112 protein-coding genes, 3 tRNA genes and 3 pseudogenes (2 of these 118 cut by a window edge) are annotated in these 114,590 nt (G+C 46.1%); 49 read left to right on the top strand and 69 right to left on the bottom strand.

Translation table 11 applies throughout. From position 1 onward, the window contains the following. From ACP2WE_RS02670 to ACP2WE_RS02650, 5 genes are all read right to left on the bottom strand, one after another. A protein-coding gene (locus ACP2WE_RS02670; protein ID WP_425214047.1) for a DNA polymerase III subunit gamma/tau crosses the window boundary here: on the bottom strand, positions 1-1,629 show its 5' portion. 537 nt of this gene lie to the left of the window's left edge; the window shows 1,629 of its 2,166 coding nt (coding positions 1-1,629); the start codon lies at positions 1,627-1,629; its stop codon lies beyond the left edge, outside the window. 44 nt (positions 1,630-1,673) lie between these two features. After that, entirely contained in the window at positions 1,674-4,601 is a 2,928-nt protein-coding gene (locus ACP2WE_RS02665; protein ID WP_425214046.1) for a response regulator, read from the bottom strand. Then, positions 4,598-6,913 (bottom strand): response regulator, encoded by a 2,316-nt coding sequence (locus tag ACP2WE_RS02660; RefSeq protein WP_425214045.1) that lies wholly within the window; start codon positions 6,911-6,913, stop codon positions 4,598-4,600. The genes ACP2WE_RS02665 and ACP2WE_RS02660 overlap by 4 nt, the downstream gene beginning before the upstream one ends. A gap of 94 nt (positions 6,914-7,007) precedes the next feature. Beyond that, positions 7,008-7,685, bottom strand: coding sequence for a deoxyribose-phosphate aldolase (gene deoC, locus ACP2WE_RS02655; protein WP_330486289.1), 678 nt, complete (start codon positions 7,683-7,685; stop codon positions 7,008-7,010). Positions 7,686-7,928: 243 nt separating this feature from the next. Continuing rightward, complete coding sequence (locus tag ACP2WE_RS02650; RefSeq protein WP_425214044.1) at positions 7,929-8,057, bottom strand: hypothetical protein; 129 nt, start codon at positions 8,055-8,057, stop codon at positions 7,929-7,931. A gap of 57 nt (positions 8,058-8,114) precedes the next feature. Between ACP2WE_RS02650 and ACP2WE_RS02645 the strand changes: the two genes are divergently transcribed. The 3 genes from ACP2WE_RS02645 (at position 8,115) to ACP2WE_RS02635 (ending at position 10,692) form a co-directional block, all read left to right on the top strand. After that, entirely contained in the window at positions 8,115-9,140 is a 1,026-nt protein-coding gene (locus ACP2WE_RS02645) for a DUF2325 domain-containing protein (protein WP_425214043.1), read from the top strand. Positions 9,141-9,148: 8 nt separating this feature from the next. Further along, positions 9,149-10,078, top strand: a complete 930-nt coding sequence (fmt, locus tag ACP2WE_RS02640; RefSeq protein WP_425214042.1) for a methionyl-tRNA formyltransferase — start codon at positions 9,149-9,151, stop codon at positions 10,076-10,078. Positions 10,079-10,452: 374 nt separating this feature from the next. Then, complete coding sequence (locus ACP2WE_RS02635; RefSeq protein ID WP_425214041.1) at positions 10,453-10,692, top strand: hypothetical protein; 240 nt, start codon at positions 10,453-10,455, stop codon at positions 10,690-10,692. Here ACP2WE_RS02635 and rsmA read toward each other — a convergent pair. Beyond that, positions 10,687-11,538: a 16S rRNA (adenine(1518)-N(6)/adenine(1519)-N(6))-dimethyltransferase RsmA gene (gene rsmA, locus ACP2WE_RS02630; RefSeq protein ID WP_425214040.1), complete on the bottom strand. Its 852-nt coding sequence runs from the start codon at positions 11,536-11,538 to the stop codon at positions 10,687-10,689. The two genes, ACP2WE_RS02635 and rsmA, sit on opposite strands and share 6 nt — an antisense overlap. Positions 11,539-11,587: 49 nt before the next feature. Here rsmA and ACP2WE_RS02625 point away from each other — a divergent pair, with 49 nt between their 5' ends. From ACP2WE_RS02625 to ACP2WE_RS02615, 3 genes are all read left to right on the top strand, one after another. After that, a complete protein-coding gene (locus tag ACP2WE_RS02625; RefSeq protein ID WP_425214039.1) occupies positions 11,588-12,166 on the top strand; it encodes a GNAT family N-acetyltransferase in 579 nt (192 codons plus the stop codon). Positions 12,167-12,245: 79 nt separating this feature from the next. Continuing rightward, positions 12,246-13,043: a signal peptide peptidase SppA gene (sppA, locus tag ACP2WE_RS02620; RefSeq protein ID WP_425214038.1), complete on the top strand. Its 798-nt coding sequence runs from the start codon at positions 12,246-12,248 to the stop codon at positions 13,041-13,043. 99 nt (positions 13,044-13,142) lie between these two features. Beyond that, positions 13,143-13,216 (top strand) — tRNA-Asp (locus ACP2WE_RS02615). Between the two features lie 604 nt (positions 13,217-13,820). Here ACP2WE_RS02615 and ACP2WE_RS02610 read toward each other — a convergent pair. Beyond that, positions 13,821-14,537: pseudogene (locus ACP2WE_RS02610) on the bottom strand (DUF6444 domain-containing protein); the annotation flags it as partial. 180 nt (positions 14,538-14,717) lie between these two features. After that, positions 14,718-14,789 (bottom strand) — tRNA-Thr (locus tag ACP2WE_RS02605). A 200-nt stretch (positions 14,790-14,989) separates the two neighbouring features. On the opposite strand from ACP2WE_RS02605, the gene ACP2WE_RS02600 reads away from it, so the two are divergent. The 4 genes from ACP2WE_RS02600 (at position 14,990) to ACP2WE_RS02585 (ending at position 19,584) form a co-directional block, all read left to right on the top strand. Further along, positions 14,990-15,958, top strand: coding sequence for a peptidoglycan-binding domain-containing protein (locus ACP2WE_RS02600; protein ID WP_425214037.1), 969 nt, complete (start codon positions 14,990-14,992; stop codon positions 15,956-15,958). Positions 15,959-16,067: 109 nt separating this feature from the next. Then, positions 16,068-17,711: a peptidoglycan-binding domain-containing protein gene (locus tag ACP2WE_RS02595; RefSeq protein ID WP_425214036.1), complete on the top strand. Its 1,644-nt coding sequence runs from the start codon at positions 16,068-16,070 to the stop codon at positions 17,709-17,711. Positions 17,712-17,793: 82 nt separating this feature from the next. Beyond that, positions 17,794-18,600: a hypothetical protein gene (locus ACP2WE_RS02590; protein WP_425214035.1), complete on the top strand. Its 807-nt coding sequence runs from the start codon at positions 17,794-17,796 to the stop codon at positions 18,598-18,600. A gap of 24 nt (positions 18,601-18,624) precedes the next feature. Then, entirely contained in the window at positions 18,625-19,584 is a 960-nt protein-coding gene (locus ACP2WE_RS02585) for an aldo/keto reductase (RefSeq protein ID WP_425214034.1), read from the top strand. Positions 19,585-19,876: 292 nt separating this feature from the next. On the opposite strand, the gene ACP2WE_RS02580 is transcribed toward ACP2WE_RS02585, so the two are convergent. Beyond that, positions 19,877-21,133, bottom strand: coding sequence for an ABC transporter substrate-binding protein (locus ACP2WE_RS02580; protein ID WP_425214033.1), 1,257 nt, complete (start codon positions 21,131-21,133; stop codon positions 19,877-19,879). A gap of 199 nt (positions 21,134-21,332) precedes the next feature. Between ACP2WE_RS02580 and cbiD the strand changes: the two genes are divergently transcribed. Beyond that, entirely contained in the window at positions 21,333-22,421 is a 1,089-nt protein-coding gene (gene cbiD, locus ACP2WE_RS02575; protein ID WP_425214032.1) for a cobalt-precorrin-5B (C(1))-methyltransferase CbiD, read from the top strand. Positions 22,422-22,425: 4 nt separating this feature from the next. Here cbiD and ACP2WE_RS02570 read toward each other — a convergent pair whose 3' ends face one another. The 10 genes from ACP2WE_RS02570 to hemN form a co-directional block, all read right to left on the bottom strand. Next, the gene (locus ACP2WE_RS02570) at positions 22,426-23,553 is read right to left on the bottom strand and encodes a metallophosphoesterase family protein (RefSeq protein WP_425214031.1); all 1,128 of its coding nucleotides are present in this window, start codon (positions 23,551-23,553) and stop codon (positions 22,426-22,428) included. A 95-nt stretch (positions 23,554-23,648) separates the two neighbouring features. Then, complete coding sequence (locus tag ACP2WE_RS02565; protein WP_425214030.1) at positions 23,649-25,124, bottom strand: adenylate/guanylate cyclase domain-containing protein; 1,476 nt, start codon at positions 25,122-25,124, stop codon at positions 23,649-23,651. Next, positions 25,121-26,161, bottom strand: coding sequence for a molybdopterin-dependent oxidoreductase (locus ACP2WE_RS02560; protein WP_425214029.1), 1,041 nt, complete (start codon positions 26,159-26,161; stop codon positions 25,121-25,123). Before ACP2WE_RS02560 ends, ACP2WE_RS02565 begins: the two co-directional genes overlap by 4 nt. Before the next feature lie 343 nt (positions 26,162-26,504). Further along, positions 26,505-27,023 (bottom strand): hypothetical protein, encoded by a 519-nt coding sequence (locus ACP2WE_RS02555; protein ID WP_425214028.1) that lies wholly within the window; start codon positions 27,021-27,023, stop codon positions 26,505-26,507. 109 nt (positions 27,024-27,132) lie between these two features. Then, a complete protein-coding gene (locus tag ACP2WE_RS02550) occupies positions 27,133-28,419 on the bottom strand; it encodes a family 10 glycosylhydrolase (protein WP_425214219.1) in 1,287 nt (428 codons plus the stop codon). Between the two features lie 139 nt (positions 28,420-28,558). Then, positions 28,559-29,245: a response regulator gene (locus tag ACP2WE_RS02545; protein ID WP_425214027.1), complete on the bottom strand. Its 687-nt coding sequence runs from the start codon at positions 29,243-29,245 to the stop codon at positions 28,559-28,561. A gap of 101 nt (positions 29,246-29,346) precedes the next feature. Next, entirely contained in the window at positions 29,347-29,832 is a 486-nt protein-coding gene (locus ACP2WE_RS02540) for a response regulator (protein ID WP_425214026.1), read from the bottom strand. A 12-nt stretch (positions 29,833-29,844) separates the two neighbouring features. Further along, positions 29,845-31,467, bottom strand: a complete 1,623-nt coding sequence (bchE, locus tag ACP2WE_RS02535) for a magnesium-protoporphyrin IX monomethyl ester anaerobic oxidative cyclase (protein ID WP_425214025.1) — start codon at positions 31,465-31,467, stop codon at positions 29,845-29,847. Between the two features lie 35 nt (positions 31,468-31,502). Continuing rightward, the gene (locus tag ACP2WE_RS02530; RefSeq protein ID WP_425214024.1) at positions 31,503-32,357 is read right to left on the bottom strand and encodes an acyl-CoA desaturase; all 855 of its coding nucleotides are present in this window, start codon (positions 32,355-32,357) and stop codon (positions 31,503-31,505) included. 21 nt (positions 32,358-32,378) lie between these two features. Then, a complete protein-coding gene (hemN, locus tag ACP2WE_RS02525) occupies positions 32,379-33,767 on the bottom strand; it encodes an oxygen-independent coproporphyrinogen III oxidase (RefSeq protein ID WP_425214023.1) in 1,389 nt (462 codons plus the stop codon). A 485-nt stretch (positions 33,768-34,252) separates the two neighbouring features. Here hemN and acsF point away from each other — a divergent pair, with 485 nt between their 5' ends. Then, on the top strand, positions 34,253-35,329 hold the full coding sequence (gene acsF, locus ACP2WE_RS02520; RefSeq protein ID WP_425214022.1) for a magnesium-protoporphyrin IX monomethyl ester (oxidative) cyclase: 1,077 nt from the start codon (positions 34,253-34,255) through the stop codon (positions 35,327-35,329). A 97-nt stretch (positions 35,330-35,426) separates the two neighbouring features. Here the strand turns inward: acsF and ACP2WE_RS02515 are convergent. Further along, positions 35,427-36,176: pseudogene (locus tag ACP2WE_RS02515) on the bottom strand (IS1 family transposase). A gap of 914 nt (positions 36,177-37,090) precedes the next feature. Between ACP2WE_RS02515 and ACP2WE_RS02510 the strand changes: the two are divergent. Then, entirely contained in the window at positions 37,091-39,613 is a 2,523-nt protein-coding gene (locus ACP2WE_RS02510; protein ID WP_425214021.1) for a glycogen/starch/alpha-glucan phosphorylase, read from the top strand. A gap of 84 nt (positions 39,614-39,697) precedes the next feature. Here the strand turns inward: ACP2WE_RS02510 and ACP2WE_RS02505 are convergent, their stop codons facing one another. Beyond that, positions 39,698-40,027 carry a hypothetical protein gene (locus ACP2WE_RS02505; protein ID WP_425214020.1) on the bottom strand — a complete coding sequence of 110 codons (330 nt, stop codon included), beginning with the start codon at positions 40,025-40,027 and terminating at the stop codon, positions 39,698-39,700. Positions 40,028-40,270: 243 nt separating this feature from the next. Here ACP2WE_RS02505 and ACP2WE_RS02500 point away from each other — a divergent pair, with 243 nt between their 5' ends. The 4 genes from ACP2WE_RS02500 (at position 40,271) to ACP2WE_RS02485 (ending at position 42,230) form a co-directional block, all read left to right on the top strand. Then, on the top strand, positions 40,271-40,606 hold the full coding sequence (locus tag ACP2WE_RS02500; RefSeq protein ID WP_425214019.1) for a DUF4113 domain-containing protein: 336 nt from the start codon (positions 40,271-40,273) through the stop codon (positions 40,604-40,606). 300 nt (positions 40,607-40,906) lie between these two features. Further along, complete coding sequence (locus ACP2WE_RS02495; protein WP_425214018.1) at positions 40,907-41,539, top strand: iron-sulfur binding domain-containing protein; 633 nt, start codon at positions 40,907-40,909, stop codon at positions 41,537-41,539. A gap of 77 nt (positions 41,540-41,616) precedes the next feature. Beyond that, positions 41,617-41,853 (top strand): hypothetical protein, encoded by a 237-nt coding sequence (locus ACP2WE_RS02490; protein ID WP_425214017.1) that lies wholly within the window; start codon positions 41,617-41,619, stop codon positions 41,851-41,853. A gap of 35 nt (positions 41,854-41,888) precedes the next feature. Next, positions 41,889-42,230, top strand: coding sequence for a hypothetical protein (locus tag ACP2WE_RS02485; RefSeq protein WP_425214016.1), 342 nt, complete (start codon positions 41,889-41,891; stop codon positions 42,228-42,230). Here the strand turns inward: ACP2WE_RS02485 and ACP2WE_RS02480 are convergent. Continuing rightward, on the bottom strand, positions 42,217-42,639 hold the full coding sequence (locus ACP2WE_RS02480; protein ID WP_425214015.1) for a LexA family protein: 423 nt from the start codon (positions 42,637-42,639) through the stop codon (positions 42,217-42,219). The two genes, ACP2WE_RS02485 and ACP2WE_RS02480, sit on opposite strands and share 14 nt — an antisense overlap. A 185-nt stretch (positions 42,640-42,824) precedes the next feature. Here ACP2WE_RS02480 and ACP2WE_RS02475 point away from each other — a divergent pair, with 185 nt between their 5' ends. Both ACP2WE_RS02475 and ACP2WE_RS02470 read left to right on the top strand, forming a co-directional pair. After that, positions 42,825-43,937, top strand: a complete 1,113-nt coding sequence (locus tag ACP2WE_RS02475) for a hypothetical protein (protein ID WP_425214014.1) — start codon at positions 42,825-42,827, stop codon at positions 43,935-43,937. A gap of 185 nt (positions 43,938-44,122) precedes the next feature. Next, the gene (locus tag ACP2WE_RS02470; RefSeq protein WP_425214013.1) at positions 44,123-44,449 is read left to right on the top strand and encodes a hypothetical protein; all 327 of its coding nucleotides are present in this window, start codon (positions 44,123-44,125) and stop codon (positions 44,447-44,449) included. A gap of 49 nt (positions 44,450-44,498) precedes the next feature. Here the strand turns inward: ACP2WE_RS02470 and ACP2WE_RS02465 are convergent. Continuing rightward, positions 44,499-44,570: transfer RNA gene (locus ACP2WE_RS02465), tRNA-Thr, on the bottom strand. A gap of 497 nt (positions 44,571-45,067) precedes the next feature. On the opposite strand from ACP2WE_RS02465, the gene ACP2WE_RS02460 reads away from it, so the two are divergent. Together ACP2WE_RS02460 and ACP2WE_RS02455 are read left to right on the top strand one after the other, a co-directional pair. Further along, complete coding sequence (locus ACP2WE_RS02460; protein ID WP_425214012.1) at positions 45,068-45,274, top strand: hypothetical protein; 207 nt, start codon at positions 45,068-45,070, stop codon at positions 45,272-45,274. 97 nt (positions 45,275-45,371) lie between these two features. Continuing rightward, positions 45,372-46,055: an SAM-dependent methyltransferase gene (locus ACP2WE_RS02455; RefSeq protein ID WP_425214011.1), complete on the top strand. Its 684-nt coding sequence runs from the start codon at positions 45,372-45,374 to the stop codon at positions 46,053-46,055. A 213-nt stretch (positions 46,056-46,268) separates the two neighbouring features. Here ACP2WE_RS02455 and ACP2WE_RS02450 read toward each other — a convergent pair whose 3' ends face one another. From ACP2WE_RS02450 to ACP2WE_RS02440, 3 genes are all read right to left on the bottom strand, one after another. Beyond that, positions 46,269-46,469, bottom strand: coding sequence for a hypothetical protein (locus ACP2WE_RS02450; RefSeq protein WP_425214010.1), 201 nt, complete (start codon positions 46,467-46,469; stop codon positions 46,269-46,271). 433 nt (positions 46,470-46,902) lie between these two features. Next, positions 46,903-47,019 carry a Photosystem I reaction center subunit IX gene (locus ACP2WE_RS02445; protein WP_330485612.1) on the bottom strand — a complete coding sequence of 39 codons (117 nt, stop codon included), beginning with the start codon at positions 47,017-47,019 and terminating at the stop codon, positions 46,903-46,905. Positions 47,020-47,061: 42 nt separating this feature from the next. After that, positions 47,062-47,628, bottom strand: a complete 567-nt coding sequence (locus ACP2WE_RS02440; RefSeq protein WP_425214009.1) for a Photosystem I reaction center subunit III — start codon at positions 47,626-47,628, stop codon at positions 47,062-47,064. A gap of 252 nt (positions 47,629-47,880) precedes the next feature. Here ACP2WE_RS02440 and tsaD point away from each other — a divergent pair, with 252 nt between their 5' ends. After that, on the top strand, positions 47,881-48,930 hold the full coding sequence (tsaD, locus tag ACP2WE_RS02435) for a tRNA (adenosine(37)-N6)-threonylcarbamoyltransferase complex transferase subunit TsaD (protein WP_425214008.1): 1,050 nt from the start codon (positions 47,881-47,883) through the stop codon (positions 48,928-48,930). A gap of 161 nt (positions 48,931-49,091) precedes the next feature. Then, positions 49,092-50,426, top strand: a complete 1,335-nt coding sequence (locus ACP2WE_RS02430) for a hypothetical protein (RefSeq protein ID WP_425214007.1) — start codon at positions 49,092-49,094, stop codon at positions 50,424-50,426. A 110-nt stretch (positions 50,427-50,536) separates the two neighbouring features. Here ACP2WE_RS02430 and ACP2WE_RS02425 read toward each other — a convergent pair whose 3' ends face one another. Continuing rightward, a complete protein-coding gene (locus ACP2WE_RS02425) occupies positions 50,537-50,905 on the bottom strand; it encodes a hypothetical protein (RefSeq protein WP_425214006.1) in 369 nt (122 codons plus the stop codon). 132 nt (positions 50,906-51,037) lie between these two features. Between ACP2WE_RS02425 and ACP2WE_RS02420 the strand changes: the two genes are divergently transcribed. Then, positions 51,038-57,016, top strand: a complete 5,979-nt coding sequence (locus tag ACP2WE_RS02420) for a hypothetical protein (RefSeq protein WP_425214005.1) — start codon at positions 51,038-51,040, stop codon at positions 57,014-57,016. A gap of 40 nt (positions 57,017-57,056) precedes the next feature. Here ACP2WE_RS02420 and ACP2WE_RS02415 read toward each other — a convergent pair whose 3' ends face one another. Further along, positions 57,057-57,200: a hypothetical protein gene (locus ACP2WE_RS02415; RefSeq protein ID WP_425214004.1), complete on the bottom strand. Its 144-nt coding sequence runs from the start codon at positions 57,198-57,200 to the stop codon at positions 57,057-57,059. Positions 57,201-57,529: 329 nt separating this feature from the next. Continuing rightward, the gene (locus ACP2WE_RS02410; RefSeq protein WP_425214003.1) at positions 57,530-59,971 is read right to left on the bottom strand and encodes a LysM peptidoglycan-binding domain-containing protein; all 2,442 of its coding nucleotides are present in this window, start codon (positions 59,969-59,971) and stop codon (positions 57,530-57,532) included. A 1,153-nt stretch (positions 59,972-61,124) separates the two neighbouring features. Between ACP2WE_RS02410 and ACP2WE_RS02405 the strand changes: the two genes are divergently transcribed. Further along, positions 61,125-62,720 (top strand): glycoside hydrolase family 57 protein, encoded by a 1,596-nt coding sequence (locus ACP2WE_RS02405; RefSeq protein WP_425214002.1) that lies wholly within the window; start codon positions 61,125-61,127, stop codon positions 62,718-62,720. A 165-nt stretch (positions 62,721-62,885) separates the two neighbouring features. On the opposite strand, the gene ACP2WE_RS02400 is transcribed toward ACP2WE_RS02405, so the two are convergent. Further along, positions 62,886-63,278 carry a Rid family detoxifying hydrolase gene (locus tag ACP2WE_RS02400; RefSeq protein ID WP_425214001.1) on the bottom strand — a complete coding sequence of 131 codons (393 nt, stop codon included), beginning with the start codon at positions 63,276-63,278 and terminating at the stop codon, positions 62,886-62,888. Then, complete coding sequence (locus tag ACP2WE_RS02395; protein WP_425214000.1) at positions 63,275-64,582, bottom strand: hypothetical protein; 1,308 nt, start codon at positions 64,580-64,582, stop codon at positions 63,275-63,277. Before ACP2WE_RS02395 ends, ACP2WE_RS02400 begins: the two co-directional genes overlap by 4 nt. 147 nt (positions 64,583-64,729) lie before the next feature. Here ACP2WE_RS02395 and ACP2WE_RS02390 point away from each other — a divergent pair, with 147 nt between their 5' ends. The 5 genes from ACP2WE_RS02390 (at position 64,730) to ACP2WE_RS02370 (ending at position 67,901) form a co-directional block, all read left to right on the top strand. Further along, entirely contained in the window at positions 64,730-65,464 is a 735-nt protein-coding gene (locus tag ACP2WE_RS02390) for a DUF1997 domain-containing protein (protein ID WP_425213999.1), read from the top strand. 138 nt (positions 65,465-65,602) lie between these two features. Next, positions 65,603-66,277, top strand: coding sequence for a GvpL/GvpF family gas vesicle protein (locus tag ACP2WE_RS02385; protein WP_425213998.1), 675 nt, complete (start codon positions 65,603-65,605; stop codon positions 66,275-66,277). Between the two features lie 6 nt (positions 66,278-66,283). Then, a complete protein-coding gene (locus tag ACP2WE_RS02380) occupies positions 66,284-66,532 on the top strand; it encodes a hypothetical protein (RefSeq protein ID WP_425213997.1) in 249 nt (82 codons plus the stop codon). Next, on the top strand, positions 66,533-67,612 hold the full coding sequence (locus ACP2WE_RS02375; RefSeq protein ID WP_425213996.1) for an acyltransferase: 1,080 nt from the start codon (positions 66,533-66,535) through the stop codon (positions 67,610-67,612). 91 nt (positions 67,613-67,703) lie between these two features. Continuing rightward, a complete protein-coding gene (locus tag ACP2WE_RS02370; protein WP_425213995.1) occupies positions 67,704-67,901 on the top strand; it encodes a hypothetical protein in 198 nt (65 codons plus the stop codon). A 65-nt stretch (positions 67,902-67,966) separates the two neighbouring features. Here ACP2WE_RS02370 and ACP2WE_RS02365 read toward each other — a convergent pair whose 3' ends face one another. The 8 genes from ACP2WE_RS02365 to ACP2WE_RS02330 form a co-directional block, all read right to left on the bottom strand. Continuing rightward, the gene (locus ACP2WE_RS02365; RefSeq protein WP_425213994.1) at positions 67,967-68,296 is read right to left on the bottom strand and encodes a hypothetical protein; all 330 of its coding nucleotides are present in this window, start codon (positions 68,294-68,296) and stop codon (positions 67,967-67,969) included. A 10-nt stretch (positions 68,297-68,306) separates the two neighbouring features. Continuing rightward, positions 68,307-68,648, bottom strand: coding sequence for a DUF6717 family protein (locus ACP2WE_RS02360; protein WP_425213993.1), 342 nt, complete (start codon positions 68,646-68,648; stop codon positions 68,307-68,309). Between the two features lie 69 nt (positions 68,649-68,717). Next, the gene (locus ACP2WE_RS02355) at positions 68,718-69,575 is read right to left on the bottom strand and encodes an Rpn family recombination-promoting nuclease/putative transposase (RefSeq protein ID WP_425213992.1); all 858 of its coding nucleotides are present in this window, start codon (positions 69,573-69,575) and stop codon (positions 68,718-68,720) included. A gap of 153 nt (positions 69,576-69,728) precedes the next feature. Further along, positions 69,729-69,944 (bottom strand): DUF6717 family protein, encoded by a 216-nt coding sequence (locus ACP2WE_RS02350; protein WP_425213991.1) that lies wholly within the window; start codon positions 69,942-69,944, stop codon positions 69,729-69,731. A gap of 31 nt (positions 69,945-69,975) precedes the next feature. Next, the gene (gene trmD, locus ACP2WE_RS02345; RefSeq protein ID WP_425213990.1) at positions 69,976-70,650 is read right to left on the bottom strand and encodes a tRNA (guanosine(37)-N1)-methyltransferase TrmD; all 675 of its coding nucleotides are present in this window, start codon (positions 70,648-70,650) and stop codon (positions 69,976-69,978) included. 38 nt (positions 70,651-70,688) lie between these two features. Continuing rightward, on the bottom strand, positions 70,689-71,891 hold the full coding sequence (locus ACP2WE_RS02340; protein ID WP_425213989.1) for an MFS transporter: 1,203 nt from the start codon (positions 71,889-71,891) through the stop codon (positions 70,689-70,691). 285 nt (positions 71,892-72,176) lie between these two features. Then, positions 72,177-72,416 carry a hypothetical protein gene (locus ACP2WE_RS02335; protein ID WP_425213988.1) on the bottom strand — a complete coding sequence of 80 codons (240 nt, stop codon included), beginning with the start codon at positions 72,414-72,416 and terminating at the stop codon, positions 72,177-72,179. Positions 72,417-72,668: 252 nt separating this feature from the next. Beyond that, on the bottom strand, positions 72,669-72,812 hold the full coding sequence (locus tag ACP2WE_RS02330) for a hypothetical protein (protein ID WP_425213987.1): 144 nt from the start codon (positions 72,810-72,812) through the stop codon (positions 72,669-72,671). 81 nt (positions 72,813-72,893) lie between these two features. On the opposite strand from ACP2WE_RS02330, the gene ACP2WE_RS02325 reads away from it, so the two are divergent. Then, the gene (locus ACP2WE_RS02325) at positions 72,894-73,058 is read left to right on the top strand and encodes a hypothetical protein (RefSeq protein WP_425213986.1); all 165 of its coding nucleotides are present in this window, start codon (positions 72,894-72,896) and stop codon (positions 73,056-73,058) included. Positions 73,059-73,280: 222 nt separating this feature from the next. After that, positions 73,281-74,714, top strand: a complete 1,434-nt coding sequence (locus ACP2WE_RS02320) for a circularly permuted type 2 ATP-grasp protein (RefSeq protein ID WP_425213985.1) — start codon at positions 73,281-73,283, stop codon at positions 74,712-74,714. A 304-nt stretch (positions 74,715-75,018) separates the two neighbouring features. On the opposite strand, the gene ACP2WE_RS02315 is transcribed toward ACP2WE_RS02320, so the two are convergent. Both ACP2WE_RS02315 and ACP2WE_RS02310 read right to left on the bottom strand, forming a co-directional pair. Further along, the gene (locus ACP2WE_RS02315; protein ID WP_425213984.1) at positions 75,019-75,786 is read right to left on the bottom strand and encodes an RDD family protein; all 768 of its coding nucleotides are present in this window, start codon (positions 75,784-75,786) and stop codon (positions 75,019-75,021) included. Between the two features lie 26 nt (positions 75,787-75,812). Continuing rightward, complete coding sequence (locus tag ACP2WE_RS02310; RefSeq protein ID WP_425213983.1) at positions 75,813-76,787, bottom strand: hypothetical protein; 975 nt, start codon at positions 76,785-76,787, stop codon at positions 75,813-75,815. A 78-nt stretch (positions 76,788-76,865) separates the two neighbouring features. Here ACP2WE_RS02310 and ACP2WE_RS02305 point away from each other — a divergent pair, with 78 nt between their 5' ends. Beyond that, a complete protein-coding gene (locus ACP2WE_RS02305; protein WP_425213982.1) occupies positions 76,866-77,831 on the top strand; it encodes a stage II sporulation protein M in 966 nt (321 codons plus the stop codon). On the opposite strand, the gene ACP2WE_RS02300 is transcribed toward ACP2WE_RS02305, so the two are convergent. Genes ACP2WE_RS02300 through ACP2WE_RS02285 form a run of 4 tightly spaced genes read right to left on the bottom strand, consistent with a single transcriptional unit; the run spans position 77,809 to position 81,936 of the window. Continuing rightward, complete coding sequence (locus tag ACP2WE_RS02300; protein ID WP_425214218.1) at positions 77,809-79,143, bottom strand: DUF58 domain-containing protein; 1,335 nt, start codon at positions 79,141-79,143, stop codon at positions 77,809-77,811. The genes ACP2WE_RS02305 and ACP2WE_RS02300 overlap by 23 nt on opposite strands. Positions 79,144-79,163: 20 nt before the next feature. Further along, positions 79,164-80,114, bottom strand: coding sequence for an AAA family ATPase (locus ACP2WE_RS02295; RefSeq protein WP_425213981.1), 951 nt, complete (start codon positions 80,112-80,114; stop codon positions 79,164-79,166). Between the two features lie 45 nt (positions 80,115-80,159). Continuing rightward, positions 80,160-81,299 carry a DUF4350 domain-containing protein gene (locus ACP2WE_RS02290; RefSeq protein ID WP_425213980.1) on the bottom strand — a complete coding sequence of 380 codons (1,140 nt, stop codon included), beginning with the start codon at positions 81,297-81,299 and terminating at the stop codon, positions 80,160-80,162. A 1-nt stretch (position 81,300) separates the two neighbouring features. Then, on the bottom strand, positions 81,301-81,936 hold the full coding sequence (locus tag ACP2WE_RS02285; RefSeq protein WP_425213979.1) for a DUF4129 domain-containing protein: 636 nt from the start codon (positions 81,934-81,936) through the stop codon (positions 81,301-81,303). A gap of 251 nt (positions 81,937-82,187) precedes the next feature. Between ACP2WE_RS02285 and ACP2WE_RS02280 the strand changes: the two genes are divergently transcribed. Beyond that, entirely contained in the window at positions 82,188-83,210 is a 1,023-nt protein-coding gene (locus ACP2WE_RS02280) for an alpha/beta fold hydrolase (protein WP_425213978.1), read from the top strand. A gap of 392 nt (positions 83,211-83,602) precedes the next feature. Here the strand turns inward: ACP2WE_RS02280 and ACP2WE_RS02275 are convergent, their stop codons facing one another. Then, positions 83,603-84,013, bottom strand: a complete 411-nt coding sequence (locus ACP2WE_RS02275) for a hypothetical protein (protein ID WP_425213977.1) — start codon at positions 84,011-84,013, stop codon at positions 83,603-83,605. Positions 84,014-84,189: 176 nt separating this feature from the next. Between ACP2WE_RS02275 and ACP2WE_RS02270 the strand changes: the two genes are divergently transcribed. Next, complete coding sequence (locus ACP2WE_RS02270; RefSeq protein ID WP_425213976.1) at positions 84,190-84,696, top strand: DUF1993 domain-containing protein; 507 nt, start codon at positions 84,190-84,192, stop codon at positions 84,694-84,696. Here the strand turns inward: ACP2WE_RS02270 and ACP2WE_RS02265 are convergent. Further along, entirely contained in the window at positions 84,693-84,989 is a 297-nt protein-coding gene (locus ACP2WE_RS02265) for a hypothetical protein (protein WP_330486218.1), read from the bottom strand. The two genes, ACP2WE_RS02270 and ACP2WE_RS02265, sit on opposite strands and share 4 nt — an antisense overlap. Before the next feature lie 316 nt (positions 84,990-85,305). On the opposite strand from ACP2WE_RS02265, the gene ACP2WE_RS02260 reads away from it, so the two are divergent. Further along, entirely contained in the window at positions 85,306-85,584 is a 279-nt protein-coding gene (locus ACP2WE_RS02260; protein ID WP_425213975.1) for a hypothetical protein, read from the top strand. Positions 85,585-85,764: 180 nt separating this feature from the next. Here the strand turns inward: ACP2WE_RS02260 and ACP2WE_RS02255 are convergent, their stop codons facing one another. Together ACP2WE_RS02255 and ACP2WE_RS02250 are read right to left on the bottom strand one after the other, a co-directional pair. Next, positions 85,765-86,496: a Uma2 family endonuclease gene (locus tag ACP2WE_RS02255; RefSeq protein ID WP_425213974.1), complete on the bottom strand. Its 732-nt coding sequence runs from the start codon at positions 86,494-86,496 to the stop codon at positions 85,765-85,767. 239 nt (positions 86,497-86,735) lie between these two features. Further along, positions 86,736-88,100 (bottom strand): DUF3084 domain-containing protein, encoded by a 1,365-nt coding sequence (locus tag ACP2WE_RS02250; protein WP_425213973.1) that lies wholly within the window; start codon positions 88,098-88,100, stop codon positions 86,736-86,738. 199 nt (positions 88,101-88,299) lie between these two features. On the opposite strand from ACP2WE_RS02250, the gene thrC reads away from it, so the two are divergent. Beyond that, complete coding sequence (thrC, locus tag ACP2WE_RS02245; RefSeq protein ID WP_425213972.1) at positions 88,300-89,610, top strand: threonine synthase; 1,311 nt, start codon at positions 88,300-88,302, stop codon at positions 89,608-89,610. Positions 89,611-89,710: 100 nt separating this feature from the next. On the opposite strand, the gene ACP2WE_RS02240 is transcribed toward thrC, so the two are convergent. Together ACP2WE_RS02240 and ACP2WE_RS02235 are read right to left on the bottom strand one after the other, a co-directional pair. Further along, positions 89,711-92,035, bottom strand: coding sequence for a CHASE2 domain-containing protein (locus ACP2WE_RS02240; RefSeq protein ID WP_425213971.1), 2,325 nt, complete (start codon positions 92,033-92,035; stop codon positions 89,711-89,713). A 27-nt stretch (positions 92,036-92,062) separates the two neighbouring features. Then, positions 92,063-92,830 carry a DUF928 domain-containing protein gene (locus tag ACP2WE_RS02235; RefSeq protein WP_425213970.1) on the bottom strand — a complete coding sequence of 256 codons (768 nt, stop codon included), beginning with the start codon at positions 92,828-92,830 and terminating at the stop codon, positions 92,063-92,065. A gap of 181 nt (positions 92,831-93,011) precedes the next feature. Between ACP2WE_RS02235 and ACP2WE_RS02230 the strand changes: the two genes are divergently transcribed. From ACP2WE_RS02230 to ACP2WE_RS02215, 4 genes are all read left to right on the top strand, one after another. Then, the gene (locus ACP2WE_RS02230) at positions 93,012-94,295 is read left to right on the top strand and encodes a Glu/Leu/Phe/Val family dehydrogenase (RefSeq protein ID WP_425213969.1); all 1,284 of its coding nucleotides are present in this window, start codon (positions 93,012-93,014) and stop codon (positions 94,293-94,295) included. Positions 94,296-94,389: 94 nt separating this feature from the next. Next, positions 94,390-95,040, top strand: a complete 651-nt coding sequence (gene ccmP, locus ACP2WE_RS02225; protein ID WP_425213968.1) for a beta-carboxysome protein CcmP — start codon at positions 94,390-94,392, stop codon at positions 95,038-95,040. Beyond that, on the top strand, positions 94,961-95,212 hold the full coding sequence (locus tag ACP2WE_RS02220; RefSeq protein ID WP_425214227.1) for a hypothetical protein: 252 nt from the start codon (positions 94,961-94,963) through the stop codon (positions 95,210-95,212). The genes ccmP and ACP2WE_RS02220 overlap by 80 nt, the downstream gene beginning before the upstream one ends. Continuing rightward, positions 95,209-95,922, top strand: a complete 714-nt coding sequence (locus tag ACP2WE_RS02215; protein ID WP_425213967.1) for a tetratricopeptide repeat protein — start codon at positions 95,209-95,211, stop codon at positions 95,920-95,922. The genes ACP2WE_RS02220 and ACP2WE_RS02215 overlap by 4 nt, the downstream gene beginning before the upstream one ends. Positions 95,923-95,936: 14 nt before the next feature. Here the strand turns inward: ACP2WE_RS02215 and ACP2WE_RS02210 are convergent, their stop codons facing one another. The 3 genes from ACP2WE_RS02210 to ACP2WE_RS02200 form a co-directional block, all read right to left on the bottom strand. Next, positions 95,937-97,187, bottom strand: a complete 1,251-nt coding sequence (locus tag ACP2WE_RS02210) for a retroviral-like aspartic protease family protein (RefSeq protein WP_425213966.1) — start codon at positions 97,185-97,187, stop codon at positions 95,937-95,939. 63 nt (positions 97,188-97,250) lie between these two features. Next, positions 97,251-97,532 carry a hypothetical protein gene (locus tag ACP2WE_RS02205; RefSeq protein ID WP_425213965.1) on the bottom strand — a complete coding sequence of 94 codons (282 nt, stop codon included), beginning with the start codon at positions 97,530-97,532 and terminating at the stop codon, positions 97,251-97,253. Between the two features lie 80 nt (positions 97,533-97,612). After that, the gene (locus tag ACP2WE_RS02200; RefSeq protein WP_425213964.1) at positions 97,613-98,248 is read right to left on the bottom strand and encodes a Uma2 family endonuclease; all 636 of its coding nucleotides are present in this window, start codon (positions 98,246-98,248) and stop codon (positions 97,613-97,615) included. Positions 98,249-98,413: 165 nt separating this feature from the next. On the opposite strand from ACP2WE_RS02200, the gene ACP2WE_RS02195 reads away from it, so the two are divergent. Then, positions 98,414-98,986: a Uma2 family endonuclease gene (locus ACP2WE_RS02195; protein WP_425213963.1), complete on the top strand. Its 573-nt coding sequence runs from the start codon at positions 98,414-98,416 to the stop codon at positions 98,984-98,986. Positions 98,987-99,035: 49 nt separating this feature from the next. Here ACP2WE_RS02195 and scpB read toward each other — a convergent pair whose 3' ends face one another. Beyond that, positions 99,036-99,512 carry an SMC-Scp complex subunit ScpB gene (gene scpB / locus ACP2WE_RS02190; RefSeq protein ID WP_425213962.1) on the bottom strand — a complete coding sequence of 159 codons (477 nt, stop codon included), beginning with the start codon at positions 99,510-99,512 and terminating at the stop codon, positions 99,036-99,038. Positions 99,513-99,562: 50 nt separating this feature from the next. Here scpB and ACP2WE_RS02185 point away from each other — a divergent pair, with 50 nt between their 5' ends. Next, on the top strand, positions 99,563-99,820 hold the full coding sequence (locus tag ACP2WE_RS02185) for a CRR7 family NDH-1 assembly protein (protein ID WP_425213961.1): 258 nt from the start codon (positions 99,563-99,565) through the stop codon (positions 99,818-99,820). 121 nt (positions 99,821-99,941) lie between these two features. Beyond that, positions 99,942-100,397, top strand: coding sequence for a fasciclin domain-containing protein (locus ACP2WE_RS02180; RefSeq protein WP_425213960.1), 456 nt, complete (start codon positions 99,942-99,944; stop codon positions 100,395-100,397). Positions 100,398-100,467: 70 nt separating this feature from the next. Here the strand turns inward: ACP2WE_RS02180 and ACP2WE_RS02175 are convergent, their stop codons facing one another. Together ACP2WE_RS02175 and ACP2WE_RS02170 are read right to left on the bottom strand one after the other, a co-directional pair. Beyond that, positions 100,468-101,331, bottom strand: coding sequence for a DNA-formamidopyrimidine glycosylase (locus ACP2WE_RS02175; RefSeq protein ID WP_425213959.1), 864 nt, complete (start codon positions 101,329-101,331; stop codon positions 100,468-100,470). 41 nt (positions 101,332-101,372) lie between these two features. Further along, a complete protein-coding gene (locus ACP2WE_RS02170) occupies positions 101,373-101,564 on the bottom strand; it encodes a photosystem I reaction center subunit IV (protein ID WP_330481561.1) in 192 nt (63 codons plus the stop codon). A gap of 181 nt (positions 101,565-101,745) precedes the next feature. Between ACP2WE_RS02170 and nth the strand changes: the two genes are divergently transcribed. Next, on the top strand, positions 101,746-102,471 hold the full coding sequence (gene nth / locus ACP2WE_RS02165) for an endonuclease III (RefSeq protein ID WP_425213958.1): 726 nt from the start codon (positions 101,746-101,748) through the stop codon (positions 102,469-102,471). Positions 102,472-102,497: 26 nt separating this feature from the next. Here the strand turns inward: nth and ACP2WE_RS02160 are convergent, their stop codons facing one another. Continuing rightward, the gene (locus ACP2WE_RS02160) at positions 102,498-103,424 is read right to left on the bottom strand and encodes a class I SAM-dependent methyltransferase (RefSeq protein ID WP_425213957.1); all 927 of its coding nucleotides are present in this window, start codon (positions 103,422-103,424) and stop codon (positions 102,498-102,500) included. A gap of 224 nt (positions 103,425-103,648) precedes the next feature. On the opposite strand from ACP2WE_RS02160, the gene ACP2WE_RS02155 reads away from it, so the two are divergent. Then, positions 103,649-104,224, top strand: a complete 576-nt coding sequence (locus ACP2WE_RS02155; protein WP_425213956.1) for a TMEM175 family protein — start codon at positions 103,649-103,651, stop codon at positions 104,222-104,224. 11 nt (positions 104,225-104,235) lie between these two features. On the opposite strand, the gene ACP2WE_RS02150 is transcribed toward ACP2WE_RS02155, so the two are convergent. From ACP2WE_RS02150 to ACP2WE_RS02130, 5 genes and pseudogenes are all read right to left on the bottom strand, one after another. Beyond that, entirely contained in the window at positions 104,236-104,886 is a 651-nt protein-coding gene (locus ACP2WE_RS02150) for a ribonuclease T2 family protein (RefSeq protein ID WP_425213955.1), read from the bottom strand. A 185-nt stretch (positions 104,887-105,071) separates the two neighbouring features. Beyond that, positions 105,072-105,167, bottom strand: a pseudogene (locus tag ACP2WE_RS02145) (CHAT domain-containing protein); the annotation flags it as partial. Between the two features lie 92 nt (positions 105,168-105,259). Further along, the gene (locus ACP2WE_RS02140; protein ID WP_425213954.1) at positions 105,260-105,592 is read right to left on the bottom strand and encodes a DUF5615 family PIN-like protein; all 333 of its coding nucleotides are present in this window, start codon (positions 105,590-105,592) and stop codon (positions 105,260-105,262) included. Continuing rightward, positions 105,585-105,896: a DUF433 domain-containing protein gene (locus tag ACP2WE_RS02135; RefSeq protein WP_425213953.1), complete on the bottom strand. Its 312-nt coding sequence runs from the start codon at positions 105,894-105,896 to the stop codon at positions 105,585-105,587. Before ACP2WE_RS02135 ends, ACP2WE_RS02140 begins: the two co-directional genes overlap by 8 nt. A gap of 314 nt (positions 105,897-106,210) precedes the next feature. Beyond that, on the bottom strand, positions 106,211-106,579 hold the full coding sequence (locus ACP2WE_RS02130) for a cupin domain-containing protein (RefSeq protein ID WP_425213952.1): 369 nt from the start codon (positions 106,577-106,579) through the stop codon (positions 106,211-106,213). A gap of 92 nt (positions 106,580-106,671) precedes the next feature. Here ACP2WE_RS02130 and ispG point away from each other — a divergent pair, with 92 nt between their 5' ends. Continuing rightward, the gene (gene ispG, locus ACP2WE_RS02125) at positions 106,672-107,943 is read left to right on the top strand and encodes a (E)-4-hydroxy-3-methylbut-2-enyl-diphosphate synthase (RefSeq protein WP_425213951.1); all 1,272 of its coding nucleotides are present in this window, start codon (positions 106,672-106,674) and stop codon (positions 107,941-107,943) included. 63 nt (positions 107,944-108,006) lie between these two features. Here ispG and ACP2WE_RS02120 read toward each other — a convergent pair whose 3' ends face one another. The 6 genes from ACP2WE_RS02120 to ACP2WE_RS02095 form a co-directional block, all read right to left on the bottom strand. Continuing rightward, the gene (locus ACP2WE_RS02120) at positions 108,007-108,924 is read right to left on the bottom strand and encodes a bestrophin family protein (protein ID WP_425213950.1); all 918 of its coding nucleotides are present in this window, start codon (positions 108,922-108,924) and stop codon (positions 108,007-108,009) included. 33 nt (positions 108,925-108,957) lie between these two features. Beyond that, positions 108,958-109,968: a GGDEF domain-containing response regulator gene (locus tag ACP2WE_RS02115; RefSeq protein ID WP_425213949.1), complete on the bottom strand. Its 1,011-nt coding sequence runs from the start codon at positions 109,966-109,968 to the stop codon at positions 108,958-108,960. A 214-nt stretch (positions 109,969-110,182) separates the two neighbouring features. Beyond that, the gene (locus tag ACP2WE_RS02110) at positions 110,183-111,100 is read right to left on the bottom strand and encodes a J domain-containing protein (RefSeq protein WP_425213948.1); all 918 of its coding nucleotides are present in this window, start codon (positions 111,098-111,100) and stop codon (positions 110,183-110,185) included. Then, positions 111,019-111,933: a substrate-binding periplasmic protein gene (locus tag ACP2WE_RS02105; RefSeq protein WP_425213947.1), complete on the bottom strand. Its 915-nt coding sequence runs from the start codon at positions 111,931-111,933 to the stop codon at positions 111,019-111,021. Before ACP2WE_RS02105 ends, ACP2WE_RS02110 begins: the two co-directional genes overlap by 82 nt. A gap of 49 nt (positions 111,934-111,982) precedes the next feature. Further along, positions 111,983-112,954 carry an ABC transporter ATP-binding protein gene (locus ACP2WE_RS02100; protein ID WP_425213946.1) on the bottom strand — a complete coding sequence of 324 codons (972 nt, stop codon included), beginning with the start codon at positions 112,952-112,954 and terminating at the stop codon, positions 111,983-111,985. 140 nt (positions 112,955-113,094) lie between these two features. After that, positions 113,095-113,610 carry a thermonuclease family protein gene (locus ACP2WE_RS02095; protein WP_425213945.1) on the bottom strand — a complete coding sequence of 172 codons (516 nt, stop codon included), beginning with the start codon at positions 113,608-113,610 and terminating at the stop codon, positions 113,095-113,097. A gap of 131 nt (positions 113,611-113,741) precedes the next feature. Between ACP2WE_RS02095 and ACP2WE_RS02090 the strand changes: the two genes are divergently transcribed. Together ACP2WE_RS02090 and rsmI are read left to right on the top strand one after the other, a co-directional pair. Continuing rightward, positions 113,742-114,065 (top strand): phasin family protein, encoded by a 324-nt coding sequence (locus ACP2WE_RS02090; RefSeq protein WP_425213944.1) that lies wholly within the window; start codon positions 113,742-113,744, stop codon positions 114,063-114,065. Positions 114,066-114,085: 20 nt separating this feature from the next. Next, positions 114,086-114,590: the 5' portion of a 16S rRNA (cytidine(1402)-2'-O)-methyltransferase gene (gene rsmI / locus ACP2WE_RS02085; protein WP_425214217.1), read on the top strand. 341 nt of this gene lie beyond the right edge of the window; only the first 505 of its 846 coding nucleotides appear in the window; the start codon lies at positions 114,086-114,088; the stop codon falls past the right edge of the window.

Genomic DNA, 114,590 nt, shown 5'->3' with positions numbered 1-114,590 from the left:
ATGCCTGATGTTATTGCGGGTGATGCCAACTTTGACGATCGCTTGGTTCACTTCCAATAGTTTCCCTTGCTGCGCTAAAACTTCTTTGGCAACTCTAGAAATCAACTCTAAATGTCCTAAAATTTGCGCCCATGAGGTTTCTAAGTCCAAAGCAAAAACAGATACGGGAGGTTCCTGAGCCTGAGGTTCGGCTTTGGGTGCAACCTCTTCTCTAGTGAATGATTTCTCTGCGATCGGTTCTGGTAGGGGTGGGGCTGGAATCTGCTCGACTTGTGTATGCTCGATCGCTTCAGTGGTTTGGATAGGAGTGGGATCTGGAGCAGGCGATCTCGTAGGAATTACAGGGGTAGGAGGGTCTGCAGGCGTTACAACAGCGGAAGCAGTAGGAACTGCTGGTGGAAGTTGGGACTTGGAATGAATCGGTGTTGCAGGAACGGTAATCGCTTGGAAGTTTACCTGAGAATTCGCAGGGGGATAGGTTTGTGAAGGTGGTGAGATCGCTGAGGGCAGTAAGCCCATTAACGTAACCTCCAGCCAAAGTCGGGGCTGCGTGCTGTTTTTGATCTGGACTTCTGCCGATCGCAGATGTTTTTGTCCTTCTAGAATTGCAGGGAGAGACAATGCCTGTGCCAATTGTTTCAAGTGTTCCCAACTGGGTGGCGTGAGGGCGACAAGGTCGTTGCGATCGCTGGCAGTTTTGGCAATCAACAGATCTCGATAACTTCCCGCCAAACTCTGTAAAACAATTAACGGCTCTCTGCCACGATCCATAATCTGCCGCACAAAATCGATAATCTGGGTGGGACTATCGGCAGCGATCGCTTCTAATAAAGAGAGTAAATCTCGCTCGGGCACGGAACCGACTAGATCCCAGACAGCTTCAGGTGTAATTTCTCCTTCGATTAAACTCAACTGATCTAAAAGCGATTCGGCATCCCGTAACCCTCCTTGAGAAATCTGTGCCACCAAGAGCAAAGCTTCAGGATTGATTTCGATCTTCTCATTTTGGGCAATCTTACCTAAGTGGGAGACGATATCATCTAAGGGAATCCGCCGAAAATCAAATCGCTGACATCGCGAAATAATTGTGGGTAAAACCCTCTGCGGATCGGTCGTCGCCAGAATGAACACAACGCGATTGGGAGGCTCTTCTAAAGTCTTAAGCAAAGCATTGAATGCTGCGGTGCTGAGCATATGACATTCGTCGATCGCGTAAACCTTATATCTTGCTTGCACGGGTGCAAACTGAGCGCGTTCGATAATTTCACGAATGTTATCGACCCCTGTGTTACTTGCCGCATCGATTTCGGTAATGTCTAAACTTCTGCCCGTGGTAATTTCTCGGCACATCGAACAAGTGCCGCAGGGTGTAGGCGTCGGGGCATCATAACGAATGCAGTTGAGTGACTTGGCAATAATCCGCGCTGTAGAGGTCTTCCCCGTTCCCCTAGCCCCCGTAAGCAAGTAAGCAGGCGCAATCCGCTCTGTTTTGATGGCATTGGTTAAAGTGGTCGCGATCGCCTCTTGCCCCACCAAATCTGCAAAGGTTTGGGGGCGATATTTATGATGAAGTGGCTCGTAGGTACTCATAAGCGATCGCGACAGCAAAAAGCTACTGCTATGCTGCATATTCTAAACCTTCGGCGACCAAAGTATAATGCGTAGAAGCGTGTTTACGATAAACCTTTCAGAAGCTGTCGTAATGCTTGGCACGCTAGTTCAATCTGTTGCTCGATTTGTGAAACGAGATCGTCTAAATCTTGAAGTTCGTTCGCTTTGGCTTTATCCTCTATCGCCAAACATAAATTTGCCAATCGCTGTAGGCCTAGAGAACTACTGCTGCCCCTAAAGCTATGGGCATGATGCTTAAGACCTGCACAGTTGTTTACCTGCACAGCTTGCTTGAGATCGTTCAAACTTGTAGGAGCATCTTTTTCAATGAATAGCGTTATTAATTCCCTTGCCAAATCAACATCTCCTAACCCATCGATCGCAGAGCGATCGAGAATTTCTAACGAAGCGATCGCCATATCGACATCCTCCCGTTTTTCATCCTCTGGTTCAATCGCTTGCTCACATTGACTAATTCGTTGTGCCAAGACATTCAGCATAATTGGTTTAGAAATATAGTCATCCATGCCAGCTGAGAGGCACTTTTCGCGATCGCCCTGCATGGCATTTGCCGTCATCGCAATCATACGCGGTCGAGGATAAGTCAGATTGAATGTTTGCCAATGGGTGACGAGATAGTTTGCGACTTCCAAGCCATCCATTTCTGGCATTTGGACATCTAATAGCATGAGGTCATAGGGTCTAGCTTTAACTGCCGCGATCGCAGCAACCCCATTGTCAACCACATCGGCTTGATATCCTAGTTTCTTGAGCATTGCCATGACGATTTCTTGATTGATCGAATTGTCCTCTGCCATCAAGATTTTGAGTGGTAAGCGATCGCTGAGTTTCCCTTGAGGTTTCAGTGAAGTGTTAGGGATTTGGCTTACAGTCTCAACCAAATTTGCGGGTGCGATCTTGGTTGTTATGCTAAAGGAAAACCTAGAACCTTGACCGAAATGGCTCTCTACAGAGATTTCACCACCCATCAAACTCACCAAACGTTGGCAGATCGCTAGACCTAAGCCCGTACCTCCGTACTTACGGGTCGTAGATAGATCTGCCTGTGTAAATGGTTGAAACAATTGCTGCAACTGCTCGGTAGACATACCAATGCCTGTATCGCGTACCGAAAAAAGCAAGTGAAAGGAATCATCGAGGTCTGGCAACTGATTCTCTTTTAAGCTCACAAATACTTCAATTTCTCCCTTTTCTGTGAATTTGAGCGCATTACTAATGAGATTGAGCAAAATCTGGCGCAACCTAGTCACATCACCCATAATGTAAGGCGGAACCTGCGGATGCACTGAGTAATTGAAGCTAAGTCCTTTTTCTTGAGCCTTTGACAACAGCAAATCGTATATATTCGCGATCGCTGCTTTGAGATCGATGGCAGCATTTTCTAATTCTAGTTTCCCCGATTCAATTTTCGAGAAGTCTAGAATGTCGTTAATTACGGTTAAAAGAACTTCTCCACTTACTTGGGTCGATCGCACAAATTTGGATTGTTCGGGTGTTAGCTCTGTCTCTGCTAGCAGTTGGGTCATACCCAAGACCCCATTCATCGGCGTGCGAATCTCATGACTCATCATCGCTAAAAAATCTGCCTTTGCGCGTGTTGCTGACTCTGCCTCATCTTTGGCTTGCTTGAGCTGCTCGACCAATTGCAACTGACGAACTTCTGCATGCTTGCGCTCTGTAATATCGTTCTGAATCCCGATGTAATGGGTAAGATTGCTGAGATCGTCGTAAATGGGAGAAATGCTTAACTCGTTCCAAAACAAGCTGCCATCTTTGCGGTAATTACGCAGACTCACCGTACAGTCTCGTCTTTCTTTTAGGGCTTTGCGGAGTTCGTTCAGTCCCGACTGATTTCTATCTGAACCTTGGAGAAAACGGCAGTTCCTTCCCAAGATTTCTGCCGAGGAATAGCCAGTGATGCGTTCGAATGCAGGATTGACATAAATTGTCGGTAGGTCGGGTAGCCGCGTATCGATAATCACCACACCGTTATGACTCGCCGCGATCGCACGTTTTTGTAACCTTAGGGTTTCCTCTATTTGTTTGCGCTCTGTAACATCTTCCACTTCGAGTACCAAGCACAGGGGTAGGCGATCGCTATTGCAAACCAGTGCCGATCTGACGATCGCATCAATTGTTTTGCCATCTTTACGCAGGTAGCGCTTTTCTATTTGAATGTTTGAAACCTCGCGGTTGCGCAGGCTCTCCAATTCTGCAAGGTTTTCACTGCGCTCTGACGGTGGTGCTATCTCAAACAGATTTTTTTGTAATAGCTCATCTTCGTCATATCCCAACATTTGGCAAAAAGCTTGATTTACACTTAAGAAACGCCCCTCAAATCCTACAGTGAGAATACCGATGGGCGCATTCTCAATCGTGAGGCGCAGCATTTCCTCTTTTTGGGCTAACGTTCTTGCATATTCCTTGAGTTGGCTATTGGCATCCTCTAGCAAAGGCTGCATCACCTGCAACTCATGGAGGGATTCCGAAAGTTCCCCCGTGCGTTCCATAACCCTTTGTTCTAATTCTGCGGTTAGCGATCGCAACTGTAAGTTTTGCGCCGCTAAGGTTTTGCTCAAATGGGACAACTGCATATGTAGTTGCACGCGGGCAAGCAGTTCCTCTTCTTGAAACGGCTTGGTAATGTAATCTACTGCACCTAAACCCAAACCAGTTACCTTATCTTTTAAATCGCCCAAAGCAGTCATAAAAATGACTGGAATCGTTTGGGTAGAAGGGCTGGTCTTGAGTTGACGACAGACCTCAAATCCATCAATCTCAGGCATCATCACATCTAGCAAAATCAAATCGGGGGGGTTTTGCTGCGTTTGCTGAATCGCATTTTGCCCGTCGATTTCAACCCGTACTTCATACCCAGCATCGGTTAAAGCATCATACAAAACCCCAAGATTTGTTGGGTTATCATCTACGACTAGGATGCTGGCGCGATCGGGTGATGTGACGTTCATAAACTATCCCCTTTGCCTAAACTAGTTGGTGATTCTTGTGATTGTCGGACAACATCTTGCAGAAATTGTCTGATTTGTAAAATTTTAAACTCTTGCACGAGCGGTTGTAGTTGAGCGACAAATGTTTGATAGCGTCGATCTTGTTGTAATAGACGATCTAGTTCCTGTTGAAGTGTTTGAATTCGTCCCTCTATGGCTTGCTTTAGCATCTCTTGCAACCGATCTGTCGGCGGGAGCACCAGCATAGGCAGTTGCTTGGAGTCTGAAGTAACGTCCATGGTTGAATTTGGTTCGGCATATATCCACTCTAGCTCTAAATATTGGGCTAATAGACGATAGAGATCTTCGGCTTGGACAGGCTTAGACAAAAAGTCACGCGCACCAACCGTAAGGCTGGCTTGGCGATCGGTATCAAACACACTGGCTGATGAAACGATTAAAATCGTGTGTTTGAGCGTTTCCGACTCTTGTAGTTTTGTTAAGAACGTCCAACCATCCATGACGGGCATTTTTAAATCGGAAATAATCAAATCGGGATGATTTGATTGGACTTGTTGCCAAGCTTCCTCCCCATTGCTTGCTTCAAGTAGGATAAAACCTAGAGGTTCTAGAAGACTGACCAGAACGGAACGATTTTCCCAGCGATCGTCTACAACTAAAATTTTGCGCCGCTTATCTTTATATCCACAAATTTTACCGAAACTTGTTAGCCTGTTTGCCTTTACCCAGTCAGTCGCAATGGGGAAGGTAATCTCAAACTCAAACACACTACCCACACCGAGTTGACTGCGAACTTGAATGGAGCTATCCATCATCTTTGCAATTTTCTGGCTAATTGCCAGTCCTAACCCAGTTCCTTCTTTTTGTCGCTGTGGAGAACCTACTTGCTCAAAGGGTAAAAAGATTAGTTCTAGTTGGTCGGCACTGATACCCATACCTGTATCTTCAATCTGAAAGTGGATTTTAGCACTAGGTGTAGCGCGATCGCTAAGTACTTCTTGTACGGAAACATTAAAATCCACCTTTCCCCTATCGGTAAATTTGATCGCGTTTCCTACTAGATTTAATAGCACTTGTCGCAGTCTTTTATCGTCGGCAATAATCCATAATGGGAGATTGGCAGGCACTACATAGATAAATTCGATTCCCTTTTGCTCTGCATTTATACGATTGATTTCAGTAATTCCCTCTAATAAAGAAGGAAGATGGCAAGAAGTCGGATAAAGCTCCATCTTACGCGCTTCGATCTTGGATAGATCGAGGATGTCATTGATCAGGGTCAGCAGATGAGAACCACACTGATGGATGATGCTAATGCCACGTTGCTGTTTGTCTTTAAGATCTGACAGTGAAAGGATTTGGGCATACCCTAAAATGCCGTTAAGGGGCGTGCGAAGTTCGTGACTCATATTTGCCAAAAACTCACTTTTGGCTTGATTGGCAGCATCCGCCAGTTCTTTAGCTTGCTCTAGGTTCGCTGTGTATTCCTGCTGTTCGTGCAGTAGGCTTTGCACGCGCTGAATCAGTTGATTTAATGAGCTTGCCAATACCCCAATCTCATCAGTCGTTTCAACTTTCGCTTGGAGTTCAAAATTAGATTCGCGGGTAACTTGTTTTGCTACTTCTGTTAGCTTTTGAAGCGGGTTGGCGATCGCATGACTAATCGATAAAGCTAAGAGAATCGCGATCGCTACCGATAATACCAAACTAAAGATGATGATTTGGTTGCGTAGGCCTTCAGCTTGCCTGAGCGCAGTGTCAGCTTCAATGTCACGATTTTCGGCAATTTGATAAAAAGCGGCTAAGCGATCGGGAAATTCGATAAATTTGACAAAATCTTTATTTTTAACCAGTTGCACGATCTGCTTTTCTGCCTGTGCTGCCCCCTCTGGGGTCGCAGTGAGCGGATCCACGCGCAGGACAAATTCTTGGGCTTCCTTAGCAAAGGCTTTTACGATCGCTTCATACTCCTCTAGCAAAGGTTGCAGTCCCTCTAGGGTAGAGGGTTTACCAGAGGCATTATGGGTTGCCAGTAGGGTTTGGATTTTCTGAATGCGATCGAGTAACTTGCGGCTCTCACGCCGAAAGCCCTTCTGATCTTGAATGTAGGGGGATAGCTGCTTGGCAGGTCGGTTATATAAGACATCCACTTGCAAGGTACTTAGTAGTTTGCGATCGTTCGATGCAGCTTGACTATTTTTCAGGGCTTGTTGTTGATAGTAGTTACCCACGCTCAAGCCGATGGCTGTTCCTCCCAGAGCCACCCCTAAAGCAAGGGCATAGCCATAAATAATCTTGTTTCTAATTGACATTATGCTTACTTTATTGCAGCGTTACTGCATAAAAGAAGTTTAGATTACATAGGTTCTCTGCGATAGATCCCCAATAACTCATAAGACATGCAAGCTAGGAATTCCCCTTCCCTGCTTTCATCTCGGCAATGATGTCTACACCACGAGAAGTGCCAAGGCGCGTTGCGCCTGCTTCAATCAAGGCGATCGCCTGTGCCAGAGATCGAATTCCGCCAGAGGCTTTAATGCCTACACGATTGCCTGCGATCGCTTTCAGCAAACGCACCTGCTCGACTGTAGCTCCACCAGCCCATCCCGTGCTGGTTTTCAGAAAAGCGACACCCGCATCCAGACAAACCTCTGCCGCCAGTTGTTGCTCGGGTACGGTCAGTAAGCCCATTTCTAAAATTGCTTTGACGGGTAAGTCAGTGGCTTCGCAAATTTGGGCGATTTCACGGTGCATGGCATCGGTCTGACCTGACTTGAGCAAACTGAGGTTAATCACGACATCCAATTCCTGTGCGCCAAGTTCCATAGCTTCTTGGGCTTCATAGAGTTTTGTCGCAGCGGTATTTCCTCCAGAGGGAAATCCAATCACCGTACAAACGCGGGGCTTTTTTTTATGCAGCCGTTCTACTGCCCGCGCCACATAGCAAGGATAAATACATACGCTTTTAAACCCATAGCGATCGGCTTCGTCGCAGGCTTGGTCGATGCGATCGCTGCCTGCGGTGGGGTCGAGAACGGTGTGGTCGATATAGGGAATTGGGTCGATTTCGGAATAGGAGGACATAGGTACTGGTTGGGGATGGGGGCAAGCATTTTGTTTCGCGAAGGCTCAACCTACCTGAATTTTAGCTTATATCTGCCCATGAACGATGGGCATACAAGACCTTGGTAAGTATTAATACTCAAATAGAGAGTTATAAAAAATCTCATGCACAGTTGTCAAGTTCAAAGGTTACAGTGATGTAATCTCTTTTTTCATTGCTTTAACTTATGTCTATATAACCCCACTACTTAATATGTATAAGAACTAAAAAATATATGGCAGCCCCATAACCCCATCTTGAGCGATCGCGCGATTGGGAATCATGGGTAATTCTTTAGAATAGCCGTCTCTCGGCAGTTCGCGAACGCAGCCTGATAAATCTCTGGCTACCATGTAAGGATAGTTATTCGCTAAATTTGCATAAATTAAAATTGTTTTATTGGTTAATGTATGGATATTTCGGAAATCGATCTGTTAGAAGCTTCAGTTAGCGACTTGCTAATCATGGCAAAGGTCGAGCTAGAGCAAAAACGTTTACAAGAGCAACGCGATCGGCAAATTCAAGAAGCCGTAGCCCAGATAGAAGGGAGACTTAAGCCACTCCTTGCAAAGGTCGAACAGATGCTGCAGGAGTTTGAGCGAGAAGGTCACGCAGATAGCATCACAAAACAAAAATTAGCGCAAAAAGCCACAGATATTCGGCAAGAAATAGCAGAAGCCCCAATCTTAGCTGCCCAAGTTGCCGATCGCCAATTAATTCTTAACGAAGAACGCTTACTTGACGAAAGAGTTGCCGAAAAAACCGCCCAATGGCGACAAGAACTAAAGGCTGACTTATTGGATATGATTGGCGACCAGAAAGACTTTTTTAGTGCCACCGATGCCGCGATCGCCATTCGTGCCTATATGAACGATCTCAAAGCGATCGGAGCGCTAGAGGGAATTGTCGAGTCTTTGATCGCCCAAATTAATACCTATAGCGAAGAAGGCCCCGTAGCAAAACTGCGCGGTAGCCACGAACAAACGCTCAATTTCATCTATAACAAAGCCTTAGAAAACCGTTCGCGGGTAGATCGCGCCCCCGACGTTCAACCTTCAACCCGCCACCGTAAGTCCGAAAAGAGACCGAGTCTTTACACCGATCTGTCAGGCAAGGTTCTCATCTTTGGCGGTCACGATCGCTTAGAAACAGCCGTAAAAAATCGCCTGCGCGATTCTGAAATTCATCTGGTGTGGTATACAGAGCAAGATGGCTTACAGCTGGCAACCCAAGGAGAAAGCCACATTAGCAATACAGACCTGGTTTTGATTGTCACAGGCTATGCCAGCCATTCCCTCACCGAAAGAGCGATCGAAGCCTGTAAGCGAGTTGGTAAGACCTACGAGATCATCAACACCACAGGCATGACCAGACTCTTAGAGGTGATTGAATCTGGGCTAAAAACCAAACAACTCGCGAAGCGATGGAATAGTTAATCGAACCCATGCGAATTATTTTCTTTGGTACACCCGACTTTGCCGTACCGACCCTAGCGAAACTCCTATCTGAGCCAGAGTTTGAAGTCTTGGGTGTGGTAACGCAGCCCGATACTCGTCGAGGTCGCGGCAATCAGATGAGTCCATCGCCTGTCAAGGAACTAGCACTCCAGCACGATCTCACCGTATGGACACCCGATCGCATCAAAAAAGACACTGCCACGTTAGAAGCGTTAAAGGCTCTGAATGCGGATGTATTCGTTGTGGTTGCCTACGGTCAGATTTTGTCTCAGGCAATTTTAGATATGCCCAAACAGGGCTGTATCAACGTACATGGTTCTCTCTTGCCAAAATATCGAGGTGCAGCTCCGATTCAATGGGCGATCGCCAATGGCGAAACCGTGGTTGGAATTACGACCATGCAAATGGATGCTGGCATCGATACAGGTGCGATGTTACTCAAGGCAAGTATTGATGTCGCTCCTACCGATCAGGCTGAGAGCTTAAGTGCCAAACTTGCCGAACTGGGTGCAAATTTGCTGATTGACACGCTGCGACAACTCGGTCGGATTACTCCTGAGCCTCAAAACAATTCCGAATCAACCTATGCACCGATGATTGCGAAGGAAGACTGGCTGTTGGATTGGCAAAAAAGCGCGATCGCATTGCACAATCGAGTACGTGGCTTTTATCCCAACTGCTACACCAGTTATCGCGGACAAAGGCTAAAGGTGACAGCCACGGAAGTGATTCCTCAAGAAAATTCTGCGGCTCCCTTAGGAACCTTGGTGGAATTGCGAAAGAATCTTGGCTTTGCAATCCAAACCAGTGACGGCTTGCTTTTAATTAAAGAAGTTCAACCCGCAGGCAAGCGATCTCAAACAGGTTGGGACTTTGCCAATGGCTCCCGATTGCAAATCGGCGAAGCGTTTATCTAGATGAAGTAATGCCTTAAAATAGAAATCTGATTCGAGCCAGTCAAAAAAGCGATCGCCAGATTTCGAGTCAAACTGCTGATTTACAATACAGAAAAGGAGGAAATAGAACAATCGATCGAGTAGAGCGTTTGTTCCAGTAAAGCCACAAGGCGATCGCGGCAGTATTAGTTGTTAAGCATTTGACGGTCTAATCTAAGAGGGTATAGGATCTTAAATTAAGGCTTCTCATCATCCAATCACTCTAATGCTGAAGCAAAAAACATATGGAAGGCTATGGTAAATGAATCAAGTTATTGTTGATACTGGCGTGATTGTAGCTCTGCCGAACAAAAACGATATCGTCATTCCCACATTAGAGAAGTAGAAAGCTAACCATGCAAATTACCATTGAAATCCCCGATGAGCTAAGCGATCTGATCCAAAACAAGGGAAAATCCCTTAACGTCGCAATCCTCGAAGCACTGGGGCTATCAGAAATCGACTGGGCAGCAAAATGGGAGCAATGGTTTGCGGAATTTGAAACTGTGCCAATACCTACTACAGCCCAAGCGCCACAAAACGACTACACAGCCCTTCTGATCGATAAATATCGGAAACAAGGGCTAGAGCTATGATTTTGTGTGACACAGGAGTTCGCCAATTTCGAGTTGAATTGCCTCATTTAAGCTCACCCATTGAGCCACGCTGAGATCCTCGGCTCGCACTTGCGGATCGATTTCCATTTGTTCCAGTAAAGCCACAAGGCGATCGCGCTCGATCAGTGACATCAGATTATTGCGCAGCATTTTGCGACGGGTGGCAAATCCCATCTTGATCAAGGTTTCCAGTGCTTTCGGATCGGAAGCGGGTTGAATTGGCGATCGCGGTAAGAGGCAAACAACGGCTGAGTTAACTTTGGGCACGGGGTAAAAGGCTTGGGCGGGCACATCGCAAACAAACTGACATTCGGCGAGATACTGCATTCTCACGCTCAAAGCCCCGTAGGCTTTATGCCCCGCTTTTGCCACAAGGCGATCGGCAATTTCTTTTTGGACGAGCAACACGACCCGCTCAAATTGCGATTGGGGTTGGGCAATGCTACCCAGTAACTTTTCTAAAATCTCGCCCGTAATATTGTAGGGAATATTCGCAACCACCTTATTGGTGTAGGCGGGTAAGGGAATTTCTAAAATGCTGGCTTCGATCAGTTCTAATCGAGCGGACTCAGTTAAATCTTTGGGGAATAAATCTTTGGCGAACTTTTGGCGCAACTGCTGACATAGATCGCGATCGATCTCGACAGCGGTAACGGTTTTGACTCGAGGTAACAACAGGCGCGTCAGATTGCCCGTACCGGGACCAATTTCTAAAACGCGATCGCTTTCGCTGAGTTGAGATGCCTGTAGGATCTTGTTGAGGGCTTTGTCACTTCGCAGCCAATGCTGACCAAACTGTTTGCGCGGACGGATCGTTAACAACATTAGGATAGAATTTAAGACATTTATTGTTGGGGTCGTGGCAGAATCATTCTTGAAAAACTCATTGTTTGATATTCGGCTAGCACAGCATAAGGATATTGCCAGAGTCGCTGAAGTTTTAGCAATAAGCTTTTACTGCGATCGCAAAGGAAATTGGACATTTCTCACCAACTGTTTTTACCCGATTATCCGTTGGGGAATTTCTGTCGATCTAAACAATCGCCTTCTTGATATTACTCCCCACTATGCCTGTTTTGTGGTGACTCCAGACGCCGAACCCGATCGCATCGTTGCCAGTGCCGAGATTTGCTTGCGTCATATTCCCATTGGTTCGTCGTCTTTCCCCCTATTTAACTGGAATAGCGATCGCCAATATCCCTACCTATTTAACTTAGCCGTGCATCCAGACTGGCGGCGCAAAGGGGCAGCAAAACTGTTGATTAAGTCCGTCGAAAAAACCGCTAAAAGCTGGGGATGTTCGCAGGTATATATGCACGCTCTAGAGAATAACTTTGCCGCGCGATCGCTTTACGATGATATGGGCTATAACTTTCACCGCTTCGATCCAGACCTCAGCCAATGGCTCATGGGCAGCCCTCGCCGTCTCTTATTAAGAAAACCGATTAATTAGGCGAGTTAAAATGTATGAAGAACTTAAGCAATTAGCGTTCGGCTTTTTTAAGAACTTCATACCTGATAACGAAAAATAAATGATTTGGCCCTTCAACCGCAGATTTAAAAAAACGATCGCGAAAATTGAAATTACGGGTGCGATCGCCTCCCAAGCCCGCACCCGCATTCTCAAAGCTTTAGAATTTGTCCAAGAAAATCACTTTCCTGCTTTGGTGTTACGCATTGACAGTCCTGGGGGTACGGTGGGCGACTCCCAAGAAATCTATGATGCCCTGAAGCGTGCTAGAGAAAAGATTAAAATCGTCGCCAGCTTTGGCAATATCTCGGCAAGTGGCGGTGTTTATATTGGCGTAGGGGCTGACTATATCGTGGCGAATCCTGGCACGATTACGGGCAGTATTGGCGTGATCCTGCGCGGCAACAACCTAGAGAAACTCCTAGATAAAGTTGGCGTTTCTTTCAAAGTCATTAAATCAGGGCCTTACAAAGATATTCTTGCCTTCGATCGCGAACTCACCGAGCCTGAGAAAGAGATTTTGCAAGCCTTGATCGACAGCAGCTATAACCAATTTGTGCAGACGGTAGCAGAGGGACGCAAACTCAGTCCAGATGTGGTGCGATCGTTTGCCGATGGGCGCGTATTTACGGGCGAACAAGCTTTGGCACTGGGACTCGTCGATCGCCTCGGTACAGAGAATGATGCGCGGCGATGGGCTGCTGAATTGGTGGGACTCGACCCTGAGAAAACTAAGTTTCACGCGATCGAGCCACCCAAGTCCTTGGTGAGTCGGTTTCTTCCTGGCGGTAATGAAGCGTTTACGCGCTTGCAGTTTGAGGTTGAGACCAGTGGGATACCCCTGTGGATGTGGCAATAGAGGGGCATGGCTAACTTATTTTCAGAAAATGATTGACAAATATTGCTTTAATAAGCAAAATGGAGATCGCTTAAAAATAAACAAATTAAGCGACTACAAGGGATTGTAGTTCAATTGGTTAGAGCACCGCCCTGTCACGGCGGAAGTTGCGGGTTCGAGCCCCGTCAATCCCGTTAATAAATCTAGCTTACAAGCTTTACCATCTAGATAAGATTCAAGTATTTTTAGGTCAACTTGGGTCAATTTTTGGTAGAAATCTTCGACCAGTACTTGGCTGGAAAGACAAAACAGATTGATAAGAGCACCCTAGAAAAATACCAGACTCTGCGATCGCACTTGCTCGATTTTTTTGGTCTGGCTACTCAGATCGGTAACTACTCAGGCTCTACATATAGTTTCTTGGCAATCTCAAAACACTACATGTAACGTCAGTTCGGGATAAGAAAACCTGAAACGCTATACATCCCAAGGATCCCCCCCAGCCCCCCTTGAAAAAAGGGGGGAGAACCCACCTGTCCCCCTTTTTCAAGGGGGATGCCCGATAGGGCAGGGGGATCGAACCCCTCGGTTCCAGCAAGTCGGCTTGCTTTGTTCCGAAATCCTTAACCCGAACTCAGGTTACATGTAGTATTTTGGAGGAATGTAATCAGCTATAAAGCGATTCTAATTCTCAATAAGATGTCATTTTGACACGTTATTGCAAATAATATTTTTGCTGTTTATGAGCCAAAAAGCCTGCCTATCAAGAATTTGATCCTGATTACGGAAATATTTCACCCAGCCTGAGTAGTTACGATACAAACTCTGACAAAACCATTGATGCATCTTGGACAAACTGCCCTGCGATAAGGGAATGCTGAAGACTGTTTCCACTAAATACCGTTGCTTGTTCCAACTTAAATGTCCTCCGTATCCTAGCCATCCCCCTAAACTGCTCAGGAGCACTCCATAACTGAAATCCTCTCGACCTCCCAACGGCAATTCTGCATATCCGTGCCATCCACAAACTGAACATCTATATTTGGGACGTTGGTATTCTCGTATGTCCATAGGCTTTTCAACGAGTTCGGCAATTTGATGCCGATGGACTGGTGTATCTACTATTTGCTCAACTACGTTCCCACATTCAGGACAAAGCTCTAGATTCAACGCTATTGTCTGGTCTACTGAAGCGAATCCATTGCGAGTTCTCCCCTCATGACCATACTTTGCGCCTTGCTTCTTCTTTCGCTGTTTAATGTCTTTGCTTTTCTTTTTATACCCATCTACGGATGGTGGTTGCGAACTATTGTCACTATTACGACTGCTTAGCTTGCGTAGTGCTTCTTTTAATTGTTCAACTTCTGATTGCAGTTGACTTAGTTGCTGCCGCAAGCTTTGATTCTCTTCGCGCTGTTTGAGATATTGTTCATACCACAACTGTGCTCCCTGATTCTCTGGGTTAAATTCTGGGGCATCCAAGAAAATTTCTACTGTTGGCTTAGACAGTTCCATAAGATGCTAAAACTACCGTATTTGCTTCATTTATGTCATTCTCAATTAATGATTCTTATTGCTGTGACCAATTACAATTATTCTTTGCACGTTCTATAGATCCCCGACTTTTTCTGATTAGTGCAAAAGAATCTGCAAGCTTGCAAAAAAGTCGGGGGATCTCTTCTGCTGAGCTTTGAAAGCCGATGACGGGATTTGAACCTGCGACCTGCTGATTACGAATCAGCTGCACTACCACTGTGCTACATCGGCAAATTGAAATTTAGATCGAGTTGTCTAATTAGACAACTAAAAATTTCCAACGAATATCATAGCATCCTTGAACTTTTTCCAACTTGCATTCGTCTAATTAAAAGTTTTTCATGGCAAAACTATAAAAAATGTCACCACAAATGTCACTAAAAGTCGTAAAAAGTCATTAAAATAGGTACATACAGGGCTAGTCAACTGCTATGGAATTTTCAGCCTATCTCTCTGATGCCTTGGCACACGAGCAAGCTACACAGTCACTTGACTGGGAGCCGACTCAATATGACCCCTTAAAAAATACAAGCATTTTTGTAAAACAGTTGGTTCGGACTGGACTGATTCCAACATTTGTGTTTCTCGGCGTGGCAGAATGCATCCCCTTTTGGGGAATCGCTCCCAATCTTAGTACAGCAAAAGCTGCTGCCGAGGTGACCTTTTGTAACCCGATTTATCTCTGTAATACAACCTACATGACTGAGATCCAAACTTTATTGGCACAACGAGGATTTTCGCCTGGGGATGTTGATGGCGTTTATGGCCCAGCTACTCAAGCAGCGATCGTACAATTTCAGGCAAAGCATGGCGGACTAGCCGTTGATGGCATTCCAGGTACGCAAACCCTGATTGCCCTCAGAGGTGCTGCAAACAGTTTAGCCCCCTCCCCTGCTCCTGAAACTATTCCCCCTGCCCCAAGTCCCAGCCCAGATGCGAGTAAAGCTAAGGAAACGAACAAACCAAATATCGCCCCAGAGCTAGATCGCGAAGCAATCTCAACCCTACAACTCCTGCTCAAAATGCGGGGGTTCTACGATCGCCCCATTGATGGGGTCAAGGGAAGCGCTGTCACCGAGGCGATCGTCAAGGCACAAAAAGCCTATGGATTGCCTGTAAATGGATCGGTAGATTCGGCTCTGCTCGCGTCACTCCAAGTGGGCACAAAAGCAACGACTGCTCCCCCACAGCAGCTACCTTCTACTCCTGCTTCGCCAGAGGAAGTGGTTAGCCTACAGAAACAATTACAGCAAAAGGGCTTTTATGAAGGCAGTATGCATGGAAAGTTAGATGCCCAGACGAGAGCAGCCATTATGGACGCACAGGCAGCCTACGGGTTTGTCGTAAATGGTGAATTTACGCAATCATTCCTAGCATTTCTTACGAACCTGAGTCCATGAAAAAAGATTTCTATGTTTAAACCATTCCCTCCCTAAAGCGTTTTCCCTCAATTCCAAATTTCTATATCCAAATCTCTATAAAAGTCCAATTTAGAACGCACAAAACACTATGGAACTCGCAGCCTATCTTCACAGTGAATTAACCCAGACGCAGTTCGAACAAGGAATTGAAATTGCTCCTCCCCTCGACTGTGTGGGTATCGATGCGATCGCTAGATCGGCTTCATCTTCTAAGGTTGGTCTATGTGTCACCTTTGCGGCACTTGCGGTCGTTGCGAATCTAGGTTCGGTGGCGGGGGCATCGGCTAAACCCCAAAATTCAAGCTCAGATATCCGTTATGTCCAAACGTTATTAGCCAATAACGGATTCGATCCAGGCCCCATTGATGGCGTTAAAGGGGCGGCAACCAAAGAAGCGATTATCAAAGCCCAAAAGGCTTTTGGGCTAGATCCTGATGGGGTTGCAGGTTCTCAAACCTTGGCGGCTTTAGAGAGTCGCTCTGCGCCATCAAATTCGAGTAGCGATTCTCAATCCTCCGTGATTAATCTCCAAAAATTGCTGAGCGATCGCGGTTTTTTTACTGGGCCGATTACAGGTAAGTATGGGCCTTTGACCCAAGCCGCTGTGATTGCAGCTCAGAAACACTATGGCTTAACGCCCGATGGGATTGCGGGCGTAAAAACCTTGACCGCCCTTGAGACGGATGCTGCCTCAACGACCAACATTTCTGGTAGCGATGCGATCGCTTTACAAAAATTACTGAGCGATCGTGGCTTTTATACGGGGGCGATCGATGGCATTATGGGCGCTCAGACCAAAGCCGCCGTAATTGCCGCTCAAAAAGCCTATGGGTTAACCCCCGATGGTATTGCAGGCGCGCAGACCTTAGCAGCCTTGCAAGGAGGTAGCCCCAGCCAAGCGACCATCAGCGATGCCAGCGTGACTGAGTTGCAAAAGCTCTTGGCATTGCGGAAATTCTATACAGGGGCGATCGATGGCATTATGGGCGCTCAAACCAAGGCAGCCATTCTTGCCGCCCAAAAATATTACGGGTTAACAGCGGATGGCATTGCTGGCAAACAGACCTTGACAGCCCTAAAACAGGGAGCAGCCCCCAGCCCAGTTGCATCGAAGCCTACAACCCCAGCACCAACACCGATCGCCAGTACTTCAAAGGTAGGTGTGTCAACAACGAGTAATGAGGGCATCGCTAACTTACAGAATTTACTCAAAGATCGAGGTTTTTATGATGGCCCCATCAGTGGCATTCTGGGTCCGCGCACGCGGGCTGCGATTGTTGCAGCACAAAAAGCCTATGGTCTCACAGCAGATGGCATTGCTGGCTCTGCCACGATCGCCGCTTTAGAATCTCACCCACCGTCAGCACCTAAACCAGCAACTCAACCCATATCTTCAGCACCAACCACCCCACAGCCTGCGATCCAACCTATCCCACAGCCTACTACACAACCTACCGTTCAACCAACTGCGCCTAAGCCTACGCCTGCTGCCACCACTCAGCCGGCAGCCACGGTTCCGTTTACAAGAAGCAATAGTGTGGCTGAAATTCAGCAATTGCTTTCACAGCGAGGATTTTATACGGGAGCTGCTGATGGTGTGCTCAGCAACGAAACAAAAAATGCGATTATTCGGGCGCAAAACTTTTATGCCCTCACTCCTGCTGATGGCAGCCCTAGTGCCGCTCTTGTGGATAGTCTCAAAAAAGACCCGTTTGTTGTCGGTGGCAATTAGGCGGGAATTGCGCTCGGGATTCATGGGGGCAATATACTAGAGTAAAACTCAGTACTTTGTAGTTAAAAGGTTAGGAAAACTCATGCGTCTCGTTAACCTTGCCGTCAATGTTGGAGCGATCGCAGTCTGCTTAGCCACCACCCTTGCACTTCAGCTCCCCCAGCTCAATCAGCGCCTTGTCGGACAAACCCTAGAGTCCGATCGAAAAGCTGTCAAACAGGAGGAAGCGCGTCTACAAGTACTCAATCGGCTTCCCCCTAAAGGCTTTGGCTTTAACAACACGATCGCCAATTTTGCCTTTATCAGCTTCCTCCAATATTTTGGGGATGATGAGGCAAGAGTCGATCATAAAACTGGCTTTAGTCTTAGCCCTAAATATTTTGAAGTGATTGTCGATCGCAATCCCCGATTTCTGAATATTTATATCTATCTCTCAACTAGCGTATCGATGTTTGCGGCAGAGCCACGCAAGGCGATCGCCCTATACAGCAAAGGTTTAGAAAGCCTCTCTCCCGAACAGGAACCCTATGCTTACACGGTTTGGCGGCGCAAGGCGACCGATGAGCTATTGTTCTTAGGGGATGCCGAGGCAGCAAGAAAATCCTATTTAAATGCCGCCGAGTGGGCCGATCGCGCTAAATTTGGCGCAGATGCACCGCTAGAAACCAAATATGTCGCCCAATGGTCGCGAGAATCTGCTGCATGGCTCAGCGAAAAACGCGACCTGCGTAGTGCCCAAATTTCCGCATGGAAACTGGTTTTATCGACAGCGATAGATAAGAAAACCCTGCAAAATATTGCCATAGAGGTAGACAAACTCGGAATGCAGCTAACCGTTAAGGAAGATGGCAAGATCGATATCATTCCTAAAAAAGCACCCAACTCTTAAACACCCAATTCTCAAATCATAACTATGGACAAGCGATCGCTAGGTAATTCCGATCTTCTAATTTCCCCGATCGTGATGGGAACTTGGCAGGCAGGAAAGAAAATGTGGGTGGGGATTGAAGACAGCGAGACCATTAAAGCAATCCGCAGTGGCTTTGAAGCTGGCATTACCACCGTAGACACCGCCGAGGTCTATGGTGATGGGCATTCCGAGCAGATTGTTGCCGAGGCTCTAGCGGATGTGCGCGATTACGTTGTCTATGCCACCAAGGTGTTTGCCAATCATCTGAAATACGATTTGGTTTTAGAAGCTTGCGATCGCTCGCTCAAAAACCTCAAAACCGACTACATCGACCTCTATCAAATTCACTGGCCATCGGGCACTTGGAAAAGTGAGATTGTGCCGATCGAAGAAACCATGAGCGCCTTGAATAAACTCAAACAAGATGGCAAAATTCGAGCGATCGGCGTTTCCAATTTCTCCCGCGCTCAACTAGAAGAAGCCTGCCAGTTCGGACGCATTGATAGCATCCAGCCACCCTATTCACTATTCTGGCGACAGGTCGAAAAAGATATGACTCCTTACTGTGTCGAACAGAATATTTCGATTCTTGCCTACTCATCGTTAGCACAGGGCTTACTGACGGGCAAATTTAAAGCCGACCATCAATTTGCTGAGGGCGACCACCGCGTTGCCAACAAACTGTTTAAAGGAGAGAACCTATTTAGAGCGACCCAAGCCTTAGAACAACTCAAACCGATCGCCGATCGCCATCAAACCACCCTAGGCAACTTGGCATTAGCTTGGCTAATTGCCCAGCCTCAAACCAATGCGATCGTGGGGGCGCGCAATGCCGCGCAAGCAATTCAAAATGCCGAAGCAGCCAAGATCGATCTCAGTGCCGAGGAACTGCAAGCGATCGACGCGATCGGGCGTACAGTTACCGATCGTTTAGATGATAATCCCGTCATGTGGAATTTCTAAAACCCCTCGGACGCACAGGTTGGACTTACCCCCTTTAATTCCCCCTTGGCAAGGGGGAAGATCGGAAGTCCAGTTTCTTTCCCTTGGCAACTACGGTGTACGCACAAGTAAATTTGTCTTCGTTTCAATCGATCTAGCCCCCTAAATCCCCCAATTCTGGGGGACTTTAAGAACTCTTGTCCCCCCAGAATTGGGGGCTAGGGGGCAATAAACCTTTGATTTAGATAGGTTTGACGCTTTGTATGTACACGGTAGCCTTGCCAAGGGGAGGGTTAGGGTGGGGTAATCTCCCCTACTTTAAGAACTTGAATTTACCGTTGTTTCCATCAGGCTCCATGGTGATTTGGGCAACATAGAATTGCTTTTGAATAATTTCTCCTTCAGGCGTAAAAGAAATTTCGCCAAGGGGGGTTTGATAGGTTCCCACGAGCAATTCATCATTCAGTTTGGTGCGCAATTGATCGAGGGGTAATGTGGCGATCTTTGTCTTTTTGTCCAGCGATCGCAGGGCTTCGACAAACACCTGAACGCCAGTGAAAGCCTGCGCTGTAAATTGGGGTGGTTCCTTCTTTTTTTGCTCCGCTTTATTTTGTTCCATGTAGGCAGAACGCAGTGCCACATTGATTTCGCTGGGATTTTCTGGACTATAAGCTTGCGCGATGATGACGCCATCGCAATGAGCCTTACATACAGGCAAAATATTGGAAGTATTCAAGCCATTTCCACCAACGATCAGACCCTTATAGCCAAGTTCCCGCAATTGTTTGACGAGGTTGCCACCATCGGCGGACAAACCAGAAATAATAATTAGATCGGGTTGGAGGCTAATTGCATTGGTGGCTTGGGTTTGAAAGTCCGTATCGGTAGTTTGGAAGCGTTGAACCGTAACTAAATCTAGACCTTTTTGCTTGACAACAGATTGGAAAGTTTCCGTCTCTGATTTATTAAAGGCATCATTTTGAGCGTAAAACACTGCCACCTTCTTCAGATCGGGCTTCATTTTAATTGCCGCTTCTACAGAGTTAGGGGCTACGACGGATACAGGTGCAGATACGCGGGAGATATACTTGCCAATCTGTGGAATTCCCTTGGCTGTGTTGGAAGGAGCCAGTACGGGTACGCCTGCACGTTCGGCGATCGGGTCAGCGCTAAATGCCTGCTGTGACAGGGTAGGACCAACAATACCAACCACCTTATTTTGCGAGATCAGGGTATTAAAGGCATTGATTGCGCCTTGCTCGTCACCACCCGTATCTTGATAAATCAACTTGATCGGCGTGCCATTCACCCCACCGCGATCGTTAAAATATTTCTCGGCAATTTTAGCGCCAATAACTTCTTCTTGCCCCAGTAAGGCGACATTACTGGTTTGTGCCACCGCAATTCCAATCGGGATGCCGCCACCTGAACTGCTATTTTGGGGCGCGGTAGTTGTAGTGGTGGTTGATGTGGCAGAGGGCGCGACCACGCGATCGCTTGTTTGGTTACAAGCAACCACCAGCAAACAGGTTGCTAGGATGGTACAGATAAATCCAGTCAGTTTTTTCATAGTAACGCTCTATAACTCTTCTCAAGATTCATATTCTCAAAGTGCTAATTAAGCTTGCAAGCCAAGCAAAAATCAAAATCTGAGCTTATCATGTCGTCTTCCGTAGCCCACGATACTTAATGATTACGGAACAATTACGAATACTCGCTTGACATGACTACTGCTACTAAAATTAGTCATCTGAAGTCAGCGAGCCCCAATGTCAATCAATCCCACTGAAACAAAAGATAACAATAAGAGAGCGGGATATACCTTGCCTGTATTTGCTGTTGCAGCAGCAAAAGCTGCGCTCGTGAAACTGTTGGCGATCGCCGATCGCATCCCAACTGTCAACCTAGATTTAGGCGATCGCGGCGAGGTCGAAATTGCGATCGCGCAGGTAGCCGCGATCGATCCCAATTCTGCTCTAGGCATTACGATCAGCGACCCCGGCGATAACTTAGACCTGACCGCTGGAACCCCAATCTGGGCATGGGTTCACTTGCAAGCATGGCAGGGCGAAGCCCTGCGCTTAGAAGCGGGTGAAGGCGTAGGACATACAGAGTCAGGCGAACCAGCGATTTATCGGTTTGCACGGCAATTGTCAGATGTGAATCTCTTGTCACTGATTCCTCCAGAGCGAACCTTAACGGTGCGATTTATTTTCCCTGAAGGGCGATCGCTAGCGCAACGAACTTCCAATCAAGCTTTTGGGATTTTAGAAGGATTAGCACTGCTGGGTACGAGTGGGATCTCCCAACCGCTCTCAGCCGAGGAGAAGTTAGAAGATTTTCGCGCAGATTTGCGAGAAAAGGCGAAGGAACATCAGCATTTGGCTTTTTATATCGGTGCGAACGGTCATCAAGTTGCTTTGAACCTAGGATTTTCAGAGCGGCAATTGGTGCAGACTGCTAACTGGGTAGGTGTGATGCTGGTTGAGGCAACTCTGCTGGGCGTGCATAAAATTACTCTAGTGGGATATCACGGCAAATTGCTCAAACTCGCTGGTGGCATCTTTAACACCTCTAGCCATCTGGCAGATGCCCGTATGGAGATTCTCACAGCAGCAGCAGTGGCTACGGATTTACCAATAGAAATCATCAAACAGATTCAGCGATCGCCTACCGCAGAAGCCGTTCACAAGTTACTGATCGCCATGGAATGCGAACAACCTGTATTTCGCCATCTGATTGAGAAGATTAATCAAAGAGCGATCGCCTATGTCAAAAAGTATGCGGAACGGGAAATAGAGATTGAGACAATTTTATGCGATCGGCTGGGACAGATTGTATGCCAGAGGCTAACGTGACAAATTATACGTCGAACTGTTCGAGCCGTTTCGTCTTGCCATAGCGATCGTCAAATCCCCAGATATCGACATGGACTTTGCCGCTGTGATGCACAGTGACATTTGCCCAAGCATACATGCGATCGTTAGGATTTTTGCTCGCACCTGGTTCGACATCAAAGGGCGTTCCTCCAGAACCCACAATGAATTGCCAAGCCCTGCCGTTGCGAGCTTTCCAAGGTTGCATAGCGTGATAGAGGTGTTGGTGACCGCAAAAATAGGTGGCTTTATAGTCCTCGATTAAAGTCCAAAATGCCTGCTGATTCTCTGGATAGGTATCAAACCCCACGATTTCTTTTTTGTCGTTATAATCGTAAGAAAATGCAGGTTTGTGACCAAAGACAAAGATGCGCTTGACCCCGCGATCGCGAGCCTTTGCTAAGTCCTGAGCCAACCAGCGAACGGGTGCATGGGTGTCTTGCGAGTAGGCATCAGTATTGATAACGGCAAAGTGCAGTTGGTTAAAATCAAAGGAATAGCTCAACTGCTTTTGATCGGATTTGATGCCATCCGCACTGCCGATCGCAGGAGCATTATCTACATTCCAATGCTGGATGTCTGCACCTACAAGTTCTCGCCACATGTCGGTGTTGAGAATCAAATCGCCCATATTGCCGCGCCAGGCATTCTCGTTGCTCACCCGCGCAATTTTCCGAAGTTTACCGTTCTCATCGATAAATTTTTCCTGCATTTCGTGGTTCCCAGGTACGGGCACGACATAGGTTCCCGTTTCGAGCAATCCAGAAATCATGCCTCGCCAGTAGGCATATTCGCGATCGAGACGATGGCGATCTGCGGTGTAGCCCATAATCATATCGCCATTAAAAAATAGGGCTTTAGGCTTCTGCGCTTGAATTTCGCGAAAGATTCGCGATGTCACCTTTGTGTTTTGCAGCCAGATGCGATCGTGGGCAGGCATGGGCATTCCTGGTTCGTGGCGCGAATCCCCCACTGTCGCAAACTGAAATACAATCGGGTCGTTTAGCGAAAAAGCGGGAGCTAGATACAGTGACAGAGTACAGGTGCAAATTGCGAGAAAGGCGATCGCTATGGCATTAAACTTTTTCCATCGAGAAACATAGAGATAACTCATGAATTATGCAGGTTCGACGCTAATTTAAAAGCAATACTATTAGATATAGTATTGCAGCACACATGGTTTTTCAGCTTGCAGGATCGAGATCTTCATTAGGGTGCTTCTACTGCATAAAGTGTAATTGCATTTTCTTTGCCCTTGATCTTGGCGGCTGAATCCACAATGCGTAAATCAAAGAGATCGCTTTGATGCAGTGCATCAATCACACTCGACGTGACTAAAATTCGACTCCTATAATGCTTCGTCAGGCTCTCAATTCGCGAGGCGAGGTTGACTGCATCCCCAATCACAGTCGAGTCAATCCTCGAGCGGAACCCGACGGTTCCCATGATGACTTTGCCATGATGAATGCCAATGCCGATATCAATATTGACTAAACCTCGCTGCGCCCGATCTCGATTAAATTCCTTCAAAGCATCCAGCATATCAATGGCTGCGTTCAGAGCGCGATCGGCATATTCGTCATCAAAGATTGCCATAATGGCATCTCCAATATATTTATCGATAAAGCCACCTGAACGCTCGATCGCTCTTCCCATACAATCGAGATACTCATTCAAGAAATCAAATACTTCCATCGGCGTCATTTTTTCTGACATCGCAGTATAGTCTCTTATATCCGCAAATAGAATCGACACCTCTCGTTCTGAAAACTCCCCGACCTTAATGTTTTCAATTCCTTGCGGTGCGATCGCTTTCAAAAACTTTTCTGGAACAAACCGTTCAAATGATTCTAGAGTTTTCTGCAGTTTGCCAAAAGAGTCCTGTAGCGTTTCTGACATATTGTTAAATGCTTTTGCTAGGGTCGCCAACTCAGTTACCTTATCTACTTTGGCTCTGTGGCTCAGATCTCCTGCTGCAATTACCGCAGCACTTGTACGTAATCGCAGAATTGGTTTGCTGATTCGTTCGGCAAGTAAGTATGCACCGACTAGCCCTAAGCCTAAGCCAATTGCCCCAAATCCCAGTGACTTGTAAATTGCCTGGGCGATCGCTTCATCTAGCGTGCGAAGGCTAATTCCCAAACGGAAAACCCCAAAAACTGACTTCGTTTTACCATCTGATGTTTGTTCGGTGATACCTGCTGATGCTTCTATAATTCGCTCTCCTTTCTTTCCCCGTAGACCATCTTTGCCGTTTGCAATATCTCTCAGTAAAAAAGTTTCAGTGACGATTGGTTCGCCTTGAACCGTATTTGCTAGCTTCGTTATATGAAATGGCACTGCATTGGGAATATATTTCTCCTCAAATTCGGCGGGTGAAGCAACAATGATGCGATATTGTTTTTTAGGGTCTGAAACAAAGGCATAAACATACTCTGAGTTATTTTTAAGTAATTCATCAGTGCGAATGCGAATATTTCCCCAGTTCTCTTCTAACATCTCTAAGCGAAAGGAACCAGCCAATGACATCGAAAGTGCTTTCGCCTGCTTTTCTAGCTGGAGATAGTAAAGTTCTCTCTCTGTTGAGACTAAGATCCATGTTCCCGAAAAAACCAGAAGCGCGACCAGTAAAACGGTTGCCAACATAATCTGGACTCGAAGTGAAGCAAATTGAATGGATTTCATGGGGAAGCTATTTCGATCTCTTCAACAAAAGTGAGCCATTTATGCTGTTCTTTAACTTGTGATTTACAGGACGGTGGAAATACAAGGGTAAGAGGCCCACCCATTCGAGTCGGGATGAGGCGATCGTCCTCGCCAAAATGCATTGCAAGCATAACATCGCAATCATGAATCACCTCTAGTGGAATTAGAACAGGCTTTAAAGGATCTCGATGGATTGAAGCCTTGCCTCGCAAAACAATCGAACCTTGTTTAGGTACATTGGAATTTGCTTCTTTGAGTAAATCTCTAATGGTTACCCCTCTTAGTCTCACGGATTCACTAGACCAAAGTAACCGATAACCAACTTTTGTTCTGATAATGTTTTGGGGTAACCGATCTAAATCTTCCTGGTTTAGGATGCGCTTGCCCACCTGAAGTCGCAGGGGTTCATTCCCGACAATGATGTGAGTTATATAATATGCCCAGTATGTAGCAGGATAGATTGGGTTGAGGTAGCGATTTGGAAAGCTATCATAGACTAACTGCAAGGGACCTCCATCAGTTGCTTTGATGGGACGACCACTTTTCTCAACAGCTAAAATAATCGTAGGATATCGCTGCAAGTCAGCAATCTTAAAGGTCGAACGGTAAGCATCAAGGGCTACGAAAGTAATCTCATCGACCTTGGGTTGAATGTTGACCAGACTTAGTAATTTAGCGACTGAAACGCCTCTGAAATTTTCTGGAGCATTTCTGTCTGTCCGATTTTCTCCCTCAACCAAAATATTTGTATAAGAGTACCTCTCTAACTCTTGCCAATTCAATATGATTTTGTTCTCAGAAATCTCGCCTGCAAGGGTTAGCGTCCATTGCGCTCTTACATTTTGTTGATTTGCATTCGCGAGTTTTGCTTCTTCGGTGTCAGCTTCATTTAGCCATGTTTGAATTTGAGTTTCTGTTGGACGGTTTGTACAAGCGTAAAGAGTTGTAAGAAGAAGCCCAAGAAAAATTCCTTTAATTTGCTTCAACTTTGTGAGACGAATTGCAAATCTGAGCATTAAAAAATATTTAGAAATTTATCTTGTTTGACTAAATCTTAGCAGTAAATATTTTGAGTTAGCAGTTTGCCAAAGTAGTAAATGCGATCGCTGATAGGCGATAGACTCGCTCGATCTAACTTTACAATACCCGAACTTAACATTTTTACAAGCTATTATTTACTATTTTTTCATATATCCTTGCCCATAGGATACCGCTACACGACCAACTACAGTTAGAGAAGCTTATATTGGTATGAGTTGTGCGTGGGGTCAATTCATGAATTGACCTTACAGGTCTACAGAGAATCAAGAATCTTTTATGACGAGATCGGCGTTAGATGTTCAGGTTACAAATTACAAATTAATTTCTAAAGATCGAAGTACGCATCAGCGATCGCTTGATAATTCGTAAATAGCTCAAGAGCGGAAATTGGTAATAGTCGGCGGCGATCGCGAGAACGAAGTACAAATGACAGACAAAAGTTAAACCAGTCCAAACCAAAGGAACCCAAGCAAGCGGTACATCTGGCTCTGGCGCAAAGGCATAGGCTGAGAGCGCCATGATTGTCGTTGGGAAAACTACTAGGGCAATTCCCGCCAAGCCTAAGCCCCAACTCAATTCGGCAAGTTGGCGACTGGCATTTTGCCAAGCTTTCCCATTCCACTCCCAAACCAGTGGCGCATTACTATCTGCCATCTTGAGCGTCTGTTGATATTCATCAAACGAAAAAATGTGATTGCAAAAGTTACAACCGAGCGTATCCATCAGAGGCATTGAGGAAATCTCACCTCGCCAACACACGGGGCAAGGATATTGCCGATCGGAATGAACATGGGTAACTGGTAGCGATCGCGGCATAAAGCAATATTTGCAAGCCAAGATAGTTTAAATATAGCTACATCAAACCACAAAAAAACCCAGCAATGGTGCTGGGGGGTGTATCTGAGATGGAACAGTTACACTTCTTAGAATAAGGTGCGATCGCTGGCTAAGCATCACCTTCTTGGTTCATCCAGTTGGGTGATTGATGCGATGAGTCCTTTTTAACCGCAGTCCGCAGGGCAGGATAGGGAAAGAAAGCTTGAAAATTAGCCTTGCGCTCGGCGATCGCTTCGGGCCCATAGTCCCAAAGGCTCTTGTAGTAAAAGAAAGCGACCCCTAAACCGCGTTCTTGGGCAGCTCGAACCTGCGAGAAGATTTGCGGCATCGAAACAGGGCTATTCCTCAAACCCGTGAGGATACCGACAGCAGTGGTAACTTTTTTCTGGGCTTCTTGCAGTTCGGGCAGTACCAGTTGTGACAGAAAGCTGTCTAGCTCGTAACGGTATACCTGCATGACAATCTCATCAACCGCTTTTTGCTGAACCCAAGCGGGCCAGTCTTGCAGATATTCATTGTAGGCTTGGACGTAATGGCTGGGAGAAACTGAAAAAATCGCTTGGGGTTTTCTCGCTTTGACTGCCTTACTAAGTTTCACCATAAATGCCGTAATTTTATTCGCCCGCCACCTCATCCATGCGGGATCGCTAGGGTTGGCTGGGGGATTTTTTTTGGTCTCCTGTTTGTATAGGGCAATCGTGTAGCGATCGTAGCCAAATTCATTGGGCAAGCTCATGTGATCGTCAAACTGAACGCCGTCCGCGTCGTATTGCGTAATCGTCTCTAGGACGAGGTCGGTGATAAACTGTTGCACCTCTGGGTGAAATGGGTTGAGCCACATCACTTCACCCGCACCGCTGATGGAGGTGGTACTGCCATCTCGCTGCTGCGTAAACCAATTGGGATGTTGCTCGACCAATTCTGAAGTAGGCGGAGCCATAAATCCATATTCAAACCAAGGAATGACCAGCAGGGCTTGACGATGGGCTTGCGCGATCGCTTCAGCGAGAATATCTTGACCTTCTGTACCGCGATAAATAAAGGGCTGATTGCCCGTGCGTTGGGCGACAGCACTGGGGTAGAGTACATAGCCGCTATTCCAAACCACAGGATAAATGGTGTTGAAATTGAGCTGTCGCAGTTGCGTGACGGCTTCCTGTAATTTGACGCGATCGGTCAAAACATCAAAGTCATTGGTGGTCAACCAAACGCCGCGAATTTCTTGGCGAGGCAGTTGGGCAAAAGCTGGCGCGCGATCGCGTTGCACGATCCAAGGTGCAAAACTACTCGCCAGCAATACTGAAATGAATGAAATCAGGAAAAGAAAGGGCAGAAAAGGTTTCAGAGTTTGCCGCAGGCGGGCTAGGCTTTTATGCAAGATTTCCCAAACATCCATAGAGGCAGGTGGACTAAATTTTGCCCATTCTGTCACACGATCGCGCTTTGCCTCAATCCGATCGCCCTTAGTAGAGGATAAAAAGTGGCAAATTTACTTGAAATTGGTATGAGTTCGGGTTAGAAGTCAAAGCGCCTGCTCAGAAACTAACCGATCGCGTATAGAAATTTGACTTCATCCCGACGCGATCGCACCAATTGGCACGGAATTTCTCAAAAATGCTGTAAAGACTTTCCTGAACGGCATCGGCAGTCAAACCCAGTTTCTGCGCGATTGCAAAGTGCCTCCCTAAAAGAATGGCGACATCGCCCCAACCCGCCGCAATCAGTTCTAAAACGGCAAGCTCGCGATCGCTGAACGTGACAGCCAGTTGCATGGGCTGGGTGGTAGCCTGTTCTACCTGTTGCAGCATCGTGGCAGCGATCGCAGCATCGATATAGGAGTACCCCCGTTTGGTAATTCGCACGGCATCTACCAGTCGCTCAATTTCTACATTCTGCATGCAATAAGAGTCGGCTCCTGCAAGCAAGTTGGCTAAGATTTCTGGCTCGCGATCGCCTGCGGTCAAAAGGAGCAAACGGGTCTTTTGGCGATCGAACTCTTTCTGTAGGTATCTAAATCTCTGCACAAAGTCGATACAATGCATATCTGGCAGATTAGTTCCCACAACGACCACGTTGGCATCTGTGGCTTCCAAGAGCGCCAGCCCAGTCAGCCCATTGGCTGCTTCACCCACAATCCGAATCTCGTCCCGTTCTAGAGCTTCCCGCATTCCCATGCGTTGTCGTTCGTTCGCTTCCACGAGTACAACTTGAATTTTAGCCACGAATGTCAACCTAACCTACTAAGTAATGGGATAGCGAACGAAGTCTTTACAAATTCGCAGAGGCAATTCGCAGGGGAATTCTCGATTCGATCCAGCCTTGGCTAAATACAGAATCCCTGTACTCTTCCCAAGGAGAGATTTGCTACCGCTTCGGCATATTCTGGTATTTCACTCAGAGAGATCGTGGGATCTCGATAAAGCTCTCCTGCATGGGTTCTTCGTACTGCCTCTGCTAGCTGAGCGATCGGGGCGATCTTCAAGCAATAGGACTCTGCACCCGAACTCAAAGCTTCATGCCATGTGTCCTTCTGCTCGATATCTAGCAAAACTAACAACTTAGACTGCGTAACATAGGAATCTGCCTGCATCACCCGTGCTTGTTTGACAAACTCTGGCAGGTTCATATCTGGCAAGCTAGAATCGACGATCGCCACGTCAGCATCAATGGATTCTAACAAGACCAAACCCGTGATGCCATTGGTTGCTTCGCTAGCAACTTCAATGCCATCCTGGGCGCGTAGGGCAATGCGCAGTCCCACACGCGTCTGCTCGATATCTTCAACCAAAACCACTTGAATGTCGCTCATATTGAATCCATCCTAAATTTTCATCGTGGGTACTGCTCGCTCCTCTTGCCCGTCAGGCTCGCCTTCGTGAATGGCAGGGAGATTGTTTGGACCACCACAGGCTGAGATCGTGCCATCAAAGTTCACATCCGCTAGGTGTTTCTCTTTGAGCTTTGCCATTTGCTCGTTCGAGAGAATTCTAGACTCGTCAAAGCCAAACTCAATCTCAGTATGCAACCCTTTCTGCTTAACGCGCTTCAGATTGTAGAAACGTTTGTTGAGGGTTGTCTTAGCAAATGCCCAAAGACAGCCTAGTAAATAGCGACGCTTAAACGCATCTTTCTCAAACCAATATTCGATCGCTTTGCGCGAATAAAAGCGCGCGTAGTTATGCAGGACACCTTTTAGAACTTCCTCGCGCGTCATCCGATCGGGTTTGATAATCGGCGTCACAAAGTTGTAATGAGAATAGTCGCGAATCTCCACCTTATCTTCCAAATCTTGAAACAGTTCAGAGAAAGGCCAAGGCGTATACATATTCCAATTGGTCATATCGGCATGCCAGTCGCGGCACATGCGATAGGTTTCCTCAATGGTTTCTGGCGTTTCGTTGGGCAGACCCATGATGAATTGAACTTCGGCAAGGATGCCATTCTGCCGCAATAAACTCACTGCACGCTTGTTATCGTCGATCGTGGTTTCTTTGCGGAACAGGTTGAGATTGAGTTGGGCAGCAGCTTCTGTACCTAGCGAGACATGGACTAGCCCTGCTTTGCGGTAAAGCGGCAATTCTTTTTCATCCCGCAGAATGTCTGTCACCCGCGTGTTGATTCCCCAATGTACGGGTAGGTTGCGAGCGGCTAACTCTTCACATAGCGCCACAAATCGCGATTTGTTAATCGTCGGTTCCTCATCCGCCAAAATGAAAAAGCCAACTTTATGCTCTTTCACCAGCATTTCGATTTCATCGACAAATTGCTTAGCCGATCGCGATCGGTACTTGCGCCAAAATTTCCATTGCGAACAAAAGCGACAGCGAAACGGACAGCCTCTAGAATAATTGGGCACAGCCACACGAACGTTCAGCGGCGTATAGATATAACGGCTCCAATCCAGCAAGCTCCAATCTGGGGTCAGGGTATTTAGATCTTTAATCGGCGGATGGGCAGCAGTGGCAACGACTTCTCCATTTTCCAGAAAGGCAATACCTAGAATATTGTGGCGATCGCTTTTATCCGTACCCTCGGCGATCGCGCGCAGCAAATTTACCGTAATTTCTTCGCCTTCGCCGCGAATGATATAGTCAACCCAAGGCGCTTCACCCAGCACTTCCTTATACATATAGGTGGGATGAACGCCACCCATAATCGTTACGGCTTGGGGACAAACCTCTTTGACAATTTTCAGCGTGGTCTGAGATTTGTAAATCATCGGCGTAATCGCCGTAGCCAATACGACATCGGGCTTGTACTGAGCGATGATTTTTGCCAGAGGCTCATCGTCAATATAATTGGTCATGGCATCTACGAACTTGATATCCGTAAAGCCTGCTGTCTTCAGCGCACCACCAACATAGGGAACCCAACTGGGAGGCCAATTTCCTGCAATCTCGGCTCCCCCAGAGTGATAATTCGGTTGGATCATCAGTATTCGCATATCGTGGCTCCTTTATCTATCCTTTCGCGCTTTACTTATCCTTTCGCAGTTTGTAGGGGAGGCATGACCACTTTTCTAGCTATGCCCAGACCTCTAAGCAGTTGAATTGCCCACCAAGTCATATCGATTTCCCACCAACGCCAGCCAGCCTTTGCTACATTGGGGTAGGCATGGTGGTTGTTATGCCAACCTTCGCCGTAGGTAAAAATTGCTGCCCACCAGAGATTGCGGGAATTATCTGCGGTATCAAAGGTGCGATATCCCCACAGGTGCGTCACCGAGTTGATCGCCCAAGTGCTATGCCAGAGCAACACCGCCCTCAAAAACATGCCATAGAAGACAAAAGACCATCCGCCCAGCACATAGAACAGAATTCCTAAAGGAATCTGGAGGAGTAGGTGATAGCGATCTAACCAGCAATAGAAAGGATCGCGGGCTAGGTCGGGTGCAAATCTTTTATAGTGGGAATCCTCAAAGAACTCCGCATGGGGATAAAAAATCCACAGCATGTGGCTCCACCAGAAGCCTCTGCGAGCAGAATAGGGATCTAGATCGACATCCTCAGTATGGGCGTGATGCAGGCGATGTCCAGATACCCAGAAGATCGGGCCTCCCTGCAAGGCTAAAGCACCCAAAAGACCGATCGCATATTCCACAAATTTGGGAACCTGGAAACTGCGGTGACTTAATAGGCGATGGTATCCCAAACAGATGCCAATGCTGCCAAACAGCCAGTGCAGGAATAGCGTCAATCCCAAGGCAGACCAAGAAAAGAACCAAGGAGTCAGGAGTGCTAGGACATGGATAGTACTAAAGAATGCCACATTGATCCAACTGAGCGATGCAGGCTGTTTGTCCTGAAGGAGTGTTTGTAATGTTTCAAATGCCATGAATGTTCTTTCCTCGATCTGCTAAATGGTACGCGAGAGTTTTTTCTCGCCCCGTCCTATTGCGTAGTCATCAAAAATGACAGCAATATTTCTCACCAGCAACCTGCCAATTTCCGTGATGTCGATCCAATCGGAGGATAACGCGACCAATCCATCTGCCTGTAAGGGTTTCAAATCCTCTAATTCGGCACGAAAATAGGTGTCAAAGACAATGCCATACTTCTCTTCGATTTCTGACTTGCATAGTTGGAAGTGAGACATGATTTCCATCACCACATCCCGACGGATAATATCGGCACGACTGAGTTTGACGCCTTTGCTAACGGGTAAAGTGCCCCTATCGATCGCGGCGTAATAGTCCTTTAGGTGTTTGTAGTTTTGCGCGTAGGCATCGTCTAGCATGCTGATCGATGTAGCGCCAAATCCAAAGAGTTCGGTTGCAGGTTGGGTGGTGTAACCTTGGAAATTTCGCTTTAAGTTGCGATTTTGTTGGGCGATCGCCAGTTCGTCGTTAGGTTTGGCAAAATGATCCATGCCAATATATTGATACTGGTACTTCGTCAGCTCGTCGATCGTCATTTGCAAAATTTCCAGCTTTTCTTGCGGTTTAGGCAGTGCTGCTTCGGAAATATTTTTCTGTACTGGCTTGATCCAAGGCACATAGGCAAAGTTAAACACAGCAATGCGATCGGGATTTAGGGCAATGGTCTTGTCTACCGTTTCCCGAAATGTTTGCAGGGTTTGATAGGGCAAACCGTAAATCAGATCGACATTGACGCTTTCAAATCCCGCCGCTTTAATCCAGCTCATCACATCCTTCAACATGGCTTCGGGCTGTACGCGATTGACGGCTTCTTGGACGGTAGGATTAAAGTCCTGAATACCAAAGCTAATTCTGTTGAACCCAAGCGTTCTCAAAAAGAAAATATAATTTTTATCGACATATCTGGGATTGATCTCGATCGAGATTTCAGCAGAGGGATCGAACGTAAAGTGCTGTTGAATCTTATTCCACAAAAATTCCACCTGCTCTGTATCCAGATAGTTGGGGGTTCCACCACCCCAATGCAGTTGCATGACCCTCCGTTCTGGATCGAGTAGTGCTGAGGTATGCTCGATTTCTCTCGCTAGGTATTGCAGATAGGGTTTGGCAATATTTTTGTTGTTAGAAACAATCACATTACAGCCACAAAAATAGCAGGCACTCTGACAAAAAGGAATGTGAAAGTATAAAGAAAGGGGTGTTTTTCGTTGATTTGAGGCAGCGATCGCGCTTCTATAATCTAATTCGGTAAAGGTTTCTGTAAATTCCGTGGCGGGAGGATAGCTGGTATATCTAGGTGCGGGCGTATCGTATTTTTTGATCAGATCGAAATCGAATTTAACGTTTGATTGGGTTACAGTTCCCATTTAAAATTTCCTCCAATGTGTGAATTGAATATTGCCGCCAACAAAATTTATATCCCTATCAATTAAAATTATTTCCTGATGGAATTTCTAATTACTTGCTTTTGGTACAGACTAGATAGAAGTTCCCAAATCGCTAAATTACTACTCACTATCGATTCCTCATAAGCCACAAGCAAGATAAAGCCGCAGTAATAAGCTCAGGGTAGTTGACAGTTTAAACCCTACTCCTGAGCGCTGTTGTAGTTCTAGAAGTTGGCAAAGGAGCTATACTGCGGTGACCGAGTATTGCTGCTTGACGAAGCTTCAGGTAATTGAATACTGCCAAAATTACTATATAGCAGCAAGAACACTTAATAGCCATAAAGTTATATAAGAATAATATTTCTTTACATATCCTCGATCTGGTCGATTGCAGATAGACACAAGGATAATTCATATGCTTATATAACTAATTAGCGATTAAACGATCCAATTTAAGGAATTTCATGGTTAACACTCTCCAAACTCCCGAGCCCGATCTGCTCCGCCCTGGTATTAAAGCTCCCGTACAAACAACGCTGTTAACGCCTCGATTTTACGTCACGGACTTTGATGCGGTGGCGAACATGGATATCTCAGAGAATGAAGCCGAGGTGATGGCGATTCTGGAGGAACTGCGCACCGATTACAACCGCAACCACTTTATCCGCAATGACGAGTTTAAGCAGTCTTGGGATCACATCGATGGAGAAACGAGACGTGCCTTTATTGACTTTCTAGAGCGCTCCTGCACGTCAGAATTTTCGGGATTCTTACTATTTAAGGAACTAGCGCGCAAGATCGAAGACAGAAATCCGATTCTGTCAGAGGCATTTAAGCTCATGGCTCGAGATGAGGCGCGACACGCTGGCTTTCTCAATAAAGCCATGGCAGATTTTAAACTCTCTCTAGACTTAGTCTATTTGACTAAAAATCGCACCTATACCTTCTTCCCACCCGAATGGATTATCTATACAGTCTATCTTTCGGAAAAAATTGGCTACTGGCGCTATATCCTTGTCTTCAACCACATTCAAGCCCATCCCGAACACCGCATTTATCCCCTCTTCCGTTACTTTGAGAGTTGGTGTCAAGATGAGAACCGTCATGGAGATTTCTTTAAGGCGCTCTTGCGATCGCAGCCCCATCTCTGGAACAACTGGAAGGCAAGGTTATGGGTGCGCTTCTTTCTCTTGGCAGTATTTGCTACCCACACCCTGACCGTTACCGAACGGGCGACCTTCTACGAATCCATCGGTTTAGATGCGAAGAAATACGACGTTGAGGTAATTCGCAATACCAACAAAACCGCAGCAACGGCATTCCCTGTAATTCTGAATGTAGACCATCCTGACTTTTTCCGTCGCCTAGAGAAATGCTCGCAAAATAACACCAAGTTGGCAGAAATCAATCAGAGCGATCGCCCTAAATTTGTGAAGTTCTTCCAAAAACTGCCCTTACTCACCTCAACGATTTGGCATCTCCTCCGCCTGTACTTAATTAAACCCATCGATGCCGAAGCGATGCGAGGCACAGTCCATTAAAAGAACGAAAGAATTGAGGAGTGAAATGTTCAGAGCGTAATTTTTGCAAATAGCCAGTAATGCGAATATGTCATTACTGGCTCAATTATTGGTAGCCCTAAAAAGGAAAGGAGGCACGCGTAAGCAAAGAAGCGTTGTAATGATGAATAAAATGCCAAATGGCTCCAATGTGATTTTCCAACTTCTTAGAAAAGGATAGGGTCTTTCTAACTAGTCTTGATACTCGTTGTCGTAACGTACAGTTGAATCTCTCAATATAGTTGGTCTTTCCCGTTTCTTTACCCACCGCCCTATGACGTTTGCTGGGCAGGACAACTGGATAAGATGAATAGAAATCGGTGTAAATAACCGCACATTGGCGGTAGACACTAGGCAACGATTCCCATAACTTCTGAGCTGATGCCCCAGAGCGATCGCCAATATAACAACCCACAATTTCACGAGTCTCGGCATCAATGGCAAGCCATACCCACTGTTTATTACCTTTGTCGTCCACAAAAGACCATAATTCATCCATCTGTATGGTCAAACGGTGTTTTAGTTTAGGTTCTACCTCCACCTGTTGAGGAACGTTTTCATATTTATGATTGACGTAACTCTGCAACCATTGCTCTGAGACTTTGAGGACTCTGGCTATTCCAGCTAGTGGGATTTTTTCTAGTAGTAGTCTCTCTAAAAGGTCATAAGTGTCTTGGAAACGCTCTGAAACTCTCTGCCACTAGGGATTTTCTACAATTTGACAACCACAGTCCCGACATTTATAATTTTGTTTCCCATGCCGAGTACTACCGTTTTTAACTACGGATACGGACTGGCAAGATGGGCAGGATGGCATTGACTCTGACATTGCTTTACTCTGTAACAACCATCTGGATATTTTCCTACATCCTTTCCTTTTTAGGACTACCTTCCTTTTTAGGACTACCTAAAGTTCGATTAAAAGCATTTGATTGTTTTTTATTATCTACGTCTCATTCGAGCTAAAGGCTGAAGAGGCATAAACATCTTCTAAAGCTACTTTTGATATTTATATTTCGTTCGAGCTCTATAATATTTCAAACAAAAATTGTTCCAAATTTGGAATTCCTGTATTTTCATATCCCTCCTTAACCTTTCCATCGCCAAATTTTAATCGCTTCTTTATAAAGAAATGATAGAGTTTGAGCAGTAGGTTCATCTAAAAAAGCAATTTGCACCATAGCTCTCAAATAGATTAACAGCTGAAAGTTGGAGTTATTTTCAGACTAAAAGTAAAAGGCTAATTTTTGATTCTCTCATATCAATAAATTAGTCATCTGATTGAAAGGTAAGTCTCTTAGTGATGCAGAATTATCTATTGCTTTTTCTTGAGACGAAGCGAACCTAAAAACTCTAAGCTTAAACCATAAGCAATTCCAAACCCGAAAATTACTTAGCTCTGAAACTCTTTGGTCAAGAGAGATTTATTATTGATTGATTGTCCTTTCTCTGAAATTCCACAAAACCCTTCCGAATTTAGAATTTCTATTCTCACCTAGGAGCGCATCTTCCCATCATCTCCCTCGCAAATTAGTTCTTCATTCATGGTTTCTGTCTCAGGCTAACCTCAGTCTTAAACGAAAAGGAGTAATTAAGACTGACAACCTTACCCTCAGTGTCAGCGACACTGAGCAACATCAGAACGTTCGTACTGCCCAGTCTTTGAGTGATATTTTTGACGATTTTCCACTCTAGCTTCATCACTTATACACAGACAAATTAAACCAGCAGGATACACAAGTTATGGTAAGCATCTCCAACAATATTCAGATCGAAGACGATCGCACGGGGATTAATGTCGAAACCCTGAAGAGAGCATTTCTGGACAATTTGTTATACATTCAGGCAAAGTTTCCCCAGAACTCGACAAAGAACGACTGCTACATGGCGCTGGCGTACACTGTGCGAGATCGCCTGCTCAATCGATGGCTCTATACTACGCAGACTTACTTTGAAAAAGCTCCTCGTATGGTTGCTTACCTATCTGCCGAGTTTTTAATGGGGCCTCACTTAGGCAATAACTTGATTAACCTTGGGCTCTATAACGCAGTCGAGCAGGGGATCTCGGAATTGGGACTAAACCTGACCGATCTGCTCGAGCAAGAAGAAGAGCCAGGATTGGGCAATGGTGGTTTAGGTCGCTTAGCCGCTTGCTACATCGACTCTCTCGCAACGTTGGAAATTCCAGCGATCGGTTATGGCATCCGTTACGAATACGGCATCTTCGACCAAGAAATTAAAGACGGTTGGCAAGTTGAAATCACGGATAAGTGGTTGCGTCATGGGAATCCTTGGGAAGTTGCCCGCCCCGAAGGCGAACTGGAGGTAAAGTTTGGCGGACACACTGAAACTTACACCGACGATCGCGATCGCTACCGAACTCGTTGGGCTCCTTACAAAGTGGTAAAAGGGGTTCCCTATGATACGCCAATCTTGGGCTTCCAGACAAATACTGCGAATACGCTGCGACTTTGGAAAGCAGAAGCACCAGAGTCCTTTGACTTTGCTGCATTTAATAAAGGCGATTACTTCGGAGCCGTTCATGAAAAGAGCGACTGCGAAAACATCACAAAAGTCCTTTATCCCAATGACGAATCCTCCCAAGGGAAACAACTGCGTTTGGAACAACAGTACTTCTTTGTGTCCTGTTCTTTACAAGACACGCTCCGCATAATGAAAATGCAGAATCTTTCTCTAGAACGTTTCCACGAGCACTATGCAATTCAATTGAACGACACCCATCCCACCATTGCTGTGTCTGAATTAATGCGGCTCTTGTTGGATGACAATGGGTTTGATTGGGACATGGCTTGGAATATTACTACCAAAACTTTTGCCTATACCAACCATACGCTATTGCCAGAAGCATTAGAGCGCTGGTCTCTGAGTATGTTTGGTAGTTTGTTACCCCGTCATCTAGAACTCATTTACGAAATCAATCGTCGATTTCTCGATGCAGTGCGAATCAAGTTTCCCGACGATCGCGATCGCATTCGTCGCATGTCCATCATAGACGAGAGTGGCGAACGCTACGTGCGGATGGCACATCTGGCTTGCGTTGGCAGCCATGCTATTAATGGGGTCGCCGAACTGCATAGCGAACTATTGAAAAAGACGACGTTACACGACTTCTACGAAATGTATCCTGAGAAGTTCACCAATATCACCAACGGAGTTACCCCTCGACGGTTTATGGTGCTGAGCAACCCACGACTGACAAACCTGCTCACCAACAAAATCGGGGATGGTTGGATCAAGCATTTGGACGAACTACGAAAATTAGAAAACTTCGTTTGTGATAGCGACTTTTGCAATCAGTTCCGTCAAGTCAAGCATGATGTTAAGCAAGATCTGGCGAACTACATCCAGATGCACTACAACCTTGCTATCGATCCAAATTCATTGTTTGACATTCAAGCAAAGCGGATTCACGAATACAAGCGGCAACATCTAAATGCCCTCTATATCATTACGATGTATAACCGAATCAAGGCAAATCCTGACCTTGATATCACCCCTCGCACCTTCCTGTTTGGCGGAAAAGCCGCTCCCGGTTACTACATGGCAAAGTTAATTATCAAGTTGCTCAATTCGATCGCAGAGGTTGTGAATAGCGATCCAGATATGCGCGGTCGTATCAAAGTGGTATTCCTGAAAGATTACAACGTCAAATTTGCTCAGCGCGTGTATCCCGCTGCCGATCTCTCGGAGCAGATTTCTACCGCTGGTAAAGAAGCCTCTGGCACTGGAAACATGAAGTTCTCTATGAATGGGGCGCTGACGATCGGCACTTTTGATGGAGCAAATATTGAAATTCGGGAGGCGGTTGGATCTGAAAACTTTTTTCTGTTTGGGTTAACCACTGAAGAAGTCCTTGCCAAAAAAGCGGCTGGATACAATCCCTGGGATTATTACAACAGTAACCAAGAACTGAAACTAGCGATCGATCGCCTTGCCTCCGGCTTCTTCTCCCATGGCGACACCACTCTGTTTAAGCCATTACTGGATTCTCTACTCTATCGCGATGATTACATGCTGCTGGCTGATTACCAGTCCTACGTGGAATGTCAGGACTTGGTGGGGCAGGTATACCAAGATCGAGATCGCTGGACTCGCATGTCGATCTTAAACGTGGCACGAATGGGCAAATTTTCTAGCGATCGCTCCATTCAGGATTATCTCCAAACCATTTGGAAGGTTCCCGCAATGAAGGTAGATGTCCCAGAATACAGCCAATCAAACAGCAATTTGAAGCTTGCGTTCTAAAGCCAAGAAATCGAATCGTGACGCTCGCAATTGGCATTAAAGATATTGATGCGATCGGGCGTTGAGTGGCTCGGATCGAATATATTAAGTTTGCGATGTATTCGAGATGTTTTCTGATTCGGTATCAGAAGTAGTCTCTAGTTCTGGGTCGGGTATGACTTCAGCTTTTGGTTTAACTGGTTTCGGCCCGCGTGTCAAGGCAGGATTTACCCGTTGTACGGTTTCTTCGCCATAGGACGATTTTTTCCCTCTCCCGGAAGAGCGATCTGAAGAGCGATCGCTGTTTGACTTGGAGGGAAGGGGTTTAGCCTCTGCGGATTTAGTTTCAATAGGAGGTGTAGAATCTAAATTACTGGAATCATTGTCAGTATTTGCTTTAGGCTGACGATCTGACTTTTTGATTGGACGTTCCATTTTGACTGATTTGTATGAAATTATCTTTATGGTACAGCTTTTGGGTTAACCAATCTGAGAAATTCCCAACTTTGCGGGTAGTCCCAAAAAGAAAAGATCGATGTAAAGATTTCTGCGATTGAAAAAATATTGAAGCCCCTGAGTATCCAGTCCTTTTTTTGCATATTTCGGCTGCATAAATCAAATATGTATGAAGTCATGGGCTTTGTAGCATCTTCCTAGTACTGAATCTTAGATTTTCTCATGCAAGAGAAATTCATAAACTCCATACTGAAAGAGGGTTCTGAACATCCTTTCCTTTTTAGGACTACCCAAGATGGCTATAAGTACAAGAAATGCGGCGTAATCTTAAGCGAACTGAGTGCAGCTGAATCGGTACAGCTCGACTTACTGTCCAAAGCCGTCGATCCGCACGACGAAAAGTTAATGGCTGCAATGGATTCTCTCAACGCTCGCTTTGGGACTGGGGCTATTAAGTTCGCCAGCGAAGGACTTCAGAAACCTTGGGCAATGAAACGAGATATGCGATCGCCAAGGTATACGAGTCGATGGGATGAGCTACCGATCGCGAAGGCTTGAGTATTATTTTGGGATCGTTATATCTGAGTGCCATCGTGCGATCGCGACATACCACTATATATATGGTGCAATGTGGGTGTTCGTAAGGCTACGCTACTATATCTAGTTTCTTTGCTAAGCTGAACCAGTGAAATATTCCCAATACTCCACAAAACCACGATCGCCCTCCTGATGGGCGATTTTTCTTGTTTTGCCGTAGATTAAAGGTATGTACGGTGTTAAGTTAACAGCCCCAAGAATGATAGTCCTGAATGCCTGCAACCTTCGAGCTTGGAATGAGGCGAGTTGAAAAAGAAAACAGTGGCATGGTTTCAATCTAAACTCGCAGGATGGGCAAATGAAAATCTGCGTGACTTTCCTTGGCGTAGAACGACTGAACCCTATGCCATCTTCGTTGCTGAATTTCTGTTGCAAAAAACTGTAGCTGCGACAGCTTCGCCGATCTATGAGGAATTTATGGCTCGGTACCCAACCTTGGAAGTACTTGCAGTAGCCTCGGTTGAGGAGGTAAGCCAAGTCCTGCAACCACTGGGGCTTTCTTTCAGAGCAGAGCGGTTGTGCAGTTCGGCAAGGATTGTCATGGATAAGCACCAAGGTAAAATTCCAGCAATGGAAGAAGAATTGCTTTTGCTTCCTGGTGTTGGCAAATATACGGCTCGTTCTATTTGCGCGAATGCTTTCGGACAACCAGCAGCGGTGCTCGATACCAATGTGGCGCGAATTATAGAACGGTTCTTTGGTTTGAAAGGTGAGCGTGTTAAGTCTCGTTGTAAAATCCTCTGGTCGGCGGCAGATGCGATCGCGCCCAAACGCAACGTTAGCAGGTGGAATTTGACGCTATTGGATTTCGGGGCGATCGTCTGTACTGCCAGAAAGCCTCATTGCGAAGAATGTCCGCTGCAAGAAAAATGCTGCTATGTTGCTAGTGCCTAGATTGCGAAGCAATTACAGAAGCAGCTACAAAAGGCATCAATGTAAAAGTTTTTTTGCGATTTTCAGGTAGATGCAAAGTGGATCGCTACTCGTTACAAAATCCGATCGCGATCGGATTTTGTAACGTATATTGCTATGCTGTTGGCAGAATTCTCCTTTCCCCTAGAACGCCATGCGATCGCTTACGGAATATCTTTGAACTGCTCGTCGTCGAGCAAATATTTGAATATCGAAAATTGAAGCGTACCTATGGAAGCGCGATCGCATTCAACTACGCCAAACTCGTCGTCTCCGCAGCCTATCTCTATCGCTAGTCCCGCTCCCAGCCCAGAGAAAGAAATTCAAAGTGATGAGTGAACCTTCCCCTAGAACCTCCCTCGCCGAACGCATTTACCACCTCCAAAAAGAAGCGATCGCCTTGCAAGAAAAAGGAGCCAGCCCCAAAGGAGTTTGGATCGAGCGATTCCTTGCAGGATGCGTACCGCCGCGTCCCGGTCGCAAAAAATTCGACCAAGTCGTGTGGAAATCAGACAAACCCCATGCGTGGCTATCGGGCAAGAAATCGCGATACATCGGCAAACTCGACAGCGACGCACATATCCTCGCGAGCGCTAAATTTACCGCAGGCAAAAAATTGAGACAGATAGAATCCGAGATTCAGGCGATCGAGAAAAAAATTAATACGGTCTGAACAAACCCGTCACTACACCCTGGATCGCAAACTCCATCTCAGGATGGATCGCAATCGGCTGATAGTCGGGATTCTCAGGCAAAAGCTTTAGCATTCCATCGCGCCTGTACAGCCGTTTGATCGTCTGCTCTCCATCGATCGCCACCACCACAATTTTGCCATGCACCGCTTCAGCCGCCTGATTCACAAAAACAATATCTCGATCCACAATACCCGCACCATTCATCGAATCTCCAGCCACCTGTAACGCAAACGTCGTTTCTGGGTGAGGCACCAACGCATCGGGAACCGTAATGTAATCTTGAATAAAATCGTCCGTCGGTGAATGCTGACCCGCCGAAACAGGGCATAAAAACAGCGGTAATCGTACCCGTGCCAAACAATCAATTCCAGAAAAACGATTACCCATGATAGGTTTTAGATTATTGGATCGTTAATCAAATCACAAAAACATGACAAAATCTAGTCCCTTTTCATCGATCGCAATGGCAATCTGACGCATTTGCTCGGATCGATGGCTACGCACTCGAGTTTTACCTCCCGTGACATTGCGTTACGATCTGTTCGTAAATTCTCGTATACGACTTTTCGATCGTGGGTTTAGTGGCTGAATGTTTGGAGGGTGAAGCTGCTATCCGTTCCGCGATCGCCGAGTTGATCGCTCTTGGTTACATTCGCAGAGTTTTCGTGCGATCGCCGAACGGTTGTTTTCAGTCTTGGGATTTTGAGATTTACGAAAGACCTCTCCCTCCCTACCCAGAACAAAAATACGATCTAACTTTCGAGCCAGATCGCGATTATCCAGATGCGGATAACCCAGTTATGAAAAATCCACAATTGGATGAGCCAGTTGTCGATAATCCACTTGTGGATAACCCAGATGTGGATAACCCACTTGTGGAAAATCGAGTACATATAAATAAAGATTTAACAAATACGGTCTTAACAAATACTCTCTCTCCCCTAGTCCCCTCTCGTGACGAAAATCAAACCGAGAGAGAGAATTTTGAAACTTTGGAAGCAGAGTTTGTCCCTGTCGAGAGCGCTCCTATAGCTAGCGATTTACAAGGTGGTAATATTCCTGAATTAGCAAAAGCGATTGCCCCTGGCACGGCGAAGCCTAACAGTGAGGACAATTTTTCCGCGCCGCCGCCTGAAGTTTCAAAATTTGAAATTTCAAGTTTTGAGAGTGCAAATTTTGAAAATACTGAGCAGAAATTGCCACAAGATGCTTCACAGGTTGTGACTGTCACGGTCGAAAGTAGAGATGCCGAAGGAAACAAAGCCCCAAAGCACGTTCGATTGGATATCTCCGATCCTGATTTTCGAGACTGGATTGTGGGCTATTGCATCCACAAGATGCCCGACCAACCCGAACGCGATTCGCTCAATGAAGATTTGCTGGTTAGCAGTCTCGCTCGCAAACCTGAAACGCAACGGCGTTACGTTCGCTATTGCCAAACGTTAGCCGAGCGTGCGGAAAGCGATCGCTTAATTCCGATGCAGCCCGTTCGTGTGCCGCCAGTTGGGTTTATGACTATCGGTGCTAAGTGTGCGATGTTGCGAGCAAAGTGGGTGCTGCCTCTATGTCGTAAAGAAGCGATCGCTCAGGCGCAAGAACTGGGGTTTGAGGTTTCGGATGAAGGAATTGCTCTGCCTGACTATGCCGATCCTGAAACCTTGTTGGACGAGTGGGAGCCGTTTTGAGAGGTGGCATGAAATATCGCTATCTCTCTGCTGATTGCGTATAGGCGGTTTTTCTCATGCTGCGTTGAATTACGCTAATCCCGCTGTGGTTGGGGCATTACGCACAAAGCACTTTGTAATTTGTTTTTTATCTCCAAAGTTCAAGCCAACTATCAAATTGAGTTGATTGGGTAGACAAAAGTATCATGCTGATTGAAGTTACCGACCAAGAATATCAGGCACTTAAGCTACTAGGTATTGGCAAGCTGTCAAATTCAGTTTGGGTAGACAAGCATCAGGCAGCAAGAATTATTGGAAAGTCTACCGAAACACTCAAGAAATTTCGCGAATCTGGCAAATTGCTTGCTGGTATTCATTACCAGAATATGGGTAGAATTTCGATTCGATACAATGCATACCTACTGCAAGATTGGGTAGCAAACCAGCACGAGCATAACGCTCATCTTAGGGGGATCGAAAACTGGCAGAAAAGTCTACCGAGCAATCAAAAAAGCCACAATCTCCCAAAATAAGTTTGGGTAGAAAATGGGTAGACATTTAATATTAACTTCTTGAAACGTAAGCCCTCAATGGGATTTGAACCCATGACCTTCTCCTTACCAAGGAGATGCTCTACCCCTGAGCCATGAGGGCGTAAACGCTGCAAAATTTTCAAGCTTATAGATTATGACATAAGAAATGCGTGCTTGATATTTTTGTTTGCATAAATTTTGACAGTCCCATCATTGCCGATCGCTAGACCATACCCACAAGAATATTTCGAGCGCATAATGGTTGTAGAAAATTAGCTACAATCCAAACAGAATCAGGCTTTTTAGGTACTTGGCTTGAAACCTATAGGTCGGGCAAATCTAAATTACAGAGAGAAAAACTTCATGTTAACTGAAGCGATCGCTTTACAAACCACTCATGCTTGGATCGAGGCTTGAAATGCCCACGATCTAGATCGAATCATGTCCCATTATGCAGAGGACGTGGAATTTACCTCTCCCTTCATTGTTAATACCATTTTCAAAAAATGATGCAACGCATCTTTTTGAAAAGACCGCGCTCTGCGCGGAACACAAAATCCGATCTGTCGCAAATTCAAGAGAAATTGGTATAAATTACTCGGCGATCGCACGGGAACTGTGAAAGGCAGACCCGAACTAAGAGCCTATTTTGCCAAAGGTCTAGCCACCTATCCAGATCTCAAGTTTGAGCTATTGCAAGTTTTGCTAAGTGTAGAGAGCTTGGTAGTCTACTACCGCAGTATCAACGATCTATTTGCAGCAGAGCAAATGTTTGTAAATTCAGAGGGCTTGGTCGCAAAAGTTGTTGCCCACTACAATATTTAGGATAGGGTTTAAACCTTAACTGAGCGGAGTTGAAGTTGTCTTTGGTACGCTTAAAGTTTAGGAATTCGGGATGATTGGCTAACGGTCAAAAACAATTATGGGTTTAAAACTTGAAAATGTTGTGCCTTGGGGGCGATCGCTGCCTGAATATATCAAGATGTTTGCACTCAGCGATCGAGACTTAAGCCTGAGCATCCTCGACTGTGCCGCAGGGCCCGCGAGCTTTAATGCTGAGATCGCGCAAAAGGGTGGCAATGTAATTTCCTGCGATCCCATCTATCAATTTGGGGTTGAAGAAATTGCGAAACAGATTGATGCCACCTACACCATCATTATTCAGCAGGTTTCAGCGAATCTAGACCGTTATGTTTGGCAAGATATTGCCTCACCCACGCAACTCGGTCAGGTGCGCATGGCTGCCATGGATTTGTTTTTAGCGGATTTTCCCAAGGGCTGGCAAAATGGTAGATACCTACTGGAGAGTCTGCCCCAACTCTCGTTTGCCACACAGCAGTTTGACTTGGCGCTATGCTCTCATTTTTTATTTGCTTATTCTGCACAACTGTCTGAGACATTCCACGATGAAGCGATCGCGGAAATGTGCCGAGTTGCCAAAGAAGTCAGAATTTTTCCTTTGTTAACTATCTCAGGAGAGCCATCTCCCTATTTAACAACCATCGTCGAGACACTAACGCAGCAAGGATATCAACCAGAAATTCAACCCGTTGACTATGAATTTCAACGTGGGGGCAATCAGATGTTGAAAATTTGTAAACCTTAATTAGTCAATAAATAAAGGTGTAGAACTTTTCGCATCTGCACCTTAATTCAATCGAGTTTTAAACATTTTCGAGAAACCTGCAATTTCTAGGGAAATTTCTTGACATAGATAAAGCATTCGAGCATCAATCTTGAGAATCGACGAACGCATTTATTCCGAATGCTTTGCCTTACCAAACCAGAAATTTATAGACTTGCAATTTCATGCGCAGTTTTAAATCGCCTCTAAATCGTTTGTCATAAACCAGTTGCTGACATATCTGCCTGTAGATACCTCAAAAGAAACTAAATATTCACAACTTGATTTTTCTTTGTTAAGTGCGGAATCACAGGGAGCCAACTTGACAACTTGACCTTTTTTGCGATTCCAACTGCCAGAGGATGACCGAATTCTTACTTGATCGCCAACTTTCATAGATGTATCTCCTAAAACTTGATGAATAGAACTTTGGAACCTACGCGAGGGTCTCGGATTTTAGTGGAATTGCATCAAGTACCTAAACGCAAAGAAGTTAATGCTTCATTCTCAGATGTCTTGGTAACAGGGTTTATGTCGCATGAATGCGTAAGTTCTGAATTTGTGCAATATAGAAAACTATTTGAGTGAACTATAGGTTTATATAGTAATTTTTTTATAATGCGATCGCAAAACTAAATAAAACTGAATTTCCCTCAGAACTATACCCCATGAAATGTTAGTTGTGAAAAAGGGGCTTAGGAAATATACTTCCCAAACCCCTTTTTCATTCAGAGCTTTTGTTTTTTGAAGGCAGTTTAGTGCGTCAATTAGCAAAAAACCCTGCTACTAAGCATTTCAGGATGCAATCTATAAAGAATGCCAGTGAATACTAGAAAGGGAATATCAGCAGATCGGGGAAAAAGCGATTTGCTTCAATTAAAACACCTGCAGTGATAGACATCCAAATGGTGGTTATCACGGGTGCAGAAGATAAAAAATTAATCATCGATATATTTCTCCTAAGGAAGGCTTAAAAGCTAGGGTTTAATTAGCGAGGTGAAACAGTTACTTCTTTTTCAGGAGCTAGTAATTCACCACTAGCAAATTCCTTGAGAGCGGCAAGAGGCCAAATAAAGCCAGTCAACATAAATTTGACAGCTAAAGGCACATCCAACACGATTTCTTTACCACAAGCATCATCAGATTTGCGGACTGCGCGCAAGTAGTCGCGACCAACCCAGCCAATCCAGCCAGTGATAAACAGGAACATAACGCTAGGAATTAGGAATTCACCAGCATGACTCCAACGACCGTCAGAGATCAGATGGGGTAGACCATCTTCACCACACAAGAGGCTAGAGTCGGCATATTTAGCAAAACGAGCTTTGGTTGCGTCAATTTTGCCAGCTAGATATTTGGCAGGAGCGCTACCAGGGGTAAACTTTGCCAAACGGGTTGAGTAGCCATCAACTTCTGTACTAAGACGTTGTTGAAAGGCAGCGGACTTACTGCAAGGAGTAAGCGCAGAGAAATCTGCTAGAGCAGCAGGTGCAGTGGCGAGGCTGAAACCAAACCACATGCTGAATACTAAAATAAGAGCAAACAGTCTTCGCATAGACTTACCTTTGTAAAGTTAGGTAAAGTAAATAAGGGATATTCTTGTTAAGAACTTAGCACTGGATCATATATCTGTGCGTGTACCTCGGTAAAGCAAACTTCACAACCTGTAAATTTAATTAATCAGATTAGAGCCGTTAGCTGTTAGCTTTTAGCATTTAGCGCCCAAGAAACAGCCAATTTTTAATCGCTAATCGACTCTTGATAACCGAAACCTGATAATGAATAACTGATAACGAATAATTAAAAAATGCCAACTGTACTTGCGATCGAGACGAGCTGTGATGAGACTGCGGTGGCTGTAATCCGCGATCGCACGATTCTTAGCAACGTTGTGTCTTCCCAAATTCTGATCCACTCCGCTTGGGGGGGCGTCGTGCCTGAAATTGCGGCACGGCAGCATGTTGAGACGATTAACTATGCGATCGCGCAGGCATATAAAGATTCTGGCAAAACATGGGCAGAGATTGATGGTATTGCCGTGACGGCTGCGCCGGGGTTAATTGGAGCATTGATGGTAGGAGTAACTGCGGCAAAGACTTTGGCGATGTTGCATCAAAAGCCACTGGTTGGCGTACATCATTTAGAAGGGCATATCTGTTCGGCTTTTTTGGCAGATCCGACCCTAGAGCCACCTTTTTTGTGTTTGCTGGTGTCAGGTGGGCATAGCAGTCTGATTTTAGTTAAGGATTATGGGGAATATAAAGTTGTGGGGCAGACGCGGGATGACGCCGCAGGGGAAGCCTTTGATAAGGTGGCGAGATTGTTAGGTCTGGGTTATCCAGGCGGCCCTGCGATCGACAAGATCGCCGCAACAGGAAATCCTAACGCCTTTAAACTGCCTCAGGGCAAAATTGCCGATGCTCCCTATGACTCTAGCTTTAGCGGACTAAAAACGGCGGTCTTGCGACTGACCGAAAAATTAGGTCAAGCAAATGCTGAACTACATCCAGAATCTCCTTCAGAATTACCCTTGGCGGACATAGCTGCTAGTTTTCAAGCAACCGTGGCGACAGCGCTCACCACCAGAGCAGTTAACTGTGCTTTAGCCCATAATTTGTCCACAATTGTGGCAGTGGGGGGGGTGGCAGCAAATAGTGCCCTCCGATCGCAACTGGTCGAGCGTGCCGAACTAAATCACCTGCGGGCGATTTTTCCACCTTTATTCCTATGTACAGATAATGCTGCCATGATTGGTTGCGCGGGGGCAATGCACTTGGCAAAGGGGCAAACCTCCCCGATGACGCTGGCGGCGCAGTCTCGCCTTGACATTTCGCTTTGCGATCGCCTTTATGAGTAAAACGCAAAAAGTAAGAGTTCTATCAATCGCTCAAACAATTTTTGTTACTCAATTCGAAACGCGATCCGTAGCATAAATTTCTGGGGTTATAATTGCAGTCGAACGGGATCGGTCGCTAGCATTTCACAAAAAATAAATAGAGAATTTAGGATTGTGCCGTTATGCGCCTTAACACCACGATGAAAACTGCCTTGACGATCGCGAGCTTTGCCATAGTTGGGTTGAGCCTTACACCGAGTTCTTTACCGAGTCCTTTCAAAATTGATGCTGTTTCTGCTGAAAATGCAGCCCCAGTCGTGCTTAACGAACAACTGCTCCAACAGGCTGCATCCACCAATCCTACGATTTCTCAAAGCGCGATCGCCACACTGCGCAGCCAAGGCTATGCTGGCATAGAGGCATTTTGGCAAAAGTATCAAACCGAATTTCCCCACAACCCACAATTGCGATCGGTCTTAGATGCGATCTGCAAGCAAAAAGACTGCGATATGTCTCGCCTTTACTGGTACACAGACTTAGAAGCTGCCAAAGCTGCCGCCAAAGCCAGTGGCAAACCGATTTTATCCCTGCGTTTACTGGGTTACTTAGACGAAGAACTCAGTTGTGCCAACAGCCGCTTTTTCCGAACAGCACTCTACCCAAATTCCGAGGTTTCTGCTGTACTCCGCGATCGCTTTATCCTGCACTGGCAATCAGAGCGTCCTGTACCCAAGCTAACCATTGACTTTGGCGACGGACGTAAACTAGAGCGCACGCTTACGGGTAACAGCATTCACTATGTTTTAAATGCCAATGGAGATCCCATTGATGCTATTCCAGGACTATATAGTGCCCAAGCCTTTTTAGAGAATCTGATTGCGGTAGAGCAAATTGCTAAGCAATCCGAAGACTTGTCCGTAAGAGGGCAACAACAATTGATTGGTAACTATCACCGCGATCGCCTCGCAACCCTACAAACAAAGTGGAATAAAGACCTAAATAGCTTAGGCTTGCCAATTCAGCCGTTGATTCGCTCTACAACTCCAGTTACGAGAACCAATCCTCCTAGTGCTGAGGTAGCAGGACGAATTCCTGTAGGGAAAATGATGGTGGAGTTACCCGTCTTACAACGCACCACTATTACTACACCAACAACAAAAGAGCCAACCCCAAACATTAAACTCAGTGAGGCAAATTGGGAAAGGTTATCGCGTCTGTACCTCGGTTCCTCCAGCCTTGATGCCAATAGTTTAAAGGTTGTAGAACGCAAGATTTCTAGCCAGCAATCACTGCCCGCTACCGTAGCTAATTTTGAGCGGGCGATCGCCCAAGATACAGTTCGCAATGAATACCTGTTCCACGCACAGATTCACGATTGGTTTGCGAATGGCACGAGTACAAGGAACCTCCAAGCGTTAAATCAGCGCGTCTATGCTGAGCTTTTCCTTACCCCCGCCAGCGATCCTTGGTTGGGGCTCGTTCCTACCAACGTCTACACGGGCATTAGTTCAAAATAGCTGCTCTAAAAAATCACCATCGCTTCTAGGGGCAAAGCATTCGCGTGGGTAGGGCTTGCACGCTCCGAAAACTTTGTTTGTGCGAATACTTTGCCTTTGCGAGAGTTATATTACTTAATCCGCATCAAAGTTTGGGCACTGGGGAAATAAGTAGCCCAAGCTTTAGGGTCGGGGTAGTTGATCCAGTTGGCACGCGATACGACAAGTTGCAGTACCATTGCGGCTTGATCTTGATTTTGTGCTGTAATCTTAACAGATACATCCGAGACCAAAATTTCTCGATCGAACGTCATTTGGGCGGCGGTTCTTGCCAGCGTCTCAGCTTTACGCACCAATACCTCAAAGCTTTCCCCATCTCGAATCGGTAATCGCAAATCTACATCTTTGTGCTCTGCCCAAGAGGGGAGCGTTGTAGAGAGCAGGATTGTGGGAATTAGCGTGATAAAAGCGGCTACGTTTGCCAGAAGTTTAATTTTCATGTTGACCCTGACTAAAAAATAGCCAAAATAATAGCAAATATTTGAAAAGAATATGTCATATTGTCTGCTATTGAAAAAGCAATTTATTTTGGTCAATTATTTCGTATAGCTGAATGTTTGTGTAGGGGCGCTATGTCAACAACTCAAGTTCGTAACCTCATCGAAGAAATTAATAATTTGTTGAGTCGTCCAATTGGCTCAGTGTCTAGAGCGTCGTCTCCAGAAACACTTCAGCAAAGAGAGCAGCTTAAACATTTGCGATCGCAACTAGAAAGCGCCACAGAAGATCAAGACCTCAGCGAATTAGAGCGATCGTGCAATCAGTTAATTAGTCAAATCAAAGGGGAAGTGCAACCGTTACAAGTCCAGCCCTTACAAATTGATTCTCTAAGACTGAGTAAACTAGACATACGGCAAAAATTATCCGAACGCGTGCCTGAGAGATCGGCGCTCTTTCATATTTCTTCTCAACCATCTTTTTTGCGTAATAACTCTGACTTGATTAAGGAGGGTAGCATTATGGCTAGCAACACACCTGAATCAAATTTGCCCCAATCAAATTTACCCAGTATGAACGAGCAAATTGTGGCGGCTGTGCAGCACACAATTCAGCAAACGATTCAGCAGGCAGTTCAGCAGTCGGTAGAGCGATCGCTTCAGCAAGTTTTGCAGCAGTCGGTACAGCAATCTGTCGAGCAGAGTCTCAAGCAAGCGCTAACTGTAGAACGGGCAGTGATCGTCAACGAGATTTCTGCCAACTTAAAATCATTTGTCGATACGCAACTCGACCTTCAACAGCGATCGCAAGCCAGTGAAGAAATCCAGATTCTCGATCGCCAAAAGCAAACACTCTGCCAAGAAATTGCCAAGCTAGAAGCCGATCGCCAAGTGTGGATGGCACAATTTGAACAACTTCAGCGATCGCAGCAAGAAGCGTTTGCGCAATCGTTGCATGAGACGCTTCACGAAACCGTTACCCAAACAGTTAGTCAATCCTTAAGCCCGCTTTTAACCTCACAGGATCGGGAAATCGATACATCAGAAGAAGCTAACCTCGACATGACGAGTCCAGAGTTTGTGCGCCAAGTGCAGCAGCAAACCGATCGATTCTTACTAAATTTGGATGCGATGTTCAATGCTACCTTTCGTTCTTTGGAACAAAACATCCATAGCTACAAAGCGACAATGACCGAGCAACTTGACCAGATGCAAAGCCTAGAGCAGAAAGGCAAGAGTTTAATCGATTCTCTCATAGAGCATGCCAGCGAGCATACCAACACGGTAAATCAAGATAGTGGACTTGATGCCCAAATACCTGCTGAGCCCGAGGTAATTCCGTCAGCGATCGCCGATCTCCCCTCTGATATCGATCCGCGCTACTTCAATACCACTCCCGAACATATCGACGAGGCACTAGTCAGTACTTTGCTCGCAGGTGGGGATGGTACTAGCCTCTATCCCGATCTCTTACAAGAAGAAGTATCCCATCCTAGTACTGAAGCATCCTTGGGTAGCAGTGGTATTCAAGAAACAGAACCCAAAGAGATTAGCAAATTTGCCGATCGCCTCCAAGCAGCTCAACTAAGAGCCCACGATCTAGAACCGATGATAGTTGAAGAGCGATCGGAATTGGAAATTCAAATCATCGATCCTGATTTCGATCCAAACGCAGAGACCCAACCATTCGATCTCATTGGTCTAACGGATAGCGCCACAGCACCTCATTGGTTGAATTCTGCTATAGAAGTAATTCCAGAAGTTCCTCAGCAAGCACAAGAACAAGTTTTCACATCAGCAAGCGGATCGGAGCAAGATTTATTTTCCCAAGAACCAAGTGGCGATCTCCTAGCATCCCATGAGGATACCGATCTTTCTAATGAAGACCCAGCGCTATTGGCATGGCTAGAGCGTCAAGCTCAACTACCAAAACATGCACCCGATGATGATGAAACCGACCTCACATCTTGGCTGAAACATAAATCTATTACTTTCTCTAACGGTAATCGCACAGATGATGCCAAAGGGATGACCCGTCCTCGTTCTAATGATGTGGATAATGCCGAAAATTCAGATGAATCGCTGATCTTATTACCCAATGCTCCTGATAGAATGCCCGACCCTAGTGAGTGGATTAATGATTCTCTACTTCAAGATCTAAATGCCGATCTAGAGAATCTTGAGACAGGCAGTTTTAGTACGGCGATCGCTTCTAATCTCAATCAAGTCATTCGCGATACACCTTTTGCTGGAATCCCATCGGAACTATCTAGTCCACCACGTCAACCCGTGATTCAACTCAGTCAATCGGTCTCATCTAGCGAATTATCTTTGAACCTTTCTGAGTCGGGTTTAGAGCAAGACTTAGATCTTTTAGAGATTCCTCAGATTGTGGAGAATCCTGACGAGCTGTTTGTTGACTCCCTAGAGACAGATGATTGTATACTCCAAGAGCCCACAGGCTCTTCAGAAGCCCTGATCCACGAACTATTACAACCTGAGCTATTACCATCTAACCTAGAAACAGAAGAAGGAAATCCCTTTACTACCCTTCCCCTCAGTCAAGACAGTTCAGAACTCTTACCCTTTGATGCAAGTGCGATCTCCTCTACAAATTCTTCAGGGCTGGAGCATAGCTCTTCTGAAACTTCCGATCTGGCGGCTCACCCATTTGATGGATTTGAACGTACAAATCTAGCTGTAGTTTCTCCTTTGGTAGATGAAAGTTCTGCTGATGCCACCAGTCCTTTCTCGATCGCCGACCAAGATGATAGTGCAGCATTATTCGCTGAAGAAACTCCCAATTATGCTGAAGAGCTACTCACACCAACTGCACTGCAAGCAACTGAGTCAGAGGTAAAAATTGAGCCCGTAGAATCGCAGCTTTCAGATGACGCAGAAGCAATTTTTGCTGAAGTCCTGGCTAGCCAGTCGCAAGGAAAGACATCTATCTCTACTGTAACCGATGAAACAGAAGATGAAATCGACGCTTTGTTTTTGGGCTTGCCTATCAATAGCCATGAAAGTCCAACCAAATCCAGCCCTACAACCTTTAAAAATGCCACAAGCAAAACATTCCCCCCCCCTGTATCAGAACGGGATTCTTCCATTTTGTCTTCTACCTCCACTTCATCAGATTCTATAAATCTTACAGAAACTTCTCCCTCTGTCGCACCCGAGCTTAGTGCTAGTGTGGATGCAAGTCCTAGTTCAAGTGCTGATTTAGGTCTCGATCGAGACTTCGAGAAAGTTATGAATGACTTAGAAAATGATATCGATCGCGACTTCGAGACGATCGTGCATGACTTGGAGTCAAATAACATCCTTGAAATCAAATCCTCTCAGTCCTCATCGGTGATTACTCAAGAAATCTTGCAGGAAATCGAAAATGATCTCCCCCAAGCTCTAGGTGATTCTGACTCAGTAGCGATCGATGAATTTGATGAATTAGCTCGAATGATTCAATCTCAGCCTAGTGAGATCGCTCCTTTGACCGTAGGAACGGGAGCGATCGAGGATATTATGAGTCTCTCTGAAGAGTTTGACACAGTTTTACAAGAGCTTGCTCTTGCAAAACCGACTGACCAGACTTTAGAATCTGACTTGGAGGCATTACAAGTCACGGATGTATCCTCTAATGATTTTGAATCTAATGACTTTGAGAAAGCCTTGCAAGATCTCTCCCAACTGGAGAACGCTCAATCTCCTGAACCCGATCTTAGCTTGAGTTTAGACGATTTAGATAGCTTAGGTATGGATAATCTGGATGGTTTAGATGATTTAGAGGTTCCTTTACCGCCAATTTTAGTAGACGAGCCTTCCGTAAATCTCACATCCGTAAGTTCAGATCTTGATTCGGATAACGACGATTTAAGCCATGTGCTGGATGACCTTGAAGCCAGCCTACCCTATCAGCCTTTTCCCAAGCTGTCTTCACATTCCGTCGAAAGTTCTTTGAGTTCTCATAAAAATCCTCAAACGATCCCAAGTCAAGATGAAGAGTTATCTGCGGAAGATTTTTTTGCATCCTTAGAGAATGATGAGTCCAACGATAGTCTCGATCGCACGCTGAATGAGTTTGCAGATCGATCCGATAGTGGGGCTTCCGACAATGATTTACTCAATATCTTAGAAGAGGAACTGCTTAGCTCCGATCGCGACCTCAAATTATCAAACTTTGCTGATTTTGACGAGCAATCGGATGATTCACCTGATTCGTCTTGGGAACAGTTTGTTGAAAAAGCTACAACCTCTTCTGGGCTTGCGATCTCAGATAGTGATGACAATCTAGATACAGTCCTGTTTAGCCTTGATGCCATTGACTTTCAATTTGATAATCAATCAGATTTGCTGGCAAAATTAGACTTAAAAACAGAAACATATACCCCTGAAGAACGTACGCTTGATGTAGAGTCCCAGGTAATTGAGTCAGAGAGAGTTTCGGCAATCCCACCCGAACCACCTGAACCGCCCTACAGCATTAACGATACTTGGTTTTTAGGTATAGATTTTGGTAGCGTCCATATGCGTGCCAGTTTGGTAAATGCCAACACAGGCAGGGTATATCCACTCTCGTTAACATCAGGGGGCGACAATTTGCTGCCCACTCAAGTGATGTTTAACCCCACGCATAACCACGATCTCGATCGGGATGACGCACTTCAACCATCATCATCGGTAGAAACCGCCATTTCTCACTTTAAGTCTTTTCTCAAGTTAGGCTTACCCTATAAGGGCATCAGTGCTTGGCAGCCGATTCTTCAGTGGTCGCATCCCCAACAAATTACGCTCAAATGGCTAGTGACAGCTTTGCAAGACCTGCTGGGGAAGATTCAAACACAGGCTGCCCATACTAAGTTACGCGATGTTAGCGAGATTTTACAAAACCTGAGTGGTGTGATTTTAGGTCATCCACCCGAATGGTCGGATACCTATGTACTCAACCTGAGAGAAGCCGTTTTAAACGCTGGATTAGTGACTCAAGCCGAACAGATTATGGTCATAGACCAAGCGATCGCACCCGTTCTATCGTTTATGCATCAACATCAATCGCTACAGCAAATCACCTTAGCGATCGATGCAGGAGCAGCCACAACCAGCCTCTGTTTGATTAAAGCTTTGGGAGATCCGATCGATCGATCGCACATCTATAGCCGTAGCATTGACTATGCTGGGTTGGGGATCGATCAAGATATTGTGACGCAATTACTCTATCCCCATTGGCAAATCGTCACCAATCCTGCCCGCGAATCTTGTAACTTAGATCGCCTGACCTTGCCCGATCCGAGCGATCCTGCTCCTGCTCAACGGGCGTTGCTACAACAGACTCTGCTGAGTTCAGCAACAGGACAACAGTTATTGGAATTTGCCGAGCAAATCAAGTTGGATCTTTTTAGCCATCCCGATCGGGTACAGTGGAGCCGAGAACTAGAGGGGCAACCGCTCACCGTCCAGCGCCGTGAAGTGGAGAGTCAAGTTTTACAACCATTTATCCAGCGCCTCAACCGTGAGTTAAATCTCTTACTGAGCATTGCTGGCATGACGGGCGAGGATGTTGCCGAAGTATGGCAGTTAGGCGGAACCATGGCATTTCCTTCGCTCTCACGCTGGTTAGTGCAAAAGTTGCCCTTTGCCAATATGAATACATTGCCAAGTTCTACTGTGGCAAATGGTCTGGCGATCGCACCGCTCTACCCTCAACTTCTGGACATCTCTCGACAACAGTATTCAGACTATTTTCTGTTGCAAGAAATTTGTCGGTTAAATCTTAAAGAATCCCTCACGCCCAAGAGCCTTTTACAGAAGCTGCAAAATCGAGGCATTAATATTAAAGTCTGTCGCGATCGCATCTTGACCCTGTTGCAAGGAGATATCCCCAGTGGTTTATTCCCTTGGCAAGAGCTAGAAAAAGATCTGGTGCTGTCCGATCCAACGCTTAGTCCTGAGCTATTTACAGGTAGGCTATTTGATCTGGAAACTGATGGTTCTTATAAACCAAATGTGCTTAAATTCCAACTGCTCAGCAATTATCTTCAGTCAATTTTATGTACAATGCGCCAAACCCTCAACGAACCCTTGGTTTTCCCAGATTTCAAGATTGCCGTGCGGACATAACCACAAAGCTAAATTGACACATGATTCGCAACAGTAATTTTCATCTATGGAACTGGTGGCTGAGAAAATAATTTCTTTGAGCCATTTGTAACAATCCAGCGATCGCTTCAGGGGCAGCAACCCAACTTATACCAATTTCTCTTAAATTTGCAACAGTTCGATTTTTGAAAATGGTATTAGACATAGTTTGCCTCTGGGGTGATAGCAGTTTCAAGTGAATTTGCAACTGATTGAGGCTTGAGTTCCGCTCTTTGTATTCTCTACAAAAGGGAAGGGCTGCATCTGAAACACAATCATTAAACCCATAATACCAATTTCCTAAATATTTGCGACAGATCAGGTTTTAGATTCCGCGCTGAGCGCGGTTTTTCAAAAAGATGCGTTGCATCATTTTTTGAAAATGGTATAAGCATTAAAAAAGCACCTAGCTAATATCTTTAGTACTTTTTTCACTAAAAAACTATCAACTAGATGCTTATATTTGAACTTTCGCTAAGTTATAGCAGCAATTCTCTAATTTTGACGTTGTACGCTTGCTAAGAATGCCATCGGATCGATAGCACTACCACCATTCGGACGAATCTCAAAGTGGAGGTGAGGCCCAGTACTAAAACCAGTACTACCCATTGCTGCAATCACCTGGGTTTGACTGACAGATTGTCCCTCAGTCACATAGATAGCGCTTAAATGTCCGTAACGGGTGATTGTGCCGTCGGGATGACGAATATCAATCATATTGCCGTAGCCACCATCATTCCAGCCAGCATAATCAATTACGCCAGTGGCAGCCGCCATAATAGGAGTACCCGTGGGGGCTGCAATGTCAATGCCTTGGTGAACTCTACCCCAGCGCCAGCCAAAACCAGAGGTCAGGACGCCATCAGCAGGCCAAATAAAGCCCGTGGATAAACCATAAGAACTTACATCGGGCAAATAAGCGGAGGCAGTTAAAGTAGGCAATTCTGGTGCAACCCCACCAGAGCGATCGCCTGGGCGAGCAACGGCTTCGCGACCAGGATCGAAATTACGACCAAGATCGGAAGAAGGATTCAAATTAGCAGAAGCGATTTTCATGGCTTCAGCCCGTCGCATCGCTTCTTTTGCTTCAGCTTCACGTACCTTTTTGTTGAGTTTATCGACCTCAGACTCTAGGCGTTGCACTTCCAAAGATCTCACGCGACTTTCAGAGTCAGGAAGCAGAGCAACTTCAGTAGGAGCACCATTTTTAGCATTTTGCTCCACGGCACTAGAAGAAGGAATCGAAGGAGCCAAAGCAGCCGCAGTTCTAGCAGGAACTTGTACCTTAGGTTCAGCCGCTGGCTGAGGTACAACACTACTAACAGGGTTTTGTTGAACTGAGCTATTTTGCTCGACGACACGATTAGAAGGCACAGAAGGAACCAAGGTTGCCGCAGCAACACGGCTAGGAATCTGCACTGTAGGTTCAGACGCAGGTTGTCCAGTTGTTTGAGCAGATGCAGGTGTATTTTGTGTTACTGTACCTTGCTCAGCAGAGATCTCAGAGGGCACTGAGATGGAAATTGCTGCAGCAATTTGCCGAGGGATTCTTACGCTCGGCTCTGCTGCTGGTTGGGCGAAGACTTCAGAAGGTGTTCTTTGTAACGAGAGATTTTGCTCGGTTACAGAAGTTACTAAGGAGCTAGCAATGGAAGGAACGGCAAAGGTCTGTCTGGGAATCTGTACAGAAGGCTCTACAGCAGGTGTACCTGAAGGAAGATTAGCTCTCGTGCTGCTTGAAGTATTGGACTGTTCTAACAACTTGTCAGGGGTAAAGGGGAACAGTGCCGTAGCTACCTTAATTGCAGGCTCATTGGCAATAGGCAAGCTCGCTGAAGATGTTGCAGGACGTTGCAGTGCTGACAAATCTTCTTGAGCAGGTTGTGTAGGCAGATTTTTGTTGACATCTGCACCCGCAAGTTGCATTAAGCCATCCCAAGGGGAAAGACGAGGAGCCACTGCGATCGTGGGGGGAACCATTGGCGTTGCCGCAGTTACCCTTGTGCCCATACTATTCGCATTGGACTTCGCTGTATCTGGCAATGCTAAAGCCGTTAGCTCGGGTACTGGAGAAGTACGGAACTGATCGCTAACCGTAGATGGTAGTTGCTTTGAAGGTTTGACATTTACAGAAGCTACCGTCTGTAGGGTAGGAACTGTATCGCTGCTAGGAATCTTTAGCTCTTGGTTGAGTTCTAACCAGTGGGGATTGTCTAACTTATTGGCTTCGATGATTGCCTTTTGAGAAGTGCCATAACGACGAGCGACTGTCTCAATCGTGTCACCATTTTGGACTTGATGCGTTGTGAACTTCGGTTGCTTCTTGATTGCGGCTTCAGGGCTGCGAACGGCACTGTTAGTCGTATTGCTGCTGACTAAAACAGGCTTGCCTTGAATTTCATTCAAGCGACGCTCCAGACGTTCGCGCTCAGCAATTAGCTTTTTCTTAATATGTTCGTCTTTAACTTGAATCAGCGTTCCCACATTCCCTGGAATCACTAAGGGCTGATCCACAGCTAAAAAGTCGGGAGACTCTAAGGACGTGTATTTGAGAATCTCACCTTTTGAAATGTTGTAGTAGGTAGCAACACTCTCAAGGGTATCACCTGGTTTGACCTTGTGGACTAAGCCGCTTACAGGGGGGATGACGAGCTTCGTACCGGGCTGCAATTCCGTTGCAGCACTGATACCGTTAGAAGCTGCGATCGCCGCTGCATCAATTTGATAAATCTGTGTAATCTGCCATAAGGTTTCGTCTTCACGCACCTCATGAACAATAACTCCTTGAGGAGTGTCCCAAGCACCAGAAGCGATCGCCGCCCGTGCCATTTCATACTTACGTTCCTGATTTTGCGCCATCACATCTGTGAGTGTGCGTGATGATGGAGCTACAGGTGAGACTTTGAGATCTTTGGAAGTTTGCTGATTGATCAGCATACCCACGGTTCCGACGGAAAGAGCTAGACCCAGCAACGCTAATGATCTGCGTACCTTCTTGGAAGATCTGTCAGTTGCTAATGCCAGGGGAACATTAGTACTCAGATCCTCTTCTACTGAAGATATCTTTTTCAAAAATTGCCTCCTCTAAACTAATCGCGCTCTCGTGGTATGAACATGCAATGTGTGAGTCGATGTACAAACAATCCCAAGTTTTAAAAAAACCTAGGGGAGCGTCTTATTACCGAAACTAAGTTACCTTGTATTTTTCCTCTAGACAAGTTCATAGCGAACAAAAAAAAATCCAATTTTGTGCATTGAATCTGCGCTGGACTAGTAATGCACATAGACCGATCCAATGTCAACACCCAATTCCGTAAAATAACCCTGTAAAATTTGGTAAAGAGACTAACGTGTTATCCCTATTGAAAAACGTTTTTTGCCGCAAGTGTAAATATTTTTTAAACTTAATCTGTCACTATACATAACTATTTTGCCTGTTAAACCACCGATGTCCAATAACATACTCACAAGAGAAAAGTAGGTGGCATTCTGTATTCTGACTCATGAATGCTCGTTCTAGCTCGTTCTAGCTTCTATTTACTCCGTTTAGCTCCCCCAAAAGCATTTCGATCGAGCTTCAAAGTTTTTTTAGATTTAATCAGTAAAAAAATCTAGTTTGTCAGGTAAAGCCTTTCAAGATTCACAGTGATCTAGATCACATGAGTCATAAATTCACTGAATAGTTACAAATACTTATCAAAAAAATTATATTTCAGAGTTTTACCACCTTATTCAGGCAGTATTTGAAATAATCACAAACACTTTATTTTTGGCTAATTGATGACATTAAAAATAGCCTTGCGGGAGTGATGCATAAAGCATCGGTGCAGAATCTTAACTTGAATTTGGGATAACCTAAACGATTATTCCAAAAAATTTATAAACGAACTAGAGTTGCCCAATAAATGAGTTCTCGAGGTAAAAAATTTAAGAACATAGACAAATGGAGGGTTGTGACGTGGTCGGGTAGCCAATATCGCGAACAGGGATCATTCATATCAGCATCAGTACCCTGAATATCCTAAAATTACTTGGATAAAGCATTGGGCGTGGCAAGTTTGCAGCGCCTCTAAGAGAAAAGTTAACTTATATGACTACTGGATACGTTGCACTGGTTTTACATGCCCACCTGCCCTTTGTTCGCCATCCTGAAAGTGACTATGTTTTAGAAGAAGAGTGGCTGTATGAAGCAATTACCGAAACGTATATCCCTTTAATTAAAGCCTTTGAGGGATTAAAGCGCGATGGAATTGACTTTAAGATAACCATGAGCATGACACCGCCACTTGTGTCTATGCTGCGCGATCCTTTACTTCAAGAACGCTATGACAAGCACCTCGCCCAACTGCAAAAACTGGCTGAGTGTGAATTTGAACACAATCGACTAGATGGTCACCTACAATATTTGGCTGACTACTATATTAAAGAGTTTGCCGAAGTGCGATCGATCTGGGAGCGGCACGATGGCGACCTTGTCGGTGCGTTTAAAGGGTTTCTAGAGACCAATAACCTAGAAATCATTACCTGCGGGGCAACCCACGGCTACTTACCTTTGATGAAAATGTACCCCGAAGCCGTGTGGGCACAGCTTCAGGTGGCGGTCGATCATTACGAGCAGGAGTTTGGTAGACGCCCTAATGGCATCTGGTTGCCAGAATGTGCCTATTACAACGGCCTCGAGCGCATGTTGGCGGATGTGGGCTTGCGCTATTTTCTCACCGATGGTCATGGCATTCTCTTCGGTCAGCCACGCCCAAGGTATGGCACCTATGCCCCTATTTTCACAGAAACAGGGGTTGCTGCCTTTGGTCGCGATCACGAGTCATCCCAGCAGGTTTGGTCTTCTGAAGTCGGCTATCCTGGCGATCCTGTCTATCGCGAATTTTATAAGGATCTGGGTTGGGAAGCTGAATACGAGTACATTAAGCCGTTTGTGATGCCCAATGGTCAGCGTAAGAATACCGGGATTAAGTATCACAAGATTACGGGACGTGGTTTAGATCTGGGTGCAAAGCAACTCTATGACCCCTATTGGGCAAGAGAAAAAGCTGCCGATCATGCAGCCAACTTTATGTACAACCGCGAACGGCAGTCAGAATATTTAAATAAGATGATGGGGCGTCCGCCGATCATTGTTTCTCCCTATGACGCAGAGCTGTTTGGTCACTGGTGGTATGAGGGTCCTTGGTTTATTGATTACTTAATCCGCAAGTCCCATTACGACCAAGGTACGTATAAGATGACGCACCTTGCCGATTACCTGCGTCACAACCCAACCCAACAGGTGGCTCGTCCTGCTCAGTCTAGTTGGGGCTACAAGGGATTCCATGAATATTGGCTCAACGAAACCAATGCTTGGGTATACCAGCATTTGCATAAAGCCGCAGAACGGATGATAAGTCTCGCTCATCGCGAACCTGAAGATGAGTTGCAGTGGAGAGCGCTAAATCAAGCGGCTAGAGAACTGCTGCTAGCGCAGTCTTCAGATTGGGCGTTTATTATGCGCACGGGTACGATGGTTCCCTATGCTGTGCGTCGGACGCGATCGCACCTCGTTCGTTTCAATAAACTATTCGACGAGATTAACAAGGGCCCGATTGATTCTGGCTGGCTGGAAAAAGTGGAATATATGGACAATATTTTCCCTGATATTAACTACAGGGTTTATCGTCCCTACGGTGTTTAGGAATTAGCATCGAGCAATCTTGGCTTGATTTGAGGCTGAATTGCTAATTTTGGCTAAATTCAGAGAAATTACCCGAAATTCCCTCAATATTCTAATAAAACACCCCACCGTTTACAGTGGGGTGTTTTATTTTAGAGTTGTTGAAACTCAATCCTCAAAAGCGATCTAGCCGATCGCCGCAATACACTCAATTTCAACCAACACATCCAAAGGTAGTCGTGCGACTTGAACCGTGGAACGCGCTGGAGCGGGATCTAGAAAATATTTGGCATAAACGGCATTCATCGCGGGAAAATCAGCCATATTTGCCAAAAATACGGTGGTTTTTACGACATTGGCAAAATCAGCATCTGCCTCGTTTAATACGGCTCGAACATTTTGCAGCACCCGTTCCGTTTGCGCCGCAACGTCACCCTCAATGACTTTGCTGGTGGCAGGATCGATCGCTACTTGTCCCGCCAAAAAAATCAATTTGCTGGTGGCTGGCACTGCGATCGCTTGGTTATAGGGGCCAACAGGCGTGGGGGCAGACTCGGTACGAATAACTTGATAACTCATGATTTAGGGGGATTTTCCATTTCCTTGAGCATTTTGGCATATTCCTGATCGTTCAAATCAGTTTCGGTGGTATACGCCAAATTATTCTCATCGATCGCCTCTTGCGCAATGCTGAGATGGCTGGCAAAAGCCAACTTTTGTTTCAGTAGGGGTGTGGGGTGAGCTAACTGCTCTTTACGCGCCAGTCGCATTTGGTTTCGCGCCTCAATTTGGCTATTGAGACCGCGCAGGACAAAGTAGCGCACGAGGGGCACGGTTAAAAACAAGGTGGCATAGCCTAATAAAAAGCCATAGGCGGCGGCGACAAATCCCAAAAAGCCCGTTAACTGATACGCCAATCTTGGATTTTGTAGCAAACTACCTAAAATCAGCGCCCCGACGAAATAAAACACGCCTAAGCCAATCGAAAGGGCAACCTTACCGCTACCTGCTTTGCTAAATACCCATAGATCTTCGAGCAAATAGCTACCGACACGGGTTGGTTTTTTTTCAGAAGCTACTTTTTGCAAGTCAGGGAAACTATAGACTAAGGTGCCCTGTTCGCTGACCTGAGGATACCCGTTAAACTTGGCTAGCACAGGGATCATGTAATCTTCATAGCCCTCTTCGACTTTACCAATGTTGTCTAAATAGGGTGTGATTTGCTCGGCTGTGACGACGCCATGATGGTTGCGAATTACGGTAGCGATCGCGCGCCAGCGTCTTTCTTCGAGATCGGCGTTAGGATTGCCATCGCCAAACAAGAAGGAAAACACGCTTTCTAAAAAACCCATCTCGTCTGGATCGCGGGCGCGCAGTTGTTGAGGCTCGTAGTAGTAAGGGTCGAATACGACAAAGGGGTTGCCCCACCAACCGCCACCCCAAAAGATAAACCCGCCACCACCACCGCTGTTGTAGGAGCGATCGCTGCTACGGCGATCGTCGTTATCGTCGCGGTTCTGATTTTGCAGCGCGATCGTGGCAGCAATGATGCCTAACACCACAATCAAGATGGAGACAATCAGTAAAATGCCAAAAGAGATGCGGATCAGGTAAAAGAGCCATTTCCACACTGTTTTGAGCCATTCCTGCACCCGTAACTTAAACGAGCGGTTCAGGAGAATATTCCGAAAGTTAGAGGCAAACTTGTAGGCAATCTCACCCGACTCTGCGACTTGTAAGTTGCCACCTGTTTCTGTTGCCAGCGTTAAAACTTCGCGTTGCGCTATATCAAGGCTAAGCCCTGACTGTGCAGAGACATCAGCCACAGTGACGCGGTAGTTTAGTTTTTCTACGGCTTCCATGACAGCCAGACGAGGGGTCATACGCTTTGCTCTATCCAGATTTTTATATATACCTATATTATGATTTAAAAGACGTGGGGGATATCTACAATGCAGCCAGAATCTATAAATCGGATGATAAATGACGCGACACCTATAAATCTCGCAGTAAATCCTCCAGAAAACAGTATGGAAAACGCGGATAGCTCTGAAACGACGGATTTTACCCACATGAAACCTAGCGATCTAGGAATCACGGAAGCGCAGCTCGATGAGGCAAATCATCTGGCGGCTGAAGAGGTAGAAAACATAGAAGATAAGAATAAAAAAGTCTATCCTCTCACACAGTTTCGCAATCACTTTGTTGGTTACATGGACTTGTTTGCCGAGCAATCTGTGGTGATGACCTATTTAGATAGCCATCAAGGCTGGTTTAAGCGTTGCGCCCATCCCTTTAAAGCGGAACCGATCGGTACAACTGGCTATGCTATGGGTGTGGGTCGCGTAGGCGCATTTGGCTATTATGTTTACCCCAATGTCGGTCTCAATTTACTGCCTCATGAAAACAGCGTTTATCGCATTCTCACCATTCCGATTCCAGATCAAGAGCCTCAAGGGTATGAAGTTGATTTTCAAGCAGAAATGCGGCTGCAACCGCGATCGCTAGACGATCTCTTGTCAGGTGAAGAATTAGCGCAAAATCCTACGATGACTTCGATTGAGTGGGATTTAAATTTAACCGTAACGCTGCAATTCCCGCCATTTATCCATCGCATGTCCAAGGATATGATTCAAAAAACGGGGGATGGCGTACTTGCTTTTGTGGTCAAACATGTTTCCAATAGCCTCACTGCCAAGGTGCAGAATGATTTCCACAAAACTCATAACATCAAAGTTCCCAAGAAAGTGAAGCTAAGAAAGTAATATGCTCTATGCCTTCGCTCTTGCAACGAACAGATCTCCGACTTTTGCTCTAAAATCTACAACCACCTTTGCCTATCATCGAAAAAATCGGGGATCTCGACACTGTATTTAAAGTTTTCTTTCGCCTAACTCCTTGATATGCTCTATGCCTTCGCCATTCTTGCTGTACCAATCCCCACCATCCAACCATTGGGCATTGAAGGTAAGCCTGTTACCTTCATCCAAGTGGGCGAACTAGTGGTTGTGGTGGAACCCAATCTCAATGTGGAAGCCCTCAAGGAGACCACAGAAGAGATCCTGCTTCAAGCGGTTTTGCAGCACGATCGCGTCATTTGCGAACTCTATAGCCAGCATAATCTTTTACCTTTGCGGTTTGGTACAGCATTCGTTTCAGAGTCAGCTTTACGCGAATATCTGATTGCGAATCAGCAAGAACTCAGCGATCGCTTACGCAGTCTAGAAGGGTATGCCGAATATTTACTCAAGGGGAAAGCCAATTTCCCCAAGCCAGAGATAAATGGGAACTTAAAAGGCAAAGAATATCTCATGGCAAAACGAGAGCAATATCTACAGCAGCAACAGGTGCAAGTTCAACTTCAAAGTGAAGTACAAGAACTCTATGGTTTGATTCCGCAAACCAGTCGAGCTGCGCCCAAGCTCATTCAAGAGGCAGAGGAAACCAAAGCTCATTTACTGCTTACACCTCTACAGGCAGAACAGCTCAGCCAGTTTCTCCAAACATGGCAATCCTTGCACTCCCACTGGCGATTTGAGCTAAGTGATGCCCTCCCCCCTTACCATTTCGCCGAATAGAAACCCATGAAACATCCATTTCGCATATTTCTACTCACCTGCTTTCTACTTGCGATCGCAGGGAGTAAAGCCGAAGTTCAAAGCCAGCCCAACTGCAATCGCGCTTATCCAGATGCTTGCATCCCGTCACCTCCGCCAGACCTAGACTGCAAGGATATTCCCTATCGCAATTTTAGAGTGCTGCCACCCGATCCCCATCGATTTGATGGAGATAAAAATGGCAGCGGCTGCGAAACAGGTCGCAGACGGCGATAGATGAATTGGCAGCTATCAAATTTACTTAGAGCGATCGCCATTACCCTCGTAATTTGGATCCATGCATCTCATCCTTGGTGGTTTGGCGCTCATGGTACGGTCTCGCTTGACAGTCTCAACTGGGAAGTTTTTATCGATACCGCGATCAACCAAGTGGGACGATTTACAGTTCCATTGTTTGTAATTCTCTCAGGCTTTGGTTTGGCAAAATCAGAACAGTCCCGTCCATTCCAGCTTTGGGGATTTATCCAACGGCGCGGCTTTAGAATCTTGCCACCCTATCTGTTTTTCACGCTGTTGAATCTTGCATTTCGGCAAGAGTTTCAACTTGGGAATTGGGTAGAGAAGTTAGGGCAAATCGCGATCGCGCTGAGAGATGGTTCGGGTGACTATCATCTCTATTTTTTGACGATTATCATCCAATGCTATATCAGCTATCCCTTATTGCGACGAATTCCGTTCACGGGTTGGAATCTAGCGATCGCTGCGGTCTTCACCCTCAGCATGTTTACATTGCGATGGGCAGTTTCCCTCTTCCACTGGCTCCCTGACTTGGCTCCCTATTTACCCAACTCAAATCACTGGATGTTTTGGCTCCCATATTTCCTATTTGGAATTTGGTTGGCGAAAGTACCCGATTGGTTTACAGAGGCTTTGCAACGATGCTCTACACAAGTCTGGGGATGTCTCTGGGCGATCGCAGCGGCTCTAGAGTTAGGTGAGTTTTACTTTTCCGCTATCCGCATCGGTTCCGCCGAAGCCGTCGGTCATTACGGTCGCCCTACAGTGGTACTGCTCACGATTACCTTTTTGCTCTGGGCAATGTCTTGGAAACCCCAAAACGAACCCGATTCCCCTCCCCGATTCCCACAATTCAACACGCTAATCGAAAGGCTGGGGAATGCCAGTTTTACCACCTATCTACTTCACACACAGGTATTACGCCTGATTACGCCTACCCAAGTCTTGGGAGGAATTGGTTATCTGTTGATAGCAGCGATCGCTTCTTGGGCGATCGGTCTTCTCGTCTGGGCGATCGTCAAACCCGTTAAGGGTTTAAATGTCATTTTTGGCGCTTGAGTTTGGATGACTTCATCTTGAGTGCGATCTAGATCACTGCACTTGACTGAAACGATCCTTAGAGTAAGTGTAGAATGAGAAGGAAATCCCAATGAATGAGAAAGAAATTACTCAAAAAGATGTACAAGACTTTTTAGATCGGTACGGGAAAGGAAGTGCTTTTGACTCATCTGACAACTATGGTGGGGACGTATGTGCGAAGTATGAAGATCCCAAAAAAGGCGTAACTATTTATCAAGCTGGAAGTTGGGAAGATTTACTCAATCTACTAAAAAGAAGGCTTAGGTGAAACCCCCTTTGGGTAAGGGTTTCATGGACATCACAAAAAGTAAGATCTATGCATGTCTCACGCCATTAAGCGACAATCGCATCTTCCATTTGATGCCGCACTTGAAACTCTCGCAGAAGTCTAAAAAACAGTTCAAACCCTGTTTTCTCATCATGACAGGACAACATAATTAGCTTTGCCCATGAAGTCACAGATTTTACACCTAGTTTCTGCTGTAACCAAGGTTGAAATTCATTGTAAAAATCTTCTTCCTCTTGAGTTAATTCATCGTTAATTTGACCGCGTGCAAACTCATACCCAGCCAAAAACATAAATAGATCGCTAACCGATTGACGACCTAAATACATACCTGCGTTCTTTTCAATTTTTTGCAAAAGCTCAAATAATCCAATCATTTTGCACCGCTCAGAAAAAAGAAAATTGAGCGTAAAACTCTTTTGGAGCCTCATCAAAATATTTAAACAAAGCAGGACACAGCCAGCCTTCCATATCTAAATCTGCATTGTAGTACCAATTCCCACCGTATTCTTCGCGTCGCCAATCAAATTTAGTTTGATAACCTGGAAACGGCTGAGCAGAAAACAGTAAATTGAATCCAGCTTCCGCCTTTGGAATGTGTGCAACCATGCGATCGATGATTTTATCTGCCCCTGAGACAAAAGGTTCTCGTAACAAACCCACGCTCTCGTCATCAAACACCCACATCTCTTCGTATTTGTATGGATGTATAACCATGATTGAGTTCATATCAATATCATCACTGAAAAAATGACTGCTCTGTGGTGGCTATTTAGAATTGCGATCTAGGAAACCAAGCTATTTCTTTTTAAACCAGAGTTCCAAATCGGCGAGACTCTCAAAATCTAAAATCGCCTCAGCTAAGTTTTCTAAGCGAGTAATCTTTAAGCGCGAAATTTTAGTATGCAGATTTGGTGGCAAAGTCCCAAACTTATGGGCGAGTAAGCGTAAAACAACCGCTATTAATCCCTGCTTACGCCCCTCTTGGCGACCCTCTTGGCGACCTTTAAGCTCACCTTCTTGACGACCTTCTTGCAGAATCGCTTGATATGTTACAGACTCGCGCATGATATCTCTCCTCAAAATTTGCTTAATAATATTTTCTTCTAAAACTAAACCTGCTAAGACATACGTTGCTGCTGCTATGGTTTTGCGTGTATTTAGCTCAGGAATTCGATCGATTTTTTGGGCAATTTCTTGTAGCAAACGCTCTTTATTGTCATCTTTGACCAGTATAGCAAAGGGGATCGTGCCTGCACTGGTTAAAAAATTATCCGAAGATTGTTCCCATAGCCTAATGACTTCAAATTCGTGGTGGGTCGTATTACGCTCAAATTTATGTTCGTAGACTAAATCTGAGTTTGTCGGTTTTAGATAAATCACGACTTGCCGCATCACTTTATCAGGAAAGCGTCTGTAAGCACGTACCCAATAGTCCAGCATCCTAAATGGAATCTGCGGATCGGGTTTGGTTTGAAACTCTAAATGCAGGAGCAGACCTTCTGTTTCCAGTAAGATTAGACTATCCGCCCGAATTGGCTCAACCGCTAGCTCTTGCGGTAGAACTTGGGTGAGGTCGATCGCTTCACCAAGTAACCATGTGGCGATATCTCTGGAGTAGGTTTCGGCAAGAAATTTGCAAATATTGTCAAACATCACAAAATTTTACATTGATTCTTGACAAACTATTTTGCGGCGGGATGCATCCCAAAGGGAATCGCTTCGAGAGATCGCTTCAATTTCCTGCCTCAAATTCACCGAATCTAGAGCAGAGACAGCTTGGTATTCTAGCCTTTCTTGTTTAGAGAATCATGTAGCGATCGCTTTACATTGAGCGTAAAACTCTTTTGGAGCCTCATCAAAATATTTGAACAAAGCAGGACACAGCCAGCCTTCCATATCTAAATCTGCATTGTAGTACCAGTTCCCACCGTATTCTTCGCGTCGCCAATCAAATTTAGTTTGATAACTTGGAAACGGCTGAGCAGAAAACAGTAAATAGTAAATTGAATCCTGCTCCCACATTTGGAATGTGTGCCACCATGCGATCGTGGCTTTAGTCTACCAATAAATCTGGACGCCGATCGCGGGTACGTTTCAATTGCTGCTCCTTGCGCCATGCCTCAATTTGGGCGTGATTCCCAGACAATAAAACATCGGGTACTTGCCAACCCCGAAAGGTTTGAGGGCGAGTGTATTGCGGATAGTCGAGCAATCCCGCTTCAAAACTTTCCAGTTTTAGCGATTCTTCTTTCCCGACTGTGCCTGGTAAGAGGCGCACCACGCCATTAATCAACGCCAAGGCAGGAATCTCGCCACAGGTGAGAACGAAATCTCCTAAGGAAATCTCTCGCGTCACCAAATGTTCGCAGACGCGCTCGTCTACGCCTTCGTAACTGCCGCAAATCAGCACCAACTGATCGTAGGTGACGAGTTCCTTTAAGAGATTTTGCTTGAGTGGTTCGCCTTGAGGTGTGAGAAAGATAATCTCTCGCTTTGGCAATATGGGTAAGGATTCCACAGCAGCGAAGAGCGGATCGGGTTTCATTAACATGCCCACGCCACCTCCATAGGGTTCGTCATCGACTCTGCGATGCTTGTCTAAGGCAAAATCCCTAGGATTTGTCAGCGTAACTGTGGCAATTTCCCGCGCGATCGCTTTCCCTAAAAGACTGGTGGTTAAAGGCGAAGTAAAAAATTCTGGAAACAGCGTAACAACGTCAATGCGCATGGGGTATCGGCGATCGGATTTACAGGAATTTTAGCATTCTACTTTTTCACGGTGTAACTCTTGCGCTTTAGGAAGGCAAAAATCAATACGAGAAACGTGCAGATGCCAGCTAGATAGAGCGGATACCCATAGGACTGAGGATTGTTTTGGTTGACAACCAAGCCAGCAATCACAGGGCCAAAAGCATTCGATATGCTGAGATAGGAAGAATTTAAACCCAAAACCGTACCTTGTTCCTCTGGCTTGGCATTCAGCGAAATCAACGCGCTGATGGTGGGTTGCACGATCGAGTTAAACAGTGAAAAGAGAACGCAGACAGCAATAAAATAAAAAAGATTTGCCCAAACAGGCATCAGTACAAACGAAAGACTGCGAACGAACAAGCCTAAAAACAGAATTTGTACCAGTTGAAATCGTCGTGTAAGTTGTGTAATTCCCCATGTTTGCATGAATACACCAAGCGTACCAAACGTCACAAACATTAGCGTTAGGGCATCACTGTTTTGTTTCAGAATCGTTAGGAAGTAGGGCTGAAAGGCAAAAGTAAAAAGCGTAAAGGTCATCCCAGTTAAAAAGTTGATTCCAAGTAAGATGCCAATTTTGGGCATAAACAAACCATCAATCAGATTCCCTAAGCCGATATCAAAAATATTCTCAGCTTTTTTAGCTTTGGTTTTCAGGGTTTCGGGTAGATAAAAAATTGTTAAAAAGAGTGCGATCGCGGCAATGATGCCCGAAACAAAAAAAGAAGCGCCGAAGGACTCACCTAAGGGCGTATAGCGGGCAAATTTTTGGGCGAGCAAACTCACAACGGGGCCTAGAATGAAGCCCAAACCAAAGGCTGCGCCGTTAATCCCAAAAGCTCTGGCGCGGTTTTGAGGAGTAGACACATCAGAAATTACGGCTTGAGCGACTGCAGCATTCCCACCTGTAATTCCATCTAGAAATCGTGCCAGAAATAAGACCCAAGCAACTGTCGCTGTCCCTGCGAGCAAGTTCGCTACAACCGTTCCGCCTAAACTGAGGATCAGTAAGGGTTTGCGCCCAAAGCGATCGGAGAATTTCCCAATAACAGGTGTGGCAAAAAATTGCGAGATTGAATAAATCGCAAACAATAAGCTGGTCTGAAAATCATCGAGGTGAAATTGTCTGCCGTAAAGATATAGAACGGGAATCAGAATTGTAAAGCTAAGCGAGTTAATGAAAGAAATTAGAGCAATAATCCAAAAATTGCGATTCATGCAAATGCATCTGCCTCTACAGGCTGCCTGAGATAATTATCAAAACAAATCCACAAAAATCGCCTTCTCAAAAAGACTGGTCGTCATGGGTTCAGATTTACAGGAATTTTAGCATTAGCGATCGCCAGTCATCGTGTGGGTGTTTAGGGTGCGATAAGATACAAGGGGCAATTCATGAATTGCCGCTACGATTCTATTTTCTGGGAAAGCGATCGCAGAAATCAATAAACGTTTGGAATGACTGTAAATGATTGGGGTTATCTTGAACTCGCTTCGTCAACTGTTCTAAATAAAACCATTCCCCCACCACTTTTGATGCTCAACTGCCCCTAAATAATTTTTTTCTTTCTCTTTTCTAACCCCTTCATTAAATAAAGCTACTGCTTTTGTATCACTAGTTTGCAGTTCTGCTTTTCCATTTGGTGCGCCAGATATTGGCAAAAAAAAGCCGATCCCCTTTTGTTGCAAAAGAAAGTAGCATCCTGATGCTAATCCACTAGTTATAGCAATCCGATCTGATACCATTTTCAAAAAGTGATGCAACGCATCTTTTTGAAAAGACCGCGCTCCGCGCGGAACACAAAACCCGATCTGTCGCAATTTCAAGAGAAATTGGTATGATTTGTGAGAACAGAAAATGCTCGTAGAGTTCATTTCACCAAACCCTGTCTCACGATTGATTTAGGATTGCTATATCAACAATGAGATAAGTAGAATCATCGTTTCTTTATTACTTTTTGCCATAGTTGATAACGCACGTATTGAGTCAATTTGGGTCTAGTCTAAAGGCGTTTTGATCGCAACATCGCGATCGAGTTGCACATATTTGGCTTTATAAACTGTGCCAAAGCCTCCATCCCCCAAAACACCAGTAATCAGGTATTTTTCACCTTGCAGTTTTTCCCCTACTTGCCAACCCATAGCTTTATTCCCAAATATAAGCCTCAGTAACACCTTATTTTGTTCAGATACGATCTTAAACAAGTCTTCCCTCAAATTACCATGTCACAAGCTGAAAATTTTCGGCATTGCACCGTTTATCCTGGTCATGAGTTGGTTGCCACCCGCCGTAAAATGCTACGCAATAATCTGATGTCGCCGATCGATCGAGATCGCCTTGTGGCGCTTCTAGAGGAAATGCAGATCGATTCAGCAAGTACGTGCTGAGGATCTGAGTGTGGCTGAATGGGTGAGCTTAAATGAGGCGATTCTTGCAATGTAAGAACGCAATATTTGGGCATAAATCTTCGCAATCGCACGAAGCTTTGATTGGTTATACTTTGATGCGATCGCAATTTTTCTATACGAGAACTGTTCGCTAATAACTATTCACCGATCCCCGACTGCTCTAAGCTCCAAAATATTCATAGAAAGTTCTCAAGGTTAGCCGTGCAGATTACAAACTACGATCCAGGTGATTTTTACGATGAGCTGTTTATCGCCGCAGGTCAGCCCCGCCCTGAAGCAACGCAGTTGGTTGAAAAAATTAATGCCCTAAACGAAGGAGAACTGATCCAGCGACAGCAGGCGGCGAGTTTGGCGTTGTTTAAACTAGGCGTGACTTTTAATGTCTATGGCAGCGAGCAAGGTACAGAAAGGGTTTGGCCGTTTGACATTATTCCGCGCATTATTCCAGCGCAAGAGTGGCTGTCACTCGAAAAAGGCTTAAAGCAAAGAATCTACGCGCTTAATTTGTTTTTAGCCGATATCTATGACACCCAAAAAATTGTTAAAGATGGCATCATTCCCTCAGAACTGATCGAATCTGCCTCTGGATTTCAGCGAGCTTGCATCGGACTCAAACCGCCTAAAGGGGTTTGGTGTCATATTACGGGTACTGACCTCGTCCGCGATCGCGCAGGTTCCATGTACGTACTTGAGGATAATCTGCGTTGCCCTTCGGGAGTTTCCTACGTGCTGGGCAATCGCCGCATTATGAAAAGCACGTTCCCACAGGTGTTTAGCAAAATGGATATTCGCCCTGTTGAGGAATATACCAGTCATTTATTGGAATCTCTGCTCAATCTGGTGGATGATGGTATTTCCGATCCCAATGTGGTCGTTCTCACTCCAGGTATCTATAACTCCGCCTATTTCGAGCATTCCTTTTTGGCGCAACAGATGGGTGTGGAGTTGGTGGAAGGACGAGATCTGGTGGTTATGGATGGCTACCTCAAAATGCGAACCACCAAAGGATTTCAGAGGGTAGATGTGATCTATCGACGCATTGATGATGACTTTATCGATCCGTTAGCCTTTCGTCCAGATTCTTTGCTAGGGGTTCCTGGTTTGATGGAAGTTTATAAGTCGGGTCGGGTGGCGATCGCCAATGCCTTAGGAACGGGAGTCGCCGATGACAAAGTGATTTATTCCTTTGTACCTGAAATGATTCGCTATTACCTCGATGAAGAACCTCTCTTAGCGAACGTACCGACCTATTTATGTTGGGAAGAGAAGCAACAAGCCCATGTTCTCGCCAATCTCGATAAGCTCGTGGTCAAAGCCGCAAATGAGTCGGGTGGCTACGGTATGCTGATTGGACCTCATGCCACAGAGCAAGAACGTCAGGAGTTTGCCGTCAAAATTAAAGCAAATCCTCGGAACTATATTGCCCAACCTACGCTCTCCCTCTCCCGCGTTCCAACCTTAATCGACGACTGTCTCGAAGGCTGTCACGTTGACCTGCGCCCCTATATTCTTTACAGCAAAGAAATCTTTGTAAACCCCGGTGGGCTTACCCGCGTGGCACTTAAAAGAGGTTCCTTAGTAGTAAACTCTTCCCAAGGTGGGGGCAGTAAAGATACTTGGGTACTAAATTCCTAGCTCGTTCCTAAATAACCTGAGTTCGGGTTAAGGATTTCGGAACAAAGCAAGCCGACTTGCTGGAACCGAGGGGTTCGATCCCCCTGCCCGATAGGGCATCCCCCTTGAAAAAGGGAAGTGGGTTCTCCCCCCTTTTTTCAAGGGGGGCTGGAGGGGATCCTTGGGATGTATAGCGTTTCAGGTTTTCTTATCCCAACTGACGTTATACAAATTTCTCTTGAATTTGCGACAGATCGGATTTTGTGTTCCGCGCAGAGCGCGGTCTTTTCAAAAAGATGCGTTGCATCATTTTTTGAAAATGGTATTAAATACTTTGTTGTTGATAGGCTAAATAGATTGCCTCTAGGAATACATCGTCGGTAATGCCAGACATGGAACCCTCTAGTTCGATAATATTTTGAACTTGACTGGCTAGCTGTCGACTCAGTTTGAGCTTGGCATTGATTTCCATCACCTTGCGCCGTTGCAGATATTCGCGAATTACGGCAAAGTCATCGGGGATGAGCGCCGCGATCTTTGTGGTTACTAGCAAGCGCTCAGCGATCGCCTGCGCTTCTTTCGACAAGGGAAAATTCGCCGCAGCCACGAGCCGATCTTCTTGAATCACCAGCGTACCTGCGACCCAATCGCCTAAGCGCTTTTCTTTTGCCCCTAACATAATGCACCATGCCCCAAGCGAAAAGAGGTCATCTACAGGGCGCAGTAAGGCTCTTAAGGCTGCTTGCTGGAGTCCAGTGGGTCTGCCATCTTCACGAATCACCCGAATTTTTGTCCAGCGTTTACCTGGGGTCTGACCTTGCCACAGGGTTTCAAAATAGACAAAGTAGCCCACATAAACAGCGAATCCCAGCAAAAAGGCGATCGCGGCAATCCATTGGCGAGAAGCATTCCCTTTCAATATAGGTAATTGCGTGGACGCGATCGCCCAGCAGGTGAAAACCACCGCTAAGATGATACCCCAGATTAAATAGTCGATCGCCAGAGCAAGGGCGCGATTGCCAATCCCTGCCAGCGTGAATTCTAGCTCGACACTTTCAGGGGTACGCAGTGTGATTCGGTTAAACAGGCGCATACAAAAAATAGAATTTGGGCAATAACTTAGCGATCGCGGAGTTGCAGATCGATCCCCTCACGACGACTGCGAAGATCGTAATACATAACCGCTTTAATCGATTGCCAGAAAGGCAACACAATCACCCCACCCAACAGGCTGATCAGAATATTAACGATGTAAACAATCCAGAAGGCGAATGAATTGGCAGGGATCAAGCGCAGGAAGTAACTAGGTAGATAGTTGGTGATTGCCTGAATTGGAATGGTGACGAGGAATGCGACAAACACGATCAGTTGCACTCTGCCTACCGCAGTAGCAGTGAGGTCCCAACTTCTTTGGACACCTTGGCTGGAACTCAGCTCAGTCTCAACGGCTAGGGGCACTTCGGAAATACTCCAACGGGTGTAGTACCAAACCAAACCCAAGATCGCGGCAATAATAATCACAATAAATATAGGAGACTGGTTGAGTGGAGATCTCGATCCAACACTCAAAACTCCCGCGACAATTCCACCAGCAAAAGAGAATAAAAAATAAAGTCCAAACAGACGCAACCCAACTTCTAACCCAGCAAGGAAGAACGTCCACATGCGGGGGTACACTTTTTTCCCAGCATCACTCGCACTTTCTGGTTGGTTTGCCATCTCTTGATATGCCAGGCGCGAAATTAATGCCGAGTTCGCTAGATATTTGGCATTGCAGTACAAAACGATAAATAACAAAATAGGAATGAGTAGCGGTGCGATCGCGCTAAACCGCCCAACGATTTGAAAGAGAGGACCTAAGCTTGGGGGCAACGATCCGTTTGCACTGAGGATAGAGCTAAAGGAACGAAATAGGAGACTCAAAAATGAAAAATATAGTGCTAGGGCTGCAAAGACAGCAGGTAAAAACCAAAGGTTCGCTTTGATCGCGATCAGAAAATATTGTTTCAGATTAGAGCGATAGAGGACTAGTCCTGCACTGACCACATTACCAACATTAAGGGGTCTAACTGGGCTGGGGAGAGGATTAGACATGCGTTTGCCAAGTATGATGTGAATTGACGACGATCTCAGGTAATTTTAATTCTAAGCGGGATGCGGTAGGAAAAGTTCATGAATCTAAAGCGTTGGATTGCGCGGCGAGAGCCTCAGTGGCAGCAGTTAGATACTTTACTCAAGCAAGCCGAGACCAAGGGGCTAAAGTCTTTACGTGCCGAGCAAATTCGCCAGATGGCAAGTCTATATCGCTCTGTGTCAGCCGATCTGGCGAGAGCCAAGACCAACGAGCTAGGGAATACGCTGGTTCAAGATTTGCAAGCACTGACTTCGCGTGGGTACAGTCAGGTCTATCAGGGTTCCAGAAGGCAAGAAAGTCAAGCAATTGCCAACTTTTACCTTTGGCAGTTACCTGCAACCATCCAAAAAAATTGGGTTTACATTGCCCTGTCTTTTGCGATTTTTTTACTAGCTGTCTTAATCGCTTGGTGGTTCGCTTGGCAAGATCCGACATTTATGGCTGCGCTTGTGCCTCAATCTTTAATTGCTAAAGTGAGAGATAAGCGCGAACTCTGGATGGGATCGATTTTGGGTTACGAACCCTTGGCATCTAGCGGAATCATGGTCAATAACATGGCGGTCTCTTTTAAAGCTGTGGCAGGCGGAATTACGGGTGGTGCTTTTACTGCCTATCTTTTGTTTTTTAATGGGCTGCTGATCGGCGCGATCGCTACCCTCGTCAGCCAATACGATTTGGCCTATCCCTTTTGGGCGTTTGTATTTCCCCATGGTTCGTTAGAGTTGCCCGCCATCTTTTTTGCAGGTGGGGCAGGATTGCTGATCGCCAGAGGATTGCTTTTCCCTGGGAAATATCGCCGTGCCGATGCCCTGCGAATCTATGGCTATGAAGCCGCACAGTTGGTATTGGGTATTGTGCCCATGTTGTTTATTGCGGGGGCGATCGAGGGCTTTTTCTCCCCAAACCCTGCGATTCCAGAGCCGTTTAAATATTTGACGGGTTCGCTCCTCTTTGCTCTGTTGATTATCTATTGCCGCCGCGTCAAAGTTGATTCCTCGCTTTGAGTAAAAGATAGCGATCGACCAAGCGATCGCTAATTAGATTGGCAGGGGCATCTAAAACCAGCACGCCCTTACGTTGCAGGTTGGCAAAGGCTAGTTGGCGCTGCGTTAGCAAATCTAGGGCGACAGCGCGACTATAGCCCGCCATCACGTCGGCAGCAAGGGCATTGGCTTGCAGGTCAATCTGGGGATCGCGCAGGGTGACGCAAAAGGGGAGGTAGCGAGGAACCAGCCGACTGAGCGCTGCCAGTAACTCTGAAGAAGCGATCGCATCGACAATATCGGTAATAATCACGACCAGAGCGCGACGGGTCTGCTGATTGACCACCGTCGTGACCGCATTGAGGTAGTCGGGTTCTAAAAATTCTGGTTGTAGGGGTGTCAAGCGTTCAATTAGTTTGTTCAGATGCGTTTGACCGCGCTCTGGGGGAATCCAAGTATGCATTTGGCGATCGAACACCCCGACACCGACGCGATCGCCGCGATGCAGTCCCGCTAGAGCCAAAGATAGGGTGGCATTTAAACCCAGATCGAAGCGCTGCATTCTGCCAATGTTTGCAGTCATCAAGCGACCGCGATCTAACAAAATAATCAGCGTTTGTTCCTGTTCGGGTTCCAAGACGCGCACGAGAGGACGGCTGCGCCGAGCGGTGGCTTTCCAGTCAATCAGACGCGGATCGTCGCCAATACTGTATTCGCGCAACTCGGCAAATTCGGTTCCCATGCCCATCCGTCGCACCTGTCGGATCGAACCCGTTGATTGCAGCGTCAATGGAATCGTTAGCGATCGCAAAGCCAAAAGATCGGGATAGACCGCAACTTTTTGACTGGCTTCTACCGTCCAATCATGCCAAGCCAACTGCCACCGACCGAGCTGGCGTACTTGGATATTGCCCCAGTCGTACTCGCCCCGCCGCAGAGGGCAGACGGTGTAGCTCAGATCTTCAGTGTGATTGGCTGGGAGTGCGATCGCTAAAGATTCTACCGACACGCCAAAAACTTGGGGATAGCGATCGCGAATCAGAACCGTAAATTGTTGCGCCCGATCGCTGCCATGTCCCGATTTTACTGAAATCGTTACGGGGTTATCGCGACCGATGGAGAGGCGACTGAGATGTTGGCGCGACACCTCAACGCGATCGCGCTTTACACACTGGGCATCCCATAAGGCAGTGCCCAAAATTGCCAGATCGCCGAGCAAAATTAGCAGAACCGATAGGGGGATGCGAATGTCTTCAGGGGTGAGTATGGCGATCGCGACGGCGATCGCGGCGACACCAAGGAACAACCAATAGGTGCGTCGGGCGGGGATCAATGCAGGGATTAATGTTGCCATCATCGGGGTACAGCCACCTGCGCAAGCAATCCTTTAATCGTGGCATCGATCTGCAAGCCATCGAGTTGAGCTTCGGGGCGCAGGATCAGACGGTGGCGCAGCAGGGGGAGGGCGATCGCTTTGATATCGTCGGGCGTGACAAAATCGCGCTGCTCTAGCCAAGCATGGGCTTTACTCGCCAACAACCAAGAGACCGCTGCCCTCGGCGAAGCCCCCAATGCCAAATCGGGATGCTGGCGGGTGCGCTGCACGAGCGCCATCAAATAGTCATAGATCGGCTCCTGTACCTTAATCGCTTTCACTTCTTGTCTGGCAGCCAAACAATGTTCCACCGATGCTACGGGTTTGAGTTTGGCGAGATCGAGTCTGCGCACGGCTGAAGCCGATTCGCTATTGACGAGCATTTGGCGTTCGGCGATCGCATCGGGGTAAGCCACGATCAGTTTGAACAGAAAGCGATCGAGCTGAGCCTCGGGCAGAGGATAGGTTCCTTCAAATTCCAAGGAGTTCTGCGTGGCGATTACCCAAAATAGGTCAGAGAGGGGCAAGCTCGTGCCATCTAGTGTCACCTGCTGCTCCTCCATCGCTTCTAACAGGGCGGCTTGGGTTTTGGGTGGCGTGCGGTTGATCTCATCGGCTAAGAGAACTTGGGTAAAAATGGGGCCCTTCTTCAGTACGAATTCACGGCTATTTAGATCGAAGATATTTGTCCCCAAAATGTCCGTCGGTAAAATATCTGGCGTGAGTTGAATGCGGCGAAATTCTGCCTTTAAGAGACTGGCTAAGACCTTGACGGTTAGGGTTTTTCCCGTTCCTGGTACGCCCTCTAAAATCACATGCCCTCCCGATAGAAGCGCCACTAAGAGCTGGTTAACGATCGCAGTTTGACCGAGCACGACTTGACTGAGGGCTTGACTGAGTTTGGTAAATACACCGTGAATTTCGCTCATAATTGCTTTTAATGTTGCTGAAACAATTCTAAAACCTAGGGTTAACTAGGGCAGGTATTTGCGGACAATTTGCAAGTTTGACAACCAGATTTTTAACTCTGGTTCGCTCACCTTACGAGGGCGATCGCTAAATTGCAGTACGGACGCCAGCTCATTCGCAGGACGCTGGGTTTGTTGCATCCAAGCCTGAATGATGGCTTGGCGATCGAGCAGGGTTTGCCCTCCCAACCCCAAGGCTTGCTGGATGCGTAACTGTTCGGCTTTGCCCACGACCTCTAAAACAAACTCGCTGTTTTGTGCCTTATATAGAACCGCAGCCATCGCCTGAATATAGGCAGTACTGTTATCAACAGCGCGCGATTCGGGGATGACGGGTGCGCCAAAGCGACGATTTTGCGCAACAATCAGCACTAATAGCACCACCGCTAGTTGCAAACCCACAGGCAGCCAAGGGGTTTTGAGCAGGTATGACTCCCACTGGGTCTTCCCTTCCTTAACGAGTACATCCCGATCTTTATAGCCGTGGATATACTCATCTACCAGCACGCGGTTGCCATCTTGCGCGACCAACTGTGCCAAAAATTCGTAATTGCCGATCGCATCTTGATAGGCATTGGCGGCGAGATATGGCGTCGAGACAAGGATGAGTTGACCTTTCCCCTGTTTTTGAGAAACGGCAACCGCACCAAATTCATCGCTTAGCAATTTCTGAGGGATTGCGTCCGAGCTAAGGAGTTTGAGATCGAGGTTTTTAGGAAACCGCCGCGTTGTTTCAATCGTAACCAAACCCGCTTTACTATCTAGTTTTTGACTAAAAGCAGCTTCCGTAGGAGGGGCGCTAACTCCCAAGATCACCAGTCGATTCCCCTTTGCGACCCAAGATTGCTGAGAATAAATTGCGCTCTCCTCTGAGACTAGCCTGTTCATCACGCGCACCAATGTTGTCGGTTTACCAACTGGCAACTCTTGAAGCGATCGCTGCCAGCGTTGCATCTTCACGCCGCGCTTTTCCATAAAGGCATACCATGCCCCATAACCACTGGGCGTATTGCTATAGCTAGAACCTTGGCTAGTGGGGCTTTCAGCCGTAGCACTCAAGAGCGTCAATAGAACGAACGCCACCAGTGCGATCGCGGCGATCGTCCACCAACGTTTAGAGATTTTAGCGATCGGATTCTCTTGCATCTTAACTTGCACCCCTTGGGGTGAGGTTGTTCAAGTGACGTTCCACCTCTCGATAGGCTTGCTGACAGCGCTCAAAGGTCTCGGCTGAAATGGCAGCATTGCCAAACCACAGTTGCTCGTGGGTCGCGATCAGAACTTGGCAGGGTTGGGACTGGGGAATTTCGTGAAGGAGGTTTAGATACTCGCGATCGGTGCGACTGGCTTGACTGGCAATCAACTCGGCATCGCTGAGGCGCTGTAACAATGCCATATAGAGGGCACGGCAAGCACTGCCATAATTGCCCTCTGCCTGCATCCGCTGGGCTTGCTGCAACCAATCGGCTAGGGAATATATCGTTTGCGTAGGATCCTCTTGAAGTGCCAGCTTTTGGCGATTTGGACTTGAAAAAATCAGTGACAGAATATAGGGGCGCACCAGTTTATAAATCTGCCATAACAGCCACGCTACCACCAAACCAAAGATACCCCAACCGATCGCGAGGAGTATGTCTCCTAACCAGTCAGGTGCAACACCAAGCGACTTAGACGCTTGAGATAGCAAAGGTCTAAATTTCAGCTCCAGCCATTCGCCAAAGCGTTGTTGCATTTGCTGGATCTGCCAACCAAAACTAGTTTTATCAAAGGAATTTGCAGACATAGCAGACGGGGCTTTAGCGATTTCAGCAGCAGAAGCGATCGGGCTCTAACTGCGTAGTTTACATATGGGATGATAATAAGCCACAATCAGGCGTTTGAACTTGAAGAAATCAAAATACTTGACTGGGCGATCGCCTGTTAACACCAAGTTCCATTCAGACAGAAAATTCTCTCCATCAGCAAATTACCGTCAAAATTGAAATCTGCAATTTTTGAACTGTCAAATAGTTACCAAAGAAGGTCTAGATCGGTATGTCAATAGTAATTCAAGCGTTGTTACTCTTTATGACAACCATTTATCAGGCGATCGCTTGCAAACTTGAGGATCGCAAGCCACCCCTCGGCAAACGATATGACGTGGGCGGCTATCATTTACATCTTTATGTTAAAGGAGAAAAGAATCCCACCATTCCCACCATCATTCTCGATCACAGCTTAGGAGGCGTTGAAGGCTATCTTTTGATAGAAGCGTTGGCAAAACTCGGACAGGTCTGTATCTACGATCGGGCGGGTTATGGCTGGAGCGATCGCAGTCCTCATGCTCGAACGAGCGATCGGATTGTCACGGAGTTGGATGTTCTACTCACCCAAGCAGGAATTGTTCCTCCCTACATTCTGATTGGCGATTCTTTTGGTAGTTACAACGTGCGATTATATGCCCATCGATTTCCAGAAAAAGTGAAGGGGCTCGTACTCACCGATGGAGTGCATGAAGTGGGAATGCTGAACATGCCTTTGTCGTTAAAGGCTTTGAAACTCTTTTTTGTAGCTGGTTTTGTGATGTCTATTTTTGGCTCAGCGCTTGGGATAATTCGACTCTTGAAAACAGGCAAAGTCTTTGAAGGGCTCAAGCCTGAATTGCGAAAGTTACCGAAGGATGCCCTCAATCCTGTAAAACGTTCCTTTTGTCGCCCGAAACACTGGATGACCATGAGTCAGGAGATGTTAAGCCTAGATGCTAGCGCTCATCAGGTCAGTGCGGCAAACCAGTTCGGTGCGATGCCTATGGTCAGCATTCAAGCCAATTCTTTTTTCCAACCTTCGTTTTGGACTGCTTTGATACCCCTGCAAAGTGCGAATCGCTTACGGGAGAAAATGCATCTAGAACTTCTAAAACTGTCAACCGATTGCGTCCATCTTCAAGCGGATAAAAGCGGTCATTTTGTCTGGGTCGATCGCCCTGATATCATGATTGATGCTGTAAAAATTGTTTTAGAGAAAGTCGATCCTGTACGATCGCATTCTGTAGGGGAACTGAGTGAAAAATTAGAATAGTGATTATTTGTATCTAGAAGCTAAGGGACTCGCAATTTAATAAGATACCAATTAATCAGATCCAAACTTTTGAGTTTTGGTCAACTGGTCGGCATTGATGGGGAATTCTCAGTAGGATCGATTCTATAGCCATCCTTTATTGGTCTTGAACGGTGAAAAGCTTGGATCTCATACCAATTTAAAGACCGAGGGTAACAGATCTAGCATGTAGTTAAGGATTAGAGTGTCTTGCATTTCCTATCTGTTGCTTTCACCAATTAAATTGGTATCAGTTTGAACCGCAACATAGCGTTCACAAACAATTTGAGACTGCTATATAAGCTAGATCCCGTCTGTGTAATTACGATGGTCTCTTGGGGATGGTGTGGCAAAGTCCCACCCAGCTATCCTGACTAATTCACTATTCTTAATCTTTCCGATCGCAAAATTACGCCTGTCTTATTTCCGACAATCAACGTAGTGCCCTGATTTTCAGAATCTTCTCCGATTTTAGAGCGCAATTCATAGGAATATTCTCCATTTACCCATACTGTGCGGCATATTCCAAATTGACAAGATGCTTTTCCATTACGTAAAAAAATACACTTCCCATCGCGATCGCATCCGTAATAGGTGAAACTGCCCGTGCCGTTTACGCCCGACCATGGTCGTTCGCTACCTACCGTGACTCTCCAATCGTTATTGGCATAGGTTGTGTCCTCTGCCATAACTGAGGATGTCGCGATCGCGCTGATTCCTAAAACGGTTAAACCAGCAATCAAAACTCGAAGCGTTGAGGTTAGAACCATAGAAAGATATTTCATAGATCTTACAAAAAGTTGAATTGCGAGTGCTTTTCAATTTCTGGTACGCCACCGCTTAAAATTATAGTAAAGGCAAAAAAGAACTTTTGTCTATGCCCCACATTCTATGGCATATCTAAACTTGAGCATGTGGACTTTAACTGAAATTTAACTTCCTATTTTTGAGAGAACTATCCATGATGATTTCCATGTACAAAGCTTCAGTACCTGTCCTGATTCGCAACTTGAATAATCTCGTGACGATTTTGGAAAAAGGTGCTGCCCATGCTGAAACCAAAAAAATTGACCCCACCGTCCTAATTAATATGCGTTTGTTCCCTGATATGTTTCCTTTGTCGCGGCAGGTTCAAATCGCCTCAGATATTGCCAAACGCGGAGCCGCTCAACTAGCGGGACAAGAAGCTCCTAAGTATGAGGATAACGAAACAACTTTTCCCGAACTGATCGATCGCGTTCGCAAAACGATCGCTTACCTAGAAACGCTGACACCCGAGCAAATTGACGGTTCGGAAGCCAAGTCGATTACTATCCCCATGCGCGAAACTTCTCTCACCCTTGAGGGATTGCCATTTCTGTTTGGCTTTGTGCTGTCTAACATTTATTTCCATATCACGACGACCTATAACATTCTCAGACATTGCGGTGTAGAGCTTGGCAAAAAAGACTTTTTAGGAAGCCCCTAGTCATCGCTTTCATCATCTTCCCAACCGCAGACCGAACATCGCCAATGTAAAGGTGGTAGCCTCAACCGCGAAAAGGAATGATTGCAATCGGGGCATTTGCCCGTAAAAATGGGATGCCAAAACCATTCATCCATATGCTGCTCGCGGTAATGCTCGGGATTTTCTGGCTCCCATAGTTCGGCTGACTCAAAATCGGGGCAAGTTTTACCGCTTGGCCCCGCTGGATGAACGGCACAGACGAGATAGTTTGTCCGAGAATAAAGATTACAGCGATCGCATTCTGGCAGTTTCATGAAAAAATCTTGATTCAGTGATTAGATTGTCGGTCATTTTAGCAAGCTAATCTCTATCATTGGCTGCTTATTCCTCAATGATCCATATCATACAATCGATTTATGAATAATTCCTGATACCATGACAAAATAAAGCGAATTGAGAACGTCAACAAAACGAGAGGAAGGGGTTGAAACTGCTGAAGCGATCGCTGCTTACTATAGGTGAGTCTTCTCTATAACTTTAGGTTGGATTGAGGCTCAAAATCCAACGACTGCATGGGTTACGCTCCGTTAACCCATCCTACGAATCTATACTATACAGGAGCTAAAGAATATGTGTTTTGAAGTAAAAATTACTGATGTTTTCCATCTTTCTTCTCGATTTACTGTTTTTGTGGGACCGGTAATTGGAGCGAACGAGTTAATTAAGAGTGGACAAAAAGTAAAATTATTAATTGATGGTTCGTATGTTCAAAATCTAAAAACTCATGGCGAGTGGATTGGATCGCCCAAACATCCTAAAGGCTATCGCTCAATATCTACTCTCGATTCAGTTTCGCTTACATCTGATTTTGTAAAAGCTCATGACTGTACTTTAGTAGGCATCTCCTGAAGAGTAACGTAGAGTGCATTCATGAAATGAAGCGAACCAAATGGAACTTAACCTGTTGTTCCAACGATCGCTATGCAAATATGCAAAGAGGTTCCTAGACTGATAAGCGATCGCATCTCATTCACAAGAGCGATTTTCTAGAGATAAGCAAGAGATTCCTTTCAGGATACATGCCGCCGCTTATACTTCATCAGGGTCTAACCCAAGTGACCTGAGCTTTTCGGCAAGCCGTTGAGCTTTTTGTTCGGCTTTCTCCTTAGCCAGACGTTCCTGCTCGGCAGTTTCCTTATCCGTTAGATATCGCTTCCCAGTGCGATCGTATAAATATAACCACTCTCTCGTCCAACCAGTGTTTTCTCTAACTTCACAGCCCAGCCCTAGTTGAATCTGTTCCAACCAAACTATCTCTTGCTGGCGATCGCTTAGTAACACATACTCACCATTTACAAGTTGGTAGATTTCTAATGGCAAACGATCCTTATAGGCTCGCTTTTTTGTTGTCAGGGGATTGTAGACGATATAGTACAAAACTCCCATTTCTTGATAGGTAGTTAGCTTTTTTTCATACTCGCTGTTATAAGTTTCTGAAATCACCTCTAGAGCGAGTATGGGCATGATATTTGCTTCTTCCCACAGGACATAGCTTAAACGCCCGCCCTCACTTTTGTGCCTGGGTACGCCTAAAGCTAAGAATCCATCAGGCACGATCGCAGGTGTGCCAGCGTTATAGTGAATTGCCATATCGACACCAAAAAACCAATCCTGCTTTCCTTCCCAAATGCGCCTTAAGAGATTGAGAATGAAGTTGGGGATATCGTTTTGGAGTTCGTTGTCCACAGGGGTATCGTCTGAGTGAGGAAGTTGCTCAGACGTTGGTAGTTGTAGTTTGGGGTCATAGGAAAGATGAATCATGACTTTCCTGCATGAATCAAGATTAGTCCTCATTATGCCATATCTAAAACTGTATCTATCCTTACTTTTTACGCCATCTCTGAAACCATGTTTAGTAGCGTGGGGTGGGCATTGCCCACAAAATTATCATTTTTTAAAAACAGTGATAGCGTAGGGTTCGTTCATGCAATGAAACGCACCAAATGGAACTTAACCTGTTATTCCAACGATCGCTATGCAAATATGCAAAGTGGCTCTTATTAATCAAAGCGACCAACTTCTATACCATCTTGCCGAACGATCAACTCTAGAGTCAAGGTACTGGCAGTAAAAATCGTTTCCTTTGCCACTGCCTGAATTTCAAAAGGTGATTGGAGCGTGCGAATTTTCTGTAGTAGGTTATTTAAAGCTTCTGGAGAGAATGTACCAACTTTGCCTGTAATCGGGTCAGCCAAAACTCCTTCCCTTCTTGCTCGAAAACTTACCAGTAAGAATAATTGCTCTACTCTAGAAGCTAGTTCTCGTTCTGAAAGATTGGGCTTAAATTGTAATGATGCGATCGCTTCGCCCTTTGTGAAAACTTGCCGATTGGGCGTTATATCTGCCGAAATCATGATTGCAGTTTCACGTTTCAAGTAATTGCCCGCCGAAAGAATTCGCACCACGTAGCTGCGACCGTCACTAATTTTGTCAATCAAAGCATCGACCTGTGCTTGCGTAACTCGAATGACGCGATCTTGGGGCGCTTGACCGGGTAAAAAGTCTAACAGGGCGCGACTATTTTGTTCGGCTTGCAGTAAAAGCTGATTGGTGGCTTCGCGTAACTCATCTCGGCTTAGCTTGGGACGAATTACACCGATCGCCAGCAGTTGGTCAGACAAAATCGCCACGTTACCCGTTCGCAGGGCTTGAATGCTTGCCAGTAGCTGATCGCGGCTCGTTTCTAGCGAAGAAACTTCGGTGATTAATTGGGTGCGTTGCTGCTCGATCGCTTTCAAGCTGGTTTCTGACTCAGCTACCTTTTGACGCAGGCTTTCACGCTCTGTGGTGATACGAGCAAGGTCGTTGGTCAGTTGGTCGCGCTCTTGGGCTAATTTCTGACTTTCTGCTTGTAATTTTTCCTGCTCGGCACTAAGACTTTGGACGCGATCGCGCAGGGTTGCTTCTTGCTCCTGTACTTTTTGCAGTTCGGTTTGAGCCTCTTGAAATTTGCCTTCGACCAGTTTGAGCTGGCTTTGGGTTTGAGATTGCCTTAATAGGGCTTGGGCGAGGGATTTATTGATTCGATCGAGGCGTTGTTGCGCTTGCCCCTGCTCTGTCCTTGCTGTATTTAGTTCTTTTTCGACTTTCAGCTTTTCTGCCTGGGTATTGCTCAGATCGGCACGAATACTTTCTAGCTGAAACAATCCATCTCTGAGTTGGCTGCTGCTTGCCAGCAAAATACCCAGAGTAGAAGCCGCGATCGCACCGCCCGTAACAATTGTCACCAGAGTGGCTGTGTTACGGGGTCTTAGATTAAAAATGCTTAGGCGGGCCCTGCCAACTTTAGAACCGATCCGATCGCCTAGCGTTGCGATGATGCCACCCAAGATCAAAATCGCCAGTATGAGCGTGTAGCCAGCCATTCAATTCCTTACACCAGTTAGGAAACAATCTTAGCAGTTCAGCCTCTTGAATGGGTTTAAATTAAAACCGATAAAAAAAGTCGGGTATATTTGACGACTATTGACAGGTTGTGTTATGTTGCGAATAACTCAAAAAGTAAAGTTAATTCCTCATAATTAATCTCACCACTAAACAGTTAGCCCAAGCAGTTATAAAGCCATGACAAGCGCCACCCAAAACTCTCGCTATACCAGTGAAAAGGTCTCCACCTTTAGCGGTCTGAAATGCAAAGAATGTGGAGCAGAGTACGAAGCCAAGGCAATGCACGTCTGCGAATTTTGCTTTGGTCCTCTAGAAGTGGCTTACGATTACGAAGCGATCTCCGCCAAAGTCACCCGCGAAAGCATTCAAGCAGGACCTAACTCGATCTGGCGTTACCGTGATTTTTTACCCGTCGAGACTGACAACTATATCGATGTCGGCACGGGCATGACTCCTTTACTGAAAGCTTCCCGTCTAGCGCGTAGATTGGGCTTAAAGAATCTCTACATCAAAAATGATGCCGTCAACATGCCCACCCTCAGTTTCAAGGATCGGGTGGTATCTGTAGCGCTGAGCCGCGCCCGAGAATTGGGATTTAGCACGGTTGCCTGTGCCAGTACGGGGAATTTGGCAAACTCGACCGCAGCGATCGCCGCCCATGCAGGACTCGACTGCTGCGTATTTATTCCCTCCGACTTAGAAGCAGGTAAGGTGCTGGGCACTGTAATCTATGCCCCCAAAGTATTTGCCGTACATGGCAATTACGATCAGGTCAATCGCCTTTGCTCTGAGGTAGCCAATACCCATGGTTGGGGATTTGTAAATATCAACCTGCGCCCCTACTATTCTGAAGGTTCCAAAACCCTCGGTTACGAAGTGATCGAACAACTGGGTTGGAAATTGCCCGATCACATCGTTGCTCCCCTCGCTTCTGGGTCGCTATTTACCAAGATTTACAAGGGCTTTCAAGAATTTGTCAAGGTTGGCTTAGTCGAAGGCAAGGATGTGCGCTTTAGTGGCGCTCAAGCCGAAGGCTGCTCTCCCATTGCCGCTGCTTTCCGTGATGGACGTGATTTTGTTACTCCTGTCAAGCCTAAAACCATTGCCAAGAGCATTGCGATCGGTAACCCTGCGGATGGTATCTATGCGATCGATATCGCACGCAAGACCAATGGCAATATTGAATCTGTCACCGACGCTGAGATTATTGAAGGCATGAAGCTGCTTGCCGAAACCGAAGGTATCTTTACCGAAACTGCTGGTGGCACGACGATCGCCGTTCTCAAGAAACTCGTCGAAGCTGGCAAAATCGATCCCGATGAAACCACGGTGGCATACATCACGGGTAACGGGCTAAAAACGCAGGAAGCCATTCAAGGCTATGTGGGCGAACCCTTACAAATCGAACCCAAGCTGAACAGCTTTGAACGCGCTCTAGAACGCTCTCATACCCTTGAGCGCCTAGAATGGCAACCCGTTTCGGTCTAATCTAAATTTTATCTTCAAAACTCTATGGTAGGAGTGATTCCCAAGTCCCTCCTTTTTTGCTTGTGCGATCGCTGGCTAGGGCAAAAGTCTTATCTTTGCCCTAGGATTCCGAACTATCTATTTGCTGTCTCAACCACTGTCTAATTGCAGGCGGTACTGTCGTGAAGTGAATATAGCATTTGGTAAAATTCTCAGATCGATCGCTTACTTCTGGCAGATTCCATTCAGGAACTCCTGCTGTTTCTGGGCTGAGGATTTGACTTGGTGTTTGAACTAACACCTTGGCATAAATCTCGCATTCCCAATCAGAATGAACTTTTGACAAGCGAACCTTGATATTGGTCAGGGGTGGAATCGTCCGATCGCAGAGAACTTCGGCACGGTGTTGAGACAGCTTGCATATACTCCCCTGAAAGGTCTCACTCTCTAGGTGTTTTTCTTCTACAATTCGATATTCAATGGGAATGGGGATTTTGAGTGGGTGAAACTGCTCTTGGCTGTCAAACAAAAAGAGATTGTATTTACCAGCAATACCGCAAACATCATGAATCGTAATCGGATGCTTTACCCCTTTGGGTTCAACCTGCATACTGCCATTAGCCTGGATAATTCCATCGGCATGGGCGTAGGTGCTTTCTGAGACGAGTACCTGTCCTCCTACGGTATAGGATTCAATCCGCGAAGTTAGATTTACCTGACTACCCACAACAGCATATTTGGCACGGGATTGAGAACCAATATTCCCAACCACCACTTCACCTGTATTGATCCCAATTCCCATGGCAATCTGGGGCAATTCCAACTTCTCTAAGGATTGATTGACTGAGACCATTGCCAACTGCATTGCCATCGCACAGGCGATCGCGCGGGGAGCATCATCTTCTCGACAAATCGGCGCACCAAAAATCACCAAAATTGCGTCGCCAATAAATTCATCGATCGTTCCTTGGTACTGGTTGATTACATCTGTCATGGCTCCCAAAAAGACATTGAGAATTTCTACAACCTTTTCAGGAGGTAGTTGCTCCGAGATCGCAGAGAAGCCTCTGAGGTCGCACATGAGAATCGTGACTTTGCGTCTTTCGCCACCAAACTGCAAACCCTCTGGGGTTTCTAATAGGCGAGCAACAACTTCGTCGGTAAGATAGCGGCTAAAATAGGTACGAATTTGGGAAGCCGAGCGAGCGAGGTAACTCGTCACAAAAATACTCGCAGCCCAAGTCGCAAGCAGTGAAGGTGCAATCGGAATCCACCAACCATAGGCAAAAGCGATCGCGGCAATACCCAACAAAACACCACTCACGATCGCCACACGTAAGGCTCGAACTATCTGCAAACCGTTACGCCATAGAGATGGCTCAGCATCTCGTTCAGAATCTACATATCGCCATTGCCAGACTACAATTGCCCCCACGATAGACCAGCCCAAAATCCATAGATATTCCCAAATTTCAAACCAAGTTTTGATCCCGGTTCTCCCTTCCATCGCTGCGCTGAGCAGTTGGCTGACAACTTGGGCGTGAACTTCCACTCCTGGGGTTTGCAAGCGCGGGTTCCCCAATCCACCATCAAGGGGCGTAACGAAAAAGTCTTTTGTGCTGAGGGCAGTGACGCCAATTAACACAACGCGATCGCGCATTAGATCGGGCGGAATCTTTCCTTCTAAGACATCAACCATCGACACAGTACGAAAACCGTTCGGCGATCGGCGAAAATTAATCAAAATTTGATGCCCACCATCATCAGCTCCAATATAACCACCATCATTGCCGCGAAATCTTTCAGGGGTATTAATCGCGTCAGGATAGGGAATGTTAGTGTCGGGTTCAGCCTGTAAGTAAAGCAGGGCAAGCTTTAGTGGAAAACTCAAACTCAAAGATCGATCGGGTAATGGTAAAGAGAGTAAACCTCGTCGTAATTTGTTGTCGCTATCTATGGGTAAGTTGATATTACCAACTTGGTCTAGCTGTTGCAGTTCGGGTGGCGGATTAATGCCTGACCCCTGTATGGTTATGTTTGAATCAATCAGATCGGGCTTTTTCTCAGCCCCAATTAGGATAGGGGTATTTTTGTAAAACGTAACAAGGGCTTGATGACCTGGCTCTATGGGCAAATCTCGCGCCAGATCTAATCCGATCGCTCGTGGTTGTTGCTGCTTTACCTTTTCTAACAACTCAAGCAGTTTGCGATCGTCCATCGGCCATTTTCCCAGCTTTTGAAACGCCAACTCATCAATGGCAACAATCACAATGCGCGGATCGTCAGGCTCAAGCGATCGCCATCGAAACAACTGATCGAGCAGCGACCATTCTAAGGGCTGTAAAAGACCGCTCAGACGCAGGATAACCACCACAAACGTGGCACTCGGAGCCGCAAGTAAAACGCCTCGCCACTGCCAGATTTGTCGCTTAATCCTAGACCACATGAAGCTTCATCAATTTAATCTCAAGCCTTATAGTCGCATTTTTACCAAAGGTCGCATAGCAAGGCGCTCGAGATTTACAGACTTTAATAAATCTACCCATTCAGGTAAAGGCTGTTTGCGGTTTGGGTCTGCTTGCTGAATTTCGGCAAGAATCTTGACCGAATCATACCAAATCCCTAATTTGGCATAGAGGGCAGCACGTTCCAAGGGTGGCACGTTTTCGAGCTGCTTCGATAAGCTAGGGCTGAGTTCGATCCTGTGAACCGTACCAAGAACATCCTTATCCGTGTTGATATCTTTTAGAATAAATTTCCAAGCATAAATTTTATTCACTTTTAGGGCTGGGGCATCAGCAGGCATTGTAAACCCAATCACACCTGATGTACTTTCCACTGGAAATGTCGATTTGTAAATGCGTGTATTTTTCCCAGTAGCATCGACTTCATCGAGTATAAAGGTAGCTCTACTACGAATTTTGGGTACGCTAAAGAAAAAAGTAGGGCGAGCCGATATCGTCAAGGGGGAGGTGTTTAGTGTAGGCTTTGCGTCGGGTATCAAAGCTGATACACAAGTGACATCTATATCTTGAATGCATTCATCTCCTCTAAAAATCCCAGGGATAGATTTACTGAGAATACCAAGATCTTTTGGCGGGATGTATCGTATTTTTTGCCCTTTAGAAACTCCTTTGGTAGCTGCCTGAGCGTATGCAGATTGACTCGGGATTGTTAGAAAATTTAGAGATAAGAGTAGCGAAAAGGTGGAAGCGAAAAGGTAAGAAGATTTAATTGCCATAATGGGTAGCCTTCCATGCAGAGAAAAAATAACTGCTTATAAGGATTATGGGGCAAAATTGCTGGCAGAGATGAGATTGCAACGGCAATCTCGATAGGAAAACCCTATTAGCAGTAAAATTGTTCTTATTCGACCATCTTACTCGAATTTTTACTCGAATTTTTTATTGGGCATAACTGCTATGGCAGGATCGTTATTTGCCGATGCTAGTAAACGACTAGAAGAAGCACTCAAGCACGTCAAAATTACCGAGGATGCCGCCGAGCATCTTAAATATCCAAAAGCGAGCTTGCAGGTATCCATTCCAGTAAGGATGGACAATGGGGCTCTCAAGATTTTTCAAGGCTATCGGGTGCGCTACGACGACACCAGAGGTCCGACTAAGGGAGGAATTCGCTATCACCCGAATGTATGCATGGATGAAGTGCAGTCGCTTGCCTTTTGGATGACGTTTAAATGTGCGGTGTTAGACCTTCCCTTTGGCGGCGCGAAAGGCGGTATTACGCTCGATCCGAAACAACTTTCTAAGTTTGAGCTAGAACGACTCAGTCGCGGCTATATCGATGCGATCGCTGATTTTATCGGGCCTAACGTCGATATTCCTGCGCCAGACGTGCAGACCAACCAGTTGATTATGGGTTGGATGATGGATCAGTACAACATCATTCAAAGACAGATCACGCCTGCAGTGATTACGGGCAAGCCTTTGTCGATGGGTGGCAGCTTAGGGAGAGATACTGCCACAGGGATGGGGGCTTACTACGTGATTGAAACCCTGATGCCACAATTTAAACCCGTACGAGAAACCACTACGGTAGCGGTACAGGGCTTTGGCAATGTTGGTGCGGTGGTAGCCGATCTCCTCTGCGAAGCAGGCTATAAAGTGGTGGCGGTGAGCGACTCTAAAGGCGGCATTTATGCCAAACAGGGACTCGATATCAAGAGCTTGATTCAATTTAAGCAATCTACCCGCGATTTTAAGGCAGTGTATTGCCAAGATTCAGTTTGTAATATTGTCGAGCATGAGCTGATTACAAACGAACAGTTACTGGCTTTGGATGTCGATATTCTCATTCCTGCTGCCTTAGAAAATCAAATCACCGAAAAGAACGCCCATTCGATTCAGGCGAAATATATTGTGGAAGCGGCAAATGGCCCGATTACGCCAGAAGCCGATCTCATTCTCAGCCAAAAGGGAACCTTAATCTTTCCCGATATTCTTGCCAATGCAGGAGGGGTGACGGTCAGCTATTTTGAATGGGTGCAAAATCGCAGCGGGCTGTATTGGACTTTGGATGAAGTCAACAGTCGTCTCAAGCAGAGAATGGTGAATGAGACCAATAAGATTTGGGCGATCGCGCAGAAGCGCTCTATTTCCATGCGAACAGCTGCCTATGTGCACGCGCTCAATCGCATTAGCGAAGCGATCGATGCCAAGGGAACGAGGGATTACTATATGCAATAGCTTGCTTGGCTCTTACAATGTTAACTTTGACCAAACAATGTCTTAAAATGCAATTTGCAAGCTACGCACATAATAAAGTACGGAGAATTAAATTTTGGGCATAGATCTGCGTAGTTATGTTTATTTAGACTATCTACAACGTCAACACGCCGCCTATCTTGGTACAGTGGCAATGGGCTTTTTGCCTTTGCCAGGCGATACTTCCCTATGGATTGAGATTTCACCAGGAATTGAAATTAACCGCATTACAGATGTGGCGCTCAAGTCTACATCGGTGCGTCCTGGGGTACAAATCGTCGAACGGCTATATGGGCTATTAGAAATTCACTCTAGCAGCCAAGGCGAGACTCAAGCGGCAGGTCAGGCGATTTTGCAAATGCTAGGCGTGACAGCAGATATGCGGCTCAAACCCCGCGTCCTATCGAGTCAAATTATTCGCAACATTGACGCCCATCAAACACAGTTGATCAACCGCTTTCGACGCGGACAAATGCTGTTAGCAGGGCAAACCCTTTATATTTTGGAAGTCGAGCCTGCTGCCTATGCGGCACTTGCTGCCAATGAAGCTGAGAAAGCGGCTCACATCAATATTCTAGAAGTGCAAGCTGTAGGGAGTTTTGGTCGTTTATATTTAGGCGGCGAAGAGCAAGACATCATGGCAGGATATGCTGCGGCAATTCAAGCGATCGAGAGCATTTCTGGTAGAGAAAACCCTGCGATCGCGATCGCGGGACGTAAGGAATAACACCACAACCGTTCGGGATAAGAAATTCATGCTACAGACTTTGAGCCGAATCTGTCCACGGTCACGACCGACCGTGCCAACGATCGATCGCCGTCGATCCCAATTTCAAACAAACGATTTTTGCGGTTTAATTGGTAGGCAAGTCATCATGCCGCGATCGCCAACGTTGTGAAAGAAAAGTTCAAGTTTGTTGCTACAGGTTTATGGATATGGCTGAGTTTGTCTGCGATCGCACCCGCATGGGGAGCGAAGATCGATAAAGCTACGGGTTTATCTGCCGAACAATATCGAGAAATGGGCTTAGTCTATCGGCGACAAGAGAAGCTTTCAGAAGCGATCGCAGCCTTACAAAAAGCGGTCGAACTCGACCCCAAAGATGTCTCAGGTAGAGTGATTTTGGGTTGGACGCAACACCTTGCAGGCAAAGAGGAGGAAGCTGCGACTTCTCTATGGGGTGCGATCTATCTGAAACCGCATACAGTGGAAGCGTTTAATGCTTTGGGAATTGTCTATTTAGTGCAGGGCAGTCTGCCTCATGCCGTTATGGTACATAGTTGGGCTGCCCTACTCAAACCAGATAATGAAATTGCTTACTACAACCTCAGTCTGGCTTACCATCGCCAACAACAATACGATCTGGCGATCGCCAATGCAGTCAGAGCCGCCGATCTAGAACCGAGTAACCCCCATCCTTTGGTGGCACTGGCTATTGCCCATTGGGATGCAGGCGATCGCGTTGCAGCCCGTAAAGCCTATCGAGATGCATTACGTGTGGATGGTCGCTATAGTAGCGCGGCATTTCTCGATTATCTTAAGGAAGCAGGGTTTAGCCCCGAGCAAATCCGCATTTCTAAGCAGGTTTTAGGAGCGAGCAACTCATAGAATTAAGTAAGCTTCTAGTTTTCGGTTGCGATCGGCGTGAGCACAAGACTACCATTGACTGGAAAGCCTAACGCGCTGCGATCGCCAAATCGCCAATATTGCTGAAATCGCGTCAAGAAATTCTGTCCGATGATGCCCTGTACGCCCATAATATCGAGTAAATCGTTCTTGATAATTGCTACATCTAAATCTTTTACGACATAGCCCCCTAATTCAAGCTGGGAGAGTTTTGCGGTCTTCGCCTTTTCTGTCCCACAAAATCCCGTGACTTCCACTTCTGGCAGTTCGGCGAGGTTAATCCCTAGTTTTTGGGCAAGGCGTTCTGAGAGAACCACCACATCTGCCCCCGAATCGAGCGCAAATTTAAAGCTACCTTTTCGATCGACCTTTGCCTCCGCAGTCATAATCCCCAGTTTACCGATTAATGGAATGGCACTGGGAATAGAAGATGAAGAACGTGGAAGCAGTTGCAATCGCGAAGCTTTGGGGTCGATCGCCAGATCGTAACTGCTTAAAAAGTCCATACCTAAAACGCCTGACTGCTGTCCAGGAATCGCGACCTTTGGCAATCCCATTCCATTTAATCCAGATACCGTTGCTCGATCTACAGTTAAGTCTGGGAGGGCGTGAATACTTGCCTCTGATTTGGAACAATCATTCCCAACCACAAAATACTTGAGAATCTGCTTAGGGAAAGGAACGCCCTTAATCCCAAGATCCTGAGCCGTCTTTGTATCGATGATCGAAGAAGAAGCCCCCGTATCTAAGAGGAATGTTTGCGGTTTACCGTTGATGCTTACAGGTAAGGTAAACACGGAGCTATTCGGTAGCTTCTGTAAGAGGACTGAAGCCTGACCAATCTGCTTGGGTTGAGGCAATGTTACGCCTGTCAGCTTCATCAATGCGCTCAAGCGTTCCTCCGCATCATCGCGCACTTTGCCTTCAGGCGAAAGCATCACAACTTTCATAAAGCAGTTGAGCGAAGCTGCCTGAGCAGATTCTTGGGTGGCTTGATTTGGGTTCGGAACCTCTTTGCGCATACAGACAACCAGTTGATTGAGCACCTCACGCCCAATTTTCTCTTGGTTCTCAGTTTGAACTTGGCTAACGTTTGTAGCTCGGTTGGTGGGTTGCTCTGATGGCTTTTCTACCTCAAGTCCAGAACGACGAATTTCTGTAGTGGGTTGGGTAGCAAATGTTAAGAAGCCTAGCCCTGTCCAAGCGATCGCTACCATACCAACGGTTAACCAAGTTTTCTTATTCATAGGAAATGCGGCAAAAGTCTGCAAGAATCATCATAAGCTTCAAAAAGTTCAACTCTACACTTATTATTGAGAATTCTGTCCGATCGCACGTTCTATGAATTCCCGTATGAGCAAAGCCTCTGCTGATAAGTTCACCTGCATCCACCAGTTGCCCTCAGAATTTAAGAACTCTTCGATCGGACACAACGAATGGAATGCTTGCTCGTCATCCATGCTGTCTACACCGTAGTGGATGAGTTGACCCAATACGTACAGGTAGTTTGTACTGGTCATCGTGTGCGATTGCCAATAGGCTGCTGCACCGATCGGGGGTTGTCTTGAGGCTGGAAATCTATTGGATGCCATAGTTTGGTAGCGCCTGTTCTCGTAAAACGAACTTACCATGCATACATGAATATTCGTAGCGATCGCACGCTTTGGAGCGCTCAAATTTGCTGAGAAAACCAGATTGCGGCTTCCGTATTCGTTTTTGTGGCTAGCAGTTCCATCGTTTGCTCTAACATGGCGATCGCTAGATTTGGTAGAACTTGAGATACTTCGCATTGTTGGTAAACGTTACTTTCATCCAATCGAAAGGCAAATAAGCGATCGGCTCTCACATCCACTACCCAATATTCAGAGATTCCTAATTCAGCATACATCCGCTTTTTTTCATCTAAATCGATCGCCAAAGTCGTATCAGAAATTTCACCCACAAGATCGGGCGATCGCCACAGCTCCAAGTCAATAAAACGCGACTGTTCGGCTTTCCAAGTCGGCGCATCATCACCCACGTACAAAACAATATCGGGAGCTACAGCTTTCTTGCCTTTTTTCTCGATCTGGCATCCCCCAAACGTACTTAATTTGAGATCGGGAAATTTTGCTGCCCAAAAAGCCAAAATCATCGCAAATAGATCGCCAAATTTAGCGTGATTAATTCCTTCTGCACCCATTTCTACCCACAAGCGTTGATTGTCAAAAAATAATTTGTAGCGATTGCCATCATCATCTCGCAGCATCTCATATTCATCCCAAGTTGCCTGCTGCCATTGCTGTTTAGGTTGTATTGCAACAATCATGATTTTGTCCCCTCGATTGCCATCTCTATAAACATCAATCATAAAGCCTGAACTAACCCGTCACAGAGATTCCGTAACTATTATCAATAGGTGTCAATAGGTAGAATTTTGCGCCTAAAATTTAGGAAGCCATACAAACTCGTGTAGTTCAGGATATCAACTTTTATGACAGTTCCACTACTCGCGCCCAAACCGCACAAATTTACATTCACGACCCAGCAATATCACCTCATGCATGAAGCAGGTGTGTTTTCAGAGGGAGATCGCCTCGAATTAATTCATGGAGAAATTACAACAATGTCCCCTATTGGCAGAAAACACGCTACCTGCGTTGCTCGTTTAACCAAAAGATTTGAGTTAAAGCTAGGCGATCGCACAATAATTTGGGCACAAAATCCAATTCGCTTGGATGACAAATCAGAACCACAGCCAGATCTTGCCATCTTGAAATTCCGCGATGATTTTTATGAAGCGGAGTTGCCAACACCGTCAGATGTTTTATTGATTATCGAAGTTGCGGATAGCACGATCTCTTACGACCGCGAAGTCAAAGCTCCCCTTTATGCGTCTGCGGGGATTCCCGAACTGTGGTTATTTGATGTTAATCAAAAAGCGATCGAAGCCTATTCCCAACCATCGCCAGCAGGATATAAACAGATGTATCGTTATGATGAGGGAGATACCTTGTCCGTGCTGGCATTTCCAGATGTGACTTTCACTTGGAAGGAATTATTTTAAATGGTTCAATTCAAATCTGAAGCTGCGATCCACGTTTCCCCTCGAAAGTTCAGACGAGTTTAGACAGATCGTCGATCTCAAAATATTGGTGAAATTTCTCAGTCACTTGTAGCCAGTACGATCGCCCATCAGATTGACGGCGTTTGCGGACAAACCCCTGCTCGACTAGCTCTTGGATTTGCGGATATGCCCCTGAACCGCGCAATTCCACCAGTTCAGATTGGGTAATTGGGTTTTTGAGCGCGATCGCTGCCAAAGTCCTTAACGCACCCCGCCCTAAATCGCTGGGAACCAGTTTTTGTACGAGATCGGCAAACTCTTCGCGCAAGCGCAAAGCGAACCCAGTATCGGTTTCAGCAATTTCTAACGCGCTATTGCGATGGGCATATTCAGCGATTAAATCGATTAAACCTTCTTCGGCAGTAGATTGATCGCAGGCTAAGATTTCAGCGATCTCGGCGATCGTAATGGCTTGCCCTTTGAGATAAAGGATCGCTTCAATTTTTTGGGAGACTAACTCTGACATGGCAAGATTGTACATAACGACGGCAGTTATGAGCGAAGGAGATTGAAATCGTGCCCAGTAGCATCATGTATTACGAGGATAATTATGTCGTGCTATCACCAAGCATGACCGAACAGTTTATGACGGCATCTGAGTTAGAGAGCTGCTTGCGCGGGTTACTTGCAGATATACAGGATAATTTACCGCTAGATTTACAAAAAATTCCTGCGATCGACGATCAAGTTCAACGCCTACTCAAAACTTCCTGCGAACTTGACTGTGGCGATGCGGGGACATGGCAGTGGTATGCCGTGCGACTAGAAAAATAGGATTTTGGACTTTGACATTCCCTATGGTTAACCTATAGGAATTTCTATGGATTGCAGCAACTCGGCACAGCAACGATAGTTTACGATTCTTAAAGATGTTTTTATAAAACTTGAGACTCTTATGGCTGATATTGTCGATATTGCGGTCGGTGCGGGTGCGTTTAAAACCTTAGTCACTGCTGTCCAAGCAGCAAATTTAGTCGATGCACTCAAGAGCCCAGGCCCATTTACGGTGTTTGCCCCCAATGATGACGCCTTTGCCAAACTCCCTGGGGGAACCATTACAACCTTAGTTCAAAATATTCCCCAATTAACGCGAATCCTCACCTTTCACGTTGTCTCTGGCAAATATACGAGAGCCGATCTAGCTAAACTAGATAAAGTGACTTCTTTAGAAGGAACCACCATTGACTTGCAGGTCTCTGACACCCTGTTTGAAGTCAATAATGCCACGGTAGTGGCAGCAGATATTGAGGCGGATAATGGCATCATTCATGTGATTGATACTGTAATTCTCATGCGTCCTTTCTATTTCGAGGGCTATATGGATGCTGGCTATGCTGGCATGAAATCTTAGGGAGATCGGCTTCGACTCAGTTCGGCATTACTTACTGACCTTCGCTCAGCCAATATGACCAAATGCTTCTCTAGTGCTGTAAGGGCTGACATTGGGGACAGAAGTGCGAAGAACGTCCAGCCAGCTTGATACGCTCGATCGCAGTTTGACAGACCCTACAGGGTTGTCCTGTACGACGAAATACCCAAGCCGTATCAATGTAGTTGCCTTTATCGCCACCCAGATCGCGAAAATCACTGAATGTGGTTCCCCCTTTGGCGATTCCCGCTTGCAGCACTTGGATAATCGCTTGGTGCAATGCGATCAGATTTGCCTCATCCAAACTACTAGCGGACTGGCGCGGGTGAATTTTGCTTAAGAATAAACATTCATCCGCATAGATGTTGCCGATCCCTGCCACGATCGCTTGGTCGAGCAGGGCGTTTTTAATCGGGCGACTCCTTGCTGGATGCGTTCCGCCGTGACCTTGTAAATGCTTGGCTAGGTAATCAGGGGTGAACTGCGGATCGAAAGGCTCTATGCCCAAATTTTGCAGCCCTGTGATGATGGTTTCGGGGGCTGTGTCTTGGGGAACCCACCACATTTGTCCAAAGGTACGCTGATCGTCAAAGCGCAGTTCCCGATCGCCATCCAAGAATAACCGCACGCGCGTGTGTTTGTGCACCTCTGTCGTCGCATCGCACCAGCGCAGGCTACCTGTCATGCGTAAATGTACGCCTAACCAACTCTGATTGCTCAATTCCCCCAGCAGGTATTTACCCCGCCGATGCCATTCCACAAACGCAGCTTCGGCAAGAGCAGACAAAAAATCAGTCGGCAGATTCGGATAGGCAACCGTGCGTGGTAATAGCACTTCACCTCCTCGAATCTGCCGACCAAGTGTATTTTGATTTAAACCGAGTCGAACGGTTTCAACCTCTGGTAACTCAGGCATCGTAAAACTACTAACTGTATAAACAGCTAATAGCTTAACGTTTATGAAACTTCTTCAACTTCGTCAATGGCAAAGTTGTTGGTAGCAACACCAGAATAGTTAACTTTTTCAAAGCGAACGATTACGGGGTAGATGATGCCACTCTTGTCGATAGAAGCTACGGTACCGAGATCGCGATACCAGTAAGATTCTTTGCGAAGGATACGCACTTTAGAGCCGCGTTGAATTGCCATAGAGTCTTCCTTGTTAAACTAGGTTGAATTCTAAAAATAAATAAGAACAATTATTGCAATCTAGGTTACTGCGATGCGATCGCCTCTGTCTATTTCTCGTTCGTTAAGTTTTATGTAACACCGATTCAGTATCATGGGTAAAAACACTTTCAAAACCCTTTAATTCCATACTTTTGAACCCATGGGGATTATCAAAAAGCGATCGACTGCGAAAGTCCGTGCCAATGAAATTTTGATTCGGTTGAAGCGGTTATATCCCGATGCCACCTGCACGCTTACCTATGAAAGCCCAGTTCAGTTGCTCGTGGCAGTGATTCTCTCGGCTCAATGTACCGACGAACGGGTGAATAAAGTTACCCCAGAGCTATTTCGACGCTTTCCCGATGCCCCAGCCCTTGCCGCTGCTGATATCGAAGAGTTGACGGAGTTGGTGCGCTCCACGGGGTTTTATCGCAACAAAGCCAAGAATATTAAAGCGACGGCTACGATCCTAGTCGAGCAGTTTGGTGGCGAAGTCCCCAGACGTATGGAGGAAATCATCACCCTCCCTGGGGCAGCGCGTAAAACTGCCAATGTCGTACTCGCCCATGCCTACGGCATCAATGCAGGGGTGACGGTCGATACCCATGTCAAACGTTTAACAAAACGACTAGGGTTGACCAAGCATGACGATCCGCTCAAAGTCGAACGAGATTTGATTAGTCTCTTGCCCCAAGAGGATTGGGAAAATTGGTCGATTCGCCTGATTTATCACGGTCGTGCTGTTTGCGATGCGCGTAAGCCCGCCTGCGATCGCTGCGAACTTGCCGATCTATGCCCCTCCGACCAATCTGCAATCCAGAAAATTCCGCCTTTAAAACAGGCATCTGTTCCTGCTAAAGGGATAAAAAAGCGATCGCCTGTGTAATTTGTGAAACTCTATTCTGGTGTATCTTAAGCCTGCGCAATTAACGTGCGATGGCGAGGGGAATTACTGGTAAGAGTTTGTCGCTTAAAGCCAGCCATTTCAATTGCTTGCTGAAGATCTAGAGCAAAATATTCATCCAAATAGGGTTCCGTGCTTTTAAGCAGCGTGAGAATGTAGGGTGGCATCTTGGCGTAGATTTCCGATTGGGGATTCATATCCATAATGGCTAAATGCCCCTGTGGACGAAGAATGCGTTTGGCTTCTTTGATAATCGCGATTGCCGCAGTTTGGGGCAGTTCGTGATAGACCAAAAAGATCGACACCAGATCGAAGGAGGCATCTGCAAACCCTGTTGACTCAGCCGCTGCATGTACCCAGTCGATCGCATAGTCAGGATGACGCTGACGGGTGTTGTAGTTGGCGATCGCGAGAAAATTGGGGGACAGATCTAAGCCTGTAATTTTTGCCTGTGGGTAGGTGGCTTGCAGGGCAAAGGTACTCATGCCCACACTGCAACCCACATCGAGAATATCTTGGGGGGCAGATGGAATCTGGGCAGTGAGAATATCATGATAACTTTGGCGCAGTTGGGCATCCCCTTGCGGGTCGTTCTTTTTCCAAATCCGCGAATGTACGGCATAGGCAGCTACTTCGACTTCAGTTGCCGCTTCCCAACCCAAATTGCCTCGATCGTAGGCATGAAAAGGACGCAGATAATATTCGGGATATTTCAGGTTCGGATTTTCTACCTGTGCGAGGTCGCTGTCTAAATCTTGCGATCGCAGTGCTGCCACAATATTTCTCCAAGCCACACCCATTGACTCAGCGCGCTCGATCATCATTTTTCGGGCTTGATGCTTGGCGAGGTTTGCTAGAGGTTTAATTGCCAATACCCCATTCACAAGGCGAGAGGCTAATCTAGGGGCGGGGTTAGGTGTGGTTGTAGCAGTCATAATCGAGATTCTTAGGATAACTAGGTTTCATTATGCCAAACTTGTCGTCAAATTTTCGCGATCGCTGGTGCGCGATCCAATTTTCTTACTTGGAATCCCAAAACCTTGTGCGCCAAAAGCAAATAAGTTCGCAATGTAAACGGTTGGGCACAGCGAAGTATGCGATAAAGTAAAGGTGGTCGTGACCTACTCTAAATCGAGCAGAATCAGGAGGGCTTACAGAGATGGGCAAAGGGAGGTTAGAAGCATTTAGTGATGGCGTGATTGCGATCATCATCACAATTATGGTGTTGGAACTAAAAGTACCCCATGGGGATAGTTTAGAAGAGCTACGTAAATTGATCCCTGTGTTTTTGAGCTATGTGCTGAGCTTTGTGAATCTTGGTATCTACTGGAATAACCACCATCACCTATTGCAAGCAGTCCGACATGTGAATGGAAGTATTCTGTGGGCGAACCTACATCTGCTATTTTGGCTATCGTTATTCCCCTTTGGCACTGCTTGGATGGGTGAAAACAACTTCACCACCATCCCCGTTGCTTTTTATGGAGTCGTTCTATTTCTGGCGGCACTCTCCTACTTTATCTTGACGATTGCCCTGGTTAACCACCACGGAAAAGATTCCCCTCTTGGGGTGGCGATCGGTAGCGACTTTAAAGGAAAGATATCACTCGGCTTTTATGGAATTGCTATTCCTCTTGCCTTTGTATTCCCTTGGCTCTCCTGTGCGCTATTTGTTTTGGTTGCAGTGATTTGGCTGATTCCCGATCGCCGCATTGAGAAAACCCTGATTCCGTAAATCCTTTTATCTCAGTCAGCAGGTCTCAGCACAACAGAGGCTCGGCATCGATCCGTAACTCCCTTGCCGCAAGCACGAGGCTTAAGGTCTGTGCTGTAGCAAATTTGAACTTCCTTAAGATATTGTCTTTTACACTGCACTGCGATCGCATCTCGCGATAAGGTAGGATTGTTTTCGACCAAATCATCTTCGATCGCTTGAACGGTTTTTGTGCTGTATTTGGTCGGCTGAATGTATTCAGGCGGTAAGTTGAGGCTGTTGTAGAGACTGCGGATTGAGGAAAAATATTTGTCTACGGTCAATCCACTACAGGTTCCATGTTTTTCCCATTCATGCTGAATCAACTTCTCACTGGGCATAATATCAATCATTTGATTGACAAGATTTTCTCTGACGGGAGGAGTTTTGGCACAGGACTGAGGATAACCACCGCTACTATACTGTGGCCATAGCCCATGCACGACAAAACCTAACCTTCTGCCTTTACATTGCGGATCGCCATTACTGATTCCCGTATCGGCACAGTATTGGGGCGACCAAGACAGCGAGAGCAGATAATAATCAAATTTTTTTTGATTAGACTGAGATTTTGCACTGGCATCGCTAAATCCTATAGAAAAGGCGATTAGAATGGCTAACAGAAAACTGAGCAGTCTTTTCACTAGAATCTCCCTTTAAGGTAAAGAGCTATGCTCAGTACAATATCGGCAGAATCGCCTGAAGTTCCAAACCTTAAATTTTCTTAATAAAATCAGATATATTTCTAATTTCTCTTGGGCAATTTGAACGCAATACCCCATTCTAGGTTTTGTCCATAGCTAGCCCCAGAGCTGCGCGGGTTACTCGCCTATAAACCATTACCAATCAGGATAAATGGCGACCAGTAGAAAGGATGAGAGAACTGCTTGCCGCGAATCAAGTCGATCTGAGCTTGACTGAGTGCGGTGGCTTTAGTGAAAAATCAAGAGGGTTTAGCATTTGCGAAGTAGATTTTCGGTGAGGAGTTTATGAGTTGTGACGCAAATGCTAAACCCCCTACAAAAATTCTATTTTACCCTTCATATCTACTGGTGTCAGCACTTCATACATCAAAATCAGTGCATTTACAATCTCGCCAATCGAGCGGCTACCTTTTTGACAATAGGCAATTCCCGAATGCTCGTATCCTTGACTTGCAATTATCAGAAAGTCTCGATCTTGCGTGATAATGACTCTTTTGGTCTGACAAACATAGGCAAGCTGCTCAGGATCGCTTTTACTGCGTAGTCCCACTTCCGCAGTGGTCGTGACATCAATACCATAACGCCGCAACCCAGCAGCTACAACTGGATCGACATTTTCATCTAGATGAAAACGAATCTTAGTCACCTCTGAGTACCTTCAGTCTCTCTTTGAGCTGAGATGGATAAGATTGCTGTAAACCGATAACCAATAATTCTTCTTCTTGCGATCGCCGATCGATTTCTTCACGATGATCGAAATAGTAAGCGATCGCGGCATAAACCGAAGCAATTTTTAGATCGTACTTTCCAGCAATTTCGGCTAACGAATAATTCATCTTGAGGTGCATCAAAGCAACATCTTCAACCGCAATTCGCGTACCAGAGACACAAGGTTTTCCACCTCGCACATCTGCAATCACTTCAATATATTCTTTACTAGTTACAAGCATTTAGGGAACTATATACAGAGATGGAATTTGGGAATATCTCAATACCAAAGTCGCAATACTTTGAGGTTGCATTACAATTATACGTTCCTCCCCCCAAGATACGAAAGAAAAATAATTCCCGTAGGGGCAAAGCATTCCCGTAGGCGTTAACGCATTTCACCAAAATCATCAAATGGGAATGCTTTGTCCAAAAAAACACAACGCAGGAACAACTTGCGATGGGAAGAGGGTTTAGCATTCGCGGAGTAGATTTTCTGTGAGAAGTTTATGAAGGGTGGCGCAAATGCTAAACCCCTACAGATCTACAGATTTTTTCATATCTCCGCATACACCGTCTCATCTTCTTTACGCCATGCTGGATCGACAATACAAATAAATACCAACGGCTCAGCGCCAAGATTACGAATAAATTGCCGCGCATTGGGAGGAATGTAAATAGCGTCGCCTGGTTCTACCACTTGGGTTTCGCGATCGATGTGCATCTCACCGCTACCGCTAAGAATGTAATACACCTCAGAAGTAGTCAAAGCGTGGGGCTGAGAAGTTTGACCGACGGGTACGATCGCATGGGCAAGGCTGTAACGTAAAGCGATCGCTTGCTTGTCAGGGTGCAGCAGCTCGCGCAACAGCGTGCCATCTCCTGCCGTAAATTCAACACAGTCCTGCAACTTGTTTATTAACATAAATTTAAATGATGGGGCATGGTTGGAAATTAAATTCCTGAATGAATGTCAGGGGATTCAGATAGACTGGATATAGCAAAAATAAACCATCTATGCAGACTATTTCTGAGAATATCAACAGCATAAAAGCGAATGAGTCTATCCCTGCATCTGTCGGCAGTGAAAACTCTGGTGAAAACCTCAATGCTGAGAATTTAGGCACGATCGTGCGTCGTAAAACCCGACCCGTAAAGATCGGCTCTGTAACGATCGGAGGCGGACATCCTGTGGTTGTCCAGTCCATGATCAACGAAGATACGCTCGATATTGCAGGCGCAGTCGCAGGGATTCGCAGGTTGCATGAAATTGGTTGTGAGATCGTGCGGGTTACGGTTCCGAGTTTGGCACATGCCCATGCCCTCGCAGAAATTCGTGCCACGCTGAAACAGACATACCAAGATGTGCCCCTCGTCGCAGACGTGCATCATAACGGCATGAAAATTGCCCTAGAAGTTGCCAAGCACGTGGATAAAGTCAGAATAAATCCTGGACTCTATGTATTTGAAAAGCCCAAGGTGGGGCGTACAGGATATAGCCAAACTGAGTTTGAAGAAATTGGCGAAAAAATTAAAGAAACCCTAAAACCCCTTGTCGTCTCGTTACGGGATCAGGGTAAGGCTATGCGAATTGGCGTCAATCATGGCTCCCTTGCCGAACGCATGCTGTTTACCTACGGCGACACGCCACAGGGTATGGTGGAGTCTGCTTTAGAATTTATTCGCATTTGTGAAGAATTAGAGTTTCGCAATTTAGTCATTTCGCTCAAGGCATCGCGCGTTCCCGTGATGGTGGCTGCCTATCAACTCATGGCTAAACGCATGGATGCGTTGGGAATGGACTATCCTTTACACCTCGGTGTCACCGAAGCAGGCGATGGCGAATACGGTCGGATCAAATCTACCGCAGGTATTGCCACCCTCTTAGCACAGGGAATTGGCGACACCATCCGCGTCTCGCTTACTGAAGCCCCTGAAAAAGAAATTCCTGTCTGCTACAGCATTTTGCAGGCTCTAGGTTTGCGCAAAACCATGGTGGAATATGTGGCTTGCCCTTCCTGTGGCAGAACCCTATTTAACCTTGAGGAAGTCTTGCATAAGGTCAGAGAGGCAACCAAACATTTAACAGGGCTAGATATTGCCGTGATGGGTTGCATCGTAAATGGGCCTGGTGAAATGGCTGATGCCGATTATGGCTATGTCGGTAAGACCCCTGGCATGATTTCTCTCTATCGCGGCAAAGAAGAAATCAAGCGCGTACCTGAAAACGAAGGGGTTGAGCAGTTAATTGCCCTGATCAAATCTGACGATCGCTGGGTCGAGCCGTAAATTGCCAACACAGACACCTTTTATCTAACGCTTAAACGCTTCGTCTTAAAAGACGAAGCGTTTCTAATTACAGGCACTCGAAACCGTATCGCTCGTATTTGGGTCGGTACTGACCGCAATTAAATCTGCAATATTTCGCTGCATGGTTTTGCAAATATTATCGAGAGGTAAATCATTTGTATCGCGTCCGAAGGGATCTTCGATTTGAATGCCAATTTCCTCAATGCCAAGTAGGGTAAAGCTCATCAGGGCAACAATTGGTCCCGTCATCCACTCCAATTGATCGACCATTTGAAAGGGAAGCGATAAACAGTAAATCAACAGCAACTGCTTTAGATGGATCGCATAGGCAAGGGGGATTGGGGTTTTGAGAATACGCTCGCAAATACCTGCAACATCCACCATGTTATGTAAGAGTTGACTCATATCGCCTAGCTGATAGCGATCGAGTTTGCCCTGTTTATACTGATTTTGCAAATATCGGCTAATCCAAAAGGCAATTTCGAGAGGGGGATGATTCATGGTTTTGAGGCGATCGAACTGTGCGGGTGATAGCACGGCTTCCAGTTCGCGATCGATCGGCTCAGAGCGCAGATGTAGCTTCAGCGCGATCGCAAAGGCAGGCAGTAACTTCAACGCACATATTTTTTGGTCGCGATCGCTGGGTTCCTGTTCCGCAATCGCCACCAAGATTTGCCGTGAGAGATTTCGTACTGTATTGATCAACTGTCCCCAAGCCTTACGTCCTTCCCAAAAGCGATCGTAGGCAGTGTTTGTGCGAAAAACCAGTAACAAACCCAACACAATATTGGGAATCAGGCTGCTCAAAAAGGGTAACGAAACACCAATCTTTGCTAAGTGTAAGAGATAGACCACAACGCCAAATGCTCCACACAAAAGCGATCGTGGTAGTACCTCAGGCACAACTGAACCCCTCCAACTCAATGCGAGGCGAAACCAGCCGTCTTTTTTGCCGCTCATATCTCCATTACCAAATAGCAACAAAACTCGATCTCATCCCTTCTCCTCATACATTCGCATACAGTTTCGCCCAGACTGCTTTGCTTGCGCAAGGGCTTGTTCGGCACGACCGAGTAATTCTGTGATATTTACCTTGCTATCCTGCATGACCCTGTAAACTGTCGCCCCAATACTTACCGTAACTTGTAAATGTAGACCATCGGATAGCGCGATCTGATGACTATCGATCGCAAGCACGAGTTGATCGGCTAAATTTCGAGTTGCTCTAGGCTCGAGTTCTGGGGTTATGCAGACAAACGCACCGCCGCTATATCGATAGAGCAAACTATTGGGAGTACAGGCATTTTGCAAACGCCCAGCGATCGCCGTTAAAACTTCATCCCCCACAGCATGACCGTACTGAGCATTCACCTGCTGCAAGCGATCGACATCAATCATTAACACGCTCAAATAATTCTGCTCATCCTCACGAGCAACCTTTGCATCCTGCAGGAATTGCTCTAATAGATGACGTATGCCCCTAACAGCACGACGGTTTAATACACCTGTAAGCGGATCGATTAAATCTAAAGAGGCAAGTAATTTGTTGCGTACAAGTAACTTTTGGTTAGTCAATGTCAGCGCTTTTGACAGCAAGCAAAGGCGTAAACCCATTCTAACTCTGGCTCTTAGTTCAGAGGGATCGATGGGTTTTGTCAACAATTCATCAGCACCCGCATCTAGCCCAAATATGCGATGTTCGTAACTGGCATAGGGAGAAAGCAAGATAAAGTATATAGATCTTAGTTCGGGATATTCCTGATTTGCTTTGACTCGCTGGCATAACGCCAAGCCAGAGATATCAGGTAAAGACCAGTTACTAATTACTACATCGGGTTGAGTGGCAAGGACTTTTTCCCAACCAGATTCGGCAGTTGTAGCGATGTTAATTAGGTAGCCATCTTCGCTGAGACATTGAGACACCAAGGTTGCAGTCATCGAATCGTCATCGATCACAAGGACTTTTAGTTGGTGGCGACGGTAATTCAGTCTGTGGAGATCCAAACGTTTTACCTGACGAAGGTTATTAAAACAGCGAGCTTACTGACATTCTCCCGATGTTGATGCTATGCATCCTTCCACGGAGTACCGTTAGAGCGCGAGCCTTCTCGCAAAACCTCTCGGTAAAAAACAATAGGAGCTTTCTTCCTGCTTTATTGCAGCGATCGCAGACCTCAAAAAGAAGCCCCATCCCTAACGGGTAGGGAATGGGAATCGGTCACTTCTTGCCCCAACCAAATAGCCCCCCTCCACTTTTTTTATCAGGTTGTTTTGCAGGTGGCTTTGCTGCTTGCGTTGAGGTGCTGCTGTTGAGCTGGTTGATATATTTCAGGGCAGTCGGCTCTTTTGGGTCGATTTTCAGTGCCTTTTGGAAATTTGTCTTTGCCATCATGGCGACATTTTGATTCATATAAACTAGACCCTGCATGCCAAAGATTTTGGCATTGTTTGGATCGAGCTTTTCGGCTGCTTTTAACTCTTTCAGCGCATCAGCCCATTGCTTTTTACTGATAAACAGTTCTGCCATTTGGATGTTCCGCATAGCAGGTGACTGAGCGGGTGGTCTAGAAACTTCAGCCGTACTAGAACTCGCCGTAGCCGAGGCAGACGTACTGGTGGCGCTTGGCGTAGAACTAGCGCTACTAAATACGAGGCTTTGTTGCGTCAATAGGTAGACCAAATTTAATTCGCTGAGGTCTTCGGTATATTCGAGAATTTTGTCTAGGGCTTTGTATTGGAGAGGCGAGACTTCCTCAACAAATTTGGTGTAGGTAATTTCATGGGGAAACTTATATAGCTTTTGCGCTAATTCGGACTTTAAAGCGAGGGATTCAGCCTTTTGTTTTTGCCCCTGAGCAAATAGACGCAGTGTCGCCAGATACTCGCCTCTTTCGCGATCGTTATGCAGGGTTTGGTAAGCAGGACTAACCATTTTAGACAGATAGTTAGTGGCTAGCTCTTTTTCCTCAGCGGTGCGACCAAATACATCTGGATGCAGAACTTTCGCAAGTTGTAAAAACTTTTTGCGAATATGTGCAGCATCGGTGGTCATTGCTAACCCCAAAATTGCATAATGATCTGGGATCTTATAGCTGGCAAGACCTCGGCTGATTTTAAAGATTTCTGGTTTTCCCATAGGTTCCACCTCCTAAGTATTTTTTCAAGTGTACCCTCTTGACGCATTTGGGTTAAAGCCTCATCTACGGCTTTTTTGAGAGACTCATCATCTTTATTTACAATCGCCACCAAACTGATAGGTAGCAAAGGCGTACCGATCGCGGTCAGGTCTGGATTGTTTCTGACTTGCCAAACGGCAACGGGCTCATCGAGCAACATGGCATCCAGCTGCCGATCGCGTAGTTGGGTCACCATGCGATCGAGATCGCGCGAGGAAAACAACCGAATGGCATTGCCTCTGTTCTTATTATAAGTTTCTATGACTGCGGCTCCGCCGCTATTGGCTACAACACCAACCCTCTTACCAATTAAATCTCGTAGGGTCGTGAGACGGAGTGTATCTTTGCGAATCAACAATCGTTGAGAACTGCGGTAATAGGGAACTGTTTCGGCAAACTTATCTTTACTCGTTCCGCTAGTTAGCGCTCCCTGCTCTCGGACGCTAAAAATCAGATCGACCTGATGCGATTCTAAACTTTCGGGCTGCCCCGCCCAAGGCGTATTAATGGGGCGTGCTTCGATTTTGAGACGATTAGCAATTTCTTGAATAATCTCCAACTCAAACCCGTCGTAAAACTGCGTTTTGGCATTCCAAAACAGGTAAGGTCCACCAACCGAGGCATCGATCGCCACACGAATATTCCCGCGCCTTGTCACCAGGGCAAGACTGCCATCGGCAAAGACTGGGGTGACAAACAAACTAGCGCAGATGCCCGTATAGAGAGCAAAATGTGAAATCAGGGTGGAAACACTGGGGAGCAATGAATTGCGACGAGAAGTTCGACTGAGCATTGGTTCCGTGAAGTAATTGAGAGGGCTAGTTAGCGATCGGGACTTGAACTTAAGATTTTGACCCACCCCGAATTTGCTCGATAAAAAACTCTTCGAGGGTTTGACGGGAGAGGTTCATGCTAATGATTTTGGCATTGATGCCTGCGAGCATTTCTAGAAATTTTTGCGGATCGCCTTCTAGCTGACCATGCCACATATCCCCTTGTTCCTCAAAATGTAGGAGCCAAGGTTTTAGCTCTGCTTCAGTACCGCCGTAGCCACTGACTTGGTAGGTTTTTTCTGTGCCTAGTAGCTCGTTGAGCGTGCCGATCGCAATCAGTTCGCCTTTATTTAAGATCCCAATGCGATCGCAAATAATTTCCACATCCGCCAAGATATGGGTATTAAAAAACACGGTTTTACCGAGCTTTTTGAGCATCAAAATAATTTCGCGTACTTGGTAGCGCCCGACAGGATCGAGTCCAGACATGGGTTCATCTAAAAAGACGATATCGGGATCGTTGATCAGTGCTTGTGCCAGGCCGATCCGTTGCACCATCCCTTTAGAATATTGACGCAACTGTTTTTTGCGAGCAGCCGACTGGGGCAGCCCCACCAGATCGAGCAGATCGGCAATGCGCTGACGACGGAGGTTGGACTCAATCCCAAACATGCTGCCGATAAACTCTAGAAATTCCCAACCTGTGAGGTAGTCATAATAGTAGGCTTGCTCGGGTAGAAACCCGATATATTGCTTACAAGCGCGATCGCCAAGCTGATAGCCCAAAATTTGACCCGAACCAGAGGTAGGCTGAACAATACCAAGGAGCAGTTTTAGCAGTGTGGTTTTACCTGCCCCATTTGGTCCCAATAGACCAAAGGTCTCACCGCGTTGAACCGTTAAAGAGCAAGCTTGCAGCGAGGTAACTTTTTGGTTAAGCCAAAATCCCGTTTTGTAGATTTTGGTTAGTCGATCGGCCAAGATGGCTGGTGATAGTGACTTGTTTGCTTGGTCAAAGCTATTCAGACCTTCAGTAGTCATAGACCTGATAGAAGCTGAGTACTGATTATTTTAGAACAGATAGGACGTTACGAAAGCTATCAAGATTTTATGCCAATTTCGCGGGTAGATTTCAGATCGACTTAACCAATTATCTGGCGTTGCTGGCATTAACTTATAAGTTAACGGTGTTCGCGCCTAAACTGGCTGGGTAATTGCACATCTGTCCCATGTTCCCAAATCCCCATATGCTTGTCTTTTGCCTGTTGTTCGATCGCTTCATAAGCACTACAGTCTTTGATTTGCTCTCGGTCGAAGTGGGCTTGTCCCTGCGCTACGAGTAGCTTGTTGATATTCTCGCCATCGGCATAGACCTCGGCAATTAAGCGTCCAAAGCGATCTCGTTTGAATACATGCAGGGCAATGGGTAGATCGCCTACTAAGGTCTTCAGGGTTTTGCGGGCGCGATCGCCCAGGGGTTGCTGTAACTCTGGGGCATCGATACAGGCAAGGCGAATCTTTGTCTTTATGCCGCTTTGCACGATCGTCATGTTATCGCCATCATAGAACTGGAGAATGCTTCTCGCCGCATGGGCAGATTGGGCAGAATAGCCAAGCGTAATCCCGAATACGATCGTAAAGGCGATCGCAACCTTAAAAATAATTTTTAACCAAGATTGATTAGATGAAACTGGCATTCTGCGAAGAAATAAACAATGCTCTCCTATCTCTTATGACACAATCTAGGGGAGAAATGCCAGAAAACTGGATTTGCTAGTTAGATCGCGATTTTCTGAGTCAGAATGTAGATAGGTCTCAGCCAAGAACTATGGATAATAACAATTTGCTCAAGCAATTATTAATGATTGGGGTGGGGACAACCTCACTCATGGTGGATAAACTCAGAGAAGTTACCGATGAATGGGTCAAGGATGGCAAGATCGACCCCGATCAGGCAACGGATTTTATTAATGAATTATCCAGTCGCTTCAAAACCGAGCAGGTTAACGTCGAGACCTTGATTCAACGTCAAATTCGTAATGTCATGCAAGACTTGGGCGTGCCCCGTCAAAATGAGATGGATGAGCTTCGCGGACGGATCGATCGCCTAGAGCGTCAGGTCAGAGACTTGGAGGATCGGAATTGGCGCTAAAGCGATCGGATTCATCGGAGGTGTCTGAAGATGGCTCAGCGGGCATTCTCTACCTAGTGGGTACGCCGATTGGCAACCTTGAAGACATGACCATGCGGGCGATTCACACCTTGCAGCAGGTAGATTTCATTGCTGCCGAGGATACCCGCCATACAGGTCGGCTGCTACAGCACTTCCAGATCGCCACGCCCCAAATCAGTTATCACGATCACAACAGCCAATCCCGCATACCCGAACTCTTGGCGAAATTACAGGCGGGACAGGCGATCGCCCTTGTCACCGATGCAGGAATGCCAGCCATTTCCGATCCTGGGTACGAACTCGTGCAGGCTTGCGTACAGGCAAATATACGGGTTGTCCCCATTCCTGGGGTGACGGCAGCGATCGCGGCAATTTGCGCGTCGGGACTCGACCCGCAGCGGTTTGTGTTTGAAGGATTTTTGCCTACGGACAACCAAGCACGTCAAAGCCGCCTCAGGGCAATCCAGCAAGAAACCCGCACGGCAATCTTATACGAAGCGCCCC

It is taken from the genome of Tumidithrix helvetica PCC 7403 (assembly GCF_965232925.1).
Taxonomy (GTDB): Bacteria; Cyanobacteriota; Cyanobacteriia; order Pseudanabaenales; family Pseudanabaenaceae; genus Tumidithrix; species Tumidithrix helvetica.
The sequence above is the reverse complement of the archived record's forward strand: the minus strand, read 5'-3'. Positions and strand labels throughout refer to the sequence as shown.

Coding starts and splice junctions, on each gene's coding strand:
- ACP2WE_RS02665 (WP_425214046.1), bottom strand. CDS start 4,601: ATGAACGTCACATCACCCGATCGCGCCAGCATCCTAGTCGTAGATGAT.
- ACP2WE_RS02660 (WP_425214045.1), bottom strand. CDS start 6,913: ATGTCAATTAGAAACAAGATTATTTATGGCTATGCCCTTGCTTTAGGG.
- deoC (WP_330486289.1), bottom strand. CDS start 7,685: ATGTCCTCCTATTCCGAAATCGACCCAATTCCCTATATCGACCACACC.
- ACP2WE_RS02650 (WP_425214044.1), bottom strand. CDS start 8,057: ATGGTAGCCAGAGATTTATCAGGCTGCGTTCGCGAACTGCCGAGAGAC.
- ACP2WE_RS02645 (WP_425214043.1), top strand. CDS start 8,115: ATGGATATTTCGGAAATCGATCTGTTAGAAGCTTCAGTTAGCGACTTG.
- fmt (WP_425214042.1), top strand. CDS start 9,149: ATGCGAATTATTTTCTTTGGTACACCCGACTTTGCCGTACCGACCCTA.
- ACP2WE_RS02635 (WP_425214041.1), top strand. CDS start 10,453: ATGCAAATTACCATTGAAATCCCCGATGAGCTAAGCGATCTGATCCAA.
- rsmA (WP_425214040.1), bottom strand. CDS start 11,538: ATGTTGTTAACGATCCGTCCGCGCAAACAGTTTGGTCAGCATTGGCTG.
- sppA (WP_425214038.1), top strand. CDS start 12,246: ATGATTTGGCCCTTCAACCGCAGATTTAAAAAAACGATCGCGAAAATT.
- ACP2WE_RS02600 (WP_425214037.1), top strand. CDS start 14,990: ATGGAATTTTCAGCCTATCTCTCTGATGCCTTGGCACACGAGCAAGCT.
- ACP2WE_RS02595 (WP_425214036.1), top strand. CDS start 16,068: ATGGAACTCGCAGCCTATCTTCACAGTGAATTAACCCAGACGCAGTTC.
- ACP2WE_RS02590 (WP_425214035.1), top strand. CDS start 17,794: ATGCGTCTCGTTAACCTTGCCGTCAATGTTGGAGCGATCGCAGTCTGC.
- ACP2WE_RS02585 (WP_425214034.1), top strand. CDS start 18,625: ATGGACAAGCGATCGCTAGGTAATTCCGATCTTCTAATTTCCCCGATC.
- ACP2WE_RS02580 (WP_425214033.1), bottom strand. CDS start 21,133: ATGAAAAAACTGACTGGATTTATCTGTACCATCCTAGCAACCTGTTTG.
- cbiD (WP_425214032.1), top strand. CDS start 21,333: ATGTCAATCAATCCCACTGAAACAAAAGATAACAATAAGAGAGCGGGA.
- ACP2WE_RS02570 (WP_425214031.1), bottom strand. CDS start 23,553: ATGAGTTATCTCTATGTTTCTCGATGGAAAAAGTTTAATGCCATAGCG.
- ACP2WE_RS02565 (WP_425214030.1), bottom strand. CDS start 25,124: ATGAAATCCATTCAATTTGCTTCACTTCGAGTCCAGATTATGTTGGCA.
- ACP2WE_RS02560 (WP_425214029.1), bottom strand. CDS start 26,161: ATGCTCAGATTTGCAATTCGTCTCACAAAGTTGAAGCAAATTAAAGGA.
- ACP2WE_RS02550 (WP_425214219.1), bottom strand. CDS start 28,419: ATGGATGTTTGGGAAATCTTGCATAAAAGCCTAGCCCGCCTGCGGCAA.
- ACP2WE_RS02540 (WP_425214026.1), bottom strand. CDS start 29,832: ATGAGCGACATTCAAGTGGTTTTGGTTGAAGATATCGAGCAGACGCGT.
- bchE (WP_425214025.1), bottom strand. CDS start 31,467: ATGCGAATACTGATGATCCAACCGAATTATCACTCTGGGGGAGCCGAG.
- ACP2WE_RS02530 (WP_425214024.1), bottom strand. CDS start 32,357: ATGGCATTTGAAACATTACAAACACTCCTTCAGGACAAACAGCCTGCA.
- hemN (WP_425214023.1), bottom strand. CDS start 33,767: ATGGGAACTGTAACCCAATCAAACGTTAAATTCGATTTCGATCTGATC.
- acsF (WP_425214022.1), top strand. CDS start 34,253: ATGGTTAACACTCTCCAAACTCCCGAGCCCGATCTGCTCCGCCCTGGT.
- ACP2WE_RS02510 (WP_425214021.1), top strand. CDS start 37,091: ATGGTAAGCATCTCCAACAATATTCAGATCGAAGACGATCGCACGGGG.
- ACP2WE_RS02505 (WP_425214020.1), bottom strand. CDS start 40,027: ATGGAACGTCCAATCAAAAAGTCAGATCGTCAGCCTAAAGCAAATACT.
- ACP2WE_RS02500 (WP_425214019.1), top strand. CDS start 40,271: ATGCAAGAGAAATTCATAAACTCCATACTGAAAGAGGGTTCTGAACAT.
- ACP2WE_RS02485 (WP_425214016.1), top strand. CDS start 41,889: ATGAGTGAACCTTCCCCTAGAACCTCCCTCGCCGAACGCATTTACCAC.
- ACP2WE_RS02480 (WP_425214015.1), bottom strand. CDS start 42,639: ATGGGTAATCGTTTTTCTGGAATTGATTGTTTGGCACGGGTACGATTA.
- ACP2WE_RS02470 (WP_425214013.1), top strand. CDS start 44,123: ATGCTGATTGAAGTTACCGACCAAGAATATCAGGCACTTAAGCTACTA.
- ACP2WE_RS02455 (WP_425214011.1), top strand. CDS start 45,372: ATGGGTTTAAAACTTGAAAATGTTGTGCCTTGGGGGCGATCGCTGCCT.
- ACP2WE_RS02450 (WP_425214010.1), bottom strand. CDS start 46,469: ATGAAAGTTGGCGATCAAGTAAGAATTCGGTCATCCTCTGGCAGTTGG.
- ACP2WE_RS02445 (WP_330485612.1), bottom strand. CDS start 47,019: ATGATTAATTTTTTATCTTCTGCACCCGTGATAACCACCATTTGGATG.
- ACP2WE_RS02440 (WP_425214009.1), bottom strand. CDS start 47,628: ATGCGAAGACTGTTTGCTCTTATTTTAGTATTCAGCATGTGGTTTGGT.
- tsaD (WP_425214008.1), top strand. CDS start 47,881: ATGCCAACTGTACTTGCGATCGAGACGAGCTGTGATGAGACTGCGGTG.
- ACP2WE_RS02430 (WP_425214007.1), top strand. CDS start 49,092: ATGCGCCTTAACACCACGATGAAAACTGCCTTGACGATCGCGAGCTTT.
- ACP2WE_RS02425 (WP_425214006.1), bottom strand. CDS start 50,905: ATGAAAATTAAACTTCTGGCAAACGTAGCCGCTTTTATCACGCTAATT.
- ACP2WE_RS02420 (WP_425214005.1), top strand. CDS start 51,038: ATGTCAACAACTCAAGTTCGTAACCTCATCGAAGAAATTAATAATTTG.
- ACP2WE_RS02415 (WP_425214004.1), bottom strand. CDS start 57,200: ATGTCTAATACCATTTTCAAAAATCGAACTGTTGCAAATTTAAGAGAA.
- ACP2WE_RS02410 (WP_425214003.1), bottom strand. CDS start 59,971: ATGCTGATCAATCAGCAAACTTCCAAAGATCTCAAAGTCTCACCTGTA.
- ACP2WE_RS02405 (WP_425214002.1), top strand. CDS start 61,125: ATGACTACTGGATACGTTGCACTGGTTTTACATGCCCACCTGCCCTTT.
- ACP2WE_RS02400 (WP_425214001.1), bottom strand. CDS start 63,278: ATGAGTTATCAAGTTATTCGTACCGAGTCTGCCCCCACGCCTGTTGGC.
- ACP2WE_RS02395 (WP_425214000.1), bottom strand. CDS start 64,582: ATGACCCCTCGTCTGGCTGTCATGGAAGCCGTAGAAAAACTAAACTAC.
- ACP2WE_RS02390 (WP_425213999.1), top strand. CDS start 64,730: ATGGAAAACGCGGATAGCTCTGAAACGACGGATTTTACCCACATGAAA.
- ACP2WE_RS02385 (WP_425213998.1), top strand. CDS start 65,603: ATGCTCTATGCCTTCGCCATTCTTGCTGTACCAATCCCCACCATCCAA.
- ACP2WE_RS02380 (WP_425213997.1), top strand. CDS start 66,284: ATGAAACATCCATTTCGCATATTTCTACTCACCTGCTTTCTACTTGCG.
- ACP2WE_RS02375 (WP_425213996.1), top strand. CDS start 66,533: ATGAATTGGCAGCTATCAAATTTACTTAGAGCGATCGCCATTACCCTC.
- ACP2WE_RS02370 (WP_425213995.1), top strand. CDS start 67,704: ATGAATGAGAAAGAAATTACTCAAAAAGATGTACAAGACTTTTTAGAT.
- ACP2WE_RS02365 (WP_425213994.1), bottom strand. CDS start 68,296: ATGATTGGATTATTTGAGCTTTTGCAAAAAATTGAAAAGAACGCAGGT.
- ACP2WE_RS02360 (WP_425213993.1), bottom strand. CDS start 68,648: ATGAACTCAATCATGGTTATACATCCATACAAATACGAAGAGATGTGG.
- ACP2WE_RS02355 (WP_425213992.1), bottom strand. CDS start 69,575: ATGTTTGACAATATTTGCAAATTTCTTGCCGAAACCTACTCCAGAGAT.
- ACP2WE_RS02350 (WP_425213991.1), bottom strand. CDS start 69,944: ATGTGGGAGCAGGATTCAATTTACTATTTACTGTTTTCTGCTCAGCCG.
- trmD (WP_425213990.1), bottom strand. CDS start 70,650: ATGCGCATTGACGTTGTTACGCTGTTTCCAGAATTTTTTACTTCGCCT.
- ACP2WE_RS02340 (WP_425213989.1), bottom strand. CDS start 71,891: ATGAATCGCAATTTTTGGATTATTGCTCTAATTTCTTTCATTAACTCG.
- ACP2WE_RS02335 (WP_425213988.1), bottom strand. CDS start 72,416: ATGGTATCAGATCGGATTGCTATAACTAGTGGATTAGCATCAGGATGC.
- ACP2WE_RS02330 (WP_425213987.1), bottom strand. CDS start 72,812: ATGGGTTGGCAAGTAGGGGAAAAACTGCAAGGTGAAAAATACCTGATT.
- ACP2WE_RS02325 (WP_425213986.1), top strand. CDS start 72,894: ATGTCACAAGCTGAAAATTTTCGGCATTGCACCGTTTATCCTGGTCAT.
- ACP2WE_RS02315 (WP_425213984.1), bottom strand. CDS start 75,786: ATGCGCCTGTTTAACCGAATCACACTGCGTACCCCTGAAAGTGTCGAG.
- ACP2WE_RS02310 (WP_425213983.1), bottom strand. CDS start 76,787: ATGTCTAATCCTCTCCCCAGCCCAGTTAGACCCCTTAATGTTGGTAAT.
- ACP2WE_RS02305 (WP_425213982.1), top strand. CDS start 76,866: ATGAATCTAAAGCGTTGGATTGCGCGGCGAGAGCCTCAGTGGCAGCAG.
- ACP2WE_RS02295 (WP_425213981.1), bottom strand. CDS start 80,114: ATGAGCGAAATTCACGGTGTATTTACCAAACTCAGTCAAGCCCTCAGT.
- ACP2WE_RS02290 (WP_425213980.1), bottom strand. CDS start 81,299: ATGCAAGAGAATCCGATCGCTAAAATCTCTAAACGTTGGTGGACGATC.
- ACP2WE_RS02285 (WP_425213979.1), bottom strand. CDS start 81,936: ATGTCTGCAAATTCCTTTGATAAAACTAGTTTTGGTTGGCAGATCCAG.
- ACP2WE_RS02280 (WP_425213978.1), top strand. CDS start 82,188: ATGTCAATAGTAATTCAAGCGTTGTTACTCTTTATGACAACCATTTAT.
- ACP2WE_RS02275 (WP_425213977.1), bottom strand. CDS start 84,013: ATGAAATATCTTTCTATGGTTCTAACCTCAACGCTTCGAGTTTTGATT.
- ACP2WE_RS02270 (WP_425213976.1), top strand. CDS start 84,190: ATGATGATTTCCATGTACAAAGCTTCAGTACCTGTCCTGATTCGCAAC.
- ACP2WE_RS02265 (WP_330486218.1), bottom strand. CDS start 84,989: ATGAAACTGCCAGAATGCGATCGCTGTAATCTTTATTCTCGGACAAAC.
- ACP2WE_RS02260 (WP_425213975.1), top strand. CDS start 85,306: ATGTGTTTTGAAGTAAAAATTACTGATGTTTTCCATCTTTCTTCTCGA.
- ACP2WE_RS02255 (WP_425213974.1), bottom strand. CDS start 86,496: ATGATTCATCTTTCCTATGACCCCAAACTACAACTACCAACGTCTGAG.
- ACP2WE_RS02250 (WP_425213973.1), bottom strand. CDS start 88,100: ATGGCTGGCTACACGCTCATACTGGCGATTTTGATCTTGGGTGGCATC.
- thrC (WP_425213972.1), top strand. CDS start 88,300: ATGACAAGCGCCACCCAAAACTCTCGCTATACCAGTGAAAAGGTCTCC.
- ACP2WE_RS02240 (WP_425213971.1), bottom strand. CDS start 92,035: ATGTGGTCTAGGATTAAGCGACAAATCTGGCAGTGGCGAGGCGTTTTA.
- ACP2WE_RS02235 (WP_425213970.1), bottom strand. CDS start 92,830: ATGGCAATTAAATCTTCTTACCTTTTCGCTTCCACCTTTTCGCTACTC.
- ACP2WE_RS02230 (WP_425213969.1), top strand. CDS start 93,012: ATGGCAGGATCGTTATTTGCCGATGCTAGTAAACGACTAGAAGAAGCA.
- ACP2WE_RS02220 (WP_425214227.1), top strand. CDS start 94,961: ATGCTGCGGCAATTCAAGCGATCGAGAGCATTTCTGGTAGAGAAAACC.
- ACP2WE_RS02210 (WP_425213966.1), bottom strand. CDS start 97,187: ATGAATAAGAAAACTTGGTTAACCGTTGGTATGGTAGCGATCGCTTGG.
- ACP2WE_RS02205 (WP_425213965.1), bottom strand. CDS start 97,532: ATGGCATCCAATAGATTTCCAGCCTCAAGACAACCCCCGATCGGTGCA.
- ACP2WE_RS02200 (WP_425213964.1), bottom strand. CDS start 98,248: ATGATTGTTGCAATACAACCTAAACAGCAATGGCAGCAGGCAACTTGG.
- ACP2WE_RS02195 (WP_425213963.1), top strand. CDS start 98,414: ATGACAGTTCCACTACTCGCGCCCAAACCGCACAAATTTACATTCACG.
- scpB (WP_425213962.1), bottom strand. CDS start 99,512: ATGTCAGAGTTAGTCTCCCAAAAAATTGAAGCGATCCTTTATCTCAAA.
- ACP2WE_RS02180 (WP_425213960.1), top strand. CDS start 99,942: ATGGCTGATATTGTCGATATTGCGGTCGGTGCGGGTGCGTTTAAAACC.
- ACP2WE_RS02175 (WP_425213959.1), bottom strand. CDS start 101,331: ATGCCTGAGTTACCAGAGGTTGAAACCGTTCGACTCGGTTTAAATCAA.
- ACP2WE_RS02170 (WP_330481561.1), bottom strand. CDS start 101,564: ATGGCAATTCAACGCGGCTCTAAAGTGCGTATCCTTCGCAAAGAATCT.
- nth (WP_425213958.1), top strand. CDS start 101,746: ATGGGGATTATCAAAAAGCGATCGACTGCGAAAGTCCGTGCCAATGAA.
- ACP2WE_RS02160 (WP_425213957.1), bottom strand. CDS start 103,424: ATGACTGCTACAACCACACCTAACCCCGCCCCTAGATTAGCCTCTCGC.
- ACP2WE_RS02155 (WP_425213956.1), top strand. CDS start 103,649: ATGGGCAAAGGGAGGTTAGAAGCATTTAGTGATGGCGTGATTGCGATC.
- ACP2WE_RS02135 (WP_425213953.1), bottom strand. CDS start 105,896: ATGCTTGTAACTAGTAAAGAATATATTGAAGTGATTGCAGATGTGCGA.
- ACP2WE_RS02130 (WP_425213952.1), bottom strand. CDS start 106,579: ATGTTAATAAACAAGTTGCAGGACTGTGTTGAATTTACGGCAGGAGAT.
- ispG (WP_425213951.1), top strand. CDS start 106,672: ATGCAGACTATTTCTGAGAATATCAACAGCATAAAAGCGAATGAGTCT.
- ACP2WE_RS02120 (WP_425213950.1), bottom strand. CDS start 108,924: ATGAGCGGCAAAAAAGACGGCTGGTTTCGCCTCGCATTGAGTTGGAGG.
- ACP2WE_RS02110 (WP_425213948.1), bottom strand. CDS start 111,100: ATGGGAAAACCAGAAATCTTTAAAATCAGCCGAGGTCTTGCCAGCTAT.
- ACP2WE_RS02105 (WP_425213947.1), bottom strand. CDS start 111,933: ATGCTCAGTCGAACTTCTCGTCGCAATTCATTGCTCCCCAGTGTTTCC.
- ACP2WE_RS02100 (WP_425213946.1), bottom strand. CDS start 112,954: ATGACTACTGAAGGTCTGAATAGCTTTGACCAAGCAAACAAGTCACTA.
- ACP2WE_RS02095 (WP_425213945.1), bottom strand. CDS start 113,610: ATGCCAGTTTCATCTAATCAATCTTGGTTAAAAATTATTTTTAAGGTT.
- ACP2WE_RS02090 (WP_425213944.1), top strand. CDS start 113,742: ATGGATAATAACAATTTGCTCAAGCAATTATTAATGATTGGGGTGGGG.